This is a genomic window from Flavobacterium silvaticum (genome assembly GCF_012911565.1).
Taxonomy (GTDB): domain Bacteria; phylum Bacteroidota; class Bacteroidia; order Flavobacteriales; family Flavobacteriaceae; genus Flavobacterium; species Flavobacterium silvaticum.
Genome location: NZ_JAAMPU010000106.1, coordinates 114,202 through 229,544, shown reverse-complemented (window position 1 = coordinate 229,544; position 115,343 = coordinate 114,202). Strand labels below are relative to the sequence as shown.

At 45.0% G+C, this 115,343-nt stretch carries 79 protein-coding genes and 1 tRNA gene (2 of these 80 only partly in view); 38 read left to right on the top strand and 42 right to left on the bottom strand.

From position 1 onward, the window contains the following. From G6047_RS11455 to G6047_RS11415, 9 genes are all read right to left on the bottom strand, one after another. Positions 1-1,937, bottom strand: the 5' portion of a protein-coding gene (locus G6047_RS11455; protein ID WP_169527753.1) for a T9SS type B sorting domain-containing protein. 1,087 nt of this gene lie to the left of the window's left edge; 1,937 of the gene's 3,024 nt are visible here — the first part of the coding sequence; the start codon lies at positions 1,935-1,937; its stop codon lies beyond the left edge, outside the window. A 367-nt stretch (positions 1,938-2,304) separates the two neighbouring features. Next, positions 2,305-4,548 carry a glycoside hydrolase family 3 N-terminal domain-containing protein gene (locus G6047_RS11450; RefSeq protein WP_169527752.1) on the bottom strand — a complete coding sequence of 748 codons (2,244 nt, stop codon included), beginning with the start codon at positions 4,546-4,548 and terminating at the stop codon, positions 2,305-2,307. Between the two features lie 69 nt (positions 4,549-4,617). Beyond that, positions 4,618-5,448, bottom strand: a complete 831-nt coding sequence (locus tag G6047_RS11445) for a glycoside hydrolase family 16 protein (protein WP_169527751.1) — start codon at positions 5,446-5,448, stop codon at positions 4,618-4,620. Positions 5,449-5,561: 113 nt separating this feature from the next. Beyond that, entirely contained in the window at positions 5,562-7,436 is a 1,875-nt protein-coding gene (locus tag G6047_RS11440; protein WP_169527750.1) for an Ig-like domain-containing protein, read from the bottom strand. Between the two features lie 8 nt (positions 7,437-7,444). Further along, positions 7,445-10,579, bottom strand: coding sequence for a glycoside hydrolase 5 family protein (locus tag G6047_RS11435; RefSeq protein ID WP_169527749.1), 3,135 nt, complete (start codon positions 10,577-10,579; stop codon positions 7,445-7,447). A 337-nt stretch (positions 10,580-10,916) separates the two neighbouring features. Continuing rightward, a complete protein-coding gene (locus tag G6047_RS11430) occupies positions 10,917-13,769 on the bottom strand; it encodes a helix-turn-helix and ligand-binding sensor domain-containing protein (RefSeq protein WP_235946536.1) in 2,853 nt (950 codons plus the stop codon). Between the two features lie 267 nt (positions 13,770-14,036). Then, a complete protein-coding gene (locus tag G6047_RS11425; RefSeq protein ID WP_169527748.1) occupies positions 14,037-16,427 on the bottom strand; it encodes a beta strand repeat-containing protein in 2,391 nt (796 codons plus the stop codon). Positions 16,428-16,498: 71 nt separating this feature from the next. Next, entirely contained in the window at positions 16,499-21,217 is a 4,719-nt protein-coding gene (locus G6047_RS11420) for a MopE-related protein (RefSeq protein ID WP_169527747.1), read from the bottom strand. A gap of 228 nt (positions 21,218-21,445) precedes the next feature. Beyond that, positions 21,446-23,026, bottom strand: coding sequence for a T9SS type A sorting domain-containing protein (locus G6047_RS11415; RefSeq protein ID WP_235946535.1), 1,581 nt, complete (start codon positions 23,024-23,026; stop codon positions 21,446-21,448). A 453-nt stretch (positions 23,027-23,479) separates the two neighbouring features. Between G6047_RS11415 and G6047_RS11410 the strand changes: the two genes are divergently transcribed. The 4 genes from G6047_RS11410 (at position 23,480) to G6047_RS11395 (ending at position 29,270) form a co-directional block, all read left to right on the top strand. Beyond that, complete coding sequence (locus tag G6047_RS11410) at positions 23,480-25,639, top strand: tetratricopeptide repeat protein (protein ID WP_169527746.1); 2,160 nt, start codon at positions 23,480-23,482, stop codon at positions 25,637-25,639. Between the two features lie 6 nt (positions 25,640-25,645). Next, positions 25,646-26,395 (top strand): LytR/AlgR family response regulator transcription factor, encoded by a 750-nt coding sequence (locus tag G6047_RS11405; protein WP_169527745.1) that lies wholly within the window; start codon positions 25,646-25,648, stop codon positions 26,393-26,395. 156 nt (positions 26,396-26,551) lie between these two features. Next, a complete protein-coding gene (locus G6047_RS11400; protein ID WP_169527744.1) occupies positions 26,552-28,702 on the top strand; it encodes a T9SS type A sorting domain-containing protein in 2,151 nt (716 codons plus the stop codon). A 25-nt stretch (positions 28,703-28,727) separates the two neighbouring features. Then, positions 28,728-29,270, top strand: coding sequence for a hypothetical protein (locus G6047_RS11395; RefSeq protein ID WP_169527743.1), 543 nt, complete (start codon positions 28,728-28,730; stop codon positions 29,268-29,270). Between the two features lie 85 nt (positions 29,271-29,355). On the opposite strand, the gene G6047_RS11390 is transcribed toward G6047_RS11395, so the two are convergent. The 6 genes from G6047_RS11390 to G6047_RS11365 are packed head-to-tail and all read right to left on the bottom strand — an operon-like array spanning position 29,356 to position 36,107. Next, positions 29,356-30,039 carry a hydrolase gene (locus G6047_RS11390; RefSeq protein ID WP_169527742.1) on the bottom strand — a complete coding sequence of 228 codons (684 nt, stop codon included), beginning with the start codon at positions 30,037-30,039 and terminating at the stop codon, positions 29,356-29,358. Positions 30,040-30,063: 24 nt separating this feature from the next. Beyond that, positions 30,064-31,440, bottom strand: a complete 1,377-nt coding sequence (locus G6047_RS11385; RefSeq protein WP_169527741.1) for an alginate export family protein — start codon at positions 31,438-31,440, stop codon at positions 30,064-30,066. Continuing rightward, a complete protein-coding gene (locus G6047_RS11380) occupies positions 31,437-32,453 on the bottom strand; it encodes an MBL fold metallo-hydrolase (protein ID WP_169527740.1) in 1,017 nt (338 codons plus the stop codon). The genes G6047_RS11385 and G6047_RS11380 overlap by 4 nt, the downstream gene beginning before the upstream one ends. Positions 32,454-32,471: 18 nt before the next feature. Beyond that, on the bottom strand, positions 32,472-34,232 hold the full coding sequence (locus tag G6047_RS11375; protein WP_169527739.1) for an amidohydrolase: 1,761 nt from the start codon (positions 34,230-34,232) through the stop codon (positions 32,472-32,474). 14 nt (positions 34,233-34,246) lie between these two features. After that, the gene (locus tag G6047_RS11370; RefSeq protein ID WP_211165432.1) at positions 34,247-35,257 is read right to left on the bottom strand and encodes an alpha/beta fold hydrolase; all 1,011 of its coding nucleotides are present in this window, start codon (positions 35,255-35,257) and stop codon (positions 34,247-34,249) included. Positions 35,258-35,282: 25 nt separating this feature from the next. Next, on the bottom strand, positions 35,283-36,107 hold the full coding sequence (locus G6047_RS11365; RefSeq protein ID WP_169527738.1) for an alpha/beta hydrolase: 825 nt from the start codon (positions 36,105-36,107) through the stop codon (positions 35,283-35,285). A gap of 234 nt (positions 36,108-36,341) precedes the next feature. Between G6047_RS11365 and G6047_RS11360 the strand changes: the two genes are divergently transcribed. Continuing rightward, positions 36,342-38,582: a histidine kinase dimerization/phosphoacceptor domain -containing protein gene (locus G6047_RS11360; RefSeq protein ID WP_169527737.1), complete on the top strand. Its 2,241-nt coding sequence runs from the start codon at positions 36,342-36,344 to the stop codon at positions 38,580-38,582. Between the two features lie 2 nt (positions 38,583-38,584). Continuing rightward, positions 38,585-40,522: a sigma 54-interacting response regulator gene (locus G6047_RS11355; protein ID WP_169527736.1), complete on the top strand. Its 1,938-nt coding sequence runs from the start codon at positions 38,585-38,587 to the stop codon at positions 40,520-40,522. 354 nt (positions 40,523-40,876) lie between these two features. Here G6047_RS11355 and G6047_RS11350 read toward each other — a convergent pair. The 3 genes from G6047_RS11350 to galK form a co-directional block, all read right to left on the bottom strand. Further along, positions 40,877-40,963: transfer RNA gene (locus G6047_RS11350), tRNA-Ser, on the bottom strand. Positions 40,964-41,021: 58 nt separating this feature from the next. Beyond that, positions 41,022-42,077: a UDP-glucose--hexose-1-phosphate uridylyltransferase gene (locus tag G6047_RS11345; RefSeq protein ID WP_169527735.1), complete on the bottom strand. Its 1,056-nt coding sequence runs from the start codon at positions 42,075-42,077 to the stop codon at positions 41,022-41,024. After that, positions 42,064-43,272 (bottom strand): galactokinase, encoded by a 1,209-nt coding sequence (galK, locus tag G6047_RS11340; RefSeq protein WP_169527734.1) that lies wholly within the window; start codon positions 43,270-43,272, stop codon positions 42,064-42,066. Before galK ends, G6047_RS11345 begins: the two co-directional genes overlap by 14 nt. A gap of 435 nt (positions 43,273-43,707) precedes the next feature. On the opposite strand from galK, the gene G6047_RS11335 reads away from it, so the two are divergent. After that, the gene (locus G6047_RS11335; protein WP_169527733.1) at positions 43,708-47,127 is read left to right on the top strand and encodes a M12 family metallo-peptidase; all 3,420 of its coding nucleotides are present in this window, start codon (positions 43,708-43,710) and stop codon (positions 47,125-47,127) included. A gap of 60 nt (positions 47,128-47,187) precedes the next feature. Here G6047_RS11335 and G6047_RS11330 read toward each other — a convergent pair whose 3' ends face one another. Both G6047_RS11330 and G6047_RS11325 read right to left on the bottom strand, forming a co-directional pair. Then, positions 47,188-48,072, bottom strand: a complete 885-nt coding sequence (locus G6047_RS11330; RefSeq protein ID WP_169527732.1) for a tyrosine-type recombinase/integrase — start codon at positions 48,070-48,072, stop codon at positions 47,188-47,190. Positions 48,073-48,274: 202 nt separating this feature from the next. Continuing rightward, positions 48,275-48,958, bottom strand: a complete 684-nt coding sequence (locus tag G6047_RS11325) for an NUDIX hydrolase (protein ID WP_169527731.1) — start codon at positions 48,956-48,958, stop codon at positions 48,275-48,277. Positions 48,959-49,220: 262 nt separating this feature from the next. Between G6047_RS11325 and G6047_RS11320 the strand changes: the two genes are divergently transcribed. From G6047_RS11320 to G6047_RS11270, 11 genes are all read left to right on the top strand, one after another. Beyond that, positions 49,221-52,262 carry a SusC/RagA family TonB-linked outer membrane protein gene (locus tag G6047_RS11320; protein ID WP_169527730.1) on the top strand — a complete coding sequence of 1,014 codons (3,042 nt, stop codon included), beginning with the start codon at positions 49,221-49,223 and terminating at the stop codon, positions 52,260-52,262. A gap of 18 nt (positions 52,263-52,280) precedes the next feature. Beyond that, positions 52,281-53,840, top strand: coding sequence for a RagB/SusD family nutrient uptake outer membrane protein (locus G6047_RS11315; protein ID WP_169527729.1), 1,560 nt, complete (start codon positions 52,281-52,283; stop codon positions 53,838-53,840). An 86-nt stretch (positions 53,841-53,926) separates the two neighbouring features. Next, positions 53,927-55,480 carry an alpha-N-arabinofuranosidase gene (locus G6047_RS11310; RefSeq protein WP_169527728.1) on the top strand — a complete coding sequence of 518 codons (1,554 nt, stop codon included), beginning with the start codon at positions 53,927-53,929 and terminating at the stop codon, positions 55,478-55,480. 16 nt (positions 55,481-55,496) lie between these two features. Further along, positions 55,497-56,999, top strand: a complete 1,503-nt coding sequence (locus G6047_RS11305; protein ID WP_169527727.1) for an arabinan endo-1,5-alpha-L-arabinosidase — start codon at positions 55,497-55,499, stop codon at positions 56,997-56,999. After that, positions 56,999-57,139 (top strand): hypothetical protein, encoded by a 141-nt coding sequence (locus tag G6047_RS11300; protein WP_169527726.1) that lies wholly within the window; start codon positions 56,999-57,001, stop codon positions 57,137-57,139. The genes G6047_RS11305 and G6047_RS11300 overlap by 1 nt, the downstream gene beginning before the upstream one ends. A 13-nt stretch (positions 57,140-57,152) precedes the next feature. Then, on the top strand, positions 57,153-58,103 hold the full coding sequence (locus tag G6047_RS11295; protein WP_169527725.1) for a glycoside hydrolase family 43 protein: 951 nt from the start codon (positions 57,153-57,155) through the stop codon (positions 58,101-58,103). A 3-nt stretch (positions 58,104-58,106) separates the two neighbouring features. Continuing rightward, positions 58,107-59,099 (top strand): arabinan endo-1,5-alpha-L-arabinosidase, encoded by a 993-nt coding sequence (locus G6047_RS11290; protein ID WP_169527724.1) that lies wholly within the window; start codon positions 58,107-58,109, stop codon positions 59,097-59,099. 3 nt (positions 59,100-59,102) lie between these two features. Continuing rightward, positions 59,103-61,139 carry an alpha-N-arabinofuranosidase gene (locus G6047_RS11285; RefSeq protein ID WP_169527723.1) on the top strand — a complete coding sequence of 679 codons (2,037 nt, stop codon included), beginning with the start codon at positions 59,103-59,105 and terminating at the stop codon, positions 61,137-61,139. After that, complete coding sequence (locus G6047_RS11280; RefSeq protein WP_169527722.1) at positions 61,136-63,112, top strand: glycoside hydrolase family 127 protein; 1,977 nt, start codon at positions 61,136-61,138, stop codon at positions 63,110-63,112. Before G6047_RS11285 ends, G6047_RS11280 begins: the two co-directional genes overlap by 4 nt. 69 nt (positions 63,113-63,181) lie before the next feature. Further along, on the top strand, positions 63,182-65,137 hold the full coding sequence (locus G6047_RS11275; protein ID WP_169527721.1) for an alpha-L-arabinofuranosidase C-terminal domain-containing protein: 1,956 nt from the start codon (positions 63,182-63,184) through the stop codon (positions 65,135-65,137). A gap of 6 nt (positions 65,138-65,143) precedes the next feature. Continuing rightward, on the top strand, positions 65,144-66,316 hold the full coding sequence (locus G6047_RS11270) for an aldose epimerase family protein (protein ID WP_169527720.1): 1,173 nt from the start codon (positions 65,144-65,146) through the stop codon (positions 66,314-66,316). A 266-nt stretch (positions 66,317-66,582) separates the two neighbouring features. Here the strand turns inward: G6047_RS11270 and G6047_RS11265 are convergent, their stop codons facing one another. Beyond that, on the bottom strand, positions 66,583-68,499 hold the full coding sequence (locus tag G6047_RS11265; RefSeq protein ID WP_169527719.1) for a glycoside hydrolase family 97 protein: 1,917 nt from the start codon (positions 68,497-68,499) through the stop codon (positions 66,583-66,585). Between the two features lie 78 nt (positions 68,500-68,577). Beyond that, positions 68,578-69,714 carry an MFS transporter gene (locus G6047_RS11260; RefSeq protein WP_169527718.1) on the bottom strand — a complete coding sequence of 379 codons (1,137 nt, stop codon included), beginning with the start codon at positions 69,712-69,714 and terminating at the stop codon, positions 68,578-68,580. 185 nt (positions 69,715-69,899) lie between these two features. Here G6047_RS11260 and G6047_RS11255 point away from each other — a divergent pair, with 185 nt between their 5' ends. The 4 genes from G6047_RS11255 to G6047_RS11240 are packed head-to-tail and all read left to right on the top strand — an operon-like array spanning position 69,900 to position 75,562. Beyond that, on the top strand, positions 69,900-71,612 hold the full coding sequence (locus G6047_RS11255; RefSeq protein ID WP_169527717.1) for a ribulokinase: 1,713 nt from the start codon (positions 69,900-69,902) through the stop codon (positions 71,610-71,612). Then, positions 71,609-72,307 (top strand): L-ribulose-5-phosphate 4-epimerase, encoded by a 699-nt coding sequence (locus tag G6047_RS11250; RefSeq protein WP_169527716.1) that lies wholly within the window; start codon positions 71,609-71,611, stop codon positions 72,305-72,307. The genes G6047_RS11255 and G6047_RS11250 overlap by 4 nt, the downstream gene beginning before the upstream one ends. An 18-nt stretch (positions 72,308-72,325) precedes the next feature. Further along, positions 72,326-73,816, top strand: coding sequence for an L-arabinose isomerase (gene araA / locus G6047_RS11245; protein WP_169527715.1), 1,491 nt, complete (start codon positions 72,326-72,328; stop codon positions 73,814-73,816). A 45-nt stretch (positions 73,817-73,861) separates the two neighbouring features. After that, positions 73,862-75,562 (top strand): sodium:solute symporter family transporter, encoded by a 1,701-nt coding sequence (locus G6047_RS11240; RefSeq protein ID WP_169527714.1) that lies wholly within the window; start codon positions 73,862-73,864, stop codon positions 75,560-75,562. Between the two features lie 316 nt (positions 75,563-75,878). Here the strand turns inward: G6047_RS11240 and G6047_RS11235 are convergent, their stop codons facing one another. From G6047_RS11235 to G6047_RS11225, 3 genes are all read right to left on the bottom strand, one after another. Then, the gene (locus G6047_RS11235; protein ID WP_169527713.1) at positions 75,879-76,928 is read right to left on the bottom strand and encodes an Omp28-related outer membrane protein; all 1,050 of its coding nucleotides are present in this window, start codon (positions 76,926-76,928) and stop codon (positions 75,879-75,881) included. Between the two features lie 15 nt (positions 76,929-76,943). Further along, a complete protein-coding gene (locus tag G6047_RS11230; RefSeq protein WP_169527712.1) occupies positions 76,944-77,660 on the bottom strand; it encodes a T9SS type A sorting domain-containing protein in 717 nt (238 codons plus the stop codon). Positions 77,661-77,751: 91 nt separating this feature from the next. Next, a complete protein-coding gene (locus G6047_RS11225) occupies positions 77,752-79,197 on the bottom strand; it encodes a TlpA family protein disulfide reductase (protein ID WP_169527711.1) in 1,446 nt (481 codons plus the stop codon). 273 nt (positions 79,198-79,470) lie between these two features. On the opposite strand from G6047_RS11225, the gene G6047_RS11220 reads away from it, so the two are divergent. Both G6047_RS11220 and G6047_RS11215 read left to right on the top strand, forming a co-directional pair. Further along, positions 79,471-79,947: a TlpA family protein disulfide reductase gene (locus G6047_RS11220; RefSeq protein WP_169527710.1), complete on the top strand. Its 477-nt coding sequence runs from the start codon at positions 79,471-79,473 to the stop codon at positions 79,945-79,947. 3 nt (positions 79,948-79,950) lie between these two features. Beyond that, a complete protein-coding gene (locus tag G6047_RS11215) occupies positions 79,951-81,660 on the top strand; it encodes a DUF6029 family protein (RefSeq protein WP_169527709.1) in 1,710 nt (569 codons plus the stop codon). Positions 81,661-81,876: 216 nt separating this feature from the next. Here G6047_RS11215 and G6047_RS11210 read toward each other — a convergent pair whose 3' ends face one another. Then, complete coding sequence (locus G6047_RS11210; protein ID WP_169527708.1) at positions 81,877-82,875, bottom strand: hypothetical protein; 999 nt, start codon at positions 82,873-82,875, stop codon at positions 81,877-81,879. Positions 82,876-83,147: 272 nt separating this feature from the next. Next, entirely contained in the window at positions 83,148-86,411 is a 3,264-nt protein-coding gene (locus tag G6047_RS11205; protein WP_169527707.1) for a T9SS type A sorting domain-containing protein, read from the bottom strand. 265 nt (positions 86,412-86,676) lie between these two features. Here G6047_RS11205 and G6047_RS11200 point away from each other — a divergent pair, with 265 nt between their 5' ends. Beyond that, entirely contained in the window at positions 86,677-87,393 is a 717-nt protein-coding gene (locus G6047_RS11200; protein ID WP_169527706.1) for a porin family protein, read from the top strand. Here the strand turns inward: G6047_RS11200 and G6047_RS11195 are convergent. The 5 genes from G6047_RS11195 to G6047_RS11175 form a co-directional block, all read right to left on the bottom strand. Beyond that, complete coding sequence (locus tag G6047_RS11195) at positions 87,390-87,995, bottom strand: hypothetical protein (RefSeq protein ID WP_169527705.1); 606 nt, start codon at positions 87,993-87,995, stop codon at positions 87,390-87,392. The genes G6047_RS11200 and G6047_RS11195 overlap by 4 nt on opposite strands. Before the next feature lie 6 nt (positions 87,996-88,001). Continuing rightward, entirely contained in the window at positions 88,002-89,468 is a 1,467-nt protein-coding gene (gene rpoN, locus G6047_RS11190; RefSeq protein ID WP_169527704.1) for an RNA polymerase factor sigma-54, read from the bottom strand. A 106-nt stretch (positions 89,469-89,574) separates the two neighbouring features. After that, positions 89,575-89,898 carry a GxxExxY protein gene (locus tag G6047_RS11185; RefSeq protein WP_317168285.1) on the bottom strand — a complete coding sequence of 108 codons (324 nt, stop codon included), beginning with the start codon at positions 89,896-89,898 and terminating at the stop codon, positions 89,575-89,577. A 179-nt stretch (positions 89,899-90,077) separates the two neighbouring features. Further along, positions 90,078-91,523: an asparagine--tRNA ligase gene (gene asnS, locus G6047_RS11180; RefSeq protein WP_169527703.1), complete on the bottom strand. Its 1,446-nt coding sequence runs from the start codon at positions 91,521-91,523 to the stop codon at positions 90,078-90,080. Positions 91,524-92,040: 517 nt separating this feature from the next. Further along, positions 92,041-92,457: an OsmC family protein gene (locus G6047_RS11175; RefSeq protein ID WP_169527702.1), complete on the bottom strand. Its 417-nt coding sequence runs from the start codon at positions 92,455-92,457 to the stop codon at positions 92,041-92,043. A gap of 101 nt (positions 92,458-92,558) precedes the next feature. On the opposite strand from G6047_RS11175, the gene G6047_RS11170 reads away from it, so the two are divergent. Both G6047_RS11170 and G6047_RS11165 read left to right on the top strand, forming a co-directional pair. Beyond that, positions 92,559-93,524, top strand: coding sequence for a hydrogen peroxide-inducible genes activator (locus G6047_RS11170; RefSeq protein ID WP_169527701.1), 966 nt, complete (start codon positions 92,559-92,561; stop codon positions 93,522-93,524). Between the two features lie 73 nt (positions 93,525-93,597). Further along, positions 93,598-94,209 (top strand): outer membrane beta-barrel protein, encoded by a 612-nt coding sequence (locus G6047_RS11165; RefSeq protein WP_169527700.1) that lies wholly within the window; start codon positions 93,598-93,600, stop codon positions 94,207-94,209. On the opposite strand, the gene G6047_RS11160 is transcribed toward G6047_RS11165, so the two are convergent. From G6047_RS11160 to G6047_RS11125, 8 genes are all read right to left on the bottom strand, one after another. Further along, on the bottom strand, positions 94,210-95,235 hold the full coding sequence (locus G6047_RS11160; RefSeq protein ID WP_169527699.1) for a cytochrome d ubiquinol oxidase subunit II: 1,026 nt from the start codon (positions 95,233-95,235) through the stop codon (positions 94,210-94,212). It lies immediately after the preceding gene. Between the two features lie 255 nt (positions 95,236-95,490). After that, complete coding sequence (locus G6047_RS11155; protein WP_169527698.1) at positions 95,491-96,789, bottom strand: cytochrome ubiquinol oxidase subunit I; 1,299 nt, start codon at positions 96,787-96,789, stop codon at positions 95,491-95,493. Positions 96,790-96,892: 103 nt separating this feature from the next. Continuing rightward, positions 96,893-97,312 carry an arsenate reductase ArsC gene (locus G6047_RS11150; RefSeq protein WP_169527697.1) on the bottom strand — a complete coding sequence of 140 codons (420 nt, stop codon included), beginning with the start codon at positions 97,310-97,312 and terminating at the stop codon, positions 96,893-96,895. Next, positions 97,309-97,449, bottom strand: coding sequence for a hypothetical protein (locus G6047_RS11145; RefSeq protein ID WP_169527696.1), 141 nt, complete (start codon positions 97,447-97,449; stop codon positions 97,309-97,311). The genes G6047_RS11150 and G6047_RS11145 overlap by 4 nt, the downstream gene beginning before the upstream one ends. After that, the gene (locus tag G6047_RS11140) at positions 97,449-97,781 is read right to left on the bottom strand and encodes an ArsR/SmtB family transcription factor (RefSeq protein ID WP_169527695.1); all 333 of its coding nucleotides are present in this window, start codon (positions 97,779-97,781) and stop codon (positions 97,449-97,451) included. The genes G6047_RS11145 and G6047_RS11140 overlap by 1 nt, the downstream gene beginning before the upstream one ends. 82 nt (positions 97,782-97,863) lie before the next feature. Further along, positions 97,864-100,287 (bottom strand): efflux RND transporter permease subunit, encoded by a 2,424-nt coding sequence (locus G6047_RS11135; protein ID WP_169527694.1) that lies wholly within the window; start codon positions 100,285-100,287, stop codon positions 97,864-97,866. Positions 100,288-100,433: 146 nt separating this feature from the next. Beyond that, positions 100,434-101,834, bottom strand: a complete 1,401-nt coding sequence (locus G6047_RS11130; protein ID WP_169527693.1) for a DUF6056 family protein — start codon at positions 101,832-101,834, stop codon at positions 100,434-100,436. Beyond that, positions 101,812-102,789, bottom strand: coding sequence for a glycosyltransferase family 2 protein (locus G6047_RS11125; RefSeq protein ID WP_169527692.1), 978 nt, complete (start codon positions 102,787-102,789; stop codon positions 101,812-101,814). Before G6047_RS11125 ends, G6047_RS11130 begins: the two co-directional genes overlap by 23 nt. 272 nt (positions 102,790-103,061) lie before the next feature. On the opposite strand from G6047_RS11125, the gene G6047_RS11120 reads away from it, so the two are divergent. The 11 genes from G6047_RS11120 to G6047_RS11070 all read left to right on the top strand — a co-directional run bounded on the left by G6047_RS11120 (position 103,062) and on the right by G6047_RS11070 (position 114,039). After that, positions 103,062-105,314 carry a cation:proton antiporter domain-containing protein gene (locus G6047_RS11120; RefSeq protein ID WP_169527817.1) on the top strand — a complete coding sequence of 751 codons (2,253 nt, stop codon included), beginning with the start codon at positions 103,062-103,064 and terminating at the stop codon, positions 105,312-105,314. Further along, on the top strand, positions 105,311-105,637 hold the full coding sequence (locus tag G6047_RS11115) for a DMT family transporter (RefSeq protein ID WP_169527691.1): 327 nt from the start codon (positions 105,311-105,313) through the stop codon (positions 105,635-105,637). Before G6047_RS11120 ends, G6047_RS11115 begins: the two co-directional genes overlap by 4 nt. Further along, the gene (locus G6047_RS11110) at positions 105,638-106,363 is read left to right on the top strand and encodes a sensor histidine kinase (RefSeq protein WP_169527690.1); all 726 of its coding nucleotides are present in this window, start codon (positions 105,638-105,640) and stop codon (positions 106,361-106,363) included. Further along, positions 106,350-107,072 carry a LytR/AlgR family response regulator transcription factor gene (locus G6047_RS11105; protein ID WP_317168284.1) on the top strand — a complete coding sequence of 241 codons (723 nt, stop codon included), beginning with the start codon at positions 106,350-106,352 and terminating at the stop codon, positions 107,070-107,072. Before G6047_RS11110 ends, G6047_RS11105 begins: the two co-directional genes overlap by 14 nt. 93 nt (positions 107,073-107,165) lie before the next feature. Then, positions 107,166-109,436 carry a cation:proton antiporter domain-containing protein gene (locus tag G6047_RS11100; protein WP_169527689.1) on the top strand — a complete coding sequence of 757 codons (2,271 nt, stop codon included), beginning with the start codon at positions 107,166-107,168 and terminating at the stop codon, positions 109,434-109,436. A gap of 11 nt (positions 109,437-109,447) precedes the next feature. Beyond that, a complete protein-coding gene (locus G6047_RS11095; protein WP_169527688.1) occupies positions 109,448-109,828 on the top strand; it encodes a hypothetical protein in 381 nt (126 codons plus the stop codon). A gap of 245 nt (positions 109,829-110,073) precedes the next feature. After that, positions 110,074-110,544, top strand: a complete 471-nt coding sequence (locus G6047_RS11090; RefSeq protein ID WP_169527687.1) for an Lrp/AsnC family transcriptional regulator — start codon at positions 110,074-110,076, stop codon at positions 110,542-110,544. Positions 110,545-110,912: 368 nt separating this feature from the next. Next, complete coding sequence (locus G6047_RS11085) at positions 110,913-111,743, top strand: helix-turn-helix domain-containing protein (protein WP_169527686.1); 831 nt, start codon at positions 110,913-110,915, stop codon at positions 111,741-111,743. A 96-nt stretch (positions 111,744-111,839) separates the two neighbouring features. Then, complete coding sequence (locus tag G6047_RS11080; RefSeq protein WP_169527685.1) at positions 111,840-112,403, top strand: nuclear transport factor 2 family protein; 564 nt, start codon at positions 111,840-111,842, stop codon at positions 112,401-112,403. An 83-nt stretch (positions 112,404-112,486) separates the two neighbouring features. Further along, positions 112,487-113,320, top strand: coding sequence for a 4,5-DOPA-extradiol-dioxygenase (gene ygiD / locus G6047_RS11075; RefSeq protein ID WP_169527816.1), 834 nt, complete (start codon positions 112,487-112,489; stop codon positions 113,318-113,320). Next, positions 113,317-114,039, top strand: a complete 723-nt coding sequence (locus G6047_RS11070) for an alpha/beta hydrolase (RefSeq protein ID WP_169527684.1) — start codon at positions 113,317-113,319, stop codon at positions 114,037-114,039. The genes ygiD and G6047_RS11070 overlap by 4 nt, the downstream gene beginning before the upstream one ends. A gap of 62 nt (positions 114,040-114,101) precedes the next feature. Here the strand turns inward: G6047_RS11070 and G6047_RS11065 are convergent, their stop codons facing one another. Both G6047_RS11065 and G6047_RS11060 read right to left on the bottom strand, forming a co-directional pair. Then, entirely contained in the window at positions 114,102-114,773 is a 672-nt protein-coding gene (locus tag G6047_RS11065) for a zinc metallopeptidase (RefSeq protein WP_169527683.1), read from the bottom strand. A gap of 319 nt (positions 114,774-115,092) precedes the next feature. Then, positions 115,093-115,343 carry the final stretch of a PH domain-containing protein gene (locus tag G6047_RS11060; protein ID WP_169527682.1) on the bottom strand. It continues 265 nt past the right edge of the window, so only the last 251 of its 516 coding nucleotides appear in the window; its start codon lies beyond the right edge, outside the window — the gene reads right to left on this strand; its stop codon occupies positions 115,093-115,095.

Sequence of the window (115,343 nt, the reverse complement as noted above, 5' to 3'; positions counted from 1 at the left end):
GATAACGGCAATGTAGTTACAGAAGCGGTTCCGCCGGCATTCAACGTTATGGATTGACTGCTGCCTCCGTTTACGGTGTACGTTATAACAGCATCAGGTGTTCCCGTAAATGTCACAGTACTTGTCTGTCCGGAACAGACAGCAGTTGGACTTGCGTTTATAGATGATACTGTGGGCAGCGGAACGGAGGAAACGGTAATCGATTGATTAAGCGTTTGTGTGCAAGGCGATGATCCGGTGGAAGCGACACTCGAAAGTGTGTATGATACAGCCGTAGTTACGTTTGAAGTCGAGGCAGATGCAGTTCCGCCTGCGTTTAAGGTAACTGTCTGGTTCGGGCCTCCGGTTGCTGCATACGTAACGATCGTGTTCGGTGTTCCCGTAAAATTCAAGGTAGCCGGCGTTCCGTAACAAACCGGCGAATTGCTTGAAAAAGATGCGCTAAGTACATTCGTTACCGTAACGGTCACCGAATCATTTTTAGGCCGGCTGCACGAACTCAAATCGGCCGATGTACAACTTACCAATGTATAGGTAACACTCGCAGACAAAGGAGAAGTTGTGATGCTTGCGGAACCCGACGCGTTCAGGGTTATCGTTTGATCTGAACCGCCATTGATGTTGTAGGTAACTATCGCATCTGGTGTTCCGTTAAAAGTTATGGTAGCCGTATTTCCACTGCATAGGGTTGTGGCTCCCGATATGGTTACATCCGGAAGCGGGATAATGGTAAGTTCTACAGCCGTTCTTGACGTATTGATGCAATTGGTGGTGGCGTTGTATGTTTCGGCATAATAGATTCCCGCAGCAGTAGGTGTGTAGGTTGTGCTGGCAGATTGCAATAAAATTCCTCCGGTAGCTGCACTATACCAATTCACGTTCGTACCTGAAGCAGCAGTTACCGATAGCGAAGGAATAGTTTGGTTACTGCAGATGGTCTTATCCCCGTCGTTTGTGGCAGCAGTCGGTGTCGGTAAGAAATTGACGGTAAAAACATTCGAGATACTCGAACAAAAAGGATTGCCCAAATTGGCTGCATCCTGGGCCGCCCGTACCCGGAAATACGTCGCGGAACTTAAATTGGGTGTCGTGTAAGTGGAACTGGTGGCCCCTGTAATATCTGTCCAGGATGTCGCATCGGTACTTGTCTGCCATTGATAAAAATAAGGCACGGCACTCAAGGTTGTTGCATCCAATTGCAATGAAGTGGGGTTAGTACAGGTAGTATACGTATCTCCGGTGACCGTTGGGCTTGAAACCGTCGTCAAATCGCCACAGGCACTGAACATGATGTCGTCGATCGCCAAATCATTCCCGCATCCGCCCACACCGTTATTCTTCATTTTCAAAACCACCGATGTTTCGCTTGTCGTAGTGAATACCAAGGCGAATTGTTGCCACAGCGGAGCGGAACTGCCAAATATATTTCCGGTATTTCCCGAGCCTAAGAGAACGGTTTCCGTATCGTTCCAGATTTCAAATCGCACGTTGATAGGAATCTGTCCGGCACCGCAATAATTGGTGTTCGGATTATAGACATTCATGAGCCAGGCGGAAAATTCAAACGTGGTGTTGACACATAATCCCGTAACCGTTTTTTTGTAAAAATCGCCGGACGTGACAGCATTGGCATTCATCAGTAACATTTTTCCGTTAGGGCCGTTTGTGGCATCTGGTGTATGGTCTAAGGAATAGTGCCAGGTGGTATAAAGAGAAGACTGATAGTACAAAGTGTATTGCCCATCATTTGGAGCGCCGGTAACAAAAGGATACGTTGTGGTTCCTGCTGGAAGGGCGGGTCCGTATGTTGTTCCGTTGCCAAAATTCTCACTAAAAATAGGGTCGCCCTTACTACCTGTACAAAACCCAAGTTGAGCGTAATTGTTTACGGATGCGAGCAAAAGTAAAAAGACAATTATTTTTTTGATTGGGCTCATCAATTAAGTGAAATAAGGTCTTGGATCAAAACCAGGTAATTCAAAGTCAGCAATAAGATTTTGTTTCAGACCAATAGTGAAATGACACAGTTGGTATTCATAAAAATAAACCTAGTCTTTTACCATTTTTGTTTTTTGATGATATAAAAACCATACAATTCGCAATGATGCATTAAGTCACGCTACACGCCAATTACAACCAATTTATTTGGACTCCAGAAAAATATTGTTGCAGATATAACAGACATCACCAGCTTTTGATGTGGTAATGTACGGTTGGCGAAATCGTTTTAGGGATGCGTGTTTAAATGAAAAAATTCATTTGTGACCTGATTCTGCAATTTTCCGGATTCAGGCCATTTATTGGTTAATTCGCAGCCGGTGTTTTTTCGGTTAATTCAAATTCGCTTTTGAGTCTGATATCTTCTGAGGACGAACCTATCATTACATCGAATTCTCCGGCTTCAGATGCAAAATCAAGGTTCTCATGGTAGAACGAAAGTTTATCGTTATCGATGGTAAACGTGACGGTTTTACTTTCACCGGCTTCCAGTTTTATCTTCTGGAAATCCTTTAGCTCTTTCACGGGACGCACTATTGACGCGAACCGGTCTTTTATATACAACTGGACTACTTCCTCACCAGCGACTTTTCCGGTATTCGTTACTGTCAGCGATAGTTGGAGTGTTTCGTTTTTGCGAATAACCTGTTTTGACAATTTCAAATCGGAATACCCGAATGTCGTATAGCTCAACCCATAACCGAATGGAAATTTTGGTGAGTTCTGCAAATCGATATAAGCCGATACATAGATTTTGTCATCCTCGTTCTTAGCCGGCCTTCCGGTGCTTGTATGGTTGTAATACAACGGAATCTGGCCTTCGGTACGCGGGAAAGTCATAGGTAATTTTCCGGACGGATTGTAGTCTCCAAACAACACATCCGCAATGGCGTTGCCGGCTTCGGAACCTAACCACCATGTATAAACGATAGTCGGCATATTGTCGGCTGTCCAGTTAAAGACCAACGGTCGTCCGGAATTGATTAAAATGACAATCGGTTTACCTGTTTTTTGAAGTTCCTTTATCAGGTCTTCCTGTACTCCGGGCAAATTGATACTGCTGCGGCTTTTTGCCTCACCGCTCATGTTTGGGGCTTCACCAACACTTAGAATGACCACGTCTGCCTGGTTTGCAACCGTTATGGCTTCGTCGAAACCTGCTTTGCTCATATCGCTTATGCCACAACCTTTGGCGTAAAGCAGTTTGGTGTTTTTACCCACCTTATTCTGCAATCCTTCCCATTGGGAAACAATGTAGGTTGAATCGACATCTTTTAGGTCGACGGCCCAGAATCCGTGATTGGCTCTTTTTGGTTTTACCATCGGCCCGATGAAAGCAATCGTTTTGGTGTCTTTTGAAAGCGGTAACACCTTTTTATCATTCTTCAGCAGTACGATACTTTTGGCAGCGACTTCTCTTGCAGCCTTGGTGTTTTCCGGATTATTGAGTTCTTTTTGCTGACGTTTGGCATCGCAATATCTATATGGGTCATCGAATAATCCGAGTTCGAATTTCTTATGTAAAATACGCTTTACGGCATCATCTATCAGGGCTTCGGAAACTCTTCCTTCCTTTACCAATTGAGACAGGTTATACAAATAGGAATTGCTTTCCATATCCATATCGCTTCCCGCTGTGATTGCCGAATAAGCTGCTTCTTTTTTATCTTTGCTGAATCCGTGGTTGACCATTTCTCCAATCGAACCCCAATCTGAAACGACGAATCCGCTGAAATTCCATTTGCCTTTCAGGATGTCGCGCTGGATGTGCTTGTTACCCGTTGCCGGAACTCCGTTGAGGTCGTTAAATGAATTCATGAAGGTTGCCGCTCCGGCATCGATTGCTGCTTTGAAAGGTGGCAGATAGGTTTCCCACAGCATTCTTTCGCTCATATCGACGGAATTGTAATCACGTCCGCCGATAGCTGCTCCATAAGCTAAAAAGTGTTTCGCACAGGCCATAACCGAAGTTAGGTCTCCGAGTTTGTTACCCTGAAAACCTTTGACGCGGGCGTAAGCGATTTTTGAACCCAGATAGGTGTCTTCACCGGCTCCTTCCATGACTCTTCCCCAACGCGGATCACGTGAAATATCCACCATTGGCGCAAACGTCCAGTGAATACCACTTGCCGCAGATTCACGCGCGGAAACACGGGCAGAAAGTTCTATCGCTGCCAAATCCCAGCTTGCGGCTTCGGCCAACGGAATCGGGAATGTGGTTTTGTATCCGTGGATGACATCGAGGCCAAAAAGCAACGGGATTTTGAGACGCGACTGCATGGCCAGTTCCTGATACTTGCGCGTGTATTCGGAACCGAGAATATTGAGCATGGAACCTATTTTTCCCGCTTTGATTTCTTCTTCCTTATTCGGATTGATCGTCAGAGGGCCGGTAAGGGTGTTGTCTCCCGTGTATTGATTCAGCTGACCTATCTTTTCATCCAGGGTCATTTTTGCCAATAGCTCATTTACTTTTTGGTCAATACTTTTTTGCTGTGAAATTCCCGAAAAAGAAAGTAACAGGAACAGTATCGAAATGTAATTTTTCATTTGGATTTGATTTATGACAGACCAAAGCACATGAGCATTCTGGCACTTTTATTCTTAAAAAAAACAGGCTTATTGATATACTTTTACGTAGTCGACAATCATTTTTTGAGGAAAAGGAGTCTGGGCGGTCGGGAAGCCGACATAATTTCCACCTACTGCAATGTTCAGGATCAGGAAGAACGCATGATCGTAAACCCAATCACCTGGGACATCATTTTTAGAGATTCTTTTGTATAGATAATCGTCAACAAAAAAGTCGATTTTATCTGCTGTCCATTCCACGGCGAAGACATGGTAGTCCAAATCGAATCTGCTGTTCTGCAAAGCGTAAGAGCCTGATATGGCGTTTCCGGCAGAATATCCCGGGCCATGGATGGTTCCGTTTACGACATACGGTGTCTGGCCACGTAATTCCATAATGTCTATTTCTCCGCATGCAGGCCACGCCGGTTGGTTATTGGTTGCGCCTAACATCCAGAAAGCGGGCCATATACCGGGGCCGTAAGGTGTCTTCAGGCGGGCTTCGAAACGTCCGTAAGTCTGTTCGAATTTGCTTCGGGTCTTGATACGTGCCGATGTAAATGAATTCCCATTTTGTATTGCGGTAATGACCAGATTTCCGGTTCCGTCCAACGATACATTTTCCGGATTATTGGTGTAGGTTTCGAGTTCCGCATTTCCCCATCCGCCATTGTTTCCAAGGTCGTATCCCCATTTAGTGTCATCTGGCAATGAACCTGCTGAGCCATCGAAATCGTCGGACCAGGTAAGCGTCCAGTTACGGGCCGGAAGGCTTTGCTTATCGTCTTCATTACATCCGCCAATGGAAAATGCAATGACAGATACTAAAGCTATTGCCATTGGTTTCTTGTATCTATTTCTGTTTGAAAAATATTTCATACTGATTTTTTTAAATTTTTGAACTTAACCCCATAAGCTACCCCGATGCAGTTTAATCGGGGTAGTGAAGGGATATATATGCGTTTAAAGCAAATTTGGGGCAGTTGGTTGGGTTAATTTCTGAATAAGATGTTGTCCAGATAGATGTCTCCGTTTCCGTCGAATTTGAGCTGGATTATATTAGCCAGGTTGACCGGAGCGAACTGTGACAAAGGAATATCAACACTATTCCAGCCGCTCGTAGTTGGAACGGTCAGCGCATGAAGTTGTTCCGTTGTAGGGCCACCACTGATCAGGTATACGTTCAAAGCCGTCGAATTCGCGGAATAGTAATCCAGGTGCAGGAAGTTCTTGGAAGACACATCTGTCGCGCTTCCCAATTGAAGTCCCTGATAATTGAGACCGGCATATTTAAGCGTATTGTTTCCGCCGATAGCTACTTGTGAAGCCACGGTTACCTGGCCCCAGTTCGGGTTCAGGTCTGATCCCGCAATGTTGGTGTAAGCGTCGCTGAATACAGAAATTACGTCGCCGGGCGCATACGAAGGAGCTGGTGCAGCTGTAGTCGGAACAGGAGAAATCACGCTTCCGTCGTTGTAGAAATAAATATTATCTGCATAGAAATTGGTGACATTAGCGCCTACAAAAATGAGTTGTGCCAGATGTGCCCTGCCTCCTAAAGCAGCAAATTGCGCCAACGGGATATTAAGGCTGATCCAGTTTTGGGAAACCAGCGTGGGTGCCGTAAAAGTAACCGTGGCATTGGTATCGTTTCCACCGCCAAGCGCTCCGTCTGCTCCGGCATCGATCAATTGAACCTGGAAATTCGCTCCGGCAGGAATTGCGTTCGGAATGTATACGTCAATATGTAAATGTGACATTCCTGAAGCATCGATTGTTGGGCTTGTAAATTCAATACCCACGAAATTGAAATTGGTGTAGTTGAGTACGTTGTCCTGATTTACCGTAAAATCTGCCGATTGCGTCGTTTGGTACGGCTGCCAATACCCGTTGTAGTAATTTACCGGAACATTGGTGTAGGCATCTGAAAATATAGAAATCACGTCTGACGCATCCCGTGTAGGTGTATCCGCGTGCACGAATTCTCCTGATGAATTGATGGTCAGCGATCCCAATGCTTCCACACCATTCACCGTTGCCGTAATAACAGCTGTTCCGGCGCCTACAGTGGTAACCAATCCTTGTTCATCTACGGTTGCAACGGCGGGGTTTGAGGAGGTAAACGTAAAATAAGCCGGTGTTACGTTGACTATCTGGTTTATTCCATTAGGCATGTTAAAGGCACAAACCAGCCCAGCGATAGTATTGGTTACACCGGCGTAAGCTGTCTGGACTAAATTCTGTCCGTTCAAGATTTGCGGCTGTTGCGGATTGATGGTTCCGAGTTTTTCGAATCTGACTTCGTCGATCCAAAACGTATAGCCGTTTCCGTTTTCAGGTCCTTCAGAAATAAAGAACATTCCTTTTTCCTGTGTCAGCTTCGACGGATCCGGAATTGGAATGATGTATTTTCTCCAAACCGTGCTGATCTGCAAACCGTTTATAGCTGCCTGATATTTGTTGTCACCAAAATCATTTCCGAATCCGACAACGTCGATCGTGGCGGCAACGGTACTCTTGGCCCAGAATGTCAATGCATCGTATTGGGTAAGGTCACGTCCGACGGAAGTGTAAAACGAACCTCCGGCATAAGACCCTGCAGGATCGTTTACGTTCGGTACGTCGAATCGCATGGAAGCCGCGGAGTTGTTGTAGGCCACGTCAGCATCTACCTGAAACGCATCTACGACGGCACCTCCGTATGAGGAGAAATTCAGCCCGGCACTAAACGTGTCAATGAATACCTCAGGATTTTTGGAATAAGTCGCTTCTTCAAAATCATTGGGGTCGTTCTGGCAGCTGAAAAAGGCAAAGGCAAGTATCCAGAAGGATAATTGATAGGCCAGTTGGGTTTTAAATCTTTTCATAGTATTTTTTATTTTCCAATGTTTATGTGAATGTATGTCCTGATTTCCCATTCGTTTCCTTTTGGAAAACCGATAGCAGTTGGGTCAGGTACCCAAGTTCCTGATGCGTCAAGTATTTGCGTCGGATTGTATCTTGGCGAATATTGATCCAGCGTCCTGTAAGTTCCACGAATCCCGATGCGTGTACCCGGAAGGATGAACCAGTCCGGCTTGCCGATTTCCGTTGAAAGGTCTGCCATGAGCTGCATTGGATACGTGAGGTTGAAATCGCGGTGGTAATCGTATGGCCCCCAATCGTTTATTTTGACAAAAGAGCTCAGTTTGATTTTACGGTAGATGACGCGCAGATCCATTCCATATCTGTGGATTGTCCTCGCATCGCTTCCGTTGGCCTGTGCATCGCCTGTGTACAGGTTTGCGATCATGCCAAAATCTTTGGTCAGTTTCGAAACGATTCGTCCGTTGACCTCATACAAATCTTTGGCAGGCGCGGCACCGTCGAAGGCGAAAGTGGTTCTTCCGTCCGGCATGATTCCTATCGCAGCATCCTGAGTGGTAGGCAGGTGACGGAAAACCACACCGGCACTCACGGCAAATTTCGCATCCTCGGTCCGGTCGCTGTCCCAATTGTACATCCACGAGCCTGGTGTAGGGTCATAGGTAAGTAAAAGTTCCCCGGCAACTTGTTCACGGTTAGCACGCACTACGAACGGATCGTTCAGAATGTTTCTCGGTCTTCCCGGTGCAGGAACGTTGGCGTCTATTGGGCCTTCAAGTGGTTTTTGCCACAGGAAGTTAGGTGCAATCTGGAGTTTTCCGATTGAATACGTCGCTCCGGTCAAAAAGTTATACTGGTTGCCGCTTCCGCTGTCCTTAAGTCTCCATCCGGTGAACGTTTGGGTGTAATCGGCACCGCCATTCGCTACAAGGCCCATTGCAGCACCTTGTCCGTACCAGTTGAATCTTCCTCCGATGTAGGTGATCTTGACTTTTCCACCAAAATTGTCCTTGCTTTCGATATGGTGCTGGAAAACCTGTTCGTCTGCCCCTGAACCTCTAACAATTTGGTATTCCCGACCGTTCAATGGTTGTCCGGCCCAGATTCCGCCTACATCAATGCCAAATTTTCCAATCGGGCGGTGTACGGCCAACGTAAAGCGTCTGGTCTTAGGTTGCGGAATCGCGAATGAACTTTCTGTGTTGGTTTGTTGTGCGATATCTTCATGGAAAATACCTGTGATAGCAAAGTTGTGTATCGTCTTGGAATATTTGAGCAATAGGGCCGGGTTCGCTCCCCACCATAGTTGCGGACCGAATGCGAGCTTGAAACCACTGAAGAGTTTCTTTCCTTCCATTTCGAAACCGGACGGCGCAATACCGTTATAGATGTCCATGTTCGCCCCGTAGTTGGCCTCTGGATACAATCCGAAGAAATCTCCTTCATAACCCCAATGATAGTGTCCAGTCCTGTAGAATCCGGTGAGGTTGAACAAACTGTGGTTCCAGCTGTAACTTGCACTGTAAACCTGCACGCGGTTGTTCGAATCGATGCGGACATCGCCATTGCTTCCCTGTACTGTTACCGGACGCCCGCGGTTTTCATAGAAAATCTGGTCGATCGGGTTCAGGGCGACGTTGCCTAAAATGTTGACTTCTACATTGGCGCGCATATTATCGGAAGGATTTCCTTCTACCCCAATGTAGTACGATTGCATATGGTCGAAACCTAATTTGTTTGGATATTCAGATGAATTCGGATCTGCAGCTTTAGGAGTCGTAATCAAAGAACCTCCGGTATTGAAGGTCGTGAATTCTGCCCTTAGTTTGCTGAAACGTATTTTTCCGCCTTGTTTGGAATCCAGGGCCGCCTTGTCACCTCTGGCACGCAACGTTGCATCCATGACCTGGATGTTATCGAAATAAGTGGCGACGCTCGTAGCTGTGGTGCCTGGAGCGTATGGATTCAGTTGATGCACCTGTTTGAGCACATAGTAAGCCGAACGCGGATACAGTTCGTATAACCCCTTGGCATTCGTAGGGCCTTTGGCACATATCCCGAACCATTCCTCGTTCATGTTGTTCTGACCTTGTTCGTAATCCCTCATATAGCCGCCGTTAGACCAGGATGCATTGGTATCGTGTACATCAAGATCTGCCGTCTGGCCGTATTTCCACCAACCGTCGCTGAACTGGAACGTAAAACCGCCCAGGGCATTCTGTGCTTTTCCCAATCCTGCAGTATTCTGGTAGATTTCCTTCCATTCGTTGAGCAGGTAATACGATTGTGAAGTCTGGTCTTCCTGGCTTGTGATGGCGTTGTAGGCATCGGCCCCGAACTCAGAAAACAATACCGGTTTGCCGTATTCCTTTTTTACGCGTTCGAACAAATCCCCGAAAGAAGGCCCACGATAAACGTTTGTAGCGAAAATGTCGAAATCCTTACATTCTTTAGCGATTATGTCAAGGAATAGCAAATCTCCGTTACAAAAAGCTATCGGATGGGTTTTGTCGATGTTTTTCATCGATAAGGCCGCATCATTGAACAGCTTGTACATCGCGACAGCTCTTTTGGTCGATTTGCGTTCGTCCATCGGGATATTTTCGGTTTCGGCTCCATCCCAGAACAGGCCGTAGTCGTTTTCGTTTCCTAATAAGAACAGAAGCAATCCTTTGGTGTCTTTATAGTCTGTAGCCAACTGGTTCGCCTCTTTCATAAGCATCTCACGGACTTCGGGTTTTGAATATTCCGTATTTGGCTGATACGTACCATTTATAGTCAATCCATAACGGCCAAAAGAATGGTTGATCATCGTGTAGATGCCATAATTTACATATACGTATTCAATCCATTTCTTAGGCATTCCGGCATAGACACGAATGGTGTTGACGCCCATGTTTTTGAGCAGACCCATTTCATTGTCCAAGGCCTGTTTGATCATATCGTCAGATTGTGTCCATAAACTGTAGGAATAATTGGTTCCGATTGGATAATAATCCCAGTTCATTCCGTTTACGATAAATTCCTTTCCATCGACCATCATTCTCGATCCGTCGCTGCCGTTTACCACAACAACTTTATTTCCCTGCGAAAAAACCGAAGGCGAAAAAATGACAATGGTTAGTAATAAAATAAGTTTTCTCATTATACTATTTATTTGGTTTGGGTGAAGCTTTGAAATGATTTACGGTTGCATAAATCATTTGCCTATAATGTTATTTATACAGGTTATTTTTTTGATATTGATAAAAAGTAGGTTTAAAAATTTGGAATGGCTTAAAACTACATTTTTTATATTTCTAAAATTAAATTGGTTGTCTAAAGAAACTATACACAATAACTTTTAACATCAATTCGCGCCGGAACGTTTATTTAATACAGTTTTAACAATAAAATCAAGGCTCTGAGAGTCATCGCCTATACACGTAAAAAGGCGTTTCGTATAGTTAATGTATGGTTGTATTTAGGCCCGATTATTTAAGCTATATCGATAGAATATACTCTACAACACCCGTTTCGTGCGGCAAATCCATTTTTTTACGCAATCGATATCTTTTTACCTCTACGCTCCTCACGGAAATATTGAGTAGTGGGGCAATTTCCTTTGATGATAAATTGAGTCTCAGATAGGCACAAAGCCTTAAATCATTTGGGGTTAAAGTAGGATGGGCAAGTTTAATTTTCTTAAGGAAATCATTGTCAGCCGTGTTGAATGCTTCTTTGAAAATGGTCCAGGAATTATCGTCGGAAATGCTTTTGTTAATGGTATTGATTACAGATTTTATACTCTTGTCGTCATTGTCCGTGCCGGTTCGTTTCAAGTCATCTTTGATGAGAGCGAGTAATTCGTTCTTCTTCATAAGGCCCATTGTAGAAACGGCTAGTTCACGGTTTTTACTGTCTACATCACTCGACAACTGTTCGTTCTTGAGCTTCATGAGCTGTTGTTCATTTTCGAGTTCTTTTATCTCAAGCAAAAGGTTGTTTTCCTCGATCAGTTTTTGCTCTTTTTTGCGATAATATTCCTTATACGCTTTATGAACATAAAGAATCAATAAAATTCCTGTGATAAAATAAATGATCAGGGCCAGGTTATTCGCATACCACGGTTTATGAATGGTAAAGCGATAAACGGCCATGTTTTTAGGGTCTGAATTGGCAATTTTCGCCCTTACTTTAAAGACATAATCGCCAGGCGGCAAATTCTTGAAATTGGCAGTTGTCTTGGCCGACCAATTACTCCATTCGCTCTGCAAACCTTCGAGTATGTATTGGTATTCTGTGTAGATATATTTGTTGTATTCCGGAACGGTGTAATTCAGGATGATGTTATTCTCGTCCGATTCAAATTCACCCGTTTCCTTAATGGAGCAACTGATCAGTTTTTCGTCCAGTTTGTTTGTGGTAACGTTGGTAATGGAAACACCGTTGCTCTTGAATCGCAGTTCGTTCAGGTTGATGGTGTAATAACCATCTGTAGTTCCTATGAGGTAAACTGAATTTGACAGACGCGTCACGTTTTCATAGCCCAACATAGATCCGGTCAGCGACAGCGGAATAGGGATGGTATTTTTTTTCAGTTCATTGCCTATTTTGCTCAACGTGAAATAGTGGATGTAATTCTTTGAGAACAGCCATAATTTATCCGAGCCGTCTGCAATTAATTTGCCCGACGTATATTCATCTTTTTCAAAAACCGAACTCATCAATTTGTCCCTGTGGAAAGATTTGCTTGCTTCGTCAAGAACATAAATCCCTTGTTTATTGGCGTAATAAATATGATTGTCGAATTTTATAAGGCTCGCATTCTTACCCTTTTTAGGGGTTTTTAGCATGGTAAGACCTGAACACGTCATGTAGTTTTCATCTAATTTGAATCTGAAAACACCCTTGTATTCATGGCTTATGAATACATCCCTTGAGTTGGAAATCTCAAAATGCTTCGAGGAATAATCGAATTTTGAAATCTTATTGCGGAACTTCCATTGATTGTTCTCTTTTTGCAGAACCGAAATCCCGTAATAATTTCCCTGAAGCAATAAATCCGGCCTTCCCGGAATTTTTACAAAGCCCCAGGTTCCCGATGCTGAAAAAATAGGGGTTGCATTTTCGTTATCGATTATAAAAGTGCCCGAATCGTGTCCGCAAAACACCGTTCCCTGATATTCGAAAATTGACCAAACCTGGCCTTTTGTGCCTTTTACGAATTGAAAGGATTCGTTAGAATTATAGGTTTTGTAAAACAATCCCTGATTGGTTCCGATGTATAGTTTTCCGTTGTGCAAAAGAGATGCATAGACAGTTCCGAGAAAACCGGTATTATCGGAATAACTTCGTATAGGTGATTTTAAGTTGATGCAATTGATTCCATTGTCTAATCCAATCCACAAATTCTCGTCGGCATCTTCAAATATCGAAAGTATCGTGTTGTTACTTAAACCTTTGTATTGGGTAATATGGTACTTTAATTTTCCGGTGGAAGAAAGTATGAAAACGCCGTTTGAAACACTGCCGATGGCAAAACCTTTATCCGATAATTGCTGGCAACTATACACACTGCTGGTTATGATCTGGTCGTCTACATCAGAAAAGAAAGGTGCGAAATTCCCGTTGATGAAAGTGAATAGCCCGTTGTGTTGTGTCTGCATCAGCAAGCCGTCATCGGTAGAAAAAATGGCTACGATTTTATTGTTGACCACAACAGGATTATTGGAAACCAATTTGGCTTTTCCGTTTTCGATCTCATACAAACCGTCGTTGGCAACCTGGTAATAAATGGAATTATCGGCCTGGAAAGATTTTAAGATGCCGTTTTTAGGAGTGATTTCTGAGAATTTGCCCGACTTGGTATCGTAGATATGAATCTGGTTCAACGACTGGAAAATAATCCATTGTTCATAAGAAAAGATGTTCCAGATTTGCTCGTCGTCAACAATGCGGTCTTTTATTTTACTGCTGAGCGAGTTGTATTTCAGGTGATTGTTCGATTCCCTTACCCAATATCCGAACTCCATATAACAGCCCGTATAAATCCGGTCGCCTACAACTTTGACGGAACGGATGATGGTTTCGTTCGGCGATGGATAAAGTGTCCAGGCCGAACCGTTGAATTCGAGTAATCCTTCATTATTCGCAAAAAACAAAAACCGGTTGGCATCCTGGGATATCATCCAGTTCTGGTTTCCGGCATTATATGTCGATGAATTATATTTTACGATTGGTGACAATTCCTGTCCGGACAGAAAAATGGGAAGCAGTAAAAACCAAATAAAAGATAACCTTATTTTCATTTTTACATAGGAGTGTTTGTTGTGATTGCGATTGATGATTGACATGATTCAGATATGTTGGGGCGGTAAAATTTTGACGCAAGATAATTTAAGAGGATGATTTATTATATCGTTTTCGTCAAATTTCACACAGGAGTACGAACGAGAGTGCAAGTTTTTGGTTTCCTTGTACTTAACAGATCCAAAATAAAAGGGCTTCCGATTAAGATTTTTGTGTTACGGAATTAAAAAAACTGCTCCGGGCTGTTTATTGATGATATGCATAAACAAAGCGCCGAAGCAGAAAGATAAATTGTAAAAGGGTGTTTGGCCTTACCGTATCTGTTGGATTTCTACGACCGTCTTGCCGCTGTAATGGTCTATGCTTACTCCGGCAACCGAGTCTTCGGCCAAAACCTCGATATAATCCCCAACAGCCAGCTGAACCATACAACTTACCGAGCGTTCCACAATGCCATGTCCATTATGATCGTAAGACGTGATTTGGTAGAAAGCTCCGTTGACCTGGATTCCAATCGAGTACATGTTGCCGTTGCTCTGGTTGAAGGTATGATAAGCCGCATTGACTTTATAAAGGCCGGCTTTTGTTGCCGTGAACCTGCCTGCGGTAAATTCGTTTCCGGTGTCAAAAGCTTCCGTGTCAAAATTTATTTTTTCCCAGCCGGTTCCACCTAAAACCTGGTCTGCCAAAAGGTTGACACGTACCATTGACAATGCATTCAGCGGATTCTGGACCCAACTCGCATTTCCGGTAGCATCGCTCTGTAACATATAGCCGCTGGCTGCACCATTGGTCATCTGGAAATTAGTCGTTTTGGTTTTTCCGGTCACATCGAGTTTGTTGCCAGTTGTCGGGGTACCGCCGATTGCTACGTTTGTAGCATCGTCACGAATCACACCATCAACAAGGGTGGTACCATTCCATCTTGGGACAGCACTTGTAGTTGCGGAAGAAACCTGCGGATCTGTTTCGGTAATCGTCATTGACGACGGGCTGACCCATGAAGTTGCTCCGGCGCCATCCGTTTGCAGTATTTGGCCGTTCGTACCTCTTACGATTGGCAAGGCATATCCGTTCGCTGTAGCCGGATTGCTGATTTGCAACGTACCGTTGACACGGACAATGTTGTTGTCGAATTCGCCATAAATCAAAGCGGCATTGGCATTGGCGTTTGTATTTTCAATGTATAATTTGTTCGAACCTGTTTCGGCAGAACCCGCATTATAACCAAGCGCCACGTTGGCCGTGCCCGCAGTGTTACCGCTTAATGTTCCATAACCGATAGCGGTATTGTTGGTTGATGTGTTTGCAGTCAGTGAATTGTATCCTATGGCCACGTTGTTTGCTGTAGCGGCATTCGCTTTCAGGGTATTTGAACCCAAAGCGGTATTGTAAGATCCTGACGAATAAAGCCCTGCCTGTGATCCAAGGAAGGTATTGCTGATGGTTGAGTTAAGGCCTGAACTATATCTTCCGGCTTCAAAACCTATATAGGTGTTATTGTCACCTATGCCATGTTCGAATCCCGCCGATGTACCCAGAGCTGTATTATTAGAGCCTGTATTGTTATTCAGGGAAGATGAACCGACGGCTGTATTTCCTATGGCCGTCGCATTTCCCTGAAGTGCATTATAACCCAAGGCCGTATTTCCGCTTCCGGAGTTAGAGAATAGGGCATGCCATCCTATTCCGGTTGTATTAGTAAATGCTGAAGCCGAACCAAACATAGCTTCATGTCCCATAGCAGTATTTCCCGATCCTGTAGTTCGTCCTAAAGCATTGTTACCTACGGCTGTGTTTTCATTGCCTGCAATATTACCCGTCAAGGCAGCATTGCCAATAGATGTATTTCTCGCTCCTCCAAGAATTGCCGTAGAAGCCTGGAATCCTACTGCTGTGTTGGCGCTTCCCGTGGTATTGGTTGCCAAAGCCTGGAACCCCAAGGCCGTATTGTTGCTGGCAGTAGTATTATTTCTCAAAGCCTGGAATCCGACGGCAGTGCCGTTGCTTGCAGATGTATTTGAAGTCATGGCCTGATTTCCGATAGCCGTATTGGCACTTCCTGTATTTACAGCCAATGCCGCATTTCCGACACCGGTATTTTGTATTCCTGTAGTCGTTGCTTGTAAGGTGCCATTTCCAACGGCCACATTGTCCAAACCTGTAGTTAATCGTAACGCATTCGTCCCGATTGCAACACTGTTTGTAGCAACTCCTGCGGCAAGGGCATTTACACCTAAAGATGTACTTGTTGTCCCTATTTTTCCGGCAGCGATGTTGTTTCTTCTGAAAGCCAAATCAATATCGTCTGTTGTTCCCAGAAAATTAGTTGTTCCTGATAGTCCTGAATTACCGGTTACGGCCCAATCGGTAGAAGCTGCCCCGGAAGCGAGTTTTTCCCAAACGGTGCCATTGAAGAAATAAAAACCAACAGAGGTTACGTTGATTGTTGTTCCGGTTGCGGTTCCGTTCGTTATGTCGTTTACATAAAGCATGGTTGAAGTAGGCGTACCGGTCATGGTTTGGGCACGAAGCCTTGAAACTCTTGGAATCAACACGCCATCTACCGTAGTTCCGGTTAAATTTGCTGCTGTTACATCAAGTGTGGCCGATGGAGTTGTTGTTCCGATACCAACCTGTGCAATACCGGCAATCGAAAATAAAAAGAGCAGTATCGCTAATTTATTTCTTGCGTTTTTCATAGTCTTAATTTTTTAAAGAAATTAAAAACACCCCCCAATTAAGAGAGGTGTTTTTATCAACAACCCAAAAATTACCTTTTGATCACACGTAACGTTTTCACGTTGCCGCTTTGTGTCAATACGATATTGTAAACCCCGCTCGGGTATTTCTCCCCGAACTGGGCCAGTTCGATCCGGCTGGCTTCGAAGGATCTTTCCTCAAGCAGTTTACCGATCATGTCATACACACGTACCTGCACGGCTTCCTCCGAAGTCGAATCCAGGTCGAGCGAGAAGCTCTCGGCATACGGGTTCGGGAATACGGTAGCATTGAAACGCTGTGCGATCACTTCAGGCTGTTGTGTCCCGTCCTGGCGCAATGCTCCCGGAGCATACACGAAACAGGCCTCACCGAACGGTGAATGGTAACCCGTGGTCCTTACGGCCACGCGCACCATGTACTTGCCGCCCGGTATGTAACCCGGCACCATGCTGAAGTTGAAGTAGGACAGGGTACGATCGACGATCTGCGAGGAGACCGGGTTGTCGTTGCCATCCACAAGGGATACCTCGAAACGGTAGGCCGTGGCCTTGTTCAGGCTCGCCGTGGAGATGTAGCTGTTCTGCTGTGCCATATGCTGGTCGCAGTTGTTGATCATCGGAACCCCCGGTGATGAGATCGGACACGGAGCGCCGTAACCCGAGAACACCCCGTTGGTCTTGACGGCCACCTCGACACTGTAAGTCGTTCCGTAGAAATAATACGGAAGCATGGTCAGGGCGAAGTAGTTCTGCGTACGCTCGATCTCCTGTACCTGGCCCGGAACCGACGAGTCGGTCTGGTTGGTCACACGGAACTTGTAGGCCGTGGCCCCAAGGAGGCTAGGCGTTGCGATGAGCGTCGAGATGGTGGCCAGCTGGATGCCGCACTGTGACGGGTTGATGGCTCCCGATCCGTTCGGGTTGTCGAGCAATGCAGGGGTCGATACCTGACAGGCCGTTCCATAATACCCGAGCCAGATTCCGTTGCGTTGTAATTGGACGCGAATGCTGTACGTGGAGGCATAGTCATAAGATGCCATGTTGGTGAACGAGAAATATCCCTGGGCACGCTCTACGTATTGTGGCGCTCCGGTTTCGACACCTCCAACTACTTTATAAACCTGATAACGGTACTGGGTGATGTTCGGGAAGGTGGTCACCTGGATCACCGAGTTAATGGCGGCAAGGGTGATGCCGCACTGCGCGTTGATCACGTTGGAAAGCAACTGGTTTCCTTCATCGAGCTGTCCGTTACAGTTATCATCTACACCGTTGTATAACACCTCGGCATGGCCAGGGTTTATCGCAAGGGCAGCATCGTTACAATCTGTATTGTTCAATACATATCCCGGAGTAGCCTCACAAGCAAGAATTGAATTGGCCGGATCTCCGTAACCATCGCTGTCAGCATCGGCGTAATAGGTGTAGCATTCGTTGCTGAAGTAAACATTGTCGATATACATTTGAGTCGGGGTTGTATTCTGCTCGAATTTCAATCCGTATATATCTGAAAGAGTCGCACCCGGGAAATTCGTCAACGGAATGCTAAGCGAATTCCATCCAGCAGTAAGGTTAGTAGCCGTATATTGATGATCGCCGTTAGACAGCAAGAAGATAAACAAGTTTGATAATGGCTCGTTCAGGTAAACATCTACATGTAAATGGCTCATTCCTTCTGCGCTGAAATGCACTTCATTCTGATCCACTAAGCCTAAGAATCCAAAATTATCCAGACGCAAAGCCGTGTTTGTTCCGTTGGCAACTTCAGTCATTGTTGTTGCGCCTGTCCAATAGGAACGTACAGCTGTAATAGCATTTGCATAAACCGTAGGGGTTCCGGTGTACATAGAAACCACTCTGTCAGCTGTTCTTGCCGGTGGTATCGGTGAAGGTCCCGGTGCAGGATAAGCCACAACCAATTGAGCAGTGATGCTTCCCGAACCATAGCTTCCGCTGGCAGCTTGTGTAGCCGTAATGGTCGATGTTCCGGGCCCAACTACAGTTACGGTACTGCCGACGATAGTTGCAACGTTTGTATTGCTACTTGTGTATGTAAATGCTCCCGAACTGTTTGAAGTTGGGGCGGTCAAGGTAAAAGGAGCAGCTCCATAAGGTTGTGCAGGAACAGTAAAATCTGTTATTGTCGGAGGCAGTGCTGTTGCTGATCTGTAGAAATAAATGTTGTCTACGTAAACTGTTTTTCCGGCACCGTTGAGGCTTTCGAATTTAAGAAGGCTCACGCCGTTTAAGTTCAATCCCTGAGCGGTGTAAGTTGACAACGGAATGTCGATGCTGTTCCATTGGCCTGCAGTCAATGAGCGTTGGGCGACTCTGTCTCCGTTGTTGAGCAACCAGAAGTTCAATCCGGTACAATCATCAGAATACACGTCAACGTGAAGCGTGGTCATGGCAGACACATCGGTAGCGTTGAAAGTCACGATTTCAATGTTGAAATTGCTCATTTTCTTAGTGTCGTTTCCTTGCAATTGCTCATCTGTGGTAGAAGCGATATTTTGCCAGTTCGGTGACGATTGTGTCGTGTAAGCATTGCTGTACAATGAAATTACGTCCCAATCGTTTCTTGCAGGCGGGGTTGGTGCTGCAGTTGCCAATGGCGGATTGCTGACAACCAGTGTTCCGGTGATCGAACCTGCTTCATAAGCACCGTCTGCGGCCTGATAAGCGGTGATAGTAGAAGTACCCGCACCGACTACAGTAACGGTACTGCCGATGATTGTCGCTACGTTCGTATTGCTACTGGTATAGCTGAACGAACCTGAACTGTTTGAAGTTGGCGGTGTCAATACAAACGGTGCATCACCCACAACTTTTGCAGGGATATCGAAATTGGTGATAGTAGGGTCGATACCCGCAGGAACGTAGAAGTATACGTTGTCAAGATACATCTGGAAAGCACTTGGGCTTGAGTTCGATTCGAATTTCAATCCGTAGACGTTTGATAAATCTGCGCCAGGGTAATTGGTCAGATCAATGTCAAGTGAATTCCATCCTGCTGAAAGACCGTTAACCTGATAGTTATTATCGCCAGGAGCCAAAAGGAATACAAACAAGCTTGGCAAAGACGTGTTCAGGTAAACATCTACGTGAAGTTTTGTTTTTCCGACAACGCTAAAATTAGCGCCGTTTGTTATCAGTCCCAAATAACCCATATTGTCAACGCGAAGGGCCGTGTTTGCTCCGTTTGAAACAGGTGTCATGGTAGTTGCGCCATTTGACCAATCGGCTCTTACGGCTGTGATTGCATTGGCGTAGACTGTTGGTGTTCCGGTGAACATGGAAACTACATCGGCCGGATCTCTTGCAGGCGGAACCGGAGAAGCGCCAGGAGCCGGATAGCTTACCACAAATGTGGCGGTAGTCGATGCTGAGCCGTAACTTCCGGTTGCAGCTTGTGTCGCTGTAATGGTGGATGATCCGCCGCCCACAATGTGGATGCTGTTACCACCTACGATGGTTGCCACGTTGGTGTTGCTGCTGGTATATGAAAAAGCACCTGAGCTGTTTGAAGTTGGAGGTGTGATGGCAAAATCTGCATCACCCAAATTTTTTGCAGGAACCGTGAATGTACCGAGAGTAGGTGGAGGCAAAGCTGTTGCAGGTCTGTAGAAATAGACGTTGGTGATGAATAAGGTAGTGTTGTTCGGGTTGAATGTAACCGGAACAATGTATCTCAGGTTGTTCAAATCGACAGCGCTGTACGAACTCAAAGGGATATCGTAGGAATTCCATGCACCCTGGCTTTTTGCTCCAGGCACTTCAAGTTCTACGTTGCTTCCGTTTGCAGCTTCGAGTTTAACCCTGAACGAAACGAAGTCAGGCGACCAAACATCCATATGAAGGTAGGTCATGGCAGACACATTTAAACTTTGTGCGGCATTTGTAGAAATTCCGGAATAGCTATGGGTTGTATATTTCTTGACGACGCTATTATCTGCTAACGTGACATCTCCAACAATTGTGCTTCCGCCAAAATCATAAAAAGTGACACCTGTTTGATTGGTATAAGCAGCACCGTATTCAGATAAGACATCCCACGCATTTCTAGCTGGTGGGGTTGCAGGCCCGGCTGTTGGTGTGGTATTGGGAACTGTGACAACGAACGATGCAGTTGTGCTTCCGGTAGAATAAGATGTTGTCGCTGCCTGATTTGCAGTAATAGTCGATGTTCCTCCACCGACAATGTGAATGCTGTTACCTCCGACAATTGTCGCTACACCGGTATTGCTGCTTGTGTAAGTAAAGGCACCCGCGCTGTTTGAAGAAGGTGGTGTTATTGCAAAATCTGCGTCACCCAACACTTTGGCAGGAACAGTAAATGTGCCGAATGTTGGAGCGGGCAATGAGCTTCCGCCTCCGCAGGTATTGCCTACGGTGTAGTTGAACTGTTTTGTGACTGCGAACCCGCCGGCTGCCCACGCAAATTTGGCGGCTACAGAAAAGGTTCCGCCTATAGTCTGTCCGGTAAATGTTTTACGGAATATCTGTCCGCTTACATTGGTCATCTGGGTTTCGGAAAAACCGTTGGTCAAATTCCAGGCATAGCCTACAAGGCCGGTTAAAGGGCTCAATACTTCAAATTCAACCGTTACATCTGTTCCGCTCGTGGTGAACGCATAACGGTATTGTGGAAGTCCGCTTCCTTGCGAAAGTTCGGTGGATGTCCCCGCACACTCAGTTTGGGCAAAACTACCAGGGATACTTGCTGCTAAAATGAATAGCAGAAATACTAGTTTTTTAATTTGTTGCATAATAGTTTGATTTTCACGTTGGTTGGTTTTAATCTTAATCTTATCTCACAGGGTTTATTTCTTGAAGCTGAGCTTCGTTTACACAGACTGATTTCCTATCGGCTACTTTGGGGACAGTTGCCAACACAGGTATTACTAAACTTTAAAAAAACTACATCGATTTCGTAAAAAAGGCAAAAGAAAACAGACCATCTTATTCAGACAGTCTGTTTTTTAAATCCTAAAAAATCAATTTTTAACCAGTTTAACTGTCTTGTTTCCGCTGTCTGTCATGACATTGGCGAAATAAATTCCGCTTGACAATTCAGCAGCATCCACAACAACATTCAAAGCATTAGGTTGCATTGCCTTGATTTGTTTCCCGGTCACATCAAATATTTTAACGGAAGTGATATTTTGGGTTGAAGTTATGTTCCAGACATTTTGGGTAGGATTCGGATAAGCGTTGAATGTCGCTTTATCGAAACTACCCGTGTTAAGTAACGGCTCATTCACAGAGAAATAAATGTTGTCAAAGTAAACGATATCCGATACCAGGTCAGAGCTGGTTCCTAGTTTATATTGGAAGAAAGTAGTCTTGTTGAACCCTAACCCTTCAAAGAAACTCAGTGGTACGTTAACACTCTGCCATGAACCCTGAACGAGTGTCCCGTTGCTTCCGGCAGTTGTCAATTCATAATTATATTCCACTACTCCACCATTGTTGCCAATTACGATGAAACGGATTTCATTTGAATTTGAATCGGCGAAATAATCGAAATGTAGCCATTGGTAAGCAGAAATATCGGTAACGAGGTTAGTTCCCTGACCATATCCGGCAACGGCAAAATTGATCTTTTTAGCAAGGTTGACTCCGTCTGAAGGGTCAAGATCCGGGCTTCCGATCAACGTACCGAATGAATAATCCGGAATCCAGTTGTTCGTGAAACCTCCCGTATCACTGAAAATATTCAATACTTCCATTTGAGGAGTAGCTGGGGTTGGTGACTGGTTAGGGAAAGAAGCGACAAAGTTAACTGTATATGTGGTAGTTACGTTTCCGTTTTGAGAAGTAACCAAAACCGAAGCTGTTCCAGGAATTCCGGATGCCTGTGTTATGGAAGTAACGGTCGCACCGGAATCTGTAGGAGTTGCCAAAGTAATTTGTGGAACGGTAGTCGTGCCCACAACTAATTCATATGTGTAACCGGTAACTGTAGTATTGAAACCAGCCAAAGTTGAGCCGTCAACCTGCAAATCGCTCAATGAAGCATCGGAACCTGCCGGCGTTGCCGGTTTCCAGAAATAAACATTGTCAAGATAAATATCAGAAGGCACAACTCCTTGTTGCCCGTCGAATTTGATTTGGAATACAGAATCCCATGTCATTCCTGCAAAAGCACTTTTTGGAAGATCTACACTGCTCCATCCACCTGAAACCAATGGAACGTTTACCAGAATTTCTGATACTCCTGTACCATTATTAATAGGAGAAACTTTAATCACGGTAGCATTTGAAGTCCAAATGTCAATATGAAGAAACTCCATTCCCGACGCGTTTTGTGTCGTTAGCTCAGTTCCTTGATAATTAAAGTTTGTATATGCGAGTACAAGATTGCCGGTTCCCGGATCAAAATTAGGATCAACTTGACCTATTTGTCCCCAATTCGGGTTATAGTTAGTCGCAACACTGGTAAAAGCCTCTCCATAAACAGAAATTACATCGGCCTGAGCATTGGTTGGTGTAGGGGCATTATTTGTTGGCTGCGCAAAAGCAGATGCTCCGGTGAACAACATTGAAATTACTAATAACAAAGTAATTTTTTTCATATTACATTTTTTTAGAATTAAAATTATTAAAAGCAAAATTAAAGAATAAGATGTTTACGTAATCTGTAATTACTACATATATAAACTATACAGCCGCTAAAATAAAAAAACGCCCGAATTAACCGATAATCCGTCAAATAAAAGGGTTAACCAGATTCGCGAAACACAACAACGATAACGTTGTATGGTTAATGTATAGTTTTTTGGGATTACTACAACTACAACGTTTTCATTGTTGGTTCTAAGTATGAGTGAAATACTAAAAATTTGCCACCTAAAACAAGATTCTTACTTTTTGATGTAAAGGGCCCAAATTCATAAAAATGGCTTTAAAACATCCATAGGCTAACTAATTCTTTCAAGCTATTTAGAATGATTTTATAATTGATTAATTTTAGCCTCTGCATAACCCAAATGCAAATCATCTCGAAAAAATAAAATGCCACCAATCAAATGAACCTACGATCCAAGTTTCTGATCATTCTCTTTTTTCTGTTAAACCAAAATTTTCTTTTTGCCCAAAATCCTTCGGTTGACAGTTTACAGAACGTACTCAAAAATTATCCTAAAAAAGATACTGTCCGCGTGAACCTGCTCAACAAGATTGCAACGAAGATTTTTGCGTCGGACGGAGATAAGGCACTAAAGCTTCTAAAAGACGCAGAATCACTATCAGATGATCTGTACTATAAACAAGGAAAAGCCTATAGTCTTCTTTTCAGCGGAAACATCATGGTGAACCGCGCCGAATACAAGACGGCATTGACTTACTTCAACAATGCCTTCGAGATCTATAAAAGTCTCAGGGATAAAGAAGGAATGGCGAATTGTCATTTTAATTTCGGCCGATCGTATTTCTATTTGGCCGATTATACCAAGGCAGAAGAAAACTACAAAGCGGCTATTGCACTATGTGAAGAAACCGGCGACCAAAAGCGTCTTTCGGCAAGTTTGATAGGAATTGGGACACTGTATTCCAATCGGGGCGATTTTGACCGAAGTATGGAATCGTATCAAAAGGCGGTGAAAATAGACGAGAAGATAGGCAATAAAAAAGGGGTTGCGAACAGCCTGACAGCCATGGGTAATATCTATCGGAAACAAGCCAAATTCCCGTTGGCTCTTGAATGTTACAACCGGTCATTGGATATAAAGGAAAAGCTCGGTGAGCAATTCGGCATTGCGGTAAATCTGAATAATATCGGTTTGGTGAACCAGGAACTTGACCAGGAAAAGGAAGCGCTTGCATACTACGAAAGGGCATTGCCTATTTTCGAAAAGCTCAAAAACAAAAAGGAAATCATGGCTACACTTGCCAATATTGGTGTGATCCATATGAATTACCAAAGCCTGGACAAAGCACGCGCGCTATTCAATCAGGCTCTCAGCATCAGCAGAGAATTGGGTGTCCGCTTAGAAGAAGGCAACATTTTGCTCAACCTTGGGACTGTCGAACTGATAGGCAAGAACTTCCAACCGGCGATTTCATATCTTGAAAAAGCCATAGCCATAGAACAGGAACTGGGAAATAAAAGGGAATTGTCATATGCGTTCCTTAAAATGGGACAGGCTTATTTCGGGTTAAAAGATTACGAAAAAGCCCTTGCGTTTGCAGACAAGGGCGAGGCGATTGCCAAAGCGATGCATATTTTGGACTATCAGAGTGATTTGGCCAAACTGCATTCCCAAATCTACTACGAGACCAAACAGTACAAACTCGCCTATGAAAACAGCGAGGCTCACAAGGATTTAAAAGACAGTATTTTCAGAAAGGAAAAGGTAGCCGAAGTCGCAGATGTCAAATACAAATACAAATACAAGGACAGCTTGGATACGGCTAACCAGACGGTGTTGAAAAAAGATTCGGAAATTGCTTCGACCAATATGCAGAAATGGGGGTGGATTGCAGGATTCGCTGGACTTTTGGTTGTTCTTGGAGCGGTTCTGGCCTATGTGAAAATCCGTCGGGTCAAAATGCAGAACAAGCAATTGCTGACCGAACAAAAGCTGCTTCGGTCGCAAATGAACCCGCATTTTATCTTCAATTCCCTCCAGAATGTCCGCAGCCTCATAAACAACGGCCAATCCGACGAAGCTCTGAATTACGTCACCAAATTTTCCAGGCTTACGCGCCAGATACTTGAAAGTTCCGATGTGAATTACATTTCGCTCGAAGAAGAAATCGAGATGATCCAAAACTACATCGGCGTCCAGCAATTACTATATGATAATTCGTTCGACTTTGAGCTTTCGGTTGACGAAACCATTGATCCGGAAGCAACTATGCTGCCGCCTATGCTCACACAGCCATTCATTGAAAATGCCATAAAACACGGACTTGGAAATAAAAAGACAGATGGCAAGATCCACATCGGGTTTTATTTGAAAAAGGATAAATTGTTTTTTGAGGTTTCAGATAACGGCCTTGGTTTCGGTACTTCCCAAACTAAATCCGGACACAAATCCATGGCTATGGCGATTACCAAGGAGCGATTGGTCAAGTACACCAAAAATGAGTCGTTCGAATTGCAGATAGACAACATCCTCGACCGCGCCCAAAACATCATAGGCGCAAAAGTCGCATTTGAAATTCCCTACATTTACGAAAACTAGAATAGTATGTTACGAGCCGTGATCATAGATGATATTGAGAATATCCGGAAAGATAATATTGCCATGATAAAGGCGAATTGCCCGAACGTTTCCATAATCGGGCAGGCGGAATCGGTTGAATCGGGCATCAAATTAATCAAACAGCTCTCTCCGGATCTGGTTTTTCTCGATGTCGAGATGCCGGACGGAACCGGTTTCGATCTGCTCCAGAAAGTAAAGCCAATAGATTTTAAGGTGATTTTCATTACCGGTTATGAAGACTTCGCCATACGCGCTTTTCGGTTTTCGGCCATCGATTACCTGCTAAAGCCTCTCGATCCGAAAGAGCTCGAAGAAGCTGTGAAAAAGGCAGAGGAATCGTCCAACAAAGAAATTTTCGATACCAAACTCAGCAACCTGTTCGCCAATATCGAGCGTCCGAAGAACCTGCAGAAACTTATCCTTAAAACAGCCGACAGGATTTATTCGGTCAACATACAGGATATCGTCAGCTGCGAATCAGACAAGAATTACACGACTTTCAACTTCATAAACGCGCCAAAACTCATCGTTTCCACCAACCTTAAGGAATACGAAATGTTGTTGTCTCCACACAATTTTTTCCGGACACACAAATCGCACCTGATCAATCTGGCGTATTTCGACCATTTCATCAAGACGGACGGAGGCAACACGATTGTGATGCAAAATAAACTTTCGGTTCCTTTATCCGTGCGCAAAAAAGACGAATTCCTCGAGGTTCTCGATAATCTGTAAAACGGGCAAAATCCCAAAACGTTAATCCGTCGATTCCTTACGGTAATCTGGTGAATACTTACGCAGATTCATCGGCCAAAATTCCCATGCGTGTTTGGTTTATCCTTGCATCGTCACAGCTAAGAATCGCTGTGCGCAAACCTCAAAAAACCACACATGAAAAAAATTACCATTGCGTTTTCTTTACTGTTTTCACAGTTTTTCTTTGCACAGGATGGCGTTGCCGATACGACTTTCGGGACGAATGGCGTCGTTGTGCTTTCCGATGCGAACACGACCTATTACCCGGAACTCCTGCAGGATGGGAAAATCCTCTATCAAAAAAACAACATCATCAAACGGTTGATGGCAAACGGCCAGGCAGATGCTGCTTTCGGGGCTTCCGGACAAATCACGCTCAATCAACTTGGAACCGACGGGTATTACAACCTGCTCGTCCAAGGCGACAAAATCCTCGCATTCACTGGTGATGAACTCGGTTGGCCGGGCGGCTGGGAATTTTTCGGCGGACGTTACAATGCCGATGGAACATTGGATACGACTTTTGGGCAAAACGGAACTATCGAAATAAGTATGGATGAAGTCGAAGGTGGCATCTATACGACATTCCTCAATGGCGACCTGATCGTTTCCGGAAATACCGTATCGAACTACGGAAGCTACAACAACATCGTCGCCCGCAAGATCAGTATGGTCGATGGCTCCAGTATGTCATGGAGTGGGCAGGGTGGCCTGTCCAACGGATTCAACCTGAGTTCTTCAAGCCAGGGTTATTCCACGTATGACGGAGCAGGAAAATCCCTCATCCTGCCAAATGGAGATTACATCCTGCAGGTGCGTGCGGCCTACTATTCGACAACAGGTTTTGACTATGCGCGTTCGGGATATGTACGTGTGCGTCCGGGTGTGAATACGCCGCAAACCACCATCAACAGCTTTAATGCATACTATGGCGGTGTCAATGCCGATATTTACGCTGATGCGGACAGCAATGTCTATTCACTGAGCGGTTCTCCGACGAGTTCAAGCAATACATCGAACCCAACCAACATTATTTACAAGCGCAATTCCGAAGGCAACCTGTACAATGCATTTGGGAATTCCGGAGCGCTTTCTTTATCACTTCTGGCTAATGGTCTAAAGGTAGATTTCAAACAACTCGTGGTTCAGCCCGACGGAAAAATCATCGTGGCCGGTGTTACTACAACTACGCAAAGTGCATATCAGAATGAAAATGTGATCATGGCGCGCTTCCTCGTTACAGGTGAACTCGATACTACTTTCGGGACGAATGGTTACGTATCTTATTCGGTTCCGAATCCTACCACTTCCTCATGGGGTAATTCCGTGCGCGGCCTGTATCTTTCGCCAGATGCGAGCACACTCTACCTGATGGCGAGTAATGGTGAGAATTCGGTGATCCTGAAATACACGAACAATTCTTTTGTTGTGCCTACTGCGCCTGAGTTCACACAAGTGGCTGCCATCTGTTCAGGCGAGACACTCGAAGCGTTACCGACAACTTCACAGAATGGCGTTACAGGAACATGGGCTCCTGCGCTGAACAATACCGCGACTACGACCTATACGTTCACACCGGCTTCCGGACAGAATGCTTCAACAACAACAATGACCATTACTGTAAACCAGCCAAGTTCCTCCTGGACGGACGTTTTGAATTGCGGCAGCTATATGTGGAACGCAAACGGTACCACATACACGCAAAGCGGAACCTACACGAACGTTACTACAAACGCTGCAGGTTGTACGCATACGGCCACATTGGCGCTGACCATCACCGCAGCTGAAGCTGTGACCGGAGAATCTGCCCAGACAATTACGGTGACAGCTGGTAACGATGCTACTATTGCAGCTATCGTCGTAAATGCCACAGATGTCATTTGGTATGCTTCGGAAGCCGATGCCTTAGCGCACGAAAATCCAATCCCGACAGAAACCGTAATCACCGACGGAAACACCTATTATGCAGTCAACACAAATGATTGGGGATGCTTCAGCTCACCCTTTGCGGTAACGGTGACGGTAGAAGTGGAATTAAGCAATTCAGATTTCGATGCTTCTGATTTCAGTCTGTATCCGAACCCGACAAACGGATTGGTCGTCATTAAAAATACCAGAGGAATCAGCAGTGTTGCCGTATTCAATCTGTTGGGTCAGCAATTGATTTCCCAAAAAACAGATGCCACTGAAGCAATGATCGATTTGTCAGCATTGAATTCCGGAACCTATTTCGTGAAGGTTACAGCTGACAATCAAATCAGAACCGTCAAAGTCCTTAAAAAATAAATTATAAACCTTAAAACAATATTCAATGAAAATAGTAGCCCGAATTTTCGGAATCATTACCATTCTTTTCGCTTTGCTTACGTGCTCAGTCAGCATTTACAGCGCTGGCGTCCACAAAGAAAAAACGGAAAAAGAACTAATTGAAGCCCGTCAGCAAATGGATGAATTCAAAGCCCAGGCCGCGACAACTTCCGGAGAAACCAAAGCATACCTCGACGAGAAGATCGCTACGGCAGAAAAGATGATCAGCGAAGCCCCGTCCGGTTCTACATACCTTATCGTACAGATATTCCTTGCGGTTTTGTTGGTACTTACCATTGTATTCGCTTATCTCTTATTCAAGCCGAATATGAGCCTGGTTACAAAATTAGTCGTCGCGGCAGTATTGGTGGCAGTCATTGTCTACTTTGCCTCGCCCGATATCAAACGCGGCCAACATTCCGGGTTTGAAGACCGCACGTTTGCATTAATTTCCGGAATTCCGGTTGTGGTGGCAGGTCTGTTTGCACTGCTGGTTGCCAAGAAGAGTAGAGCAAATCAGGTGAATACAAACCTTCAACCCCAGTAAATAACAATACACCCATTCCAGCAAAAAGACGCCACATTGTGTTGGCGTCTTTTTTTTGAAGGCTCGGAATTTATAGCTGACGGTTTCAATGTTTCAACATATTCCGTGCATATTGTATCCCAATTCCGTAGCCGCCCGCGTATTTCTGCAACAAATCGTTCACGGCAACATAACTTTCTTTCCTTGCCCAGTCACGTTGAAGTTCCAGAACATATTGAACGGATGTCATTGGTTTGGCTCCTGCCTGTATCATACGTTGTATGGCGCGTTCGTGAGCTTCTGGTGTCACGTCTCCGCAGGCATCCGTAATTACATACACGTCATAGTTTTCTGAAAGTGCCGATAAGACAGGGCCAACAATACACACACTTGTCCACAAACCTGCAAAGACAAGTTTCTTTTTGTGCGTACTTGTGATGGCTTTGTATGCATTGACATCTTCCCAAGTGTTCATCGTCGATCGGTCTACATAACCTGAAATATCCGGATAGGCTTCAAGGATTTCAGGAAAAACCGGGCCGCTGAAAGATTTCTCCGCAACAGTCGTGTTTACGGTCGATACGTTGAATATTTTGGAACCGAATGCCAGCAATGCCGCATTATTCCGCAAATGATCTATTGGGATACTTTGGGTCGCGAAGGCCATCTGACCTTCAAAATCAATCAATACCAAAGCGTGATTCGTCGGGTTGAGTAAATCGGGTGAAGGCTTTTGGGCGTGAGATAAAGCGGCACAAAACACAAGTGCCGAAAAGAATACTTTTTTCATGATTTTTAGTTTTAAGGATGCATATCAGAACCGCAGTTGCATAGTGATTCCGGTAAATAAAATGTCTTTTCCCGGCGTTACAGATTTGAGATAATCGCCCGCCGGAAACCAGGTGAATTCTGCACGGAAATACAGGAACGCATTCGGTTCGTATGAAAAATCCGTTGCTAGTTGCTGGCCTATTTCTTTGTCTCCGGAATTGCCGGCCGGAAATATCAGGCTTGAATTCGGGGCATATAAACCGTCCTGGTCGCTATAGCGCCAAAAGGCATCATAATCCACGCTCCAGGATAATCCTTTGGCCAATTGCATGTTTATGGACGGATGCACATCGATGAGGTTCGACGGGCCAACAATGGCGGCAAGCCCAAAATAAGCACCTCTGGGGAACAACGGATTGAACGTTTCGATTTTCCCGTCGCCCGATTGTTTATCGCCGCTTATGATTTCGGTCTTAAAGCCGATTTCCGGTTTCAGCGGAAGGGATGTAAAACGATAGGCCGTATTGATTGAAGCGGTCCAGGCACTGATGTCGGTCATCGCGAAACGCCCGAATTGATACACGCCTTCAAGGTCGTATTTCCAGTTCCCGATCTGGTTTGCGATGCGAAGGCCTATGGAATGCCGTGTCTCGTTTCCGTGCAAATCTGTTTCATAACTGACAGATTCGCGGTAAAGTCCCAGATAATACACTTCTGCCGAACCTATTATTGGAATACGATTGTACTTCAGATAACTGCCCCAGAATTGACGGCTTTGGTTTGATTCATCATCAAAAATTCCATCCGAAGCCCGGACGTAATGCGTATAGAAAAAGTCGCTTTGAAAGTCGGATAGCTTTAAGATTGCCTTCGCGCCGTCAAACGATTGGCGGTTATTCGGCCCTTCCCGAACCGATACCAGACGCTGGCTGCCATACGATAATTCCTGTCTTCCCAAACGAACCAACAACTTGGTTTTGGGTTTGTCCAGCAAAGAAAAATCGGCAAAAGCCTGATGCACTTCAAGTGGATTCTGGTCTACAGGGCTCGGGTCGATACGTCCGTCTGCAAGGCTGCTTTGGGTTTGCACGAACGCACGTATGCCTTTGGTGAAATGGATATCGGCGTGCAACAGAAATCTGGAAAGGATATAACCGTCATGATCTTCGGGTGCATCACCCCAGTTTTCATGCTCGTTGTAGAAATACTGGTAACGAATGTCGCCACCAAAAGAAACGTAGGTTTGCGCTTTCGATGCATAACCCAAATGCTTCAACCGGCTATACCAGCGCGACGCAAAGGTGGTATCGCGAACGGCCGAATAATCTTCGTCATAACGCAACGACCGGAATTCAGGTTCTTGCTGAGCCGCTAGTTGCAGGCATAGCAGCAAACAAATGGAAGAAATAAATGCTTTCATGATTTCGGTTTATTGGTTCCCTTAATGTCGTTGTAGGCATTCGGGATGTTGAAATTGAAATGCAGCCAGTCGAAAATTTCATAGCCCTTATCGAAGTCTTTCATTTTTAAGGTCGCTTTGGTCTGTTCCAGCGTCAACCCTTTTTTCACGGCAGCTTCGACATTTTTGCGAAGTGCTTCCACATAATCGAGCGTGTACTTGATTCCCGATTTATTGGTGATGCGACCATGTCCCGGAATTATGATATCAGTATCACCAACCATGTCATATATTTTTCTTAGGTTTCGTGTCGGCTCCAAAAAGTAACCGTCGAACAACCACGGAATGGCGGGACTTTCCGCGATAAAAGGATTTCCGGCCCAAAGGATTTTTCGTGAAGGCGTCGAGGCGAACACAAAAAGATCTGCCGGTGATTGAGCCGTGCCGACGTTGACGAAACCGACAATAAGACCTTTTCCAAGATCAATTTTTATCGACTGATTCAACGGAATAGCTATATCTGCAGGCCGATACACACTTTCCTCAATGCCTCTGCCTGCGCCGAACAGCATAATCATGAACTGTTTGATGTTGTCGTAATTTTTGACCAGGTTCTGTTTGGCGAATTCGTTCTGGATCACGATGGTTTCTTTGGGCAACAGGTAATTCCCGAAACAATGGTCGCCGTGATCCGAGGTGTTGACAGCGTAAACGATAGGCTTATCAGTAACGGTACGAACGAGCGCAATCAGTTGGTCATAGAGCCTTTTGTTCAGCATGGTCTCAATGAGCAACACACCTTTTTCCCCGACTATGAATCCGGCAGAAGTCGCCTGCGGAATTCCTTTCGTAGTCTCTTTTTCAACCGTGGAAGGCGAAACGGAATAGACGTTTTCATCGAGTTTATGAAGCTGTAACGTTACCGTATTTGCATCCCAGATGGGCACTTTCGGAGGTAACGGAAATTGTGCGTGTATGTGGTTCGGAATGCATCCTAAAACGAATAGGATGGTAAGTAATCTGATGGTTTTCATGATGATGATCTTTAAAGGTTATTTTTGGAAGCCGCCGTAGAATTTGACAGGCGACCAGTCAGGGATTACTGCAGGAACCGTTGGCTGCAGCTTGCTGTATTCATCCGATGCATAAACCACTTTCCCGTTCATGATGGTCAATACAGATTCGATGTCCCTTACGTCATCTGTCGAAACGGTGAAATAATCGCGGTTGAGTACGGCGAAATCGGCATACATTCCCTTGATGATTTTGCCTTTGTCATTTTCCTCGCCCGAAACCCACGCGCTGCCGGAAGTGTAAAGCTGCAAAGCCCCGAATTTGTCAAGTGCTTCGTTGGCCGGCCAAAACTGCATGCCTCCAAGTGTTTTTCCGGTCAACAGCCAGTGCATGGCCATCCACGGATTGAACGTTGAAATACGCGTGGCATCCGTGCCCATTCCGACAGGAATTCCCTTGCGGATCATTTCGTTGATAGGCGGAATCTGCGTCTTGGACAAACCGTACATTTTTGCATACAGTTCACCTTGGTAATACATACGGAATTGTACAGCTATCCCGCCGCCGAGCTTTTTGACACGGTCCATTTGGGCAGGAGTGATGGTTTCCGCATGATCGAACAACCATCGCAATCCGTTAAAAGGCGTTTCGCGGTTTACCTTTTCAAATACCGTCAGCATCCGTTCTATCGATTCCCCGTAAGTGGCATGCAGACGGAACGGCCAACGGTTTTTGACGAGTAATCTAATGATCGGTTCCAGATCTTCTTCCATTTCATCAGAAAGCACGATCCTGGGTTCAAGGAAATTCTCGAAATCTGCTGCCGATGCCACGAGATTTTCACCGGCTCCTTCTTCGGAATATCCGTTGGCGACAAAGAGATTGTCGTTTTTGTTCAGTTGTGTTTCGGCCACCCATTTTTCATAATCCTGCAATTCCTTTCCTTTTTGCTGGGCAAACAGGTAATAGGAAATCCGCAACGTGAGTTGGTTGGTTTTGGCCAGTTCCAAAGAGGTCGAATAATCTGCAGGGAAATTTTGTCCTCCGCCTGCTGCATCAACCGCGCTCGTAAGCCCGAATCGGTTCAGTTCACGATTGAACTGGATGGAGCTGTTGAGCCGTTCTTGGGCATTGAGTTTTGTGGTCAGGGCCAACGTGGTATAAATGGCTTTTGGCGTTTCCTTAGCCAGCATGATGCCCGTAAGGTTTCCGTTTTTGTCCGTTTCCAACAGGCTGCCTTCGTATTTGGTGTCTTTGGTATAACCGAGCACTTCGATTCCTTTTTTGTTTAGGAATGCTTTTCCGTACAGATACGTGATGAAAACCGGTTTATCCGGAACGGCGGCGTTGATTTCCTCGATAGTAGGCTGTCGTTTTTCCTCAAACTGGAATTCGTTCCATCCGCCTACGACTTTGATCCAGACTCCTTTCGGCGTGCGTGCGGCTTGTTCCCGCAATAGTTCCATGGCGCGTTTGAGGGTTTTGACACCATCCCAGCGCAACTCGGCATTGTAGTTGAGTCCTTCGCGGATAATGTGGATATGGCTGTCGTTGAGGCCGGGAATGACGCTTCTGCCTTTGACATCTATCTTCTGGGTCTTTTCTCCCGAGAACTTTTTTAATATCGCATCACTGTTGCCTGTTTCCAGGATGATACCCTCCTTCACGGCGACAGCCTGCACAAACTCATTGGGTTTGCGCATGGTGGCTATCTTACCGTTAAAGACAATCAGGTCTGCCGTTTGGCCTGCCATGTTGAGGCAACCCAGCAACAAAGCGATTAAGACTGATCTTTTCATGATTGCTGATGGATTTATTTAGAAAGGAAGAAGGATAACAGATCTTTCTCTACCTGGGCTGTATTTTCCTGTACGATCCAGTGACCGGCGCCCGCGATTTTGGATTCGGTGACGTTTTCTGCGACAAGTTGGGAATGGTCTTTAAGGAAAGCCGCGGCAAAATATTCCCCGCCCATGGCCAGCAACGGCATTTTGAGTTTGGTCTTCATGAATTCCTGGTTGTCTTTTCCGTCCTGTGCAAAGGCGGCGAACCATTTGAAGCTTCCTGTCGTGGCACCGTTTGTTGAATAGGCACGGATGAATTCATTGGCTTCTTCTGCCGTAAACGGATTTTTTACATGTCCCACCATCGGCCAGAAATTGGTCAGGAATTCTTTTTCTTTTCCTTTTACGATATCGCCAGATGCAGGCCAGTTGAAAAACCCGAACCACCACGCAGAAGCGGATACCTGCGACCAAACCGGTTCAATGCCCGGCAAAAGCGCGTCCATCAGAGCCAGTTTTTTTACTTCGTCCGGATATTGTGCCGCATAAGCATAAGCCACCATCAACCCAATGTCATGTCCGGCCAGGTTGATTTGCTTGTAACCCAGTTTGGCTACCAGTTCGTGAATATCCTTGGCCATGTTCTTTTTGTCATAACCGCTTTCAGGCTTGTCCGATTCCCCGACACCGCGTAAATCCGGAACGATTACCGTGAAGTGTTTGGAAAGCTCAGGAAGCAATCTATTCCACATATACCAGTTCTGGCCAAAACCGTGGACAAGTACCAAAGGGTCGCCTTTTCCACCTGAAACGTAATGTATGCGGGTTCCGTTTACTTCCGCAAAATCACTGGTGAATCCGGCGGGAGGCAAAGCGGGTTTTACGGTTTGTGAAGTGTCGCTTACGACTTTCTGGTCGGTTGGAAGCGTTTCCTGTTTTTTTGAACAGCTGTAAAGAGTTGTCAAAAGTGAAATCATAACTAACGCCGAGCTGACAAAAGCTGTAAGGCGGCTTTTTTGAAATAAGGAGATTGTTTTCATAAGATTGATTTGATTAGTGAATGTTTTAAAATGAATTTGATACGTTATCTGTTCTTGTTTTGTGGTCGGTATTTATCCGAAGCCATTCCGATATGTACTGCGTGATTTCTTCCCAACCCGGTTGCCCGATGACAAAGTGGTTGCGTCCCGGAAATTCCCTGAAATCTGTTATGGATTCGCGATTTTGGTACGCCTCGTAATTGGATTTGTTCAGGGATGAAGGAATCGCATGGTCTATTTCGCCGGCAATCAGCAGTAATGGCGCGTGTGGTGCTTTGAAATCCACAACAGCATCTGGCCCGATCGTATCGCGAACCGCAAGTTTCGATTCCGGGATGGCGTACGTGAAATAGGAACTTTCCTGCCATTCCTCAGGCATGCCGTTGGTGAAGGCATAGCGCCATTGGTCCAAAGACATCATAAATGTGCGTTTGACCGATGTGAAAAAGCCCAATGCGCCCCAGCCGGCTTTGTAGAATGAAAATTTGTACGTGAAAATTCCTTTGGGCGGAACCGAATGTAGCCCTACCGCGAGCTGTGCTTTTCCTTTCGATGCCAGGATCTGTGCAATCAGGCCGCCAAGCGAATGCCCTATTACGATTGGTTTTTGCGGCAGCCGGTCACAAATGGCTTCATAATGAGCGATGAGGTCTTTTAAGCGGATGGCGGCTACTTCACTATCCGGATGACGTTGGCGCAGGATTTCGGGACTGGCATCTTTTCCCGGCCAAGGCGGTGCGAGCGTTGTGTAATCGCGCTCTTCAAAATAATTTCTCCAGTTATCCCAGCAGGTGTGGCTTATGAAAGCTCCTGTGATAAAGAGGATGGTACGGTTTGAATCTGTATTCATGGCATAATGGTTTTAATTTGGCCACAATTAGACAATCACTATGCCTTTATATCTAAGTTGTTGTTTGTCAGTAATTTAAATCATTATTTATCTTAAATGCCACGACTATATTTAGTTGCGGGATGCCAATCCAACGATATTTCGTCGCTTTTTTGGGAAACACTCTTTTTTGTCTCTTTCTTTTGAGAAACAGATTTTTATATCAAAATTTGAACTGACTATCTTTCGAAGCCAATGGCAAAACAGTTATTCTTTTACGCCCTTTTGTTCTTCCAGGCTTTGCTGATGCCGGTAGCCGCTTCGGCCCAAAAAGTTACTTTCAAAGATGAAGCGGAAATGACACAGGCGGCACAATCGGTTTCAAAACTCCAAGGCACGCAACTGGCCGATAGGTATTTTGAAATTTGCTTTTGGTACATCTTCAATAAAAACGATCAGACCGATAAGATAAAGACGTATGCCGTCGAAGGAAAACAGCTAAGCGACAAACTCAACTACGGTCTCGGGAAGGGCAAATATGCATTGGCCATGGCTCATCTGTACCAAATACAGCACGATTACCCGAATGGAAAAAAGGCGTCAAGTCTGGCTATCGCCATATTCGACAAGCAAAAAAGTTTCGATCTTTTAGGTGAAGCATGGGTGATGCTTTGGTCGAACCATTGCCTGTCCGGGCTTCCGTATGAAAAACGAAATCCGTATTTGTTCCGGGCGGCGATCTATTTCAAAAAAGCAGGCAATTTAAAACGGGAAGGAGATTGCTATAAAGAAGCCGGAGACGTATGTCAATTGCTGGGGCAAGGAGCAGAAGCGTTACAATATCTCAAGAAAGCCGCTGCTTTATATCAGAAAGCCCATTACGATCAACTTCATACGACTTATGATTTATTGGGCAGTGTGTACAATTCGTTGGGCGATTATAAAGAAGCGATCCGCTATGGGCTTTTAGCCGTGCGGACGGCAGAAAAATTAAAAGACGACTCCATGTTGATGTGCCCGATTTACAACAGATTGGGTTCGTCGTATGTACAAATCGAGCAATTCGATCCGGCACTCAACTATTACAACAAGGCACTCGGTTATGCGGAACGTTACCAGGATATAGTTGCCATCACAACCATGGTTTTCAATATTGCAGAAGTACAGATCTCCCAGCATAAAACAGATGAAGCACTTACGTTTACCTTACAGATGCTTCGAAAACATCCGGATATGAAAAAAGTGGATGAAGGCATTTTGGATTGTCTGTTGGTGCATCTGTACCTGATGAAACAAAATTTTCCGCTGGCAAAGAAGCACGCTGCAGGTGTAGAGAAAATGCTGTCTGTCCAAAAACTCAATTATATTTCGTACACGAATTCGTTGAATATGTTAATCCCGCTCTATCTGGGTTCGTCCGATTTAAAAAGGGCGGAATTCTGGATAGCCCGATATGACAGCGTCTCAAAACTGACAGATTCTGAAATCAACAGGGACAAACTCTTATACTGGAAATTCAAGATGGATTCCATCAAAGGAGATTACAAAGGCGCCATCAGACGCTTTCAGGAATTCAAGATATGGACAGATAAGGTACTCATAGAATCCAAAAGCAGGCAGATCAATCAATTGAACGTTTTGTACGAAACCGAGAAAAAAGACAAAGACATCCTGCTGTTGACCAAACGGACGCAAATCCAGAATGACAATCTCGCGAAAGAAAAACTGATCCGGAATATCATTTTGGGTAGTTTGATATCGGTCATCATTATACTCTTTTTGCTTTACAAAGGCTATCGATTGAAACAACGTTCCAACATGCTGCTGCAAAAACAGCAAGCCGAAATCAACGACAAAAACAAATCGCTCGAACATTTGCTTCAGGAGAAAGAATGGCTGCTGCGCGAAATACATCACCGCGTCAAAAACAACCTGCATATGGTTACCGGATTGCTCGAAAGCCAGACGGAATTCATAAAAGGGAAAGAAGCCAGACGGGCTATTGCCGATAGCCAGCATCGGGTCCAGGCCATGTCTTTGATACATCAAAAGTTGTATCAGACCGAAAATCTTTCCATGACCGATATGCCGTCTTACATAACCGAACTTGTCGATTATTTACAACAGGCTTCCGAATCCGGAGACGGTGTCCGTTTTATGCTTGACATCGATAAGGTCGACTTTCCGCTTTCGCACACCGTTCCCATTGGCCTTATCCTCAATGAAGCTATTACCAATGCCATGAAATATGCTTTCCCGAACCGGCGTGAAAAAATCGTCGGTATTTCACTAAAAGAACAGGAAGACAATTCGTTTGTCCTCGAAGTGAGCGACAATGGAGTCGGTTTGCCCGATGGATTCGACCTTCACAACCCGAATTCCCTCGGAACCCGTCTAATTTATGGCCTGAGCCTGGATATTCATGCAGATATTGAAATGTTCAGCGACAAAGGAACACATATAGTCATACGATTTTCACTACCAACAAACGACTGAAAATGCAAAAAGGAACCCGGATATTGATTGTGGAAGACCAGTTCGTCGAGGCGAACCACCTGCAGCTCATGCTCAAAAGGGCTGGTTATCATGTCATTGGCATTGCAAGGACAGTTCCCGATGCCAAAAAGATGATCGAAAAGGAACGGCCGGGATTGGTACTGCTCGATATTTTCCTCTCTGGAAAAGAAACCGGAATCGATTTGGCGCGACATCTCAAAGACGAAAATATTGCTTTTATCTATCTGTCTGCCAATTCCAATGAACAAGTATTGAATCAGGCCAAGGCGACACATCCGTATGGATTTCTGGTCAAACCTTTCCGCGAACGGGACTTGCTTGTCGCCATGGAAATAGCCCAATATCACCAGCAGAATGGTATGGAGGCCATGCTGCGAAAAGAGGAAACCTTCCAGAAAAAGGCAAAGGAACTTCTTGAAAAAGCCACCGATTTTGACCAGAGTATCTTCGCCATCACACAATCGCTGCAGCCGCTGTTCCCTTTCGATGTTTTGATTGCGGTTTACAGGACGGGCAAAAAAGAAACAGATAAGACGATTGGCTATATGCGCACCGGTTTTTCGGAATACCAAAAAATAGGCATGGCTGAATTCCAGAATATTACTTCGCTCAAAGAACATGAAGTGAAGTCGCTGCAATACGATGTCAGGATTGACCGTCGCGCTTCGTTGTATGTTAATGAAGATTTTGCCGCCTTGTGTCGCGATGTGCCCATGAAGCAAGTCATGGCGGCAGGTTTTGGTGCCCGAAGCAATATCACGTTCCCTATTCCGGTTCCATCTGAGCCGGACAGCGTTTTTTTCTTTTCTTTTTTCAGCCGACGTCCCGATGGATTTGATGAAGCCCATCTGGAAATGTGTGATCGGATAGGTCATTTCCTTTCAAAGACTATTTCCCGAATTCTTGGGCATGACATCAGGCAACCTGAAATTGTAGCACCAAAACAAGAGAAAGTAAAGGATGGAGCAGGTGATTTCCCCGGAATTATTGGCAAAAGCCCGGCACTGTTGTCTGTGTTCGACAACATTTTACAAGTCGCTACCGCCGATACCACAGTCCTGATTTTGGGAGAAAGCGGAACCGGAAAGGAACGCATCGCTTCGAGCATCCACATGATTTCTCGACGAAAAGACGGGCCGTTTATTAAAGTCAATTGTTCGGCTTTACCTACGAATCTTATAGAAACGGAATTGTTCGGTCATGAAAAAGGCGCATTTACAGGTGCCGTCGACAAACGCATCGGAAAATTTGAACTGGCACATAAGGGGACGTTATTCCTGGACGAAATAGGTGAAATGCCAATGGAAATACAGGCGAAACTGCTTCGTGCGCTTCAGGAAAAAGAAATCGAAAGGATTGGCGGTTCGAACACCATAAAAGTCGACGTTCGTATTGTAGCGGCTACAAACCGAAAATTGGAAAAGGAAGTTGCCGAAGGTCGTTTTCGGCTTGACCTGTATTATCGCCTCAATGTGTTCCCGATAGAAATTCCGCCGTTGCGCGAAAGACGTGAAGATATTCCACGGCTTGCCAAACATTTCCTCAAACATTTTGCCTCAAAGAATCATAAGCCTGTGGCCCATTTATCTGAAAAGGCACTCAAAGGTTTATTGCAATACAGTTGGCCGGGAAATATCCGTGAACTTGAAAATCTGATGGAACGCAGCGTATTGCTATCGCGGACTGATACTATCGAAGAAATTCCGTTACCCGTAAACTTTCAGGATCCCGAAATGAACAGCAGCTGGTATCTTAGGACGATAGAAGAAAACGAACGCGAGCATATTGAAGCCGTACTCAAACGTGTCAACGGACGCATCCGTGGTGTTGGGGGCGCAGCGGATATTTTGGGTGTTCCACCAACTACGCTGGCATCGAAAATCCAGAAGTTGGGGATTAAGCGGGTGATTGATGAGTAGTTGATTTTTCTCGAATTATCCCCACGTATCTAAGGTTTAGGCATGAACTTCATTGATTATTTATAGCCTGATACGGAAGGTTGGTATTACTAAATAGGAGACTTAGATTCAGGTGTTGACCCTTGAAGAGAAATCGACCAGGAAAACACGCCGATTTGCAAGTCTCCAATGGTTTTATACGGCCTAAAAATATGGGATTAACTACGTTGATCCCTTTTGGGATACTTTGACCAAGAAAAAGCGCCGCTTTGTTAGCGGCTTCTTTTTTAGTTTCATACGTCTTACGAAAGACGAAAAAGTCTTTCGCCGCCGTATGAAACTAAAAAAGCGCTTTCCACGAAAGCGCTTTTCTTGCAGAGAGGATGGGATTCGAACCCACGATGCAGTTGCCCACATACAAACTTTCCAGGCTTGCTCCTTCAACCACTCGGACACCTCTCTAAATTTGCGGTTGCAAAGAAAACAAAAAAATGGGTTGTAAAAAATTAATTGCTGTTTTTTACGCCGGTCGATTTTTGGAATGATGGATTTCCGGCAGTTCCCGCAAGATGGCAGCGCTTTTTTCGGGCGATATATCGCGTTGAGCTTCAGCCATCATCTCATATCCGACCATGAATTTCTTTACGGATGCCGATCGCAGCAAAGGCGGATAGAAATGCATATGGAAATGCCATTCCACGTGTTCTTCACCATCGGTCGGGGCTTGATGGATTCCGGAAGAATAGGGGAACGAGGTTTCAAAAAGGTTGTCGTATTTGATGGTCAACCTGCTGATTATGGATGCAAAAGCTGCTGTTTCATCTGAAGTCATATCTGTAATGCGACCAAAATGTCTTTTACTTATAATGATTGTTTCATATGGCCAGATTGCCCAAAATGGAACAAGTGCCGCAAAATGTTCGTTATCTGCAACAATCCTTTCTTTCGATTCAAGTTCCTTTGAAACATAATCGGTCAAAAGGCTTTTGCCGTGGGTTTTGTAATAATCCAATAAGTGATCCTGTGTCTTTTGGATTTGTGTCGGCAGTGATGACTGTGCCCAGATTTGCCCGTGCGGATGTGGATTACTGCAACCCATGATGCTTCCTTTGTTCTCGAAAATCTGGATGTAATTGATGTAATCCAAAGCACCGATTTCGCGATATTCTTTTTTCCAGGTTTCCACTATCGGAATCAAATCTGTCGCATCCATTTGCGCCAAAGTCACATTGTGTTTGGGAGAGAAGCAAACCACGCGGTTGATCCCTCTTTCCGGTTCCATCCGAAACAACGGATTATCATTGGAATTGGCTTTGACAGGCTCATTCAGTAAGGCCGGAAAATCGTTGTCAAAAACAAAACAGTCTTTGTAGTCTGGATTGAACAATCCGTTGGCGCGCTCGTTTCCGGGGCATAAGTAACAGGTTGGATCAAATGATGGAAGCTGTTCGGACGATGTTGCTTCTTTTTGTCCCTGCCAGGGCCGTTTCGATCTGTGTGGTGATACCAAGACCCATTCGCCAAGCAACGGATTATAGCGTCTGTGCGAATGATTTTCTTTGTCAAACTGTTGCATGTTGCGTGTAAAATCTTGTGCCGTCCGACAGCAATACCGGATAGACTTTTATATCGATGCCAAAACGGGTTTTATATGCCGATTGGAGTTTTTGTGTCAATCGCGGAATAGCCTCTTTATGAACCAGATTAATCGTACATCCGCCAAAACCGCCACCCATCATACGTGATCCGAGGACTGCTTCATCGGCATTTGCCAAATCGGCAAGAAAATCCATTTCCGGGCAACTGACTTCGTATTGTGTCGACAATCCATGATGTGCTTCGGCCATCAAACGTCCGAGTTCAGACAGATTATTGTGGTCGAGTGCTTTTACGGCATTCTGGACTCTTTCGATTTCATTGGCCACAAAGAGACAGCGTTTGTAAATGACTTCGCCAAGTTCGTCTTTTAAGGTTCGCAGTTGCGATTCGTTGCAATCCCGGAACGTTTTTACCTTCGGGAAATTCCGGGTGATGACGGCCAATCCATCTTCCACATCGCGCCGCCTGTCATTATAGCCCGAAGTCAGGTGTGTATGCTTGACGCAACTGTCATACAAAATGAATGCATAATCACCCAGATTTGCTTCATGGTATTCATATTCCAAGGTGGTGCAATCGAGTTTTATGACGCAATCCTTCTTTCCAAAAACACTTGCGAACTGATCCATGATGCCGCAGTTGACGCCTGCAAACGTGTGTTCTGCCTTTTGTCCCGCAACAGCGATTTCTTCAGATGACAAACCCAGGTCGAATAACTCGTTGCATGCAAAACCGAATCCGCATTCCAAAGCTGCCGAAGATGAAAGTCCTGAGCCCATTGGGATTGAACTTGAAAATACAAGTTCGAAACCGCCGATTTTTTTTCCTTTTAACTGTAATTGATTCAGCACGCCCAGAAAATAGTTCGCCCACATTTTTGGTTGTGGCTTCAATTTGTCGTTGGCTGAAAAATGGAATTCATTTTCAAGGTCGATAGATACGATTGAGCACGAATCGTCCTGTCGTAAACGGATTGCAAAACAAATGTGTTTGTCGATTGCGGCCGGAAGCACGAAACCGTCATTGTAATCTATATGTTCACCAATGATATTGACACGTCCGGGTGATAAGACTATGTGGTCGGGTTGGTTTTGGAAACGCGAGAAAAAGAAGGCTGATGTTTTGGAAATCAGTTCAGTTTCGTCAGAAAAAAGGTTGTGATTTGTATTCACGGAATCTGGTGATATGGTAGATCCGAAAGATAGGTAATTTCCAAGGCATCATACTACTATTAAAAATGCAAAATCGATACATAAACAATCATCAATAAATTGCATTTCGTCGATGATTCAGAACCGATGGTCAGAATTTTAAGAGTTTTGTAAGGAATATACTTACTTGAAAATAAATGATAAACTATTAAAATATGTTTTAAACGCCCGAAATAATCACAATCAAATTATGTAACGGAAATAATTTTAAATATAATTTTCAGATTCGGCCAAAAAAATAAATTATCGGCAAAAAGCACGATTTAGTCGTTGAAATACATCTGTTTTGCTGTTATTTGTAAATCTTCAAAATAAGAAAATACCACGTCTTATTTCTGATTTTCAATGTAGTTGAGCCCCATGTCGAACTAAATTTTCAATTGACCAGAATCTGAAATGAAAAACATTTTTGTAACCCTTCTTACACTGTTTTCCGTTTTTATCGGTACTTCTCAAACCAAACTGTTCTCCGTTCTTCCCGGAAAGGTGGAACAGGCCAAACAGGCAACCCTGCTTAAATTAGACCCTGATCAGCTACGTGCCATTCTCGATGCCAATGCTGAAGAACTTGAACTCCAGATCCCTTTTAATGGTACTTGGTTATCTGTTTCACTTCAAAAAAACAATCCGTTCCGAGAAGATTTCCATGTTGATACCGATGTTGCAACGAATGTGGCTTACACGCCGGGATTATATTACAGAGGAAAGAATGCATCCTTGAACTTTTTTGAAGGCGAGATGAACGGAATCGTTTCATTGCCGAATGTCGGGAATCTCGTGATTGCTCCATATAAAGGAAATTATATCATTTATAATGATGCGACGCTCACGATCCTGAATGATTTCGATTGCAAGTTTGAAGATCCGAAACCAGCCGCCAAAGAGTATCAGATAACCACACAAGCTACGACTGTCGCAAAATGTGCATCGGTTTATCTTGAGGTAGACAATACGCTTTACGTTAACAAAGGAACCCTTACCGCGACCATGAACTTTGTGACGTCGTTGTTCAATAATGTCCAGACGTTGTTCGCGAATTCCGGAATCACGGTAGCTTTGAAGTCAACTTACGTATGGACGACTTCCGATCCTTATACCGGAACGACATCATCGGCACAATTAGCGAATTTCCACACTTATCGCCCGACGTTTGACGGAGATTTGGGCCAACTCATAGCCATGGACAGCGGAAACAAAGGCGGAATCGCGGCTGCTGTAATGGGCGTCTGTTCGTCTTCGAATTATTCTTATGTAGACATAGATCCGGGTTTCAATGTGATTCCGACTTATTCGTGGAGTGTACAGGGTATGACGCATGAACTCGGGCATTTGTTAGGTTCGCCACATACGCACGCCTGTGCCTGGAACGGAAACAACACGCCAATAGATGGTTGTGGATCTTCTTTGGGATATACGGAAGGAAGCTGTGCTACCGGAGTCATACCGCCGGCTTTGGGTGGAACCATAATGAGCTATTGCCATTTGGTCAGTGGAGTCGGGATCAATTTTGCCAACGGATTTGGGGCGCAACCTACGGAGAGGATCTTATCAACCATGTCCGGCGCAACCTGTCTTTCAGCTACCTGTGCGTCAACTGCAACCTGTACCAATGGCGTAACAGCTGTAAATGTAACGGCCCAAACCACCACAAGTTTATCTTTTTCGTGGACAGATGCCGGCGGAAATACAAGCTGGCAGGTTGGCGTTTTCACGATGGCTGGAAGCGGATCTTACACTACTGTTTCGACACCTTCATTCACCAAAACGGGCCTCACGGCAAATACGTTCTATAAAATACGAATACTTCCTGTATGTACTTCCGGACAAACACTTACTTACAGTGAATTTGTCCAGCCTACAGCCGCCGATTGGTGCAGCGGCGTTTCCATTACAGATTCAGGCGGAACATTGTCAACGTATACGGCAAACGAAAACTACACAAGAATCCTGACTCCTTCTACAGGTAACAACGTTAAGATTACGTTCAGCGTATTCAACCTTGAAAGCGCACAGGATTATCTGTATGTGTACAATGGAACCGGAACAACATCTCTTATAGGTGCTTACACGGGCGCTACCTTGCCGACTGCAATTACATCGACGGCCAGTAACGGAGCCTTGACCATTAAATTCACATCGACCCAAACAGTCCAGAATGCAGGCTTTGTTGCCGCCGTAAGTTGCGTACCGGTTGTAACCACTGTGACCTGTACCACGAACACAACCTGGAATGGCTCAGTCTGGAGCAACGGAACTCCAAGCAGTACCAAAAGTGCCATCATTGCCGGGAAATACACTGCCGGTACAGCCTTTACGTGTTGTAATCTGATTATTAATTCCGGAGCTACACTGACAATTGCATCCGGAAAGAACATAACGGTGATGAACAATATCACCATCAACGGAAGCCTTGTCGTACAGGATAAAGGCCAGCTGATCCAGGTTTCAGATGCGGGAGTCAACACCGGAACCGGAAAGTTCTCCCGAACGACCCCATCACTTTTGGCCAACGATTATGTCTACTGGTCATCGCCTACAACCAATACTACGTTGGGAACCGGAATTTACGGCTGGTATAATTACGCCACTTTTACCACTGCGAATTTTTCAGATGTACAGACCATCAACGCGTCCGGTGTAGTTACTGCCGCTGTCGCCGATGGTATGGATGACAATAATAATGTTTGGACAACCCAAGCTTCGACTGTGGTCATGATAAAGGGGAAAGGCTATATTGCCCGCAATCCGACATCAGGGATCAAGACAAAAGATTTTGTCGGGACGCCAACCAACGGAGTCGTCCAGGTTCCGTTGTCAAGCAGCGGAAATATCCTGAACCGGAACTACAACCTGGTCGGGAATCCGTATCCGTCATCAATCAATGCCAATTTATTGATTCAGGCCAACACGGGAACAACTGGAACTTTGTATTTCTGGACGCACAAAACGGCTCCGGTCGGAACGGCTCCAGGCGGAGTTCCTGGGAATTATGCAGGTCTTGGGGATTTTTCTGCCTACAGCCTTACAGGTGGAATTGCTAGTGAATCCGGAAGTGCTGTTCCAACAGGAACTATTCCGTCGCATCAGGGCTTTTTTGTAGATAAAACTACGGCATCAGCATTTACCTTTAATAATTCCATGCGCAGCGCTACTTTGGTAAACTCGAATTTCCTCCGACAGCGTGCAACCGACAGATTCTGGGTTTCACTTACGGATGATTCCGGGTTGTTCAGGCAAAGCTTAATCGGATATCTGCCAGATACCAATAGGGATGCCGATTGGGGTTATGATTCCCAACTGATGCAGCGTCGTGCCCAAGCTGATTTTTATTCGCTGATTGATGACAATGCCTATTGCATACAGTCGCGCGGTGATTTCAATGAAGACGATGAGGTTCCGATGGGCTTTTCTTCAGAATACGATGGCACATTCTCTATCCAGATCGATGACAGGGAAGGAGTAATTGAAGAAGTATACCTTTTTGATGCCGTTACCGGAAAGTGGAATTCGCTAGACAAGCCATATGAATTTACTTCGGATGCCGGAATTTTCGACCAACGTTTCAGGATCGGATACAATAAAGCATTGGAAATTGAAACTGATGAAGCTGAAGTTGAGCCAATCAAGGTCTATCCAAACCCGACCAAAGGTATACTAAACGTTTCAGGCTCGTTCGAAACCTATGAACTCTATGATTTGTATGGGAAACGACTGAAATCAGGAACAGAAAAAGTAATTGACATTTCGGAACTTCCAATCGGCATGTATCTGCTTCGTATCGATAACCGCAATGCTATAAAAGTAGTCAGGTCTTAATCTGGAAACGATCCATAAAAAACGCCGAAGTCACATTCGGCGTTTTTATTTCAATACTGTTTATTCGACAAGCTCAAGTTGCGGCTTTCTGCTTTCCTCGATCATCACAGTTATCGATTCCGGAAGGGTCGCGGTTCCATTGGCCTTTACGCTGTTGATGAAGAACGGGCAGATGCCGTGTTTGAATTCGGGCTCGCGTAAACCGAATAAAGTATCGAGCGGACTGAAACCCTGGCCCCGACCGGTTTTGGCAACATGTAAATAAATCATGGTCGTTTCAATTTTGGAATGCCCGAGTAATTCCTTGATGGTTACGATATCGAGTCCGTCCTCGAGTAAATGCGTTGCGAAGGTGTGGCGTAATGTATGGATCGTAACATGTTTGGTAATGTCTGCTTTTTTGCATGCGTGGCGAATCACCCAATAGACGCCACGGTTTGAATATGTGTTTTCAAAATCGCCTCCTTTCCTGCCGTCGGGTCTGCCATTGAATAACCAGATTTTTGGACGCTGGTTTTTTCTGTAGCGCAATAATTCTTCAATCAATATTTCACTCATAGGAACGTATCGGTCTTTACCGCCTTTCCCATTCCGGATGTGAATGGTTTTCCGGTCTACATCAATATCGGAAAGTTGTATGTTGCGTGCTTCCATGCATCGTAAACCACATCCGTAAAGCAATAACAATAAGACACGATGTTTTTGCAGTGTCGTCACTTCCAGCATTCGTTTCATTTCTTCCTTGCTTAATACCACCGGAAGTTTTTTGTCTTGTTTTATTTTGGGAAGTTCCAGATACAAATCACGTCGGCCTTCCATTTTATAAAGAAACCGCAGACTGTAAACGGCAAATTTGAAATAGGACAGAGAAGGAGAAGATGACCGTTGCGTCATCAGGAACAAATATTCCTCTATTTCCCGATGAGGAATTTCGGTTGGCAACATATGGTAATGAAGTGAAAGCTGGGCCAAATGGTGCGAATAGCCATTGTAAAGACTTCGGCTGCGACCTGTTATGATGACACGTTGTTCAAGCCGTCTGGCTAGTTCTAAAAAACCAGGGATTACATCACAAGCCGTTTCTACGACATTTCTTTTTTTTCATCAGATACATATTAAAGTTTAAGACCTTAATATAAGCAATGAATCAAAGTTTAAAAGAAAATCCTTCTTCTACTTTTCTTCTGTACTTCACTTCGTCGAAAGTATAAAGGAAAGAACCTTTGCGTGACGAGTTCATGTCTTTTTCCTCGGTCTTCAGTAAAATGTCGAGCGCGTTGATTTTGTTGATGAAGTTACGTTTGTCCAGTTCTTCCCCCAAAATAGCCTCGTAAAGTGTCTGAAGCTGTTTCATGGTAAACTTCTCGGGAAGCAATTCAAAACCGATTGGTTTTCCTAGTGCTCGTCTTCTCAATCGGGCCATCGCATTCGCGACCATAGTACTATGATCAAAGATCAGCTTTGGAGCGTCGGCTATATTGAACCATTTCGCCGAGAATTCTTTATTGAGGATGGTTTTGTCAGATATGGGAATCAAAGCATAATAACCAATCGATATGGTTCTTTCGAACGGATCGCGGTCTACGGCTCCGTAAGCGCGCAGTTGTTCCAGATACACATTGTCAAGGCCGGTGAGGTCGTTAAGGATCCTGTTTGCGGCATCGTCAATGGCTTCGTCCGGCTCAATAAAGCCACCCATAAGCGACCAATGACCTTTCTCTGGCTCGAAATCTCTCTTGATAAGGAGGATTTTGAGGTTTTTGTTGTCAAATCCAAAGATGATGCAATCTACTGCGAGCAGGATTTTTTTCTGGTTCTTATAGTTTCTCATAGGAGACAAATATGACGCAATATACAAATCATAGTATGTAAAATGCAACTTAAAGGCGGAATAAGTGCGGCAAATACATTTATTTATTAGGTATTCGTAAATGCAGAATTCTCAGTAGACATCGTTGTAGTTTTGCCGTGTCCCGAATTAATTTGTGTTAAAATTGCACTTATTAAAATTTTGTGTTAGGATTTTTAAAAACTTTAACTAAATTTGGAAGTGTGAAAAACACATTTCTTAAACTAAACAAATTTTAACTGTTATGATGAATTTTACCAGGTTATTAAAAAGCGCAGGAGACTGGTCTGTCCTGAGATCTGTCTTTTTTGTGCTATTCCTGTTAGGTGCCGGCGCAGTGAGCGCGCAGGAAATCAAAATTTCCGGAACGGTACTCGCCAAGGATAACAACATGCCGCTTCCGATGGCGAATGTTGTCGTAAAGGGCGGCAAAGGAGTTTCAACAGACATTGACGGAAAATATGAGATTTCCGCTAAGTCAACCGATGTACTTGTTTTCTCGTACATCGGGTATCAGGAAATAGAAGAGCCTATTAATGGGCGTACTTCTATAGATGTATCCCTTAACCCGGATGCAAATACCTTGAACGACGTTATTGTTGTGGGGTATACCACAGCAAGAAAGCAAGATCTTACAGGAGCTGTTGGAGTTGTAGATGTCGCAAATTCAAAGAAAACAATAACATATGACGTTGCGAAAATGCTTCAGGGACAGGTTGCAGGCGTAACTGTTCAGTCTTCCGGAGAGCCTGGAGGTTTTGTAAACATCCAGATTCGTGGGGCATCGTCATTCACCAATAATAATCCGGTGTATGTGGTGGACGGGATCATTCTGGATGCTCCTTTTGATTTGGCGCCAAGCGACATAGAATCTATGTCTATTCTGAAAGATGCTTCTGCAACTGCTATATATGGAGTTCGGGGAGCTGCTGGTGTGGTTTTGATCACGACTAAAAAAGGAAAGGCTGGAAAACTTAAAGTAAGTGTCAATTCACTCGTAGGTTTTCAGAATGTAACACGTAAATGGGATGTGACAGACCGCGAAGGATATCAAAAAATAACAAATGCCGCTGTTGCCAACAATAATGAAGGTCTTATTCCTGGAAATGATCCATCAAGTCCTTCTTACATTAGTGATGTTGACACAAATTGGCAAGACGAAGCTTTTCGCACAGGAAGAATAGAGAACCAGCAATTCAATGTTAGCGGAGGTTCTGAATCTGCGACATTCAGTATGAACATCGATCACTACAAGAATTCAAGCTACTTCAACACGCCCCAGGATTATGAGCGTTATTCGACCAACCTTAATGTGACTGGCAAACTTGGCCGATTCAAATATGGAGCTAAAGTGGCTTATACACAATCCAATAAGAATTCGTTCTATGAATACCTTGTCGGAGGCTCGCCTATTATACATTTGCTTCAGGCAATTCCGACCATGCCTGTTTACGACCCGAACAGACTTGGAGGGTACGGTGGTGCAGATAATGCTACCCAACGTGCCATTACTCTTAACGTTATAGGTTTCAACAACCTCAATAAGCAAGTCGGAGACCGTGACAGGTTCGTTGCTAACGCATGGGGCGAATATGAAATCATCAAAGGGCTTCGCTATACATTCCGTGTCAGTGCCGACCATCTTTCCTATGGGAACCGCACGTTTGTTCCGCCAAGCGATCTAGGTTGGTATTACATTACTACAAACGACGAAGCGTCTCTGGATGTAGACAACGGAACAGTGCAACGTACCATTGTCGACAATATGTTGAATTACGATATCACTTTGGATAAGCATAAAGTCGCTGCTTTCGTCGGCTTGGTTAACGAGAGAAATGACTCTTACCGCCATTATTCCCGTGGAGTAGGTTTCGTTCCGGGAGAAATTGCCCAGCTTCAATATGCGGACAGCCAGTCTGCAGGTGAATATGAAACGGTTGAAACACGTAAATCATTCGTTGCCCACCTGGATTATTCTTATGACGATCGTTATTTCCTGACAGGGAATTTCCGTCAGGATAGGACTTCATTATTCCGCGAAGACATCAACACAGGAAATTTCTATTCGGTTTCTGGTGCCTGGAAAATCAATAACGATGTGAAATTGCCGGATTGGTGGGACGGACTGAAACTTCGCGCCGGTTATGGAACCGCAGGTAACAACGCTATTTCGGTGTATAAATTCTCGCCAACGGTAAATGCGTTTTCATCTTACGACTTCAATAACGTATTGGCTCCGGGAACAGCAACACAATCTATCCTTGATCCGGATATCAGCTGGGAAACGACGAATACGGTCAATGCTGCTTTGGAAATGGGATTCTTTAAGAACAAACTTCAGGTGACTGCAGAATATTTTGTCAAAACATCAGACGATATCCTGATCGATTTGCCTTTACCATCATCAACTGGTTCCCTCGGAAACCTTATCACTACAAACGGTGCAAAAATGCGCAACAAAGGATGGGAATTCACCGCCGGCTGGCAAGATCGCGATAATGCGTTCAAGTGGGGCGTATCCGGGAACGTATCGTTAATCGACAACGAAGTATTGGCAATCAAGGACAATTATCCTGTTTCCTTAGGTGTAAGCCGTACTGAAGTTGGCCGTTCTGCCGGTGAAATTTATGCTTGGGAAGTAGAAGGCATTTTCCAAAGTCAGGAAGAAATCAATCAACATGCTGTACAGCCTAACGCAGTTCCCGGCGACATTAAGTTCCGCGACGTAAACGGAGATGGACAGATTACAGACAATGACCGCACATTCCAGGGGCGTACCATACCTAAATACACCTATGGTGTCAATTTCAACGCAGACTGGAAAAACATAGATTTCTCTTTCTTCTTCCAGGGAAGCGGTGGAAACAAGATTTACAACGGAACCTACAATGCGCTAATGATTGAAGGTTTGGTTAACCACCACACTGATGCGTTGAATTTTTGGACTCCTGAAAATACCGACACTAACGTACCGCGTCCGGATTATCTGGAGAAAAACCAGAATGCAAGGACTTCCAGCCGATTTATCCAAAGCGGGAACTATCTTAAATTACAAAACATCGAGTTGGGTTATACATTGCCGCTCCTTACGAAGGTTATCGAAAAGGCCCGTGTATATGTATCCGGCCAGAATATGTTCGTCATCACGAAATTCAAAGGATATGATCCAGACTTCCGTCAGCCTAACAGTACCAATCCTGGCCAAGCTGTGTTGAACCGTGGTTTTGAATATGGCTCCTTCCCGAATCCAAGAACTATAGTATTTGGTGTCAACCTGAATTTCTAAAAATAAAAAATTGTCAATATGAAGAATAGTAATTTAAAATGGAGAATCCTGATACCGATGCTGGCTTTGGCATTCACAGGATGCGTCACAGATGACGACTTGGTTCAGCTGGATCCGAACAACCAGACAGAAGCTACTTTTTGGCAGAATGGAGATGATGCAATGAGAGGTATCAATGCCGTTTATTCAGCATTGCTTACTGATGGAACATACATGCGTTGTACCCCGTTGCTATTGGATCTCAAGGCTGATGACACCCGATCGAACAGTCCGTGGGCAGCTATGGCAAACACGGGTCGTTTCAATACACCTATATCAGATCCTGCGATTTACGGTTGGGCTTTTGACTGTTATTACATTGGGATATTCAGGGCTAATCAGGTTATTGCACATGTACCGGATATCGAAATGGATGAGGCACTCAAAAACCGTATTTTGGGTCAGGCATATTTCATGAGAGGTCTGTACCTGTTCCATGCGGTGAATATGTTCAACAGCGTTCCGGTTCCGACCGATCTTACAGAGACTCGCCATCCGCAAAGAACACCCGAAGAAGGTTGGGCACAGGTTATCGCAGATTTCCAGATGGCTGCCGATTTGTTGCCTGCTTCTTATGTAGGAACAGGCGGGCCTGACGAAGGACAAAAAGGACGTGCCAACAAATATGCGGCGATTGCGTATATGGGTAAAGCCTATTTGTTCAATCATGACTACACGAATGCCAAAGCGGCATTCCAACAAGTGATCGACTCCGGGAACTATGCATTGGTTGCCAATTACCGCGATAACTTCACTACGAATAATGAGTTGAACTCTGAATCTATTTTCGAGATAGAATTCAGCCGCGAAGCAGGAGGAGTTGCTCTTGGATGGGGCGGAATTCCGGCTGCGGATTGGGGCAAGACATCAGCGCGTGCCATTACCTATGCGCCACGTGGTTTCGGATGGACAGACGTTCAGCCTACCGTAACATTGTTCAATGAATTCCATGATGAGCTTACTGTAGACGGACAAGTCGACCCGCGCCTTAATGCAACTATTTTCTACAATGCGCCTGGCATCACACTTTATGGACAGGATTTCGCGACCCGATATGCATCAAACCCAACCGACCTGAATGACCTGTTTACTGCCAAGTACCAGAATTCAGACGGTCAATTTGCAGACGAATTCGACTGGCGTTCCGGAATCAACGAGCGTTTGATGCGATATGCCGATGTGTTGATGATGTATGCAGAATGCCTTAACGAACTTGGTGATACTCAAGGCGCTTACCCGTACATCCAACTGGTTCGTTCCCGTGTCAATCTACCGGATTTAGCCACGGCCCATCCGAATATGACGCAAGCTCAAATGCGTGAGCAGATAGGGCATGAGCGTTTCCTTGAATTTGCTCTCGAAGGCCACCGTTTTGACGATATCCGCCGTTGGGGCTGGCTCAATGATCCTGTAAAGGTGGCATGGCTCAAAACACGTGATGCAGAGTACAATACATTCCAGAACGGGCGTGAATATTTCCCTATTCCGCAGTCTGAAGTAGACAACAACCCGGGAACACAGCAAAACCCGACCTACTAAGAATACCTCTAAATATTTATATTGTATATCGAAATGGCAAACCCTTTAGTGAGTTAGGGTTTGCCATCGGTATAAAAACAAACCACATGACTACAAAAAAAAACATAGGCATCAAAGGCCTGTTGCTGTCTTTGCTATTTCCTTTAGCGATCAATGCACAGCAAAAAGCTACTGTAAGCGTTTTGCCATCTGCCGACTCACCGGTAATCAATAAAAATATCTACGGACATTTCTCCGAACACCTCGGCCGCTGTATTTACGGCGGATTCTATGTAGGCGAGAAAAGTACCATCCCAAATACAAACGGCGTCCGCAACGACATCATTGCCGCGCTTAAAGAATTGGGCATCCCGAACCTGCGCTGGCCAGGCGGATGCTTTGCCGACACCTATCACTGGAAAGACGGCATCGGCCCAAAACAAGACCGGCCGACCATGGTTAATCAATGGTGGGGCGGCGTAACCGAAGACAACAGCTTTGGAACACATGATTTCCTCGACTTGTGCGAGACTCTGGGAACAGAGCCGTATCTGGCGGCCAATGTAGGCAGCGGAACGGTAAAAGAATTTACAGACTGGGTCGCTTATGTGAACCATCAGGGTAAAAGCCCCATGTCTGAACTTAGGAAAAAGAACAACCGCGATACGCCATGGGGCGTAAAAATCTGGGGCGTCGGGAATGAAATGTGGGGCTGCGGCGGAAACATGACTCCGGAATATTACGCGAATTTGTTCAAGCAGTATTCGACTTTTATGACCGATTGGAACAATTCGGACAAACTCTTCAGGATTGCTTCGGGTGCCAATGTAGCCGATTATCATTGGACAGAAGTGCTCATGCGCGACATCCCGAGAAACCTGATCGAAGGCGTCGCGTTGCATTCCTATTCGTTTGTGGAATGGGAAAAGAAAGGCTCATCGACCCAATTCGACGAAGCCCAATATTTCAAGACCATGGAAACGGCCCTCAAAATGGAAGAGCTCGTAACCAAGCACAGCGAGATCATGGACAAATATGATCCGGCCAAAAAAACGGCTTTGGTAGTAGACGAATGGGGCGGATGGTACGAAGTCGAACCAGGCACAAATCCGGGTTTCCTGTATCAGCAAAACACCATGCGCGACGCCATGATCGCCGGAACCACGCTCAATATTTTCAACAACCACGCCGACCGTGTGCGTATGGCAAACCTCGCACAAACCGTAAACGTGCTTCAGGCTGTCATCTTAACGGAAAACGACAAGATGCTTTTAACCCCAACGTATCACGTGATGCACATGTACAAAGTGCATCAGGATGCCAAACTGATTCCGGTCAAATTCACATCGCCCGAATATAAACTGGCCGATAAGTCATTGCCTGCACTTTCCGTATCGGCTTCTGAGAAAGATGGCAAAAAGCATTTCTCCATCGTCAATATCCACCCGTCACAAACCATGACGGTAGAACTTGATGTAAAGGCGCTGAATCTTAAAAATGCATCGGGACGTATTGTCGCGTCCGGCAAATTACAGGATTTCAATTCGTTCGCCGACCCGAATAAAATAACCGAAAAAGAATTCAAGGATTTCAAATTGAAGAATGGAACGCTTACGGTAACACTGCCTGCATTTTCGGTAGTGGTCATCGAAGCAAAATGACAAGGAAGTTTACGCTATGAAAAAGATTGTTAATGAATTCGTCAAATTAGTCCTGCTCGGGCTTACGGCTCTCACTATGACAGTGGTTTCGTGTTCCAAAGATGATCCTGCGGCCGAACCGGAAGTTATTGATCCGACAGATGATACGCCATCCGGCTTCGATATCAATACCATCACTGATACATATGCTGACCTTGCTCCAGTCTCAAATGTATATCAATGGGGTTACCGCAATGTCCACGATCCATCAGTGATAAAAGTTGGAAACACCTATTATTGTTATAGTACAGATGTCGCTTACGGAGCTACAGTGCAGCCCGGAATCCAGATACGTAAATCTACCGATTTGATTCAGTGGCAATTCGTAGGTTGGGTTTTCAATCAATTGCCAGTGCAAGGAAGTGCATTTATCCAAGGCCGGGGAACTGATCCATTCAATGCGCTTTGGGCGCCCTATATTGTCCAGGTTGGGAGTCAGTTCCGTTTATATTATTCATTGTCATCTGCCTTTCCAAGATTGAGTGTGATTGGTCTTGCAACTTCATCTTCGCCGGTCGGACCGTGGACGGAACAAGGTTTGGCCGTGACGTCTGTTAATGATGTGACTGTCCAGACAAACGCCATAGATCCTACAGTGCTTGTCGATCAAAGCGGAAACCACTGGATGTATTACGGTTCAGCCTGGGACGGCATTTACAAATTGCAGCTCAATCCCGCTACCGGCCTGGCCATGACACCGGGTGATAAAGGAACGCGTGTTTCACGTCGCGGCTCGACCGGAGGCGTTATAAATGGAAACGAAGAAGGTGCTGAGATTATTTACAACGCCCAATTCAATAAATACTATTTATTCGTGGCTTATGACTGGCTCCAAACGAAGTACAACGTCCGGGTAGGCCGTTCCGATAATCCCGACGGGCCATTCTATGATTACAACGGTGTCGATCTAAACACACCGGTGGATCACGGCCCTATGATTCTTGCCCCATACAAATTCAACGGACATTCCGGATGGCAGGGCGTATCACATTGCGGCGTTTTCAAAGATGATGCGAACCAATACTATATGGCACATCAGGGACGTCCGGGTATCGACAGTTATTATATGGATTTGCATATACGCAAGGTTTTCTGGACGGAAGACGGCTGGCCTGTTGTTTCGCCGGAACGTTACGCCGGGGTTGCCCAAACGGAAATCACTGCTGCCGATCTTGCCGGAAATTATGAGCAAATCGTTTTAGGATATCAGGTTGTTCCCGGATATGACCAGGAGCAGACTTCACCCGATTTCCAGACTTCGGTAAACCTGACGCTTGATTCTTCAGGATCTGTCAATGGCGATTCGAACAATCATTGGACTTTAGAAAATGGCTGGCTGACGTTGCAATGGGGAACGTCGTATACGGACAAACTCCATGTTGAGCGCGGCCGCGATTGGGAAAATAATGTAACATCGACCATTTTGCTTTCCGGGCTGAATCAGCAGGGAACAGCGATTTGGGGTAAAAAAATCAACTGATGCTATTTACGATCCAAAAGAAGAAACAGGAAAAATCTGAGGACAATCAACCCGCCTCACTTTACCTGAACCCATTCCTGAAATCTATTTTAGGATTGGACGAAAAGAAAAAACTAGAAAAACCGGTCAATCCGCAATAGAAATAAAGCCTGAATGAAATTGAGAATCAGCTTCCTACTCCTTTTGATCATTGGTTTTTTGAGCCAGGCACAAACCCGTGCGGTTCAAATGGGAAATCCAGTAATCACAGACAAATACACGGGTGATCCGGCGGCTTTGGTCTACAAAGATTCGGTGTACCTTTATGCAGGTCATGACGAAGCACCAAACGATTTCAACTTTTACAAGATGGACGAATGGCTGGTGTATTCATCGGCCGATATGAAAACCTGGAAATCCCACAAAGTTCCGTTGAAAGTAACCGATTTCAAATGGGCAAAAGGCGATGCGTGGGCAGCACAGGTCACGGAAAAGAACGGGAAATTCTACTGGTACGTCTGTACCACACATGCCACGATTCCGGGGAAAGCCATTGGGATTGCGGTTTCAGATTCACCTCTCGGGCCTTTTAAGGATGCGCTCGGAAAGGCACTCATCACCAACGACATGACCAAGCAGGTCGATATCGATTGGGATGACATCGACCCGACCGTATTTACAGATGCTGACGGACAAACCTATCTCTATTGGGGAAACCGCGTCTGCAAATACGTCAGGCTCAAAAAGAACATGACGGAAATCGACGGTGACATCCATGTGGTCGACGTTCCGAATTTCACCGAAGCACCGTGGCTGCACAAGAAGAAAGACTGGTATTATCTGTCGTACGCTTATGAATTCCCTGAGAAAATCGCCTATGCCATGAGCAAGTCTCCAACTGGTCCGTGGGAATTCAAAGGCATTTTGAACGAACTCGCCGGAAACTGCAACACAAACCATCAGTCCATCATCGAATTCAAAGGCAAAGATTATTTCATTTACCATAACGGGGCGACACAACCGCACGGAGGAAGTTTCCGCCGGTCGGTCTGCATCGATAAACTGGAGTATAACACAGACGGTACCATGAAGCGCGTCATCATGACTACCGAAGGAATCAAATAAGGTATGAAAGCTAAGATTATTTGGGTTTTGTTAGTTGTCTATGGCAGTGTCTTCACGCAAAAGGCACTGCCCATAGATCAAACGCGGGTTCACGATCCGGTCATGATCAAACAGGGAAATACCTATTATGTGTTTTGCACCGGACGAGGGATTTCTGTTTTTTCCTCAACCGATTTGAAGACGTGGACCGAAGAAAAACAAGTCTTCGAAACAGCTCCAACGTGGGTCAATGAAGGCAACGTTCCCGGTTTCAAAAACCACATCTGGGCGCCCGATATTTCATTCCACAACGGACAATATTACCTGTATTATTCGTGTTCGGCGTTTGCCAAAAATACATCGGCGATTGGTGTAGCGACCAATAAAACACTCGATCCCAAAAGTTCTGATTTCAAGTGGACAGATCACGGAATCGTAGTCCAGTCTGTCCCGAACCGCGATTTGTGGAATGCCATCGACCCGAATTTATCAATCGATGAAAACGGAAATCCGTGGCTAGTTTTCGGCTCTTTCTGGGATGGAATGAAAATGGTGAAACTCAACAAAGAACTTACAGCGGTTGAAAAACCGGAACAATGGATTACCGTCGCCCGTCGCCAGCGCAGTTTTGAATTGCCCGATGCAGATCCCGGAGACGCAGCCATTGAAGCACCTTTCCTGTATAAAAAAGGCGATTATTATTACCTGTTCGTATCTTGGGATTTTTGCTGCAGAGGTGAAAAAAGTACGTACAAAGTTGTCGTCGGCCGATCAAAAACCATGGCAGGCCCATTCTTCGACAAGGATGGAAAAGACTTGTTCCAGGGCGGTGGCTCGCTTGTCATCGAAGGCAACAAAAATTGGGCAGGTGTTGGCCATAACAGCGCATACACGATAGACGGCAAGGATTATTTTGTTTTCCATGCCTATGATTCGAACGACAAAGGCATCCCGAAACTTAAAATCAAGGAAATCAAATGGGAAAATGGCTGGCCAACGGTTGAGCCGATGAACTAAACCATGCGGATTGTTTATTATTTATTGGTATTGTTTATTGGCGGATCGGCATCGGCACAATTGACTGCACGCATTGATGTGTCCAAAAAAGCGCCTGTCATTTCAGATAAACTCTTCGGGATGTTCATGGAGAATCTGGGCAATGAAGATGTCGGAAACCTGACAGACGATTGCCTGTGGTCCGAACTCATCGACGACAGAAAATTCTTTTACCCGATAGACGATTCGGAAATTTTGGTTCCGAAAAACCGAAAGGAAGCCATCAACCAATGGAAAATAGTTGGTGGAGCGACCGTCGAAATGGATACCCAAAATCCGTTCGTCGGAAAGCATTCGCCAAAAATCATCACGAATCCGAATGTCGCTTCAGGCATTTTACAATCTGGAATCGCACTCGTAAAAAACAAAGAATACGACGGTTATATCTGGATCAAAGCCACTCCGGGCCTTGAAATGGAAATCCAGTTCAACGACGGCAAGGATATTTCGTCCCATAAAATTACTCCGACTTCCACCTACACCAAATTCTTCTTCGGGATTACGGCTTCGGTCGACACTAAAAAAGCTACGTTATATATTGTCGGACGAGGTGAAGGTAATTTCCACGTTGGAGCCGTTTCTTTGATGCCTTCGGATAACATCGATGGTTTCCGGCCAGATGTGGTCAAGCTTCTGAAAGACCTGCATTCATCGCAATACCGCTGGGGCGGGAATTTCATCTCGGCTTACGATTGGCGCGATGGCGTCGGCGACCGTGACAAAAGAGATCCGAAGTATGAATACGCCTGGGAATGCCTTGAAGACAACGATGTCGGCACTCCGGAAATGATCCGGTTCTGTGAATTGATTGGTGTCGATCTGGCCATGACGGTCAATACCGGTTTCGGCGATGCGACTTCGGCTGCGAATTGGGTCGAATATGTCAACGGCGATGCATCTACAGAAATGGGAAAACTGCGCGCGTCCCACGGGCACGAAAAACCCTGGAACATCAAAATGTGGTGTGTCGGGAATGAAAGTTACGGCTGGTGGCAGCTTGGGCATTTGCCGCTTCAGCAATACATCATCAAGCACAATATGTTCGTCGAGAAAATGTTGGAGAAAGATCCGGCGTTGATTTTAATTGGTTCCGGAGCTTCAATCGAAGAAATGACCGTAACCGAATGTGCCAAACGCACCGATGGGAAAGTAATCCCTGAGTATTTATCAGACACCGATTGGTCCGGCGGAATGCTCCAGAAAGGCCAGCATCTGGATTACATCAGCGAGCATTTCTATTGTTCGGTCGATGAGCGTTTCGATCTCGGACAGGCAAAATATGTGAAGATTTCAGAACCTTTGGAAGACTGGACACGTCGTCCGGCGAATCGCATCAAGTCGAAATCCATTGCTTATGACGAATACCACAAACGGATTCCGGGTTCGGAAAAAGTCCCGGTCTATCTTGACGAATGGACGTATTACACCAATTGGGTGCATCCGAAACCGACACTCGGAGTTACCATCGGACACGCACGTGGCCTCAATGAATTGTTCCGCCACACCGATCTTTTTAAAATGGCAGGCTTTACCTTTGCGACATCGTGTTTGAGTTTTACAGATGTTTCTGCCGATTACAATTCGACAGGTTTGCTGTTTAAGCTCTATCAGGAAAAGTTCGGACGCATTCCGGTCTCGGTCGATGGGAATTCACCGCAGCCGAACCCGAAATGGCCCATCGGCGGCGACCAGCCTAAAGAAAACGCGGGCGGGAATGTGTATCCGCTGGATATTGTCGCGGCTTTGACATCTGATGGAAAATCGATTACGATATCCGTCATCAATCCGACTGAAAAAGCGCAGAAGCTGACACTTGATTTCGGTTCGGCCAGAGTCAATTCGAAGGGGAAAAAATACACGATATCGGGAACTTCAATTGAAGCGAGAAACATCGTCAATCAAAAACCGGAAGTCAGCATTTCGGAATCATCTGTCAAAAACTACAAAAACCTGGAAATCGCTCCGGCAACCATTTCCGTATTAGAATTTCAATTGCAATGACACATCTTTTTAAAATAGGAATTACCATTTGTGCTGCGGCTTTCGTAGGTTTCATTACTGATAGAAAAGCAGAAACTTCGGCCGATGTTCCCGGTTATCCAATCGAAGCCGTTCCAATCAAAGACGTAAAAATTACCGATGAATTCTGGCTTCCGATCATCAAACGCGTCCAGGAAAAGACCATTCCGTATGCCATAAAGAAATGCGCCGATGAAGGTCGTTTGGATAACTTCCTGATTGCAGGTGGTAAGATGAAAGGATCAGTAAAAGGCCAGATGCCGTTCGATGATACAGATGTCTATAAAATAATCGAAGGGGCATCGAATTCGCTCATTTCAAACCCGAACCCAAAACTCGAAAAGACACTTGATTCCATCATCGCCATCATAAAAATCGGGCAGGAAAAAGACGGTTATCTCACCACATGGCGTACTATCAATCCGGCAAAACCGCCAGCTCCCTGGGTTAAAGTCGTCAAAGGCGAGCGTTGGGAATACATGAACATGAGCCACGAAGATTACAACGCCGGCCATTTGTATGAAGCTGCGGCCGTTCACTTCAAGGCTACCGGAAAACGCAATTTCCTGGACATCGCATTAAAGAACGCCGATCTTTTCGTAAAGACTTTCGGTGACGGGCCAGGTAAACGCAAGAATGTTCCGGGCCACCAAATCATTGAAACGGGATTGATCAAATTATACGATATCACCGGGAAAAAGGAATATCTGGAACTGTCCAGGTTTTTCCTCGACAATCGCGGGCATCATGAACATCGTGAATCTTTTGGTGAATATGCGCAGGACAGTATTCCGGTAATCGATCAGAAAGAAGCCGTCGGTCACGCAGTCCGTGCTACCTATATGTATGCGGGAATGACCGATATCGCGGCCATTTACAAAGATGAAGCCTACAAAAAAGCCGTGAATGCGCTGTGGCACAACATGACCGAAAAGAAAACCTACCTCACCGGCGGAATCGGGGCGATCCATTGGGGCGAGCGTTTTTCGACCAATTACCACCTGCCGAACCTTACTGCTTACAACGAAACCTGCGCGGCCATCGGAAGCGTGTACTGGAACAACAGAATGTTCAATTTAACCGGTGATGTCAAATATAACGACGTCATCGAACGCACGTTATACAACGCCGTCATTTCCGGGATTTCACTTACGGGAACCGAATTCTTCTACCCGAATCCTTTGGAATCAGACGGAGAATTCGATTTCAACAGAGGCGCGTGTACCCGTTCAGGCTGGTTCGACTGTTCGTGTTGCCCTACGAATCTCATTAGGTTCATTCCGGCGCTTCCGGGCATGATTTACGCGACCCAAAAAGATACGTTGTACGTGAACCAATACATGTCGAATACGGCAAAAGCAATTGTCGGCGACCGAAAAATCCAGCTTGCCCAAAAGACGCAATATCCATGGAATGGCAACGTTTCGGTCAGCATCGATCCGAACCAGGAAAGCAGGTTCAGCGTGAAATTCCGTGTTCCGGGTTGGGCCAGGAATGAAGTTTTGCCGGGCGATTTGTACACGTTCGCCAATGAACAGACGGCCGTTCCGACGATTTCCATCAACGGTACAAAATCTGACGTAAAAATCACAGACGGTTATTTCACCATTACCCGCAACTGGAAGAAAGGCGATGTCGTCACCCTTGATTTTCCAATGGAAGTGCGTCAGGTAAAGGCGAACCCAAAGGTTGAGGAAGACCGTGAAAAATTCGCCATCGAATATGGTCCGCTCGTTTATGCCGTCGAAGAGAAGGACAATGTTGGCGGTATCGGAAACTTCGGGTTGTCAAAAAACACGAAATTTACAAGAACGCAAATGCCACAAATGCTCGGTGGGATTTTTACCATCGAGGCCGAAAACAGGGGTAAAAAATTCACGGCGATTCCATATTACGCGTGGTCGAACAGAGGCGCGAATGAAATGAAGGTCTGGCTGCATAAAATACCGGAATAGTTAACAGTTAACGGATAACGGTTAACAGTTGAAATATTGGGTGAACAAACAATAACTACATACTAAACAATGAAATATCTCGTAATTGCACTTTTACTGGCCGGAAGCCTTTCGGCACAAAATAAATATACACTTGATTTCAAAGATACAGGTGTCAAGATACAACCCACGATGTACGGGATTTTCTTTGAAGACATCAATTATGGCGCAGATGGCGGATTGTACGCCGAACTCGTAAAAAACCGTTCGTTTGAATTCGACACGCCACTCATGGGTTGGGACCAACCGGGAAGCGACAGGCATTCACTCAATGAAAAATCGGGTTATGCGACAGTGGTGCGTGACGACAGCAAGACCAACAAAAACTACATTCGCGTTGATGTCAACAATGACTCTGGTTACAGCCTGGTAAACGAAGGCTTCTTTGGCATGGGCATCAAGGCCGGTGCGAGTTACGATGTCAGTGTTTGGGCTGCGAAGGCACAGGGAAATATTTCCGAAGTCAGATTCCAGCTGATCGATGCGGCCGGAAATTCAATTGGCGAATCGGCTGTAACATTGGCTTCAAAAGACTGGAAACAATATCCTACCGTTATCAAGGCGACAAAAACCGAAGCCAAAGCGAAACTGAAAGTGACATTTTCAGGTAAAGGTTCCGTGTTGCTTGACATGGTTTCGATGTTTCCGCAAGACACCTGGAAAGGCCGTAAAGGCGGATTGCGAAAAGATTTAGTTCAGAAATTATACGATCTGAAACCAGGATTTCTTCGTTTTCCGGGCGGCTGCATCGTAGAAGGCAGAATACTCGAAGAGCGTTACCAATGGAAAAAATCAGTAGGGAAAGTTGATGATCGCGAGTTGCTCGTCAACCGATGGAATAAAGAATTCAAACACCGTCCGGCTCCGGATTATTACCAGACATTCGGGCTCGGATTTTATGAATATTTCCAATTGGCTGAAGATTTGGGTGCATCACCGCTTCCTATCCTGAGCTGCGGAATGGCATGTCAGTTCAATACAGGTGAATTGGTCGAAATGCACGACATCGATCCGTATGTCCAGGATGCTTTGGATTTGATTGAATTCGCGAATGGAGACGTTTCTACCAAATGGGGCAAGTTGCGTTCCGATATGGGGCATCCGAAAACCTTCGACTTAAAGTTCATCGGGGTCGGGAACGAACAATGGGGCCCGGATTATTTCGAGCGGTACAAAGTCTTCGAGAAAGCCATCCACGGAAAATATCCGAATATCACCATCGTATCCGGAAGCGGCCCGTTCCCGAACGGCGAATATTTCGATTACGGCTGGAAGCAACTCAAAGACATGAAAGCCCAGATCGTAGACGAACATTACTACAACAATCCGCAGTGGTTCAAAGACAACGCGACGCGTTACGACCAATACGACCGCAAAGGGCCTAAAGTTTTTGCCGGCGAATATGCTGCCCAAAGTGTCGCCATCGCAAGTCCGGACAACAAGAATAATTGGGATTGTGCTTTGGCCGAAGCTGCTTTCATGACAGGTCTGGAACGCAATGCAGAAGTGGTCAACATGTGTTCGTATGCACCGCTTTTCGCCCACGCCGAAGGTTGGCAATGGACGCCGGATCTGATTTGGTTCAACAGCCTCGAATCTTACAAGACACCGAATTATTATGTGCAGCAATTGTATTCGAACAATCCGGGAACAGACCTGATTTCAATCAACGATGGCGGGAAACCTGTGACCGGAAAGAACGGGATGTTCGCAACGGCTGTCGTTGATAAGAAAACCAATGAAGTCATTGTGAAGATCGTCAACACGACGGCATCGGCGCAGACATCAGACATCAATCTGAAAGGAAAAACATTGTCCGGAACAGCGACGCAAACTACGTTGGGAAATACTAACTTGTCGTCTGAAAACAGCTTTACATCTGAAACCCTTGCGCCTAAAACCTCTGAAATCAAGGCGTCGGGTAAAAACCTTAACATCGGCGTTCCGGCTTATTCCATGGTCGTCGTGCGCGCAAAAATTAAATAAGAACCTATGAACACAATTAAAAAGAGCATTCTGTTCCTGTTCGCTGCCGCATCTTTTACGGCCTGCAAAAAGGAAGTGAAAATCGAAAAAACCAGTACAACAGTGATTAAAGACAACATGGCGACAGATGCCGTGACCAAGTCAGATTATGCGACCATGGCCGACGGAACCAAAATTGAAAAATACACCCTCAAGAACAAAAACGGGATGACGATGGAAGTGATTACTTTCGGCGGAATCATCACGTCTCTGACAGCGCCGGATAAAGATGGAAAATACCAGGATATCGTTCTGGGATATACCAAAGCCGACGATTATTTCAACGGAAACCCGTATTTCTTTGGTGCGATCATCGGACGTTACGGAAACCGCATTGCCAAAGGGAAATTCTCTCTCGACGGAAAGCCGTATCAGTTGACGGTAAACGATGGCCCGAATTCGCTTCACGGTGGAAAAGGGTTCGACAAAAGAGTCTGGACGGCCGATGCGGCTACCGACGGAATGCCATCGATCCGGCTTTCATACACCTCAAAAGATGGGGAAGAAGGTTATCCGGGCAATCTGACCACGGCTGTAATTTACACCTTGACAGACGACAACGCGCTGGAAATTACATACGATGCCGAAACGGATAAGAAGACGATCGTGAATCTCACGCAACATTCTTATTTCAATTTATCGGGTGATTTCAAAACAATCCTGGATCATGAACTCGAACTGAAAGCAGACAAAATGTTGCCTGTAGATGCAACCCTTATTCCAACCGGCGAATTGAAAGCCGTTGCCGGAACGCCGTTCGATTTTACGACGCTGAAGCAAATCGGGAAGGATATCAATGCTGCCGACGACCAACTCAAAAAAGGACAGGGATATGATCATTGCTGGGTTTTCACCGATGCGTCCAAGGAACTTCGCGAAGTGGGTGCGTTATACCACAAGGCTTCCGGCCGATATATGCAGGTATTTACGGATCAGCCGAGCATCCAGTTCTACAGCGGGAATTTCCTCGATGGTACAAAAGCCAGCAAGAACGGCGGGAAATACGAGAAGCGTTCCGGTCTTTGTTTAGAGACGCAACATTATCCGGATTCGCCGAATGAACCAAAGTTTCCTACGACAACTTTGAATCCGGGAGAAAAATACCATACCAAAACCGTTTATAAGTTTTCTGTAAAGTAAGTTAGGGTTAGTTATAGTTGATTTTGAAAAAGCCGGTATAAGACCGGCTTTTTTTTTTTGACATGAATTTACTTCCGGTCATGCTAACCCGTTTCCGTTTTTTCTGTTTACAAAAATCTGTAAACACAACATTTGTAAACAATAGTGCCGGTTTTGCTTTTTGATAAGGTAAACACGCCGGCTCTTGTTCGCCTGACATATTTCGAAGGTTCCTTGAAACCTCAAAGCTCATTGAACCTTTGTTGAATCTCTTGCGAATGGTTTCCCTAAAACTTCATCACAAATCCGCCAAATGCCTTCAGGTCTACGTTCACTTTTCCGGCTTTTACTTTAGATTCCACTACTTTCCCGTTCTTGCCGTCGGTAATCATAAAACCTTCGGTAGCTTTTACGAACGACAGGTCAAGTTCGAACGACTTGGGTTTGTTTTCGCCATTGATTCCCGTAATAAACCACACATTTCCTTTTCTTCTGGCGAAAATGGCATCCTTACCCGGAAAGCCCGCCAGGTATTTCGATTCGTCCCAGGCCGTCGGGATGTCTTTTAAATAATCGATGACATACTTTGGCTGTTTGGCCATGCCTTCCGGAATCTCGGCTAAATGTTGGATGCCTGAAAGGAACAACGTGGGTAAAGCCAATTCAAAAGCAGTGGTGGAGCGACGGTTGATGTTCGGGATTTTGTCGAGCGACATCGGCGTAAAATCCATCGGGTCGTACAAATTGCGTCCGAACGGAAGCATCGCCATATGACCCGGGGCCAAATCAGCCACTTCCTGAAAGAACGTAATGAACTCGAAGCCTTTGATTGCTTCGGCTGTCATCAGGTTCGGATAGGTGCGTTGCCAGCCGCGCGGCAATGTAGCTCCATGGAAATTGACCAGAATTTTATGCTTTAGTGCCGATTCAAGGATGTCGTGGTAATACGAAATCATAGACTGTCCGTCGCCTCCGAAGAAGTCGATCTTTACACCTGCAATGCCCATATCGGACAATAGCTGGAATTCCTTATCGCGACTTTCTGCGGTCAGGAATTTGTCTTTCGGCGTATATTTTACCGTATTCCAGCTTCCGGCCGAATTATACCACAGGATCAGTTTCACGTTTTTGCCTTTGGCGTAAGCGATCAGTTCCTTGATTTTGTCCAGGCCGATGCGTCTGTCCCAATCGGCATCGACCAGACAATACAGCCAGTTCATCTGCGAGGCGTAATCGATGAATTGTTTCGTGGTATCGTAATTCACCGAATCGTCTTTCAAAAGTGCCCAGCTCCACGAGGCGATCCCGGGCTTGATGAAATCGGTGTTTTTAGCGACGGATTTATCTGCCAGATCTGTCCCAAGCGTGGAATTGGCGATGGTTTCAAGGTTTCCGATTCCCACTACACGCCATGGAGACGACAACGGCAAGGTTCCTTCCGGTTCCAAAGCGGCATCGGGTGCAGTTCGTTCCAACGTTTGTGGAAATACGATGCGAACTGATTTTGTGGCTTCGTCATATTTTAAATGCGTACCACAATAGTTTCGTCCAAGTCCGGCTTCGGTAACTGAAACCCAGATTCCGTTCGATTGGAAAAGTGCCGGATACACCCAACCCTGGCCTAAGGCGGGCTGTTTTTCAATCGGCGTTTCCATGTCGTAATATTCTTCGTATGCCGGATTGCATTGTTCCCAGCCTGATTTTGCTACAGACATAGGTTGCAGCCAGCCTTTGGTTCCTGATGCAAAACGGAATGAAGATTTTTCTTCGGTAATTATTTTTTTGTCCGATGTGGTTTCCGGGAAACGGTATTTAAAGGCGAATCCGTCATCGGAAACATTGAATATGATTTCGAAAAGTTGTCCGTTTTTATTGGTCAGTGTCAGTTGGCGTTGGTTGGCCCTGTACCAAATCTCGCTCTTTTTCCCCTGCAGCATGGTGTAGGAATCAGATACAGATGAAGTGCCCGATGTAGACTGGACGGACAATCCGGTAGAAAAGTCATCGTCTTTGCGAACCAGGCCGAGAGCCGATGTATCGATTACTTTGGTCCCGGATTTTGAAACCATATAGTACGGATTGCCTTTTTTGGTAAGCCCGAATTTTACTTCAATGGATTTGTCCGGACTGGTGACGGCTGCCGTTTTTTGGGCAGATAGTGGTGCCGATGCGATTAAGAAGAGGAGATAAGATAAACGGATCATTTTAAGTGTTTAGTTTACATTTATAAATGTATGAAAACAGATTTTAAAATGAAAACGATTTCGCCTGATTGACTCAAATCAGTCCAGATTTTTAGCTGCCGTTGTAAAGATAATGACACACAAGGCCATCAACGCCAGGAAAAGGAACGATAATTTAAGCGAAGAGGCACCAGCCAAAAGCCCAATTACAGGTGGCCCGACAAGAAATCCGGTAAATGAAATGGTAGAAACGGCTGCAATCGCAGGTCCGGGTTTCATTGTTGTCGATTTTCCGGCGGCGCTGTATACCATTGGAACTACTGACGAAATTCCAGCTCCAATCAGCATAAACCCGAATATGGAAGCGTAAAGTGTCGGGAAAACCACAACGGTCAACAGCCCACAAAGGCTTAGTAAACCGCTTAGTTGCAGGGTTTTTCTCAGACCGAAACGTTCCGCGAATTTATCGGCTACGAATCTTCCGCCTGCCATGAAACACATACCGGCAGTATAACCGGCACCGATCCAGGCTTTTTCTGCCATCACGACTTTCTTGAAATAGATGACGCTCCAGTCGAACATAGCACCTTCGACGACCATCGAACAAAAGGCGATGAGGCCGAGTGTGATCAGCGATTTATCGGGTTTGACGAATGCGGGTCCGGTTTCTTTCGGGCCACGGTCGTCGTGCAAAAATGTCCAGCATGCAAAAACAGCGACAAAACAAACGGCGGCGATAATTGAAAAATGGGGGACAGGATCGATTCCTTTTCCAATCATCAGCGTCCCGAAACCGGCACCAACAAAACCGGCGAGACTCCATAAGCCATGGAATGAAGCCATGATTGGTCGTCCGTATTGGACTTCGGTCGCCACGGCTTGCGTATTTACCGAAATATTGACGGCATTGCTCGCCATTCCGAAAATCACGAGACAGCCAATCAACGTCATCGTATTCGGCGCTAATCCGAGGCATAACAACATGACGGCATACAAGATAAGCGCAACCGAAACTACTTTTTTACTACCGATTTTAGAAACCGCCCATCCGGATAACGGAAGCGATAGCATTAACCCGACCGGAATCGCGAACAAAACCAGTCCGAGTTGAGCTTCGGTAAGTCCTAATTTTTGTTGTATGGTTGCGATCCGCGAAGCCCAGCTTGCAAAACACAAACCGGCCATAAAGAAAAGAATGGAAACGGAAACGCGGTAAATTCTTGGGGCATGCGTCATTTTGGGGCTTTTGAAGTGGTGGCAAAGGTCGTGATTTTCAGAAAAACCCAAAAGCGAGGCTCGAAGTATTGTCTATTCTGACGCAAATCACGATGATAATTGTTAAATGTACATTTTTTATCATGGGAGAATTTGGTTTTATCAAAATATTAGTGTTATTTTGACACTTATAAATTTTTATGCAGATGGAAAACCAATATGTGATTGGTGTAGACTATGGATCAGATTCGGTCCGATCCGTAATTATCGACGCAAAAGACGGGCGTGAACTCGCGTCATCGGTGTATAATTATCCGCGCTGGGCAAAGGGTGAATTCTGCAAGCCGGCAGAAAATCAGTTCCGCCAGCATCCGCTCGATTATATCGAAGGGTTGGAGCAGACCATAAAAGAATGCATACAGCTTGCAGGCGGTGCCGATGTTGCCGCCCATGTAAAAGGAATTTCAGTAGATACGACCGGTTCAACTCCAGTTGCGGTTGATGCGACAGGAACGCCTCTGGCACTTACGCCTGGTTTTGAAACGAATCCGCATGCCATGTTCGTGCTCTGGAAAGACCACACGGCCACGGCTGAAGCTGCCGAAATCAACGAGCACGCTGCAAAATATAATACAAACTATCTCAAATATGTTGGCGGAATTTATTCTTCGGAATGGTTCTGGGCCAAATTGCTGCGTACACTTAGAGTAGCTCCGGAGATTGGATCTGCCATGCATTCGTGGGTCGAGCATTGCGACTGGATTCCATTTTTGCTTACGGGCGGGACAGATGTCACTAAAATCAAACGCTCTGTCTGCGCGGCCGGACACAAAGCACTTTGGGCTGAGGAATTCGATGGTTTGCCGCCGGATTCTTTCTTCTCGGAACTCGATCCATTGTTGACTGGAATCACCGGAAAATTATTCAAAGATACTTTCGCTTCAGATGTCGCTGCCGGAACATTGAGTCCGGAATGGGCTTCACGTCTCGGATTACCTGAAACAGTAGTAATTGGTGTCGGGGCTTTTGATGCGCACATGGGTGCGGTCGGCGGACAGATCGAGCCGTATCATTTGAGTAAAGTAATGGGAACTTCCACGTGCGATATTCTTGTAGCACCCGAAAGTGACATCCAGGATAAACTCGTTCGAGGTATCTGCGGACAGGTCAATGGTTCTGTGATTCCGGGAATGATCGGGCTTGAAGCGGGGCAATCAGCCTTTGGCGATACCTATGCCTGGTTCAAAAAACTGGTTTCATGGCCGATAGACAATCTTCTCGAAAATTCAGCGGTCATCGATGCCAAGACCGCCGAAGCCTTGAAAGAAGAAATGGCCGAAAAAATCATTCCTGAATTAAGCAAACAAGCAGCCGCACTTCCGGTTGACGGAAACTACGAACTCGCAATCGACTGGTTCAACGGCCGCCGTACGCCAGATGCGAACCAATTGCTAAAAGGAGCCATTACAGGTTTGAGCTTGGGTTCAGATGCACCGAGAGTTTTCCGTGCCCTGGCAGAAGCTACGTGTTTCGGTGCCAAAAATATCGTCGACAGATTCATCTCAGAAGGAATTCCGGTCAAAGGAATCATCGGTATTGGAGGCGTCGCCAAAAAATCGCCTTTTGTCATGCAGATGATGGCCGATGTATTAGGAATGCCAATCCGCATCCATCAATTCAAACATACGTGCGCACTTGGAGCTTCGATGTTCGCGGCTGTCGTTGCCGGAATTTATCCGACGGTGGAAGATGCCATGCAGGCCATGGGACGCGGTTTTGATGTGGAATACGATCCGAATCCGGAAAATGCTGCGATCTATCAGAAGAAATTCGAGAAATACCTGGCTTTAGGTCAATTCGTTGAAAAACAAACGGGCAAGGCAGAAGCAGTATCGGAACAAAATTCAGTAGCGGTATGAGCCAATACCAAAGAATAAAGCAGGAAGCTTACGACGCGAACATGCAATTGCCAAAATTGGGGCTTGTACTGTTCACTTTTGGAAACGTAAGTGCCGCCGATCGCGAGCAAAATGTTTTCGCCATAAAGCCAAGCGGTGTTCCGTATGAAGACCTGACTCCTGAAAAAATGGTCATTGTTGACTTTGACGGAAACATCGTAGAAGGCGATCTGCGTCCGTCATCGGACACAAAAACCCATGCCGTATTGTACAAGCAGTGGCCGAAAATTGGTGGGATAGTCCATACGCATTCGGTTTACGGAACGGCCTGGGCTCAGGCACAACGCGATATCCCCATCTTCGGAACTACCCACGCCGACCATTTGACCACAGACATTCCGTGCGCGCCTCCAATGAGCGATGACATGATCAAAGGCGATTACGAATATGAAACCGGTTTTCAAATCATAAACTGTTTCGAGGAAAAAGGCATCAGCTACGAGGAAGTGGAAATGGTGCTGGTTGGAAACCACGCTCCTTTCACCTGGGGGAAAAATGCCCACAAAGCAGTCTACAACAGCGCGGTGCTGGAAACCGTGGCCAAAATGGCACTCTTAACCGAACAAATAAACCCGAATGCGCCGCGACTCAAAGATGCTTTGATCAACAAACACTACGAGCGCAAACACGGGCCAAATTCTTACTACGGACAATAACAAATAGTATAGCTTATCATGATCAACTTAAAACAATTCGAGGTGTGGTTCGTTACGGGCAGCCAGAACCTATACGGGGAAGAAACGCTTCGCCAGGTTGCCGAACATTCCCAGCAAATCGCAAAAGGCCTTGATGCGGCCGGTGACATTCCGGTTCGCGTGGTTTTCAAGCCTACGGTAAAATCGACCCAGGAAATCTACGACACCTTGTTGGCTGCAAATTCAGCCGAAAACGTAATTGGCGTCATTGCCTGGATGCATACGTTCTCGCCGGCAAAAATGTGGATCCGCGGACTTTCGATCCTCAATAAACCGTTGCTTCACCTGCACACACAATTCAACCGCGATATTCCCTGGAATTCCATCGACATGGATTTCATGAACCTGAACCAGAGTGCACACGGAGATCGTGAATTCGGATTCATGGTTTCCAGAATGCGTCGCAACAGAAAAGTTGTGGTCGGGCATTGGGAAGACAAAGCAGCCCAGAAAGAAATTGGCGACTGGAGCCGTGCCGCTGCCGGATGGTACGATTGGCAAGGTGGGAAATTTGCCCGTTTTGGAGACAATATGCGTTTCGTTGCCGTTACCGAGGGCGATAAAGTGGAAGCGGAATTGAAGTTCGGATTCTCGGTGAATTCTTATGGGATAGGGGATTTGGTTGCTATTATTGATTCGATTTCCGCAAACGATATCGATGCATTGCTTGCTGTTTACGAAAAAGAATATACTTTAGCGGACGATCTGAAAAAAGGCGGTTCACGTCATGCCTCTGTCTATGAAGCGGCGCGTATTGAACTCGGATTGAAAAAGTTCCTTGAAGACGGTGGTTTCAAAGGTTTCTCCGATACGTTCGAAGACCTTCACGGTATGGTGCAATTGCCAGGTTTGGCGGTTCAGCGTCTGCTTGCACAAGGCTACGGATTCGCCGGAGAAGGTGACTGGAAAACGGCTGCTTTGGTGCGTGCATTCAAAGTAATGGGTGCCGGACTCGAAGGCGGAAACGGATTCATGGAAGATTATACGTACCATTTCGACCCGAACAACGAATTGGTCCTCGGATCGCATATGCTTGAAATCGATGCGTCATTGGCTGCTACCAAACCGAGCCTTGAAGTGCATCCGCTTGGAATTGGCGGCAAAGCCGATCCTGCGCGTTTGGTCTTCAATGTGGCCGGTGGAGCTGCACTCAATGCGTCGATTGTAGATATGGGTAACAGATTCCGTTTGATCGTAAACGAAGTGGAAGCCGTAGAGCCTCAAAACGACCTGCCGAATTTACCGGTAGCACGCGTGTTGTGGAAACCACTTCCTGATATGAAAACCGGATGCGCGGCGTGGATCTATGCCGGAGGAGCGCACCATACGGCTTACAGCCAGAACCTGTCGGCCGAATTGATCGCTGATTTCGCCGATATGGCCGGGATTGAATTCCTTCGTATAGGCAAAGACACTAAGCTCGATCAGTTCCGCAACGAAATTCGCTGGAACGACGCGGCTTACAAATAATAACCAAACAACAGCTGGCGCAAGCTGGCATTTATACTGTTCCTTATGAGCAAATTTGCATCGATAGACTATATCATATTCATTGTTTATTTCTTTCTGGTCGCCGGTTACGGATATTGGATCTACAGAAGTAAAAAGCAAAAAGGCGTTTCAGATTCCAAGGATTTCTTTCTGGCCGAAGGATCGCTGACCTGGTGGGCTATCGGTGCATCGTTGATCGCATCGAATATTTCAGCCGAACAATTCATCGGGATGTCCGGAAACGGATTCGTCGTGGGTGTTGCGGTAGCAGCCTACGAATGGGTCGCGGCGATTGTCCTGATCATTGTGGCCGTCTGGTTCATTCCGGTGTATCTGAAGAACAAGATCTTTACGATGCCTCAGTTCCTTCAGACGCGATACAATGAAACCGTGAGTCTGATCATGGCCATTTTCTGGTTGTTCCTATATGTTTTCGTTAACCTGACATCAATCCTTTTCCTTGGTGCATTGGCGATAAACAATATTGCCGGAGGTGATTATTTCCACATCATCATCGTGGCAATGGCGATTTTTGCGCTTGTCATTACGTTGGGTGGAATGAAGGTTATCGGGTTTACCGATGTAATCCAGGTAGTCGTACTTGTAATCGGCGGACTCGCGACAACGTATATTGCGCTTACATTGGTCAGCGAGCATTTCGGTCTTGGTACGGATGCCATAGCCGGATTCCACGCACTGATGGAAAAAGCGCCGGATCATTTCAAGATGATCCTGGACAAACCGTCGGTAAACGCACCACAGGCCGAAATCAATAAATACCTGATGTTACCGGGAATCACGATGTACTTTGCAGGGCAATGGATCGTGAACCTGAATTATTGGGGCTGTAACCAATATATTACCCAGCGAGCTCTTGGTGCCGATTTGAAGACTGCACGTACCGGGATTTTGTTTGCCGGTCTTATGAAATTGGCCATGCCTATCATCGTGATGCTTCCGGGAATAGCAGCTTATGTATTGTATACCAATGGTGGATTGCAGGCAGAAATGGCTCCGGGCGGAAAATTGATGGCAGATAACGCTTACTCGGCGGTTCTTGGCTTTTTACCTACAGGATTGAAAGGACTTTCGGTAGCTGCTCTTACGGCTGCTATCGTAGCGTCGCTTGCCGGAAAAGCAAACAGTATCTCGACCATTTTCACACTTGATATCTACAAGAAATACATCAACAAAGAGGCAAGTGAGCAAAAATTGGTTACCACGGGCCGTCTTGCGATTGTCGCTGCCATGGTTTTATCGATTCTGCTTACGTGGGAAGATTTGCTTGGAATTGGCGGTGAAGGCGGTTTCACGTTCATCCAGAAATATACAGGCTTTATCAGCCCGGGTGTACTCGCGGTTTTTCTTTTGGGGATGTTCTGGAAACGGACTACGGGAACTGCGGCGATTGTCGGGATTATCCTCGGATTCCTGCTATCTGTATTCTTTAATAATTATGCGCCGGGTGTATTCGGAAATGAGAACATACTGTGGACGGCATTCCCTAACGGTAAAGGCGGGTTTGAAATTCCGTTCCTGGTTTGTATGGGCTGGGCCTTTTTCTTCACAGCACTTGCGATGGTATTGATAAGCCTTGCCGGCCCTAAAGTCAATCCGAAAGCCTACGTGCTTGAAAAAAGAATGTTCAAAGTGGCGCCGTCCACAATGGCACTTATTGTAGTTACTTGCCTGCTTGTAGCGGCATTATACATTAAGTTCTGGTAAAAAGTTAGTTAGTTGATTTATAGTAAGGGCGCATTCGAAAGGATGCGCTTTTTTGTTTGTTGTGATTATTTGCTTAGATGCTTTTTCTGTATTTAAACATGAATGAATGTTTTATATTCCTTATTTTTTTTCCGAACAGCATGTGTGACGTTTCTTTCAGAAAAATAATTTTGTCACACCTGCTGTGACATTTTTCTCAAATTAAATTAATTGTCACAGGTTTCATCTACAGTATATTTCCTTGTGTAAGTAATGTTATGTCAAACAAAAAAGCCGCTCCTAATAAGGAGCGGCTTAATGCAAATTATTTCCGGATTTACAATTCTTCGTAATCCTTTGTTGTTCCTACATGTGCTTTTTGTGCATTGATGACCGAATTATCTGCACCCACTATAAAGGCTACGAATTCAACCTCTGCCTTGTTTTCAACATTAGAAGGGAAAGGAAGCGAAAACGTGCGGGCAAATTCATGCGACTGGTTGGCCTCTGAATCGGCAATGGCATCACCAAGCTGGGCCGTCAATATGGAACGCAATACGTGATTATGGACAAAATTAGGAATCGGGTCCACATCGTTGTAATATGTCGTGTAATTGTGCTGGTCGTGTACAAGACCATTTTCAACTACATAAACCACAAGTTTCAGATTGCTGAACTGTTGTGCAAACCGTGCATTAACGGTAAGGTTATAACTATTCGCATCTGCCGTAGACGTAAGCGAGAGACCTAATTTCGGATCGCCCAATCCCTGGTCAAGAACCTGGTTGATTTTATTAGGCTCCGGAAAAGGCCAGAGGAAAGTGCGGTTGACCATTCCTTTTGGATAGCCCGGTATATTGACCATGTTTTCCAGTTCGGTAGTGTCAAAATTGTACGGGTCATAGGCGGCATCGGTAGGTACAGAACTCGCTCTGTGTATGCCAACGGCCACAAAGTTTTGCGTCTGCTCCGCCAGTTTTTCTATTCCCCAGGCAACACGCGGACAATAGCCACACCAGGTTCCGGTATAATCTTCAATAAGGATGTTTCTTTTATAGACAATCTGGCTCGGATCGCGGAACGTAATATCCTGCTGGTTCGTCACCAATCCTGCATACGTTGCCTTGAAGCTGAAGGTTCCTGTGGTAGCTGATGAAAAAGTCGTTCCTGAGAATGGCTCTCCGTTGATGGTTATTTCAGCCTCATCGGTAACATCGTCTCCCAAATCGTCAACAACGGAAATGGTTACCGTTTCGCCAATGAGTTTAACGGTTTCGTCAGCATTCAGCCGTATTTCGCCAACAGAGGGCAATGCCTCGTAATCTTTTGAGCAAGATGCCAGGAAGGCCGTCGCAACAAACAGAAAAATGAATTGTAGTTTTTTCATTTCTTCAGGGAGTGATTATTTTTTCATCACTTTGACCTGTGCCGAAACATTCTGGTCATTGGTAAAACGAATGATGTACATGCCTTGGTTCAGGTTCGAAACGTCGAAACTCTGTTGCCCTTCAACAACTTTTTTGTTCTGGATGACCTGACCGTTGAGGTTTACGATTTCCATGTTCAATGCTATTGTCGTATTGATGTTCAAAGAAGCGTCAAGTACCGTATTCAGGTTGCGGATCCCGATTTGTGAAAGAGAAACTCCTTTAAGCCCCAATTGTGGGTTATAGCGATACGTAAACGATAGCAATTGTTCGATCGGTTCTCCGTCTTCTGTAATTTTATGGAACGAAAGAACGTAATCCATCGGATAGTTCACACCGTCGCCGGCATTTGTATTCCACATATGGTCTTCTGCCGATGTAGTCTGTCCAGGCTCCAATATGGCTGGGAAAGATGGTGGAACCTGCAAGTTTTCACTCAGGGTGAACAGACATATTCCTCCAAAGCAAAGCTGTGCATTTTGCCCCGTAGCATTGACCATATCGTCAACACGGGCTTTCATGTATACCGTTTCGTCTTCAGATTCGTTCGCAACACGTATCTGCATATTGTAAAACGTATCGTATTCGTAGACATGATTGTCTATGATAGGTTCTCCAAATGACGTAAATGTCAATTGGGCATTTGCGAACCCGCATAATAAAAGGCCTGCCGCCAACATAATCTTTTTCATAATCTTAAAAGGTAGTTTTGTTGCTGTATTTATTAAAAAAAACTATCGGAGTCGTTAAAACCCCGATAGTCATAAGGTATTTGTAAGAGAATTACTTAATGATAAGTTTCTCTACGGTTTCTGTTGTAGCTGTTTTGACTTTAGCGATATACATTCCTGTTTGCAAAGCAGTCAGGTCAAGTACAGCTCCATCGTTGATGTTTGAACCTGAATAAACTGTTTTTCCAGTCAGGTCAGAAACAAGGATCGTTGCGCTTGAAGTCGTACGGATGTTGAACAAACCGTTAGACGGATTCGGATAGATGGCAAAAGCATTGCTGTCAAATTCACCAACACCTAACACAACCTGGGTTTTGAATGCGGCTAGTACCGGAAGCGTAGTAAAGGCATCGTTCGTGAATTTCTCGAAAATCAAAGCGTCACCGTTAAATATCTGGACACCGTGCTGTGTAGCGCCAATGCCCCATCCGTCACCATACGTATCCTGAAGCTCAAAACGATAGCAATCGTCTGCAGTTCCGGCCGGAACGCTGAACGTTTCTGTAATCATTGTGCTGTTTTCTCCTTCGTAAGGTCCGCCGTTTGCGATTACTGTACCTGCGCCATTTTTAACGCGCCACTTGATTTCTTCAGGATATTCATCCGTGAAGATATTCAGGGTCAATTCTGTAGAAGTCGCAACCTGGGCAAGGTTAACAGCGATATCGCCAATAGCCTGCTCCGGGTGTAGTGGTGAGCCACCGTTTACAGAGGTAACTTCGGCAACATAAGTAGCACCAGGTGTGAGCGTAGCAGATGTAAATGTAATGGTAGCGGTATTGAACTGTGTAGTGTTTCCGGTCCAGTTCTTTGTTTCGATCGGGTTTCCGTTTTCTTTAAGCACGATGGTAGCCGAAGTCATTGTATTCGTTCCAAGGTTGCGGACTTTGGTTACCAAAGCACCTGAATTCACGCATGAACGGAATTCCGTAGCATTGGAATGCGGAAAGTTCGAAAGGCCGACAAGTGGTGTAGTTACGCAATTGCTGTTGATTCCATTGCGGATGCTTGTTGCGGATGCAGATCCGATTTCGTTAACGATGCCGTCCGGGCAGATGCGGTAAACAGTAGGGAAATATGTGATTTCGTACAAATCGGCAATAAGTCCGCTGTCAATGATAGGATAAGGTGTGTTTTCTACCCAGTTACCCTGAGGGACACGCCCGTATTCGTCTGTCCCTGTTCCATAAAGCATTTCAACCGGAGTAACGGAATCGCCTTCTACAAAAAGAACAACAACTTCATCTGACCCTCCCTGACCGAATGTTTCATAAACATCGTCAAGTGATCCGGAATTGTGGTAAGCCCAGCAAGGACCGCACCATGCAGCAGAAATATCAAGGATTACGGTTTTGCCTTGAGCAAGATAATCGTTCAGGTGATGTGTGTTTCCGTTCAGATCCGTTACCGTAAAATCAGGAGCTGGCGAATTGGCTGGCAATTGTGCTTGTGACGTAAAGCCAATAGCCAATGCAGCAATGAGTAAAATTTTTTTCATCGTCGTAGTAAGTTGGTGGTTAAATAACTGATTCTGCGAAAATAATTAATTTTCACATTGGGGTTACAAAAAATAAAAAAAAAGTTTAAGAAATCGTTTTTCGTTGTGGATTATTCGGGATAATTGCCTTTAACATTATGGATTTTATTTTTTGTGCAGGAATTTTCAATCGAATGGACACACATCTTACACCTTAATCATAATGAGCGGTTTCCATTGGCAAAAAAACCTTAATATTGCCAGTCAAAATTACAAACCAACGACTACGCTATTATGAAAACTACCATTGTGGCCTTGTTATTTCTTACCCTCGGACTTCATGCCCAGACAGAAATGCCTAAGGTTTCCCTCAAATCACCAGACAATAAACAATTCGACGTCAAAGAAGATTTTGCCGATCAGGATAAAATTTATGTTTTTGCATTTTGGGCTACCTGGTGTGTGCCTTGCCTTAACGAACTCGACGCCATCAATGAAAAATACGAAGAATGGTCAAAGGAACTCAATATGCAGGTGGTGGCCGTTTCCATAGATGATTCACGTACGCAAAAACGCGTCAAGCCATTGCTCAACGGAAAAAACTGGCCCTATACCATTTTATTGGACGGAAACCAGGATCTGAAACGCGCACTCGGAATCGCAAACGTTCCCTATACCATTGTCGTCAAGAATAAAAAGGTCGTCTACATCCATAACGGTTATAACCAGGGTGGCGAAATTGAACTTTACGATAAGCTCAAAACGCTCTAGGAAATGAAGCATTTTATTCTTGCACTCGGCTGTCTTACGGCAGTCAGCGTCTTTGCACAGGAGACCACGACGGAAGAAAAAACCAAGAAAGACTACGGAAAAGTATTCGGTAGTTTCGAATCCAATGCCCAATGGTATCTCAACGATGAAGGGCGCGGGCTCATGCATCCGGAAGATCCTATTCGCTCCAACAACTACTTACTGGTCAATTATCAGTACAAAGGGTTTACGGCAGGGATTCAAATGGAAGGTTACGAAGGGAATGCGTTGCTGAATTACAATCCGGGATACAAAGGCATCAACTTAGGGACGGCCTTCGTCAATTATAAAAGTAAGTATATAGAAGTTACTGCCGGCCACTTCTACGAGCAATTCGGAAGCGGTATCATATTCCGTGCGTGGGAAGACCGTGCGCTTGGAATCAACACGGCTGTTTTAGGAGGGAAAGTAATCGTACGTCCTGTCGAAGATTTGCGCGTGACTTTTATTGGCGGAAAACAGCGCAGCGGTTTCAAGCTTTCGGATGGATTCCTTGCTGGTTCTGATTTAGATTGGAATTTGAGCAATCTGCTGAAGTTTGAAGAAAGCGACCTTTCATTCGGGGCGAGTTACATCCAACGCTATGAAAAGTTGGATATTCCGGTTTCAGATCCGGATTTCAATGAAACTACGCGTGCCTATTCAGGACGTGTGAATTTCAGCCACAGTTCTTTCTATGCATCGGCGGAATACGATTACAAATCAAAAGACGTGGTGCTTAACGCCCAGAACCAGATCAATCCTGATTTTGTAAAACCCGGCAATGCGGTGCTTGTCAATTTTGGTTATTCGAGAAAAGGGCTCGGTGTAGATGCTACGTTGCGTCGGGTGGAGAATATGCTTTTCCTTTCGGAACGCACCCCGACTCCGGTTGGCGACGGGGTTTCGACCAGCCTGAACTTCAACGATAAGTTCATCAGCTACATTCCGGCACTTACCAAGCAGCATCACTCGAACCTTGCGAACATTTATGTGTATCAGGCTCAGGCCAAGGTTGATTTTATCGACCCGACCATATTGAAAGCAGGAGAGACGGGCGGCCAGATCGACTTCTTTTACCAATTCGACAAAGGAACGGCGCTTGGCGGAAAATACGGCACAAAGGTTTCGGCCAACTTCGCACAGTGGTATAATCTTCCCGGAACCTATCGCCAGAATCCGGCCTATTATGACACGGAATTCTTTGGCGTAGGCGAAAAATATTTCTCGGACCTGAACTTTGAGATCGACAAGAAATTCTCAGATAAATGGCATACGGCTTTTTATTTCGTCAGACAGTTCTACAACAAGAAATGGCTTGAAGGCGGAGATGCCGTCCGGACACACATCGTAGATGCTGAAGTCACCTACAATTTTACCTCGTCACGGTCGCTCAGGATCGAGGCCGAACATATGTGGGCCGATGCGGATAAGAAGAACTGGGCCAGTGCCACGGCAGAATTCAGCCTCAACAACCATTTGTCGTTCTATGTATGGGATATGTACAACTACGGAAACGACGACGAGAACTTCCAGACACATTATTATAATGTCGGAGGCGCCTATCGTTTCAAATCGACGCGCATTGCCATGAACTATGGGCGTCAGCGCGGCGGATTGGTCTGTGTGGGCGGCGTTTGCCGTTTCGTGCCGGAAAGTACGGGTGTCAGCCTTTCTGTAAGTACGGCTTTTTAAAACCTGAAATCAATATCATAAGAAAAACCCACAGTTCGTTGCTGTGGGTTTTTTGTTTGGAAAATAAGCCGGATAGATATGAAAAAACCGCAAATGTTCCGCGGCTAATCGAGGTTACGGTAATCGGAAAAAGTTGCCTCGATGGAAGTTAATAAAAAAGTTGTTACAATGAATCGGGCGGGAGCAATGTTGTCTTAGCTGCTGTTAACAATATTTTTAATTTACCGATTTATAATCTATTGGAATACTAAACTCATTTTTTAAATATTTCAAGTACTTTTTAGTTTCGGTATCAATTTTATATTCACCAACCACGACAATTTTAGAAGCCATTTTATTACATTTAAAATAGGAATATTCTAATAGTTGTCCGATCGCCTGCCTTATGCATGCGCGAGCTGAATTTGCTGTCTTTATTTCGTAGAAGATATGATCATTATCATTTAGTTTCAATACAACATCTATTTTTTTACCTCCAATATAATTTTCTGCGGCAACTGCATCCTTTCCAAAAAGAGAAGATAATTCATCAATAAGTTTCTCCTGAATAAATGAGTGTCTAGCATCGACATTGATTTTTCGCTCTAAACTTGTATAGGTTGTAGATTGTGGAAGATTTCGCTTCGCATTATTAAAAACGAAATATTGTGTTGGCTTACTTATTGACGAAAGATTAATTATTTCCGGTGAATTACTCTCTACTTCCAGATAAATTTCCAATAAGTCATCAAAAGTTTTTAAAATATCGTCGTAATTAATTTGTTGGGTCGATAAAATCTTTCCAATAAAGATAAAATTTCCGGTTTTGACTATATCTTGTGGTATTGGTTTTACATCGAGAATAGAACTTCTTCCTTCGAATGACCAATTCCACATTTTGTATTTTTTGAAGCGTTTCGGATTGTCCGTAATTGCCGAATTAAGTTTTAATATTTTAGGAAATAAGATATCAAGGTTTGGCAAGGATTGGCTTGGCTCTAACGAAAATGCGAAACCAAATCGTAAGCCTTCATTTTCGAAACCAATATTAAATTGTAACTCAGACCGACCTCCAACGTGGAAGGCCCAATTTTCATTTATTGTTTGATGATTAAAAATATCGCTCGTTGGCTTTTTTGCCAGACCTTTAATTGTCTTTCGAAGTGTTTGGAGTTCTCCAATATTGTAATCTATACTTCTCTTATTTAATTCTTGTGCAATTGATTGAATGGTCATGCAAATAACGATTTTTATAAAATTACTGCTAACTATCCGCATAGCAATCCGAAAATGGTTAAAGTTATAGCTGATTGCTTCGTGAACTTCTATTCTCTTCCATAAGTAAAGCACAACCTGTAGTGTTGTTTACAAATGGCGTGTTTACAGATTTTTGTAAACAGAAATAAAGTAAACATGAAATGTTATCTGATTGGAACTATATCAGATCTACAATAAAAAACCCGCAGTTTATGGCTACGGGTCGTTTGTATTATTTTGAGGTTCAGGTTTTAGTCAGTAACTACTTTTTGAGTCACGCTGATTCCGTTTGCCAGATTGATTTTGGCAAGATAGAAACCGGTAGCATAACCAAAAGCGGAACTGAATTGGTTGCCGTGGTCTGAAACCGTATACGTAGTCACGTGTTTTCCGGACAGGTCAAAGATTTCAATGTTCTTGATTTCAGATGAAGCCTGGACCTGAAGTGTCTGGTGGCTGATGAAAGCGAATGTATTGTTCGATTCCTGATCGCCAACCGACAAGGCGTTGGTTGTATATTGTAAAGTAAATCTGTTTTCAAAATTACCTGACAAAGCTGTAAAAGTATATGGCGCTGCTCTCAAATCATGGATGATATCCAAATAATTATCTTTGAGATAGATGGCCTGGGTTTGATCTTCGAACAATCCCTGCACCTGATTTACGGCAATGTTGTAGATTCCTGTAGATGGCACGGCGAAACCTACCGGAACCGTATCTGAATCTTCAAACGGCAAGGCGCGCCCGTTGATGATTACCTTGTCTTCGTTGATAAGAGAGTAGATGCTGAAAGTCCCGGCTTCTGTAGAAGCGTCATAAACACGGTCTTTTTCCATAGTCGCGCCTTCTACATACCCTATGGCAGTGCTTACGCTGGAATTGGCAGCATTTACAAGGCTTAACCAGATGATGGATTTTGATGCTTCCGAATCGTCACCTGGGTTTTCAGGCAAAGATTCTGTAGCATCCTGGGCCTGAGCCGATGTGCGATAGAACTGGGAGTTGTTGTAGACCGGAAGCGTTTCCTTGTATCGGAACGTATTCTGGAAAGTCACGGTGCCTGAAGTGCTTTTTCCCTGGACAAAGAATCCCTGGCCGGAAGCGATGTTTCCGTTGAATCCTGGAGGAACAGATGTTGTCCCGTTATACGTCAGATATTGATCACCATAATTATAGGTGAAATTGTTGTAGAACGGACTGATTGCCGGATTGTTTGAAATAGGCGCCTGGTGTGTCCAGATACGGATGTTTCCTTCGATCGACGGATTGGAGTTGATGAAATCCAATGCTTTGATTGATGACGGATACGGGTTTCCTACCAGATTCCAGTAATTCGTATTCGCAGCGGCATTCGTGCTTCCTGTCAACGTATAATTGTAGACACCATTGTGAGGCGCTCCGACAAACGTAACGTCAAGGTTAGCGGCACTGTTCACGCGGGAAATATATCCTGTAGCTGCAGCCATTACGCCGGAAGCAGAAGCCCAGTTTCCATAGGTCATGTTCGGATTTACCAGGGTCGGATTCCAACGATAGGCAAGGGTTGAGTAGGGTACCAAAGATGAAATGTCGAATCCGTCTACAGGGGAAGACCAATAGACATAGTCCCACTGATGTAGATTGGTTACCTGGCGTTTTTTAGTGATTACGCCAATGTTTGCAGCGGTTTCGCTAACCTGGATAAGGCTTGCGTCATCTCTTAATGTATAAGTTCCGGCAGGTTGTGTTGGGACCATTGCATCCCCAATGTAATTCCCGCTGCCGTCATATTGTGGTTCCATATGGGCCGGGATGACCGGAGCGACTTCGAGCTGGTTTTGGATGATCATAGCATCTCCGGAGTCGATGATTACATTTACTCCATTCTGGACTTTACAGTCACAACCTTCTATTTTTGTTCCTGAAGCCAAATTCACTGCAGAATCGTAATTCGCATTGAAAATCAAACTACTGGTGCTGGTAGGTGTTGCGCTCCATGAAGTTCCGTTCCATACTGTCGGAGAACCGCCTGGCCTTAAAATCGCAGAAGAAGCGACTATGGCGCCGTACGCGTTCGATATTTCAACTTTATATGTTGCGTATTCTGAAGCTGTAATCGGATTACCTGATGTGCCGTTGATTATCAGCGTACTGGTATTGGCTCCCGAATATCTCGTGTCTGTTGCCAGGATATCGATATTATTTTTCTTCCATTGATATGTAAGTGTTCCGGGTCCGCCTCCGGCAATTCCGGCTCCTACCGAAAAAGAGACGTTACTTGGATAAGGCACTTTACACAGACGAACCGAATTGGGGGCCGAAGTAACTACCGGTGAGGCGATTTGGAACGAAGCTGTGTTATAAGCCAGGAACGCAACGTCTGCAGTACCTCCGGCCAACATATCGAAAGTCTTTATCTGGGAAATATTCGCTGCGGTTATGCCGAAATCTGAAAAGCGCAATCCGACAATCCGGATATCCCTGGTCGTATTCGACGAATTGACGGAGCTCGGCGTGGCGGTAGCGATATTGGTAGTGCCGAAATTGAAAAGGTCAAGTCGGTACGTTCCTACAGCGGCCATTGAAGTTTGCATATCGACACGCACAGGATTTCCTATGATATTTCCGTTGACATCTGTAAAATGATAATAATCGGTACTGCCCGGATCCGCAACCTGAGTGATCAATACATCAGGCACGTCGTCCGTGATGTATGCGTTTGAGGTTCCGGTCTGGGCATTGTCGCTAAAGAAGCTGATTTTTGCATTGGTGTTGAAGTTAGTGACTCCCGTGCCCAAATCGAGCCCGTTCAACCCGTCGATAAGGACATCATAAATCCCTATCCCAGCAATCTCCGGATGACTTGGAATAGCTGTTGAAGAATTTTCATCTATAAGGCTTCCGGTTGCAAGATAGGTGGCCCCACCAATGGTTCCGTCTACGCCTTGTGTAGAATAGGCGCGAAAAGATTGTGCATTGAATGACACGCCATTGGCTGTCAGTGTCGCATCATTAACCCCTGTGGAGTACACCACGCCTCCGTATTTGAATGCGAGTAGATTGTGGTGATTGTTTGGTTGGTTCGCAACCGTTGAAGTTGTGGCCGATGAGGTCCAGTATCCGTTCCAATCTGTATAAATCTGTTGTACACGGATTCCGTCTGCGGCTGTTTTCTGGATAGGTACTGCATAAGTAAATACAGCCGCGCTGTATGCTGAGGAAGCAACAGGAGCCTGTACCCGATTTATCCGGACAGAACCCGAGACAGTTCCGGTGATGGTAATTTTGACCTGTGTTGTAGTCCTGGAACCGGTCACTATACTAAAATTAGTGTTCCCATCACTAAAGCTTACCGTGTAAGATCCGGTTCCAAAATTGGTTCCATTGATGGTAACGACTGTATTTTTGGTGACTACAGTAGGAGTAACTGAAGTAATCGTCGGGGTTTGTGCACTGGTGACAGAACCCATTAAAAGTAGCAATACTATTATTGCACTGCTAAATCTTAGTTCGAGGGAAAGTAAGATTTGTTTCATAATCATTAATTTTTTTTCGATTTGGGGAAATCATTGTTGTTTGATAGTGCGAAAAAACAACAAGTATGTGTGTCGCCAAATTATAATCGTTGAAGTTCAAAATATTCCGTCAAAAACCATAAATACCCCTATTTATAGGGAGTTAAAAAACTTGTAGCTAAACAGTTATGTGGGGTTATCGCAACAAAAAATGGTAATTATGTAAACAGGAATTTAACAGTTTTTCAACCATATTTGTTTTGTATTTTTGCGCTAAACTGAATTTATGCACCTTTTCGCCAGAATCATTCTGTTGTTTATATCGGCTTCTGTATTCTCACAGATCGATTCCACGAAAATTGCATCGGAAAAGTTTGTTCCGGACTTCACGGCCGTCGATTCACTTTATCGGGAAGACCAATTTTACTTCAGTTTTACCTACAACATCCTCACGAGCATTCCCAAAAAGCTCAATCAGAATAAGTTTTCGTTAGGGCTTTCCGGCGGATTTTTAAGGGACTTTCCGTTGAACAAGCAACGCAATTTTGCCCTCGCAATAGGTCTTGGCTATACCTTGCAGAACTACAATTACAATTTGAAGGTTTCTGAATCCAATTCGGTTATAACCTATTCCTATGTAGATGAAGACAGTTTTTACGACAAGAATAAATTGTCTGTAAACTATGTCGACATACCGCTCGAGATAAGGTGGCGGACTTCTGTACCTGAAAGCCATAAGTTCTGGCGGGTCTACACCGGTTTCAAATTCAGTTATCTGTTTTACAGCAGATCGAAATTTACGGGCGACGGCGGAAAGAATCTGGTAGTCAACAATCCAGATCTGTCAAAATTAAGAATGAGCGCTTATGTTTCGGCGGGTTACAACACCTGGAACTTTTACGCTTGTTACGGATTCACGCCAATCTTTGACAACGGTTCGATAGAAGGGCAAAAAATCAAAATGGGAAATCTGAGCCTCGGCCTGATGTTCTACATTCTTTAAATCCACATTGGTAAAAGCAATACCTGCGGAACCAACCCGATTAGAAAACCCGCAATCAATTCCTTAAAGTCATGAGCTTCAAGGATCAGCCTTGATGTGGCCGTCAACCCGTTGATGATACTGAGGCCGGCAATCAGGAAAGCCATATTCGATTCATTGTGCAAGGCTAATCCGAAGCCAAAAACCAGCAAGCCAGAAATTCCTAACATATGCAGGCTGATGCGGAAATTGAAAAGCGAGCAGCACAAAGCAAGACAGGTACTGATCATTCCCGCCATAAAAAAGTAGTGCAATTCCGGGATTGCCGTAATGGTGAAACTTCGCTCGATCAAGATGTAGAACATCAGTATCTGGAAAGTCAACGGCAGCCGGCGTTGCGAAACTTCGGGCAACATGAGTGAATCTGCCTTTCCCAAAAGCCGGAGCAGGAAGAAAAATATCAACGGAATCGCTAATGTGACTATCGCTGTCTGGGCCAGGATCAATAATTTCTGATCTGTCCCGAATCTGTTCACGTCGATATATAAAAACAGCAGTACGCCATAAACCGGTGCAAAGACCGGATGAAATACGTAAGAAAAAAAAGAGAAAATCTTTCCCAAAAGGGGCTATATTTTACGTCTCATGCGAGCCACGGGAATGTCAAGCTGCTCCCGGTATTTCGCAATCGTACGCCGGGCGATAGGATAACCGCGTTGTTTTAAAATGTCGGCCAGTTGATCGTCCGGAAGCGGTTTGCTTTTGTCTTCCTCTGAAATCACATCCTGCAGGATTTTCTTGATTTCGATGGTCGAAACCTCTTCGCCCTGGTCGTTCATCATCGCCTCAGAAAAGAATTCCTTGATCAGTTTGGTTCCGTAAGGCGTATCGACATATTTGGAATTCGCCACACGAGAGATTGTCGAAATATCGAGCCCGACCACATCGGCTATGTCTTTGAGGATCATAGGGCGCAGATTGGTTTCTTCACCGGATAAGAAATACTCGCGTTGGTATTCCATAATGGCATTCATGGTAACCATCAACGTTTGCTGACGCTGGAGAATGGCATCGATGAACCATTTGGCCGAATCGAGTTTCTGTTTGATGAACTGGACTGCGTCTTTCTGCTGCTGGGATTTTTCACGCGACATTTTATAGGTCTGCAGCATTTCCTGATAATCGCGGGAAACGTGGAGCCTGGGTGCATTGCGTCCGTTGAGCGACAATTCGAGATCGCCATCTACAACCCGAATGGTGAAATCCGGTACTACGTGTTCGATCAATCGTGTCCCGACAGCGAATGACCCGCCCGGTTTTGGGTTGAGTTTTTCAATCTCATTGATGGCACTTTTAAGCTGATCCTGTGAAATGCCGTATTTCGCCCTGAGTTTATCATAATGCTTTTTGGTGAAGGCGTCGAATTGATGTTCGATGATATCTGTGGCAAGGCCTATGGATTCGGTAGGCGATTTGGATTTGAGCTGTAAAAGCAGGCATTCCTGTAAGTCGCGTGCGCCGATTCCCGCCGGTTCGAGATCCTGGACAATCTGCAGTATCCGTTCAACGGTTTTCTCATCAGTGTAAATACCTTGAGTGAATGCCATATCGTCGACGATATCCGGAATGCTTCGGCGGATGTAACCCTGATCGTCGATATTTCCAACTAGGAATTCGGCTATTTCGCGGTCTTCGTCAGATAGGATGAACGTATGCAATTGGTTGAGTAAATCCTGATGGAAACTCACGGATGCAGCTAAAGGCGATTCGCGCTGTTCTTCGTCACTGTAATTATTGGCTGATAGTTTGTAGTCCGGCGTTTCGTCGTCAGATAAATATTCGTCGATGTTTATTTCGTCGGCTTCGATCGATTCGTTGTCATCGTCTTCGAAGCTTTCATCAGAATCAGCTTCGTATTCATCGTCTTTTTCGTATTCTTCTTCCTCCTTGCCGGATTCCAAAGCAGGATTCTCGTTCATCTCTTCCTTAAGCCGCTGCTCGAAAGCCTGGGTCGGCAGCTGGATCAGTTTCATAAGCTGAATCTGCTGTGGCGATAGCTTTTGCTGGAGTTTGAGGTTTAGGGATTGTTTTAGCATATTTATGTTCGCTTCGCTCGCTGTTTAACACGAAGGCACGAAGTCACAAAGACACGAAGGCGCTTCGATTTATTTTAGTAATTAATTTGAAGGCATAAAGAACTTACTAATTGACGATTCTTTGAATGCCGTTTTTAATTAACGGAACATTAAAATTAATTAAAAATCCCAAATTTTTGCCTGACAGTTTTAGTTGGCTAATCATTTGAGCGCGACAAACAGGATGTAAAATCTCAACCGATTTGATTTCAACGATTATCTCATCTTCAACCAACAAATCCAGTCGTAAATATTCCTTAAAAACCATGTTGTCGTAAACTATCGGAAGCTTTACCTGCTGCTGAACATTTAAACCTACTTTTCTTATTTCATGGGTCAGGCAAACCTCATAAACTTTTTCAAGTAAACCAGGTCCCAGACTACGATGCACATTAAATGAAATGCTGCGTTCACAATTGCTTTAGCAATCGCTTCGTGTCTAAAATCACTCATCTATATGGCGTATATAAATTACTGAGCTAAGATACGAAACCAAACTTTGGGTCTTCGAGTCTTCGTGCCTTTGTGTTAAATCTGAGTGAAGCGAAGAAATATTCGCATCACCCCAAATTAAAACTCCGCATTCTGAGGCGTCCTTGGAAAAGGAATCACGTCACGTATATTCGTCATGCCCGTCACAAACAAAACGAGTCTTTCGAATCCAAGTCCAAAACCTGAATGTGTTGCCGTCCCGAATCGTCTTGTGTCCAGATACCACCACAATTCCTCTTCGTCGATTCCAATCTTTTTCATCTTTTCAACGAGTACATCATAGCGTTCCTCACGTTGAGATCCGCCTACTATTTCACCAATACCGGGAAACAGAATGTCCATCGCACGGACTGTTTCGCGACCGGGTTCCGTGTTGTCGTTCAGACGCATATAAAAGGCTTTGATATTCGCCGGATAATCGTAGAGGATCACCGGGCATTTAAAGTGCTTTTCGACAAGGAAACGCTCGTGTTCGCTTTGCAGGTCGGCGCCCCATTCGGTGATTAAATATTGGAATTTTTTCTTTTTGTTCGGAGTCGAATCTTTAAGGATATCGATTGCTTCGGTATAAGAAACCCGTTTGAAATTGTTGTCCAATACAAACGTCAGTTTCTCCAAAAGCGACATTTCACTGCGTTGATCCTGTGGTTTCGATTTTTCCTCTTCAAGCAATCGGCCTTCGAGGAATTTCAAATCGTCCACGCAATGATCCAACGCATATTTTACTACATACTGGATGAAATCTTCAGCCAGGTCCATGTTGTCATCCAGATCGTTGAACGCCACTTCCGGCTCTATCATCCAGAATTCCGCAAGGTGGCGTGACGTGTTTGAATTTTCCGCACGGAACGTAGGCCCGAACGTGTAAATCTGTCCCAAGGCCATCGCGAAAGTCTCGCCTTCCAATTGTCCGGAAACTGTTAAGTTCGTATGTTTTCCGAAGAAATCCTGTTTGTAATCGATCTGTCCTTCTTCATTTCTCGGCAAGGAATCCAGCGGCATTGAAGTCACCTGGAACATTTCGCCCGCACCTTCGGCATCGGCACCAGTTATAATTGGCGTGTTCACATATACAAAACCTTTATCCTGGAAATATTTATGCACCGCAAAGGCCAGCACCGAACGCACCCGCATAATCGCCCCGAACGCATTCGTCCGAACGCGCAAATGTGCATTTTCACGAAGGAATTCCAGGGAGTGTTTTTTGGGCTGCATCGGGAACTTCTCCGCATCTGAATCGCCTAAAATCTCAAGTTTGGTTACTTGGATTTCATATTTCTGGCCTTTTCCCTGGCTTTCGACCAAGTCGCCGGTAACTGCAATGGCAGCTCCGGTTGTGACCCGCTTCAGAATATCCGCAGACGTATTTTCAAAATCGACCACACACTGGATGTTATTGATCGTCGACCCGTCGTTAAGCGCAATGAACTGATTGTTGCGGAACGTCCGCACCCAGCCTTTGGCAGTTACATTACTCAACGTGCTCGTACAGCACAACAGGTCTTTGATCTTGGTATGTTTCATCTTGCGAAAATTTACTGGGCGCAAATATAGGATTGAAAGTGGAAAGTGGAAAGAAAGATTTGGATTTGTAGGGAATTGCTCTGAAAGGAAAGCGTCTTGCCAATTGCTGAAATTTTTGAAACATCGAGGGTTTTAAAACCTGCAGGGTTTCTTAAACCCGGGAGGTTTCTGAAACCTTCCAGGTCTTTAAGACGTGGAAGGTCTATGGTAAGGAATTCCGAATTGATTCAGCTACAGAAAAAATGTAAAAATTCTTAAAGTTTTTTATTTTTCAGTAGCTAAATTGCTTCGCACAGTTCGCAGGAGCTCGGGTCCCGCTGTCCGCTTTTAGTTGCCTCGTCCAAAGCCGGTTTTCCAAACATTGGCAGGAGCTTCTGTTAGTCGCTCTGCCAATGCAGGAAAACCAGCCTTTGTCCAGCGGCAAGCTAACCGCTCGCATCGGGGCTAGTCGCGTCCAAAATAACCGACATAAAAAAACAGGCCGCAAAGCCTGTCTTGAAAATAAGTTATAACCGGATCAGTTCAGAACTGCATCCAACGTAATTTCTGCATTCAACACTTTTGAAACCGGACAAACGGCCTTTGCAGTCGCTGCGATTTCCTGGAATTTGTCATTATCGATCCCCGGAATCTGAGCCGAAAGCTGCAAGTGAATTTTCGTAATCGTTCCGTCTTCAAAAGTCAAAAGCGCTTCCGTATCGAGGTTATCTGCCGTAAAACCTGCTTCGTTTAAAAGAAAACCCAATTGCATGGTGTAACAACCAGAATGGGCTGCCGCGATCAATTCTTCAGGATTCGTCCCTACGCCATCGGCAAAACGGGTTTTGAAAGATAATTGTGCATTATCCAACGTAGTACTTTGGGTAGAGATGGTTCCTTTGCCTTCAAGACCGGTTCCTTTCCAGTTTGCGTTTGCTTTTCTTGTGAATTTCATGATATGATTTTTTAGATTGTTTCTATGGGTCAAAGATACTTCGATGTCAGATTATAAATCAAATAGATAATTTTTTATATTTATAATCTGAAGTTATAATTATGACCTTGCAACAACTCAAATACATCATCGCCCTTGACAATCACCGGCATTTTGCGCGGGCCGCAGAAGCATCGCTGATTTCCCAGCCCGGACTTACCACCCAACTCAAAAACCTTGAGGAAGAAATCGGAATCAAAATATTCGACCGCAGCAAAGTACCCATGGTTCCAACCAAAGAAGGGTCGGAAATCATCGTCAGGGCCAGGAAAGTGTTGCGTGAATCAGAAAGCATACGCGAGTTTGTCATCGATCGGAAAAATTCCCTCGAAGGTGAAATCCGGATTGGTGTCATTAGTACCTTGTCACCTTATCTGGTTCCGTCGTTTATCATGGCCATGCAGCGAATCGCGCCCAAGGTCAAAATGATCATCACGGAACGGCCTACCGGATTGTTGATCCGCGATCTAGAATCGGGACAAATCGATGTGGCTTTGATGGCAACTCCAACAGGTCAATCCGGTCTGTCCGAGCATTCGGTTTTCGACGAGCCTTTCGTAGCCTATCTTCCGAATGATCAATATCCGGAAGAAAAAGTCTATACGCTCAAAGCCGAAGACAAAAACCGGTTGCTGTTTTTACAATACGAATTCTGCTACAATGCGCAATTGCTCGACATATGCAATCTAAAGGATGAAGCTGTTCCGGATGAAAAATTCTCGTATGAGATCAGTTCCATAGAAACGCTCAAAAATCTGGTCAGGGCCGGTTTAGGTTTTGCCATAATTCCGCAATTATCGGTGCAGCATGAGACCGACGGATTCGTGCGTCCGCTTCAAAAACCAACGCCAGTGCGCCAAATCAGTTTAGTTACGACCGATACTTTTTCGCGTCAGTTGCTTGTTGAAAAAATGCAACAGGCCATTTTGGATTGTCTGCCGGAGGAATTGAAATTGATATCGGCAGATCGAAAAATCAGGTGGAACGATTCGCCTTATTTTGCAAAGAAAATGGAGCAGTTTCAATAAGTTTTAAAATGTATGGGCGAATTTCTATATTCGTTCATCCGAGGCAATTATATATCGGGCACAACCAAACAAAATGAACAGACTTTTATTTTTTGCATTGGTATGTTGCTGTTTGTCGGCAAATGCCCAGAAACTCTCTTATGGTATTGTCATTGGAGGGAATTTATACAATGATCAGAGCTCAAACAGCGGCCCGAACGAGGTTTTCTTTGACTCCGGAAATGATAAATTTATCACTCCGGTTTTCGGCCTTTATGGTGAATACCAACTCGTAAAACATATGGGAGTCAAAATCGAAGGGATCATTCACGGCCAGGAATTCATCAAGGGGTTTTCAAATAGGGATCTCGATGAGAAATATAAATTTACTTTCGTCGATATCAATCCCTCTTTCAAATACGATTTTGGGGAATATCGCAGCGGATTTTATCTTCAACTCGGACCAAAAGTCGCATTTATGACCAAAGCCGAACTAGAAGGGAATGACGTCAAAAACCAATTTAAAGCCGTTCATCTCGGAGGTGTTTTTGGGTTCGGATGGCGGGTACTTAAATATGTTGACATTCAGGCGAAGGCCGATGCTGGGTTAAGTCCGTTTTATAAAGATGACCACAGTTCATGTAAGATATTCAATTTGTATCTTACGCTAAACGTTGATGTTGCCAGGATTTTTGCTTCGAAATAATCAATGGTCCTGTTCCAACGCTTTGATCATCCGGAATGATTTAAGTAAATGGAACAATCCCGGTAAAATCAGCAATCCGCCAATGATCAAAGAAATACCGAGCACATTGATGACGCTTTCCGGGGCGATGTTTTGCATAAAATCCAATCGGCCGGAAGCGGTCTGAATCACCATTGGAAAATGAACGATCGCCGCCGCAAAAAGAATCAACGCGATTTGGAATCCGGCGAGGAATCTGCACCAAACCACATTTCCGTTTCTGATGGTTTTCCACAGTGGGATCAGCAGCAAAGCCGATATGCCAACGGCGGCTATCGCATACACATCCGAAATAAAATCAAGGACAAAATCACGTTTCTGGACAAACCCGATAATCAATACTATCGTTCCCAAAACTACCACCGAAATAATCGCGACCGTGGCTTTTTTGATGTACATTTTCTTCTCGTCCGCATTGGCTTCGCCGATTAAAAACACGGCAGCGAGAAAAGAACACAAGGCGGCAAAGAAACATCCGATTGCAATCGGAAACGCCTGAAACCACGGATGCACATAAGCATCGTAAAAACCAAGATCCGGATTCCGTTCAAGCAGCTTGATATCGCCCGTAACCAAAGCGCCGAATGACATTCCAAGAAAAATGGGCGTGATCAGGCATGCAATCCTAAAAAGACTATCGTATAATTTCTGGGATTGGCCTTTTATGGCATCATAGTGCCGGAATATAAAAGCGGCACCTCGAAGTGTGATTCCCAACAATGCCAGTGTAAGCGGAATGTGCAGGTAAACTACGATTACATTGTACGTTTCAGGGAACGCGATCCATAAAATCACGATTAAGATGATAATCCAAATGTGGTTGGCTTCCCACACCGGCCCCATGACATTGTAAACCGTTTTCTTGATTGGTTTTTGGTTGTCGACAGATGAAAACAATTCGACTATTCCGGCTCCAAAATCGGCCCCGCCCAATAACACATACAGGAAAAAGGAAACTACGAGGAATAGTAAAACGACGTACAGCATGGCAATGTCAGTTAAGGGCTATAAAAAGCTAAAAGTATCGAGGGTCATTTTCTTTTCAATATTATATCGTAATCGGAGAGAATTGTGCCTTCTGCCAAAGTCTAAAATTTAACATTTAATACATAAAAACTGTATCCGGATATTTTCAGGATTTTGTAGGGAACACCATTGGCCCCTCCCCAGTGCCAATTTACGCATCCGCAAACTAAGCCAGATACATAAAAACTGCCGAAAAAGTTAAAATTCAAAACTAACTTAACCAGTCGCGTTCAGCACTTTAATCTGCCGTCGCATGAGCCAAATAACCGTTGCCGTCAAAATCGAATACAGGAACACGTAAAACCAGAAACTGTAGATCATTCCGGGCATTGGTGTGACCGCATCTTTTGTTCTCATAACATTATGGATGATCCACGGCTGACGACCTACTTCGGTGACGACCCAACCGGCTTCGAGTGCTATATAACCTACAGGTGTCAGGATAGCGAATACCAGCCAGAACCATTTCCTGTCCCACCAGTTGCGTTTCCTGACGCTGATGAAATACGCAAGTGCCGAAAACGCCATGATTCCACCCATCGTCACCATAATCTGAAAGGCGTAATGTGGAATCGCAACGGGCGGACGTTCGTCTTTAGGGAAATCCGACAAGCCTTTGACTTCGGCATCAAAATCCCCGAATGCCAAAAACGACAACGCTTTGGGGATTTCTATTTTATGGGTGACCGATTCGCTCTTTTCGTTTACGATTCCACCAATGAACAACGGAACACCTTTCTCTGTATGATAATGCGCTTCCATGGCGGCGAGCTTTACGGGCTGCCTTTTCGCGACGTCTTTAGCAGACAAATCTCCGCTCAACGGTTGAAGCAAAGCCGCTATTCCACCAAAAATAATCGCGATATGAAATGCCTTTTCGTGAACGAGCCGGTTGTTTCCTTTGTAAACCTGATACGCATGGATTCCCGCGACCGCAAAACCGGTAGATGCAAAAGCCGCCAAAACCATATGCAACGCTTGTGTAAACCAGGCCGGATTCAAAAGTGCTTTTACCGGATCGATGTTCGTGAATTGTCCGTTGATATAGTCGAATCCGGAAGGTGCATTCATCCAACTATTTGCAGAAACCACCAAAATTCCTGAAGCCACTCCTGAAACTCCAATGATGACTCCTGTCCACCAATGGAATTTAGGATTGAGGTTTTTCCATCCGTACAAATAAAACCCTATGGCAACCGCTTCAATAAAAAATGCCGCTCCTTCCAAAGAGAACGGCATGCCTATAATGGGACCGGCGTGTTTCATGAAAGTCGGCCACAATAACCCAAGTTCAAAAGATAAGGCAGTTCCTGAAACCGCTCCGGTCACAAAGAAAATCGCGACGCCTTTTTGCCAGGCTTTGGTCAGGGTGAGATATACTTCTTTTTTGGTTTTGAGCCATTTGTAATGCGAGATCACCATAAAGAAAGGCATGACCATCCCAATGCAGGCAAAAACAATATGGAACATCAGTGTAAAAGCCATCTGAAGCCGCGCGGCGTCTAGATTGTCCATGGCGTGAAGATTTGCCTAAAGGTAGTGATAAGTTGGTTAACAGTTAACAAGTAACAGTTGCAAAAAATACCTGGACCGTTTGGATTTCAAAAGCAATCTGATTTTACGATGGCAAGTTATCTTCAATAAATTGTTTAGAGAATTTCCGTATCATGTTCCGGACGCGGATGAATTCAGAAAGCACTTCTTCCGCACTACCGGTCGCCTTTGCCGGATCTGGAAAATTCTGATGAATCCTATCGGCTTTTCCATAAAAAACAGGACAATTTTCATGAGCATTGTCGCACACGGTTATCACAAAATCAAAACAGATATGTGAATATTCAGAAACATGATTTGAGGTATGTTGGGAAATGTCGATGCCATCACGTTTCATGACCTCGATCGCTTTTGGATTTATGCCATGTGTTTCAATTCCGGCGCTGAAAACTTCGGCTTTTTCATCTGAGAAATATCGTAAATAACCTTCTGCAATTTGGCTTCTGCAACTGTTTCCGGTGCACAGGACAAGGATTTTTTTCATACAAGCAACCATATGATATTGATGATACAGAATTTCACGTCCCAGCCAAAGATGAGTTGCAGCACGATGACAGATGAGGTAATGACAATCGGTTTTTTATGTCTGATCCAGAAGCTTAGTTTTTCGGAAACTTCCATCAGCAACAATTTTTCTGTTTGCTTTCGAGACCATCGGCAATAGTCGAAAAATAAACCTTCAATACCTCAATGGCTTTTTCATCGATACAATAACAAATCGCTGTTCCTTCAATCGTCCCTTTGATCAGGCCAGCGTTTTTGAGTTCTTTCAAATGTTGTGAAATTGTAGGCTGGGCGAGTGGTAATTCGCTTACGATGTCACCACAAATGCATGAATCTACTTTCATTAGGAATTCCAGTATAGCGATCCTTGCCGGATGGCCAAGAGCTTTAAGCATTGTTGCGATTTGGTTCTGGTTCGCGGAGAAATGTTCTGTTTTTGTAGTTCCCATAATATTGTTTTATTGCAATATTACAATAAATAGGTATTCGAAAATTATGAGAACAGATTTTAACAAAAAAACATAGAAAAATTTACGACAAATCCTTGTGACCCGGCAAATTATCGATTTCCTCATCGCTTCCTTCGCCAATGGCAACCGAAGGTTGAGGGAAATCCTGTTGGTTCGCCAACCCTTTGTTCAAAGTGAGTACAAGTGACGGAAGCAACATCAGGTTAGACAGCATGCCACATAGCAACGTGAGTGAGACCAATCCACCAAGTGCAACTGTTCCGCCGAATTCGCTCAGCATAAATACGGAGAATCCAAAGAACAACACGATCGAAGTGTAGAACATACTCAAGCCGGCATCGTTGAACGTCGCGTATACAGATCTTCTGATGCGCCAATTGTTGCGTTTAAGCTCTTCGCGGTATTGAGCCAGGAACCGTATCGTATCGTCAACAGATAAGCCGAAAGCGATTCCAAAAACCAGAATTGTCGAAGGCTTGAGCGGAATCCCTATAAAGCCCATGATTCCTGCCGTCAAAAGCAACGGTAACATATTCGGGATCAGTGAAACGAAAATCATCTTGATGGATCGGAACATGAATGCTACAAGAAGAGCTGTCAGGAAAAAGGCAAATAATAAAGATGACAAAAGATTGTCGAGCAGATAACCGGTTCCTTTTTGAAACACGAGTGATTTTCCGGTGATGTGTACGTCGAAATGGTCTTTCGGGAAAATCTGGTCGGCTTCGCGGCGAATGGCAGCTTCGATTTCCGGGATATGTTCGCCATTGTCATCTCGCATGAACACGGTAATTCTGGCATATCGTCCGGTCGAATCGACATAGCTTTTCATGAGGTTCTGACGGCCTTGGGCTGCATTTTTAATGTACGGAAGTATGAAACTTTGTTCCTGTGAATTCGGCAATTCAAAATATTGCGGGTTTCCGTTGTAATAGGTCTGCTTGGCATATTTGACCACATCGACGAGCGACATGGGTTTGGACAATCCCGGAACGGCGGCGATTTCCTTCTCGAACTCCTCCATTTTGGAAAGCACCGACAATTTCATGATGCCTTTCGGTCGTTTGGCATCGATAAGAATTTCAACCGGCATCACGCCATCGTACTCTTTTTCAAAATACGTGATGTCGCGAAAGAACGGTGTCTTCTTTGGCATGTCTTCAATAAGGCTGCCGGAAATCCGCATCTGGTACATGCCCAGCATACTTATCACAAGCAAGCCGATGGCCACCACATAAACAGAAATACGGTTGTGTTTTACGGTTTCGAGTATCCAATCCATAAAGCCTTTCACAGAACCGCGGTCGAGGTGGGAAATATGGCGTTCCTTTGGCGCCGGAATGTAGCTGTAAGCGATCGGGATGATGATGATCGACAGGAAAAACAGCGCGATGATGTTGACGGCCGTGACGTTTCCGAATTCAATCAGCAGTTTATTGTTCGAAGTGATGAAGGTGGCAAAGCCGATGGCAGTCGTGATGTTCGTCATCAGGGTCGCCATCCCGATTTTAGTCGTAACCCGTTGGAGCGACTTGGCTTTATTGCCGTGGATTTTATATTCCTGATGGTATTTATTGGTGAGGAAGATGCAGTTCGGGATTCCGATGACGATGATAAGTGCCGGAACCAAAGCGGTCAAAACGGTGATTTCGTATCCGAACAATCCCAAAAAACCAAACGACCACATGACACCGATGATCACGATTCCGACCGATACCATCGTCGCCCTGAAGCTCCGGAAAAAGAAATAGAACAAGAGTGAAGTCACGATCAAAGAAGCCAGGATAAAGAACCCGATCTCGCTTTTGATGGTTTCGGTATTCATCGTCCGTATGTACGGCATTCCTGAAACGTGAGGCTCGAGCCCGGTTTCTTGCTTGAATTTTTTGGTTGCCGGAACCAGTATTTTAAGAACGAAATCTTTGCGGATTGGCGTGTTTACGATTTTTTTGTTGAGGTAAACCGCGCCTCTCACCGTATGTGTTTTCGGGTTGAAAAGCAATCCCTGGTAAAATGGAAGCTGGGTTAAAAGTTCACCTTTCTTTTGTTTGAGGTAAGCAGCATCTGATATCCTGGAACCATCAGTCCATTCGCGGAGCTCGAATTTCTGTAACGAATCGTTTTTGGAAAGCGTTTTTAGCTGATTGACATCAATGACTAAATCGACTTCTTTTTGGGCCGACAAGGTTTTCATCATCTTGGTCCAGGCCGCAAAGACCTTAGGCGTAAACAGAGAATCGCCGTTCGTGCCGATGACGATGAGGTTGCCTTCTTCCCCAAATTTCCGGATGAAATCGCGATATTCTATGTTTGCCGGATCATCATCAGGGAGCAGGTTGGCTTCAGTGAAACTGAATTTGACGTTCTTCCATTGCATCGTCAGTAAAACAGTGATGAGTGCAATCGAAAGTAACATGACCACTTTGTTGCGGAGTACAACCCGTGCGACAAGCTCCCAGAATCCGAGACTGAACCATTTTACCATTACAGGAAATTTAACGTCTTTGGGCAATCGCCTCAAATCGGCTGCAAAAATAGGTAATCACAAGGATTATAACTTTATGGACCGATTATAATTACAGCGATTTAATGCAATTTTAACAAGCCTTTGATCCGGCGCCGAATCGCTTATTATTCGTTTCCGGTGTATTGGAGGTGTTTGGTTTTAAAATACTGGGCGAGTTGGGCATCTACGAGACCGTTTCCGCCTGGCCAACGATAGGGTAAGACCAAAGGTTTCTTTTCGATAGGTGAAATGATCACCGTATCGTTTTTAGTCGTCCGAAGCATTTCATACGTTGCCAAAACCTGTTTGTGATACGAATTTGCCTTACCGGATGTAATATCGACATATGCATTCATGACATTGGAATTTTGGGAAAGTCCTACCGCAAGTAACGGCAACACTATGAGGCTGATTTTACTGTCGGATAACAACGTATTGGCTTTGGACAGGATTTCCACTTTTTGTATCAATGCAAAAATCAATAACGAAGCGATAAGCGTAAATACAAAAAAGATGGGTGTGTAGGCGCGCTGCGGAATCCAGTTTGTGGCATAAATGCTAGGGAAAAATCCGACGAACAGCATGCCAATCAGGAAAACCAGCGAAACCAAAAGGAATGTTTTTTTGGTTTTCACGAAGAAAAACAAACGATCGATTACAGGTGTTTCGTTTTTAGCTTCTCCCGGAATGCAAAGCAGTATGAGTGTGAGTGAAGTCAGCCAAAAGAAAATCATAAAAATGCTTCGGGCCAATGCCTGACCGCAAGCCTTCAGGAAATGGAAATCAGATTTTGCAAACAAGGCCCCTCGGACAAAATTTCCGGGTGCCGATATCATCAAAAACGAAATCACGAACGCTAGTATAAAAAGAGGCGTAAATCTGTTCAGGTAATTTTTTTGGGAAAACAATAAAAACAATACCAGGCAATTGACGGCATTGACATAGACAGTCATTACTTCATTACACCCGAGACAAATTGCGAGGCATATAACGGCAATCGCTGTGTTTTTTGAAATCCGGAAAACGGAATCAGAATGGAATAGAAGGAGCAATGCATTCAGATATGCCAGAAAAAAGATAATCGGGAGCTGATAGGTAAACGAACCGGCCATCCAATAAAAGGTTTCTCCAAAATCCGGAACGTAGTTGCAGTAAAAGAAGAACAGGAATGCAAAAAGCAGATTCGCATCGACACCTAATTTAAAGATGGTGACGGCATTTTTCACAAGGCGGTGCAACGCCCATGCAGTTCCAAGGATCAGTAACAACGGATGAATGAAAAACAAGGTGAAATTTCCGTAGGAAGCCGGATTCAGACCGGAAATTGCGGCAGAAGAAATATACCTTCCGGACCAGTTGTGATAAAATAGCGATTGGGTTTGCCAGAATCCATTCTTGCGGAAAAATTCTGCATACCAAAAATCGTCGCCTAAAGGCACATTGAAAAAACAAAGCACCAGGAACGGAAAAATAGTGTAGGCAAAAATAAAGAGACTGAGGTATTTAAACGTCTTCAGTTTTATCATGTTGCGGTTCCTGATTATAGCTCGTATTGTAATAATCGTTGATGAAATAGATAGGTCTTTTCTTGGTTTCGGAAAAAACGATTCCCAGATATTCACCCAGTACGCCAATTGACAATAACTGAAGCCCGCCAAGCAAAAGTATGGCAGACATCATGGAAGGATAACCGGCAACCGGGTCTCCGTAGAACAAAGCCTTAATGAGGACTTTTATAAAAAAAATAAAAGATATGAGTGAGATAAGAAACCCAATGACAGAAATAATGCGGAGTGGTTTTATGGAGAATGCCGTAATTCCACGAATAGCAAGATTTATGAGTTTCAGGTAATTCCACTTTGTCTTTCCGGCCTTGCGCTCGTCCCGAACATAATGGATTGCTTTTTTCTTAAAGCCTATGAATGAGAACAGCCCTTTCATATTCCGCTCGTTTTCCTTGAGTTGCTGTAACGCTTTTATGGCTTTGTGGCTCAGCATCCGGAAATCGCCCGTGTCTTTTTGAATGGGTACGGACGACATGATGGCCAAAAGCCTGTAAAATAGGAAGGAAGTCGTTTTCTTCAGTACGCTTTCTCCTTTGCGGGAAGTCCGTTGGGCATAGACATCATCGTAACCGTTTTCGATTTCGGCGACCATGGTGAGAAGCAATTCTGGATTGTCCTGCAAATCGGCATCTATAATGACTAGCGTATCGCCTTTCATATAGTCGAGACCGGCAGTCATGGCGATTTCTTTTCCAAAATTGCGTGAAAGGTCCACAATCGAAATCCTGTTGTCTTTTTGCTGAAGTTGGCAAATCAGGTTAAGTGTGTTGTCGGTGCTTCCGTCGTTTATGAACAGGAACTCGCAGTCACAGGATAAAGATTTGCTTACATTGTTCAACGCATCGAATAAATCATTGATGCATTCTTCCTCATTAAAAACGGGAATCATTACAGTAAGCAATTTTACCTTAGCCATAAAACAGTAAGTGGATTCATTCTTTTGCAATCAGTGCTGAATTGCGGTGACCAAATGTATAAGCAATTGTTCAAAGAAAAAAATGAAAAGGGTTAATTTGGCGGTGATGCAACCCAGACACTATCAAATTCTTCATTGACATTTTGTAAAGCATTGACAAATATCCAATGTCACTTAACGGGTCAACACTCTAATGGAACATCTGTTCCGGAATGCCGTATAATTTATATATTTGGCTTCGCAATTCCGCAAGATTCTCTACCAGACAAGACATGCGTAACCTCAAGAATTCTGCATTCTATATTTTCTTTACGGGTGGTTTTTCAATACTTATGTATTGGATCATTACCAAGGGGAAATTGCTTGAAGATGGGAGCCAGATCATCAGCACTTCATCTGACAAAACCCAATGGGAGGAATTCATTGATTCCATGCAGCACAACCTCCAGCATCCGTTAGCGCTGCTGTTGGCCCAGATCATCACCATCATTTTAATGGCGAGGGTTTTCGGATGGATCTCAAGAAAGCTGGGCCAACCTACCGTTATTGGTGAAATGATTGCCGGAATCGTCCTCGGGCCGTCACTCGTCGGGATGTATTTCCCGGAATATTCCCAGTTGTTGTTTCCAAAGGAATCGCTTGGTAATCTGCAATTCCTGAGTCAGATCGGGCTTATCCTGTTTATGTTCGTCGTCGGGATGGAACTCGATTTAAAGGCGATACAGAACAAAGCCAAAGATGCCGTTGTCATTTCCCACGCCAGCATCATTTTTCCATTCACGCTCGGCGTAGGGCTCGCGTATTTCATTTACGAGCAATATGCGCCAAAACAGGTCGAATTCCTGTCGTTTGCACTGTTTCTCGGAATCGCCATGAGCATCACCGCATTTCCGGTTCTTGCCCGCATCGTACAGGAACGCGGCATCCATAAAACCAAACTCGGGGCTATCGTCATTACGTGCGCGGCTGCAGACGACATTACCGCCTGGTGTATCCTCGCCACCGTAATCGCCATTGTAAAAGCCGGTTCCATTACCAGTTCACTTTATGTCATCGGGCTTGCCCTGGTGTATGTTTTCGTGATGCTGACCGTGGTGCGTCCGTTCCTAAACCGTGTCGCCGAACTCAAGAATTCGCGTGCCAAACTGAGCAAACCGGTTGTTGCGATATTCCTCGTGACCCTTATTATTTCGGCTTACGTATCTGAAATCATCGGCATACACGCGTTGTTCGGAGCCTTTATGGCCGGAGCCATTATGCCTGATAACAACAGGTTCCGAAGCATCATCATTGAAAAAGTAGAAGATGTTTCGCTCATCGTGTTGCTTCCGCTGTTCTTTGTCTTTACGGGTTTGCGTACGCAGATCGGGCTCATCAACGATTCGTCTTTATGGGAAATCCTCGCCTGCATCATTGGAGTTGCCGTTGCGGGTAAATTCCTCGGAAGCGCGATTGCCGCAAAATTCGTCGGGCAGAACTGGAAAGACAGCCTCACGATTGGCGCTTTGATGAACACGCGTGGGCTCATGGAACTCATCGTGCTCAATATTGGGTACGACCTTGGTGTATTGTCCGACCAGGTGTTTACGATGATGGTGCTCATGGCACTTATCACCACGTTCATGACCGGACCGGCACTCGATTTCATCAATTTTTGTTTCAGGAAAAGTAAGGATGCGACGGTTTCAGATGAACCTGACACGACTCGTTTCCGCATCATCGTTTCGTTTGGGAATGCTGCCAAAGGCCGGTTGTTGCTGCGTCTGGCCAATTGTTTTATCCGGAAGGAAGACAATCCGGCGCCTGTCACTTTGCTGCATCTGTCCCAAAGCAACGAACTGCATTCCTTCAATCTCGAGGAACAGGAACGCCGCAGTTTTGCTCCCGTGATATCGGAATCGGAACAACTCGATGTTGAAGTTGAAACCATATTCAAGGCTGTCGGCGACATTGAATCTGAAATTGCGGATACGGCGAACAAAGGAGATTTCGATTTGCTTATCATTGGTGTGGGCCGATCTATTTTCGACGGCTCTTTCTTAGGGCGATTGCTCGGATTCACCACGCGTATCATCAACCCGGACCGATTGCTTGATAAATTCACCGGAAAAGAAGGCCTGTTCGAGAATTCGCCTTTTGACGAGCGCACGAGGCAAATTGTCACAAGAACCAAAATGCCCGTCGCGATTTTCATCGAAAAAGATTTCAAAGGATTCGACCGCGTGTTCCTGCCGCTTTTTTCAGAGAACGATTCCTTTTTGGCAACGTATGCACAAAAACTCGCCATAAACAACGACTCCAGGATCAGTGTTCTCGATTTAAGTGAAAACGAACCGTTGGCTGTAGAAAACCTCATTCGTCAATTTCCGCAACAGGCTGCAATTCTGGCCGACAGGACCATGAAAAAAGAATTCCTCGAACAACAGGATTTAATGCTCGTGAGTTTCGAAAGCTGGAAGAAACTTGTCGATTCCCAAAGCCCGTGGCTGGCCAATGCACCGGCGACAGTAATCATAAAACCATGAATTGGCTCATCCTCATAATCGCAGGATTTTTCGAAGTGGGGTTTGCGTTTTGCCTCGGGAAAGCCAAAGAAGCCGAACCCGGAACGTTTTGGTTCTGGATCGGCGGATTTTTAGTGTCACTGACGATCAGTATGCTATTGCTTTACAAAGCGACCCAGACACTCCCGATTGGAACCGGATATGCTGTCTGGACCGGAATTGGTGCCGTTGGAACCGTTCTCGTCGGAATATTTATTTTCAGGGAACCCGCAACTTTCTGGCGTGTATTTTTCCTGACTACGTTAATCGCTTCGATTGTCGGCCTCAAATGGGCGTCGCACTAAATGGATAGCCAATTTATATATATTGTCCTGATTGTTGTTTTGGCAGTAGTGTCTTTCTGGACAATATTACTTTGGCGTAAATCCGAAACAAAACGGCGCGAAACCGATTCCAGATTCCGCGAACTCGAAAACCGCCTCAATGACCTTCAACTCGAAAACCTCGAATCGCGCCTCAATCCGCATCTGTTCAAAAACATATTGAATTCCATACAGAGCCATGCGTACCAAACGTATTTTGCCCTGGACAAAATGGCCAATGTACTCGATTACATTCTGTACGAAAGCCGCAAGAAATTCGTATCGCCACACGAAGAAATCAATTTTGCGCTGAACCTTATCGAAATCAACAAAATCAAGGTCAGCCCGTTGTTCGATTTGCGTGTCAAGACGGATATCAATGAAACCGATGTGTTGTATGATCAACCGCTGCTGGCGCCAATGGTCAGTATCGACCTGATTGAAAATGCGTTCAAACACGCCGATCTGCAAAGTGCCGGCTCGTTCATTTCTGTCGCGATTGAATTCAGGTCTGGTAGATTTTCGGTCATCGTCTCCAATAAAATCTCAAACCGCAAAGCGTTGCAAAAAGAAAACGGAGGACTTGGCAAAGAAGCACTTGAAAAGCGATTGCAGATTTTACATGGCGATGCTTTTGAGCTGCGGCATTTTGTGGAGAACGATATTTTTACGGCACATTTAAAAATCGACCTGCGTGAAAAAGCTTAGGTGCGTTTTGCTCGACGATGAGCTTCCCGGGCTTGCTTATCTCAAAATGCTGTGTGGGCAGATTCCGGCTTTGGAAATAGTTCAGGCATTCAATGATCCATTGCTTTTTTTGGAAAAACGGGACGAACTCGATTTTGATTTGTGCATCACCGATATCGAAATGCCCGGAATCGACGGACTTTCACTCGCACGGGCGCTTAAAGGAAAACTCGTGATTTTTGTTACAGCTTATAAAGAACATGCCGCCGATGCTTTTGAAATCGATGCGATAGATTACCTGACTAAACCCATAAAGCTCGATCGATTGGAAAAAGCGGTGCAAAAGTGCCTGACGGTCTTTGAAAAACAGACGGCTGCACCTCAATTCCTTCGGGTCAATACTGATAAAGGCAAATCGTTCCTGTATTTTTCCAATGTCTCTATGATAAGCACTGCGGAACAAGATAGCCGTGATAAAAAAGTGATGTTGTCAGATGGCAAACAGATGCTTCTAAAGAATATGACGTTCGATTTTCTGTTGGATTCGTTGCCTGCCGATCAATTTTGCCGAGTCAATAAAAAAGATATCGTTGCGCTATCTGCGGTAAATCATTACACCCATTCCGAAGTTATTTTAAAGACAGCGACTCCTGATATTTCAGTTTCCCTGACCGAAACATACCGCAAGGAATTTCTGCAAAAAGTGGCATCGGCCGGACTTATTACATAAAAGTCCCATCTTGTTACAAACGCCCTTACTTTTGGCAAAAGGTATTTTTTAAACCCAAATCGGAATATCATATTTGCGCCAAATTTCAACGGTATGAAAGGTTTTCGCAATTCTGTTTTTTATGTGGTCATCATCGGTGCGTTTTCGGCCCTGATTTATTTAATCGTAAGCAAGGGCAAATTCCTCGAAGTGGCTTCGGAAATCAAAGCAGCCCCAATGGAAAGTGGTCACTGGAACGACTTTGTAGATGCCATGGCGCAAAACCTGCAACATCCGCTTGCCCTTTTACTCGCCCAGATCATCACGATTATTTTTGCCGCCCGTCTTATGGGATGGTTTTGCCGCAAGATTGGCCAACCGTCTGTTATAGGAGAAATTATTGCGGGGATCATGCTTGGGCCGTCATTGATAGGGATGTACTTTCCGGAATTTTCGGCTCATTTGTTTCCCAAAGAATCATTGGGAAATTTACAGTTCCTGAGCCAGATAGGGCTTATCTTTTTTATGTACGTCATCGGGATGGAACTCAACATCAATGTACTCAAGAACAAAGCTCACGAAGCGGTTGTCATCAGTCATGCGAGTATCATTTTTCCGTTTACATTAGGCGTCGGATTGGCCTATTACATTTATAGTTCTTATGCGCCGACGGGAATTGATTTCCTGTCGTTCAGCCTCTTTATTGGAATTTCGATGAGTATTACGGCGTTTCCGGTTCTGGCCCGTATCGTACAGGAACGTGGCATCCATAAAACCCGTTTGGGTGCGATTGTCATCACGTGTGCAGCTGCAGACGATATTACCGCCTGGTGCATCCTTGCCGCCGTCATCGCCATTGTAAAGGCAGGATCGTTCCTGAGTTCGCTTTACATCATTGGGCTTGCCATATTGTATGTGCTGATCATGTTGCAATTGGTGCGTCCGTTCCTCAAACACATCAGCGAGCTTAAAGGTTCCCGCGAGACGTTGAATAAACCGGTAGTCGCTATCTTTTTCCTGACACTTTTATTGTCGGCTTATGTTTCTGAATTGATTGGAATCCATGCGTTGTTCGGGGCTTTTATGGCCGGTGCCGTCATGCCTGAGAATACCAGGTTCCGAAGTATTTTCATTGAAAAAGTAGAAGATGTCGCCGTTTTGGTTCTGCTTCCGTTGTTCTTTGTCTTTACCGGATTGCGTACGCAGATTGGCCTGATCGACAGCCCTGAAGCGTGGAAAATCGCGGCTTTGGTAGTTGCTGTAGCCGTTACCGGAAAATTCCTCGGTAGTGCCCTCGCGGCAAAATTCGTCGGCCAAAGCTGGAAAGACAGCCTGTCGATTGGAGCCTTGATGAATACACGCGGATTGATGGAACTCATCGTACTCAACATAGGCTATGACCTTGGCGTATTGTCGTCAGAAATATTTACCATTCTTGTCCTTATGGCTTTGGTAACGACATTTATGACCGGTCCGAGCCTCGATCTGATCAATTTTCTGTTCCGTCAGCCCAAATCTTCAGTGCCGGTCGAGGTGAGCAATGTAAGCAAATACCGAATCCTTGTGGCTTTTTCGAATATCGCCGGATCAAAACCGTTGCTGACACTCGCCGATAGCCTGACGCGCAAACAGACCGATAATTCCGCGGTGACTGCGTTGCATTTGTCTTTAAGTACCGAACTCCATGCATTCGATGTCAAAGATTCCGAACGCGAATTCAATATGGCCATCAGTCACGAAGCCGAAGTTATGGAACGTGAGATCGAACCGGTTTTCAAAGTGACGAACGATATTGAAAACGACGTGATCGAAGTGGCCAACCAAGGCCGTTATGATTTATTGCTGATTGGTTTGGGACGATCAATCTTTGAAGGAACGTTGCTCGGAAAAGTTCTCGGCTTTACGACACAAATCATAAATCCGGATCGTTTGCTGGATAAATTCACAGGAAAAGAAGGGCTGTTCGAAAATTCCCCTTTTGATGAACGGACGCGTCATATTGTGGCCCAGAGCAAGATGCCCGTGGGTATTTTCCTCGATAAGGATTTCAAATCGGCGGACAGGATTTTTGTCCCGGTTTTTTCCAAAGAAGATGTGTTTCTGGTGGAATATGTGCGTCAGTTCATCCACAATAACGGGTCTCAGGTAATCATTCTCGATGCGGGCGAAGAAATTAAGAACACGACAGAATTCCGTGAAAAGATCCGGTCGATAGAACAAATCGCCCCGAACCATATTTCTGTCATTAGCACCAAAACCATCAAAAAGGAATTCCTCGATGAGCAACAATTGATGGTCGTGAGCCTCGACAGCTGGAAAAAACTGGTCGATTCGCATAGCTTGTGGCTTAACAGTACACCTTCGGTATTGATCGTCAAACCTTAACCAAACTTCATATGATTTCTTTGAAATTGCCGATGCTTTTAGCGTCCCTGCTGCTGTATGCGTGTGTTTTTGCACAAACCCAAACTGAATCGGAAGCCAAAAAAGTAGATATTGGTATTGATGGCATGCTTGGCCTTTCCATTGGCGAAAAAACGGTCGGGATCAATGTGGGCGGCCCAAGCCTTAAATTCAAGGTTGGTGATTTTAAAATTGGAGTTGGTGCTTTTCCTTCGCTTTTTATACGTGACGATAAAGCTGTGCCGAGGCTTGCCGTTTCGCCCATCGTCGAATATAAAAAATGGATGCTGATTGCGCCTTACTACGGATATACGGCTGATAATTCCAAACAGATCTGGACGTTCGGGATTGGATATCGGTTTATGAAACTCTGATTTTCCTGGAAAATTCGCTGACAATTTTTTTGTGACAATTTTTTTTGTCAAAAGAGTTTTGTCAAAGCATCGTGACATTTTTTTTGCGACAAAATATTTTGTCAGGATAAACTTGTCGCGGCCCACAATTAATGGGGACATTTTATAATTCCGGAATTTCTAAGATATATCCGGAAAATAAGATTTAAGTTATATTTGCTTTCGATTTAAAGGCAGGATACGGTCGACACTTAAAAATTGAAAGCATGAAAATCAATTCACTTCAAATTGAAATTGACGGAATCGATAAGGAAATCCTGCGGGATTTGATGGAAGACGCGCGAAAACCGATTCTGCAGATTGCAAATAAAATTGGTATTTCCGGGGCGGCTATCCATCAGCGGTTGCGGAAACTCGAACAGGCAGGTGTGATTTCCGGATCAAAATTCACAGTGAATACGCGTGTTTTGGGCTATCATACGATGGCTTTCGTTGGGATATTCCTTGAGAAGGCGTCGAGTAATTCCGAGGCCGTGCGCGAACTCAAAAAAATCCCGGAAGTTCTTGAATGTCATTACACCACTGGAAACTGGTCTATTTTGATTAAGATGATCTGCCGCGATAACGAACATTTGATGCAGTTGCTCAACAAGAACATCCAACCAATCAAAGGTGTTTCAAGGACGGAGACTTTTATTTCGCTGGAGCAGCAGATTGAGCGGCAAATCCAGCTATAGCTATTTCGATTTAGGGAATATTTCAATTGCCGTTTATAAAACCTTCCAGGATTATTAATCCTGGAAGGTTTTATAAACCTGGAAGGTCTATGGTAACATATTCCGACGCATTCCGGATACACTTTTTCTGTATCAAAAGTTAAAGTTTCAACCAGAGAACAAAGTCCCTGATTCAAGCACGTGGCCCGGATGGAAGTGGCAGCCCTTTGCAGCAACGGCGTTTGATTTGCGCTTTTGCAGGAGCGACCAACGGAAGCTTTTGCAAAGGCTGCAAATCAAGACGGTGCCAGAAGGCTACAGCGTACAGCCGGAATTTGCCGCCCAAAACATAAAAATCAATACTTTTAGAGTCATTCAAATGCATGTTGATGAATGATCTGATAAAAATATTCAGGGTCGGAGTGTCCGAAGCCGACAAAATTGCAGGCCAGACCAACGAGCCGCATCATCACGAATTCGAGGAGTTGTTACTCGGGAAAAAAGGCCAGCTCGAACATTTTATAGATTTCCAATCTACGCTCATGGATGCGCCATTCGTGAGTTTCGTGACTCAGGGGAAAATCCATCGGGTCAGGCCGTTGCCCAAAGACGGCGAATGTGATATCTGGGTGATCCGGTTCAAAAACGAATTCATTGCCGAAACGACTTTCCAACTCTACGCCTCGTTTCACGACAACGCCAGTTTTTGCATGAAAGCCGATGATTGCTTTGAACGCATGGAACTATTGTGCGACATGATGTACCGCGAATATTCTCAGCCAGCTCCGGATTTAGCCGTGATCCGGCAATTGCTGACCACACTTTTTACGGTGATTGAATCTGAAAGGGGGAAATTGAATTTGGCCGCAAACGAATCCAGAAAAATCCAAAGCATCACATTCCGGAACTTTCTGAAACTGCTCGAAGCCCATTTTCGTGAAGCGCGCGATGTGAACTTCTATGCCGAAAAATTGTTTATGAGCGCCCGTAACCTGAACCTGATCTGTCAATCGGTATTGCAGCAAAGCGTATCTGAAATCATAGAAACAAGAAAATTGACCGAGGCCAAAAATCTGCTGCTGACGACTGACCTGACCGTCGCGGAAATTGGGTACGAACTGGGTTTCAAAGAAAAAACCTATTTCACCCATACTTTCAAACGCAAGGCGGGAATGACGCCAACCGATTTTCGCAAGGAAATGAACGGCTTGATTTCGTAGGTCGATTTCCGGATATCACAACTTTTCTTCCTAAATCTGTTACCCGTTTTGTTTGGTTCCGACTGAAATTTGCAATGTAATTTTAATACGATCCACATGAAAAATTCAGTTTATACCATTGCATTGCTTTTTGTTGCCGTTTTCGGATTTTATAATTGTTCCGATGTTAAAAAGGATAATCCGGGCGATGAGGTCTTGAAACAGGTTCAGGAATTAGCGGCAACCAATGAAGTCATCGCGAAAAATTTAAAAACATTCGATACCCTTGATTATACGGTTTTCAGCAACCGCGAATGGAAGCGTCTGCATGAAAGCCATGCCAAAGATATCGTAGTCCATTTTCCGGACGGCCATTCTGAAAAAGGTCTCGAACAACACATAAAAACGCTGGATGCGATGTTTGTTTATGCTCCGGACACGCGTATCAAGGAGCATCCCATTAAAATCGGCTCCGGAAATATCACGGCCGTAATGGGTTATATGGAAGGGACTTTTACCCAGCCGATGCCGATTGGGGATGGTAAATTCATCCACCCGACGGGAAGAAAATTCAAGCTTCCGATGGCGACCATTGGAATTTGGAAAGCAGACGGGACAATGAGCGAGGAATATTTGTTCTGGGACAACAAATCGTATATGGACCAGATTACGGGCAACTGATTTTTAACGCCTACCGAAACGAATTTATGAAACGCAAAGATTTTTTAAAGACCATGGCAATCCTACCACTTGGAGCCGCCGCGATGAAACTCGATTCGCTGCGACAAATCACAGATGCATTCGGCCCGACCGAACGGATGCCGGTTTTGTTCCTGGGTCACGGAAACCCGATGAACGCCATTGAGAACAATTCTTTTACGCAAGGCTTTGAGTCAATGGGAAATAAGCTGCCAAAGCCCCGGGCGATTCTTTGTGTTTCCGCTCATTGGGAAACCAAAGGTACGTTTGTAACTGCCATGGAACATCCGGAAACCATCCATGATTTTGGCGGATTTCCACAGGCGCTTTTCGATGTGCAGTATCCTGCGCCAGGAAGTCCGGAACTCGCAAGGGAAACTCAGGAATTGGTGAAAACGGTTCCTATTGGATTGACACGGGAATGGGGTTTGGACCACGGCTGCTGGACGGTGGTTAAATTCCTGTTTCCGAATGCCGATGTGCCGATTGTAGAAATGAGTATCGACTACACCAAACCGGCAGCTTATCATTACGAACTCGGGAAACAACTTTCTGCCCTGAGACGCAAAGGCGTGCTGATTATCGGAAGCGGAAACACGGTACATAATTTACGCATGGTTGCCTGGGACAAAATGAAAACCTCGGGTTATGGCTATGATTGGGCGATTACGGCCAATGAAAAAATAAAAGGTTATTTGGCCGACGGAAACCATCGGCCACTTATCGATTATGACAAACAGGGAAAGGAATTCCAGATGGCGATTCCTACGCCGGAGCATTATCTGCCGTTGCTGTATACGTTAGGTTTACAGGAAAAAGATGAAAAGGTGACGTTGTTCAATGATGCGCTGATTGGCGGTTCGCTCAATATGTTATCTGTCAAAATAGATAAGGCATGATGCGTAAGAGTTTCATCTTTATTACCATTGGATTCATCACCATCACAAGACTGGATTTCAATATGACACCAACAGATACAGTTTCATTGCATTATCTCGTCCGCAAACCCAAAGTCAAAAAAGAGAAAACGCCGTTGCTGATTCTGTTGCATGGCGTAGGAAGCAACGAACAGAATATGTTTTCCATGGCGAATTCCTTTCCGGCAGATTTCCTTGTCGTTTCCGCCCGCGGCCCGATAACTTTGGGGCCAAATGCTTTTGCGTGGTTCCAGGTTGAATTCACTCCGGACGGCCCAATTATCAATAAAGAACAGGCGGAAAGTTCCCGAAAACAACTGATACAATTTATTGCCGATTTGAAGAAAACCGAAGATTTCGACCCTTCCCAAGTCTATCTGTTAGGTTTTAGCCAAGGCGGAATCATGAGTTATTCCGTTGCATTGACCGAGCCGTCAGCGGTAAAAGGAATTGCGGTGATGAGCGGCCGTTTGTTGCCGGAAATAAAGCCGATCGTCGCATCTGAAAACAATCTGGAGAAACTAAAGGTTTTCATTTCTCACGGAACAAATGATCAGGTACTCAGGTTTCAATATGCTAGAGATGCCGTCGGTTACCTGAAAAACAAAGGCATCAATCCCGAATTTCATTCCTATCAGGATGGTCATGCCATCAATCCGGAAATGCTGCGCGATGTGGTGGAATGGTTGGGGAAACACTAATTCCTGACAAATAAAAAAATCCGCCTCGGTCATGAAGCGGATTTTGTTTTTATAAGTTGAAATTATCGCCGGTTGTTGTAAATCGAAATGTAATACAGCAAGGTTGCCAACGACCCGATTGCAGCTACGACATAGGTTCTCGCTGCCCATTTCAATGCATCTTTCGCCGCATCGTGTTCGCGGGGCGTGACCATATGTTTGTTTTCCAGCCAAGCCAGCGCGCGGTTGCTGGCATCATATTCAACGGGTAAGGTGATGAACGAAAATAATGTGGTCAGTGCAAAAATCACGATTCCGATGAGCAACAATTGTGGGAACGTCCGAACCATCAAAATTCCCGCAATCAAAATCCATTGTACCAAACTTGACGCGACATTAACCACTGGAACCAAAGTGGAACGCATCTGCAACCAACCGTAAGCGGTGGCATGCTGGACAGCGTGTCCGCATTCGTGGGCAGCGACGGCAGCTGCGGCGGCATTTCTCTGGTTGTAGACAGCTTCGCTGAGGTTTACGGTTTTATCGGCCGGATTGTAATGATCTGTGAGACGACCCGGAGTCGAGATTACACGGACGTCACGGATTCCGTGGTCTGCGAGCATTTTTTCTGCTATTTCGGCACCGCTCATATTATTCTGCAGGTGCATTTTGGAGTATTCCTCGAATTTACTTTTGAGCCTCCATGAGACGAGCCCACTCGCACCCATGATGGCAATGATCAGTATCCAATACATATTGATGTGTTTAAAATCGAGGGGCGATTGTCAAATTTGGAACCACATTGGAAAAATGACAGGTTGGCAGTTTGATAGGTTCGTTGTTTTATCACCATTCGAATTTACTTCCGACAAACTGTGGCCGGAAAAAAGATTTGTCAAACATTCCGGACAAAAGTGTTGCGACAAATTATTTTGTCGCAGCCTTTTGTCGTGGAAAATTATTCGGAGTCCGTCTCGAAAACCAATTCTGCCCAATTCTGCCACAGAAATTCAATGCGGACATTACACCAATACTCTTTTTTGTGAGAATAATTTTCAGGGCCAATCTGTATTCTTATGCCAAATTCAGACCATCGATTTTATTCCTGAGTTCAGACAAAAATGCATCGGTATCTTTAGGTGAAACCAGCACTTTTTCAGATTTGACCTCAAGCATCAGTACGTTTTTCCTTCTGGTTAAATACCACGTCATGCTTCCATAATCATGGTTCGAAAAGTAGCCGTAGTATCCAAAAAGACCGCCGCAGCCCAACGTGCGGATCAGGCCCTTGTTCGGGACGCTTTCGATTCTGACGATGGATGAAA

What these genes read in the sequence shown, in the direction of transcription:
- G6047_RS11160 (WP_169527699.1), bottom strand. Translation starts at nt 95,235, where the DNA reads ATGCTGTACGTCGTTTTACTATTCCTCGTAGTTTCCTTTTTCCTGTAT.
- G6047_RS11430 (WP_235946536.1), bottom strand. Translation starts at nt 13,769, where the DNA reads ATGTCAATCATCAATCGCAATCACAACAAACACTCCTATGTAAAAATG.
- G6047_RS11270 (WP_169527720.1), top strand. Translation starts at nt 65,144, where the DNA reads ATGAACACAATTAAAAAGAGCATTCTGTTCCTGTTCGCTGCCGCATCT.
- G6047_RS11335 (WP_169527733.1), top strand. Translation starts at nt 43,708, where the DNA reads ATGAAAAACATTTTTGTAACCCTTCTTACACTGTTTTCCGTTTTTATC.
- G6047_RS11095 (WP_169527688.1), top strand. Translation starts at nt 109,448, where the DNA reads ATGATTTCTTTGAAATTGCCGATGCTTTTAGCGTCCCTGCTGCTGTAT.
- G6047_RS11450 (WP_169527752.1), bottom strand. Translation starts at nt 4,548, where the DNA reads ATGAAAAATTACATTTCGATACTGTTCCTGTTACTTTCTTTTTCGGGA.
- G6047_RS11265 (WP_169527719.1), bottom strand. Translation starts at nt 68,499, where the DNA reads ATGATCCGTTTATCTTATCTCCTCTTCTTAATCGCATCGGCACCACTA.
- G6047_RS11230 (WP_169527712.1), bottom strand. Translation starts at nt 77,660, where the DNA reads ATGAAAAAGATTATGTTGGCGGCAGGCCTTTTATTATGCGGGTTCGCA.
- G6047_RS11305 (WP_169527727.1), top strand. Translation starts at nt 55,497, where the DNA reads ATGAAAAAGATTGTTAATGAATTCGTCAAATTAGTCCTGCTCGGGCTT.
- G6047_RS11425 (WP_169527748.1), bottom strand. Translation starts at nt 16,427, where the DNA reads ATGAAAAACGCAAGAAATAAATTAGCGATACTGCTCTTTTTATTTTCG.
- G6047_RS11250 (WP_169527716.1), top strand. Translation starts at nt 71,609, where the DNA reads ATGAGCCAATACCAAAGAATAAAGCAGGAAGCTTACGACGCGAACATG.
- G6047_RS11285 (WP_169527723.1), top strand. Translation starts at nt 59,103, where the DNA reads ATGCGGATTGTTTATTATTTATTGGTATTGTTTATTGGCGGATCGGCA.
- G6047_RS11300 (WP_169527726.1), top strand. Translation starts at nt 56,999, where the DNA reads ATGCTATTTACGATCCAAAAGAAGAAACAGGAAAAATCTGAGGACAAT.
- G6047_RS11155 (WP_169527698.1), bottom strand. Translation starts at nt 96,789, where the DNA reads ATGGACAATCTAGACGCCGCGCGGCTTCAGATGGCTTTTACACTGATG.
- G6047_RS11130 (WP_169527693.1), bottom strand. Translation starts at nt 101,834, where the DNA reads ATGATAAAACTGAAGACGTTTAAATACCTCAGTCTCTTTATTTTTGCC.
- G6047_RS11175 (WP_169527702.1), bottom strand. Translation starts at nt 92,457, where the DNA reads ATGAAATTCACAAGAAAAGCAAACGCAAACTGGAAAGGAACCGGTCTT.
- G6047_RS11360 (WP_169527737.1), top strand. Translation starts at nt 36,342, where the DNA reads ATGGCAAAACAGTTATTCTTTTACGCCCTTTTGTTCTTCCAGGCTTTG.
- G6047_RS11355 (WP_169527736.1), top strand. Translation starts at nt 38,585, where the DNA reads ATGCAAAAAGGAACCCGGATATTGATTGTGGAAGACCAGTTCGTCGAG.
- G6047_RS11315 (WP_169527729.1), top strand. Translation starts at nt 52,281, where the DNA reads ATGAAGAATAGTAATTTAAAATGGAGAATCCTGATACCGATGCTGGCT.
- G6047_RS11110 (WP_169527690.1), top strand. Translation starts at nt 105,638, where the DNA reads ATGGATAGCCAATTTATATATATTGTCCTGATTGTTGTTTTGGCAGTA.
- G6047_RS11275 (WP_169527721.1), top strand. Translation starts at nt 63,182, where the DNA reads ATGAAATATCTCGTAATTGCACTTTTACTGGCCGGAAGCCTTTCGGCA.
- G6047_RS11415 (WP_235946535.1), bottom strand. Translation starts at nt 23,026, where the DNA reads ATGAAAAAAATTACTTTGTTATTAGTAATTTCAATGTTGTTCACCGGA.
- G6047_RS11420 (WP_169527747.1), bottom strand. Translation starts at nt 21,217, where the DNA reads ATGCAACAAATTAAAAAACTAGTATTTCTGCTATTCATTTTAGCAGCA.
- G6047_RS11395 (WP_169527743.1), top strand. Translation starts at nt 28,728, where the DNA reads ATGAAAATAGTAGCCCGAATTTTCGGAATCATTACCATTCTTTTCGCT.
- G6047_RS11365 (WP_169527738.1), bottom strand. Translation starts at nt 36,107, where the DNA reads ATGAATACAGATTCAAACCGTACCATCCTCTTTATCACAGGAGCTTTC.
- G6047_RS11090 (WP_169527687.1), top strand. Translation starts at nt 110,074, where the DNA reads ATGAAAATCAATTCACTTCAAATTGAAATTGACGGAATCGATAAGGAA.
- G6047_RS11380 (WP_169527740.1), bottom strand. Translation starts at nt 32,453, where the DNA reads ATGAAAACCATCAGATTACTTACCATCCTATTCGTTTTAGGATGCATT.
- G6047_RS11370 (WP_211165432.1), bottom strand. Translation starts at nt 35,257, where the DNA reads ATGAAAACAATCTCCTTATTTCAAAAAAGCCGCCTTACAGCTTTTGTC.
- G6047_RS11205 (WP_169527707.1), bottom strand. Translation starts at nt 86,411, where the DNA reads ATGAAACAAATCTTACTTTCCCTCGAACTAAGATTTAGCAGTGCAATA.
- G6047_RS11140 (WP_169527695.1), bottom strand. Translation starts at nt 97,781, where the DNA reads ATGGGAACTACAAAAACAGAACATTTCTCCGCGAACCAGAACCAAATC.
- G6047_RS11310 (WP_169527728.1), top strand. Translation starts at nt 53,927, where the DNA reads ATGACTACAAAAAAAAACATAGGCATCAAAGGCCTGTTGCTGTCTTTG.
- G6047_RS11200 (WP_169527706.1), top strand. Translation starts at nt 86,677, where the DNA reads ATGCACCTTTTCGCCAGAATCATTCTGTTGTTTATATCGGCTTCTGTA.
- G6047_RS11405 (WP_169527745.1), top strand. Translation starts at nt 25,646, where the DNA reads ATGTTACGAGCCGTGATCATAGATGATATTGAGAATATCCGGAAAGAT.
- G6047_RS11240 (WP_169527714.1), top strand. Translation starts at nt 73,862, where the DNA reads ATGAGCAAATTTGCATCGATAGACTATATCATATTCATTGTTTATTTC.
- G6047_RS11065 (WP_169527683.1), bottom strand. Translation starts at nt 114,773, where the DNA reads ATGTATTGGATACTGATCATTGCCATCATGGGTGCGAGTGGGCTCGTC.
- G6047_RS11215 (WP_169527709.1), top strand. Translation starts at nt 79,951, where the DNA reads ATGAAGCATTTTATTCTTGCACTCGGCTGTCTTACGGCAGTCAGCGTC.
- G6047_RS11125 (WP_169527692.1), bottom strand. Translation starts at nt 102,789, where the DNA reads ATGGCTAAGGTAAAATTGCTTACTGTAATGATTCCCGTTTTTAATGAG.
- G6047_RS11440 (WP_169527750.1), bottom strand. Translation starts at nt 7,436, where the DNA reads ATGAAAAGATTTAAAACCCAACTGGCCTATCAATTATCCTTCTGGATA.
- G6047_RS11295 (WP_169527725.1), top strand. Translation starts at nt 57,153, where the DNA reads ATGAAATTGAGAATCAGCTTCCTACTCCTTTTGATCATTGGTTTTTTG.
- G6047_RS11255 (WP_169527717.1), top strand. Translation starts at nt 69,900, where the DNA reads ATGGAAAACCAATATGTGATTGGTGTAGACTATGGATCAGATTCGGTC.
- G6047_RS11325 (WP_169527731.1), bottom strand. Translation starts at nt 48,958, where the DNA reads ATGAGAAACTATAAGAACCAGAAAAAAATCCTGCTCGCAGTAGATTGC.
- G6047_RS11260 (WP_169527718.1), bottom strand. Translation starts at nt 69,714, where the DNA reads ATGACGCATGCCCCAAGAATTTACCGCGTTTCCGTTTCCATTCTTTTC.
- G6047_RS11085 (WP_169527686.1), top strand. Translation starts at nt 110,913, where the DNA reads ATGAATGATCTGATAAAAATATTCAGGGTCGGAGTGTCCGAAGCCGAC.
- G6047_RS11330 (WP_169527732.1), bottom strand. Translation starts at nt 48,072, where the DNA reads ATGTTGCCAACCGAAATTCCTCATCGGGAAATAGAGGAATATTTGTTC.
- G6047_RS11280 (WP_169527722.1), top strand. Translation starts at nt 61,136, where the DNA reads ATGACACATCTTTTTAAAATAGGAATTACCATTTGTGCTGCGGCTTTC.
- G6047_RS11120 (WP_169527817.1), top strand. Translation starts at nt 103,062, where the DNA reads ATGCGTAACCTCAAGAATTCTGCATTCTATATTTTCTTTACGGGTGGT.
- G6047_RS11435 (WP_169527749.1), bottom strand. Translation starts at nt 10,579, where the DNA reads ATGAGAAAACTTATTTTATTACTAACCATTGTCATTTTTTCGCCTTCG.
- G6047_RS11115 (WP_169527691.1), top strand. Translation starts at nt 105,311, where the DNA reads ATGAATTGGCTCATCCTCATAATCGCAGGATTTTTCGAAGTGGGGTTT.
- G6047_RS11165 (WP_169527700.1), top strand. Translation starts at nt 93,598, where the DNA reads ATGAACAGACTTTTATTTTTTGCATTGGTATGTTGCTGTTTGTCGGCA.
- G6047_RS11320 (WP_169527730.1), top strand. Translation starts at nt 49,221, where the DNA reads ATGATGAATTTTACCAGGTTATTAAAAAGCGCAGGAGACTGGTCTGTC.
- G6047_RS11135 (WP_169527694.1), bottom strand. Translation starts at nt 100,287, where the DNA reads ATGGTAAAATGGTTCAGTCTCGGATTCTGGGAGCTTGTCGCACGGGTT.
- G6047_RS11400 (WP_169527744.1), top strand. Translation starts at nt 26,552, where the DNA reads ATGAAAAAAATTACCATTGCGTTTTCTTTACTGTTTTCACAGTTTTTC.
- G6047_RS11385 (WP_169527741.1), bottom strand. Translation starts at nt 31,440, where the DNA reads ATGAAAGCATTTATTTCTTCCATTTGTTTGCTGCTATGCCTGCAACTA.
- G6047_RS11100 (WP_169527689.1), top strand. Translation starts at nt 107,166, where the DNA reads ATGAAAGGTTTTCGCAATTCTGTTTTTTATGTGGTCATCATCGGTGCG.
- rpoN (WP_169527704.1), bottom strand. Translation starts at nt 89,468, where the DNA reads ATGCTAAAACAATCCCTAAACCTCAAACTCCAGCAAAAGCTATCGCCA.
- asnS (WP_169527703.1), bottom strand. Translation starts at nt 91,523, where the DNA reads ATGAAACATACCAAGATCAAAGACCTGTTGTGCTGTACGAGCACGTTG.
- G6047_RS11375 (WP_169527739.1), bottom strand. Translation starts at nt 34,232, where the DNA reads ATGAAAAGATCAGTCTTAATCGCTTTGTTGCTGGGTTGCCTCAACATG.
- G6047_RS11225 (WP_169527711.1), bottom strand. Translation starts at nt 79,197, where the DNA reads ATGAAAAAAATTTTACTCATTGCTGCATTGGCTATTGGCTTTACGTCA.
- G6047_RS11235 (WP_169527713.1), bottom strand. Translation starts at nt 76,928, where the DNA reads ATGAAAAAACTACAATTCATTTTTCTGTTTGTTGCGACGGCCTTCCTG.
- G6047_RS11150 (WP_169527697.1), bottom strand. Translation starts at nt 97,312, where the DNA reads ATGAAAAAAATCCTTGTCCTGTGCACCGGAAACAGTTGCAGAAGCCAA.
- G6047_RS11145 (WP_169527696.1), bottom strand. Translation starts at nt 97,449, where the DNA reads ATGGAAGTTTCCGAAAAACTAAGCTTCTGGATCAGACATAAAAAACCG.
- G6047_RS11410 (WP_169527746.1), top strand. Translation starts at nt 23,480, where the DNA reads ATGAACCTACGATCCAAGTTTCTGATCATTCTCTTTTTTCTGTTAAAC.
- G6047_RS11170 (WP_169527701.1), top strand. Translation starts at nt 92,559, where the DNA reads ATGACCTTGCAACAACTCAAATACATCATCGCCCTTGACAATCACCGG.
- araA (WP_169527715.1), top strand. Translation starts at nt 72,326, where the DNA reads ATGATCAACTTAAAACAATTCGAGGTGTGGTTCGTTACGGGCAGCCAG.
- G6047_RS11220 (WP_169527710.1), top strand. Translation starts at nt 79,471, where the DNA reads ATGAAAACTACCATTGTGGCCTTGTTATTTCTTACCCTCGGACTTCAT.
- G6047_RS11080 (WP_169527685.1), top strand. Translation starts at nt 111,840, where the DNA reads ATGAAAAATTCAGTTTATACCATTGCATTGCTTTTTGTTGCCGTTTTC.
- G6047_RS11290 (WP_169527724.1), top strand. Translation starts at nt 58,107, where the DNA reads ATGAAAGCTAAGATTATTTGGGTTTTGTTAGTTGTCTATGGCAGTGTC.
- G6047_RS11210 (WP_169527708.1), bottom strand. Translation starts at nt 82,875, where the DNA reads ATGACCATTCAATCAATTGCACAAGAATTAAATAAGAGAAGTATAGAT.
- G6047_RS11345 (WP_169527735.1), bottom strand. Translation starts at nt 42,077, where the DNA reads ATGCAACAGTTTGACAAAGAAAATCATTCGCACAGACGCTATAATCCG.
- G6047_RS11390 (WP_169527742.1), bottom strand. Translation starts at nt 30,039, where the DNA reads ATGAAAAAAGTATTCTTTTCGGCACTTGTGTTTTGTGCCGCTTTATCT.
- ygiD (WP_169527816.1), top strand. Translation starts at nt 112,487, where the DNA reads ATGAAACTCGATTCGCTGCGACAAATCACAGATGCATTCGGCCCGACC.
- G6047_RS11445 (WP_169527751.1), bottom strand. Translation starts at nt 5,448, where the DNA reads ATGAAATATTTTTCAAACAGAAATAGATACAAGAAACCAATGGCAATA.
- G6047_RS11070 (WP_169527684.1), top strand. Translation starts at nt 113,317, where the DNA reads ATGATGCGTAAGAGTTTCATCTTTATTACCATTGGATTCATCACCATC.